Origin of the sequence: Vibrio sp. 10N.261.51.A4 (genome assembly GCF_041471945.1) — a bacterium.
In the GTDB taxonomy this organism is placed as follows: Bacteria; Pseudomonadota; Gammaproteobacteria; order Enterobacterales; family Vibrionaceae; genus Vibrio; species Vibrio crassostreae_C.
Map to the genome: position 1 here is coordinate 1 of NZ_JBFRPJ010000031.1, position 115,343 is coordinate 115,343.

Consider the following 115,343-nt stretch of genomic DNA (forward strand, 5'->3'; position numbering starts at 1 on the left):
AAGTGAACGGCATTACCGCAATAGCGAGGCTTCACATCAGTAGGTCAGCGTACCCACTTATAAGTGCTCTAAAATCTTAGAGCAACTCGACTTAGCATCGCCAAACAGCATCTGCGTGTTCTCTTTGAAGAACAGTGGGTTTTGCACACCGGCGTAACCTGTGTTCATCGAACGCTTGAATACGATAACATTCTGAGCGTTCCAAACTTCAAGTACTGGCATACCAGCAATTGGGCTGTTTGGATCTTCAAGTGCTGCAGGGTTTACGGTGTCATTCGCACCAATTACTAATACAGTATCTGTCTCATCGAAGTCATCGTTGATTTCGTCCATTTCTAGAACGATATCGTAAGGCACTTTCGCTTCAGCAAGCAGTACGTTCATGTGACCCGGTAACCTACCAGCAACTGGGTGGATACCAAATCGAACATTAATGCCCTGCGCTCGTAGCTTCTCAGTGATTTCATGCACTGGGTATTGTGCTTGAGCTACTGCCATGCCGTATCCAGGAGTGATGATTACTGACTTAGAGTTTTTCAGCATATCAGCCACATCTTCAGCTGATGTTTCGCGGTGTTCACCTTGCTCTTCATCGCCATCAGACACAACCACTTCTTGGCCGAATCCACCAGCAATAACGCTGATGAAAGAGCGGTTCATCGCCTTACACATAATGTAAGACAGAATCGCACCCGACGAACCAACCAATGCACCAGTTACGATAAGCAGATCGTTTGCAAGCATGAAACCTGCCGCTGCTGCTGCCCAACCAGAGTACGAGTTCAGCATAGAGACAACTACTGGCATATCTGCACCGCCAATCGATGCCACTAGGTGGTAACCGAATGCGAATGCGATAAGTGTCATCACCATTAGTGCGAACATGCTGCCGTCTGCTTTTACGAACATGATCATCAGCAGTGTAGAAACTACGATAGCCGCTAGATTCCACTTGTGCTTATGAGGGATGTTCAATGCAGACGAAGAGATAACGCCACGAAGCTTACCAAACGCAACAATAGAACCCGTGAACGTCACCGCACCGATAAACACGCCAAGGAACACTTCCACTAGATGGATAACGTGCTCTGCATGAATATCTGCAGGGTTGATAGAAACAGCAGCAGGTGGATCGATGTAGCTGTTGTAACCTACAAGTACTGCAGCCATACCTACGAAGCTGTGCAGAATTGCAACCAGCTCTGGCATTTCAGTCATTTCTACTTTTCTTGCGTAGTGGATACCAATACCACCACCGATCACCATAGCAATGATGATCCACACAATACCAGCAGAGTGAGGGCCAAAGATCGTTGCGATCAACGCGATTGCCATACCCGTGATACCGTAATAGTTACCTGCACGCGCAGATTCCTGTTTCGATAACCCAGCCAAGCTCATAATAAAAAATACAGCAGCAACAATATAAGCTGCTTGTACTAATCCTTCAGACATCTGTTACTCCTTAGTCTTTACGGAACATTTCAAGCATACGTTTGGTCACGGTAAAGCCACCAAAGATATTGATACTTGCAATTAATACGGCAATAAATGATAAGAACGTGACGACGCCACTTCCTTGCCCGATCTGTAACAGTGCACCTACTACAATGATGCCTGAAATAGCGTTAGTCACGGACATCAAAGGCGTATGCAGAGAATGGCTTACATTCCAAACTACGTAATAACCCACCACACAAGCGAGAACAAAAACGGTAAAGTGAGATAAGAACGCAGCTGGAGCAACCGAAGCTACCCAAGCGAATGCACCAACAGCTACCGCCATACCCGCCGCTTTCTTAATCGGAGAAACAGGTTCTTCAACTTTAGGCTCTGGTTTGGCCGCTTTTGGCTTAGTTTGTTGTGGTTGAGCTGAAACTTGAATTGGTGGAGCTGGCCAAGTGACCTCGCCCTCTTTAACGACAGTAACACCACGCAGAACAACATCTTCAAAGTCGATATTGATGTTGCCATCTTTCTCTTTGCAAAGCAGTTTCAAAAGGTTAACTAGGTTCGTTGCATACAGTTGAGATGATTGAGTCGGCAGTCGACCAACCATATCAGTGTAACCAACCACCTTCACGCCATTAGCCGTTGTAATGACTTGATCCGCAACCGTGTATTCACAGTTACCGCCATTGGCCGCCGCAAGGTCTACAATCACACTACCTGCACTCATGCTGTCTACCATCTCTTTGGTAATCAGCTTCGGAGCCGGGCGACCTGGAATCAGCGCCGTAGTAATGATGATATCAACGTCTTTTGCTTGAGCTGCATAAAGCTCTTCCGCTTTCTTATTGAATGCTTCAGACATCTCTTTTGCGTAGCCGTCACCAGCACTGGTGTCTTCCTTGAAATCCACTTCCAAGAATTCAGCGCCCATCGACTCAACTTGTTCTTTAACTTCAGGACGAACATCGAATGAACGAACGATCGCACCTAAGCTACCCGCAGCGCCGATTGCCGCTAGTCCAGCAACACCAGCACCTGCAACCAGTACTTTTGCTGGTGGAACTTTACCCGCAGCCGTAATCTGGCCCGTGAAGAATCGACCAAACTCATGCGCCGCTTCAACAACAGCACGATAACCCGCGATGTTTGCCATAGAACTCAATGCATCTAACGCCTGAGCTCTTGAAATTCGTGGTACAGAATCCATCGCCATCACGTTGATGTTACGACTGGACAATTGTTCCATTAACTCTGGATTTTGAGCAGGCCAAATAAAGCTGACCAATGTTGCGCCATCTTTAAGAAGATCGATTTCATTTTTAGACTCGTCAACGATCGGAGCGTTAACTTTAAAGATAATATCGGATTTCCAAGCTTCATCTGCGGTGACAACTTTTGCTCCAGCTTGTTCATAAGCTGCATCTTCAAAACTTGCTAACGCACCTGCTTGTGATTCAACACAAACTTCAAATCCTAATTTTAGAAGCTGTTCTACCGATTTCGGCGAAGCAGCGACTCGCGTTTCACCTGCGAGCGTTTCTCTTGGTACACCAATTTGCATAGCTATTCCTTGACTATTGGCACGAATGACTTATTCGTTTGTATCTAACGACAACTAATACTTCAAGCGTTTTGTTCAAAGAACAGGAAAAGTTATTACTTATAACGATTTGGACGGAATTTGAGCGCTTCATTCGGATAAATGACGACCGTCTCGAACCAAGAGGTCAAACCACTTGCAAATAATCCTTTTAATAACAACTCACTAGCTGTTCTTTATCCATAAAACTAAAAAGAGCTTTCAGCATATACACTGAAAGCTCTCTAAATTATGACCAACATCAATTCTAACCCTAATTGGTTAGCTAAATATATTGTCGCCCATTTGGTCGATGAACATCTGCGATTTTTTGAGCATCAATTCATCGGCATCTTGTTTGTTTGAAACAACATCTGAACGAATAAAACGGTGAGTTTTGATTTCACCATCGAATTCTTTCTCGATTCGCCCAGCAACACGGTATTGACCAGATTCTGCAATGGCATCTTGATAGATATTGAAACCCTTATATTCGACTGGCTCAATCTCTACTTTTTGTTCGGTTTTTTCTTTGCCACCAAATAATCTAGAAAAGAATCCCACGTTTTTTTACTCCTTAAATGACCGTATTCACCCTAAACTATCATGACTGTTTACGGTTCAACAACGGCTTTTCATACCATTGCAATTCTACGTCATCGTCAAAATTGTGTTGACTAAATATAACAGGCACATTGTCGTCACGTTCACGTCTTCGATCGTCAATAATCATACTTTCTGCATTTTTGACCGCGATCTCACTATTGCGTTTATAGAGCACCAATTTGTCTTCTGGCAATGCTGACAGAAAATCGATATCAAAACGAATATAGATAGGTTTTAGCTGGCCCAAAGCCAAGCACGCGAGATCGGCCAACTGTTCGTTGGTATAACTAGACACATATTCCTCGGTAGCCAATACATGACCGACCAGAGTTTCCATATAGTTATGTACATCAACACTAATTTGCATACCACACCTCCATTTGTAGCGGTTTTTCTAGTCGCAGTCGTTTCTAAAGTCACTTGAAACCATGCAATTCCTAATAGCTTTCTATAACTCAGTTATAGGTTTTACTGTCCATAGTTGAAACTTAGGCATTATTTAATCTTACTCTGACTTCATTACAGATCTTCGTCGCTTAATGAAAAGGTCACTCAATGATAACTGATCATCAAGCCCTTTAAGTGACAGCGCCAACGTAAGAGCAGCAGAGCAGATTTTGTTAAGTATCTATAACGACTAATTAATTTCTCATATATACTGTGTAGTTCGTTCTAAGGTTAATAGCAACTCAAAATACATATAAAAATGATTGCACCAATAGCGACCTATGACTATGTTTTTGCTCTAATTTAGGCAAAAAGCTTGGCAATCGCTTGTTTAACCGTATCCTACGCATAGTATTAAATAATAAGATCATCAATATAGTTAGGCTCACCACATAAATGGCATCATCTTTTGTAACGTCGAGCATGTTTCGATTTTGCTTCCCTTTAGTCCTGTTAACAATTTTGCTCGTTGGTATGGACAACGTCATTCTCGTGACGGACTCAAATTTAGGGTTTGCTAGCAACCTCCCTTACATTTTATTGAGCGTTGCGGTTCTGCTATGCCATACGTTCAGACAAGGTCGAATGGCGATGGTATCGGTGACCATGCTTGTCGCTTATCTGATCATCCAAGTTCGCTTACAAACGCCTCTCAATACTGGCACAACGCTATTAGAGCTCTCGTTACTTGCGGCATTAGTACCTGTCACTTGCTTACTTGTTTATGCCTTCCCTGATAACGGCGTAAACTCAAAGTCGATGCTGCTCTACGCCATCGTTCTTGTTCTGTTTATGGTGTGGGCACAATTGATCGTCTCTCACTTCCATGCCGGCGGTTTTGAATCATGGAGTGATGGTCTTCTGTTTATTGTCAGAGACTTCTCCAAACTGCCTTTTGTTTTAGTGTTATATAGCCTTTGTTTGCTTGGCCTTACTGCCATTCTCGTGTTGGTGTATAACCGCTCTATCGATGTTGTGGTTTATAGCGCTATCCTGCTTTCTTCTTGTACGTTCATCTTCTTCGACGTTCAGTACATCTCCAGCACCATGTTCTCGTTATCAGGCACGTTGATCATCGTCTATGTGATGTCTGCTAGTCATGATATGGCCTTTAACGACCAACTGACTAACATTCCCGGTCGACACGCCTTAGAAGTCGATATGAAGCACTTGGGGCGTAAGTATTCGATGGCGATGGTCGATATCGATCACTTTAAGCAATTTAACGATACCTACGGACATGACATTGGCGACGATGTGTTAAAACTGGTGGCGCGCATTCTGAGGGAAACCACAGGCGGCGCTAAAGCTTATCGCTATGGTGGAGAAGAGTTCACGATTATCTTCAAAGGCAAACATTCGGAACAAGTTAAAGAGCACCTTCAAGCTCTGATTTCCGAAGTTCAAAACTACGACATGACGATTCGGAATAGCCATGAGCGCCCCGACGATCATGAAGTGGGTATGAAAAAGCGTGGCAAGAACGGTAAACCATCGGAAGTGGTGAATGTGACGGTGAGTATTGGACTTTCCGATAGCACAACCACCAGACATCCTGAAGAGGTGTTGAAGCTTGCTGACCAAGCGCTGTATAAAGCGAAAGAAACCGGTCGAAACAAACTATGTATTGACCGTTAACAATGGTTGATAGCGAAAGATATTGAGTGCTAGAGATCTAAATAGCTTAAGACGTTAATAGCACTCTGCTCCAATAAATATCTCTTTCAAGTACAACAAGCCTCATTGATTTGAGGCCGTATAGCTCAACTGGAAAAAGAGAGCTTAATCTTGGTTGAAGAAGATAACCAAGCTGCCACCTTTTAAACTACTTCCGTAGTTAATCGTAAAACCTATTCCCACATTATCGACCCACTCATTAAACAGGTTTGGGTTAAGCAACCAGCCAACACTGCCCTCGTAGTAAGATGTGGTGCCCATAGAGGCCACAGTGTCACCACCAATATCAATTCGTCTTATACTCGAGTACATCGATGTGATGTTCTTATCCCAACGTACGAGATCATAGAAAACCTTGGCTTCATTGGCAATATACCACCCTTCTGGGTGGCCGACATTGCCATTGTTCGCCTCGCCCCAGCCGATGCCATTAAAGTAATGCCAACTGGTGCTCAATTTGTACTTTCCCCAGTCATTCTTATCTTCGTACATCAGCTTGATTTTAGGCTCGATGATGTAAGCCCAAGCATCAGTATTGAGATATACGCCATCCAGTTGGTCTTGAATAGGCTTTAGCAACGAAGCGCGATATTCATAATCATTGCGGTAGTAAGAGATGTGGTTACCGATTGCAGAGCTGAAGCTCCAATATTCGTCTAACTGGGACACATTCGCGAATTCGACGTAGCCAGACACTACCGACTCTTTTTGAAAATCATTTTTGTTTGCTGCCGCGTACTCGACATCGTTCTCGATTCGCAATGCAGACAAGCGTAGCGTCACCTCTTGGTGGTTGTCTTCGATGTAACTTGGTAATTCAAATGTGTAAGGCAAACTCAGGGAGGTGATGTTTTGGCGACGACTTACCGAATCATTCGAACCGATGTCTTCATTGTCCAAACTAAATACTTTATTGGGATCAAAGTTGTTGATGCCAAAAGTGAAAACATCGGTGTCGTTGAGCAATACACTGGTGGCAAAGCTCTGCTCTAGATCCTTTCGGAAAAGATCAGATAGCGAATTGGCATTAACAGTGGTCGCCAAAGCGGTAAAAAATAGAGGAACCGCAAGCGTCCAAGATGTGTTAGTCATAGAAAATGACTTCGAATATGGCATTTCTTTTATCACTTAAAGCACTTCCTAGCTCAAACGCTATTAGAAGTATAAATTCAAATATCTAAAAGAGCTCGCCAACTAACGAGCAAGCTCCAAAATGTTGCGTTGTACAAATGTATTTCTACCACTTTGCTTCGCTTGATAAAGCGCTTGATCGACCTTTTCGTAAATAGACGCAATAGATTCGCCACCTTCTGGCACAAATGACAACACACCTTGTGACGCTGTCACTCTATCCGATACCGTTGAGTGTTCATGAGCGTAGTTCATCTCATGCAATGCCTCTTTAACTCGAGTCGCGTGTACCTTAGCGCCTTCACTGTCTGTATCGCTAAGAATCAGAACAAACTCTTCACCGCCATAACGACCGACAAATTCTCCCGCACGCACAAACAGCTGTTTCAAGGTATTAGCAAGCCCTTGTAAGCACTTATCCCCTTGAATATGACCATAATTATCGTTGTAAGGCTTAAAGAAGTCTACATCTAGAAGTATGACTGTCATGGATATATTACGTCTTCCGTGCCACGCTATGCTCTCTTCAAGCTTAGTATCCATATATCGACGGTTATACAATTTGGTCAGGCCATCTTCGTTGGCTTGTTGCTGCAGAAGGATGTTCAGTTCTTCGAGTTTGGCTGTGCTTTGTTTTAGCTCTCGTCTCATGTGTGCGATACGTTGCATCGCAATCAACTTAGAATTTAAAACGACCTTGTTTACCGGTTTGATCAGGTAATCGTCGCCACCAGCGTCAATCGCTTTTGCGATCATCTCAGGCTCTTCGTGACCACTAAGAAAGATGATGGGAACCCATTCTGGGAATCGGCTTCGAACCTCATTAGCCACTTCGAAACCATCCATCTCAGGCATGCTGATATCAAGTAACACGAGTTCAGGATCAAAATCAGAATAAACACTCAGGGCTTCTTTTCCGCTACCGACAGCTTCTACAATATGACCCAGTTGCTTGAGTCGGATAGCAAGTTGCATCCTATCTAGTTGAACATCATCAACCAGCAATATGCGCATCGAAGATCCCTTTTCTATCATCACATCACCTTTATCTAGTGTTGAATATTCAAAGTAGCTCAAATTTAGGCTTAAATCATGCCCTAATCTCTATATTATATTGACTTTTTTACAGATCTTTTTAGCATTGTTTCTTTTTAAAGAGAAATACTATGTCAGACGCTACAAACAACGAACAACAAGAAGTCGATTTAACCACCATCTCACCAGAACTTCGTCAAGTTATTGAATTTGATGGCGTGCCAAAAGAGATGCACTTTATGGTTACTTCTATTCACGAAGTGTCTGAAGAAGCAGTACGCGAAGCTTGGGACAGCCTTCCAGCAAGCGCACAAAATGTTTTAGACAACTTCGAGCAGTTCCACGCTCTAATCTCAGTTAGCCAAGCTTTCGCTGGTGTTAACGTGATGGAAGAGTTCCCTACTCTTAAACTTCCAGAAGACATGTCTGACGAAGAAAAAGAAGAGTACCGTGCTCAACTGCTAGACCAAGTTCTACACAACTGTGTAAAAGACATGGTTAAACAAATCAAGAAAGCTCGTCGTGATGCAATCTTGAAGCGTGATTTCAAAGAAGTTTTTACTAAGTAAGTCGCTAGTCGCCTAAACTAGGCTAAGCGCTAACAGTACTACTTAGAATTAAGCCGCATGTTTCTTTAAACACGCGGCTTTTTTATATCCGCTATTTTCTGTTCGTCGATCGTTACGTCTGTATGTTCTTGTTGCTAATGTTCATATGATTCGACAAATCATATGCTTTAACACTCATATAGTGTGGCGCAAAACTGGCAGTTATACCGTATAAAAATGACGCATGTATCCATTCATGGAATCAAGACCGAATTTTCAGAACCTATAACAGGCAGTATCGCGGCAATATCGAAAAACTGACCTTGTCAGGTTTAATGCGTTACCGCGATATCTCTTTGAGCAACACTCACACCTTTAATTTGAGCGTAAACACGCTGCCCGATTTCTAGATTCAACTCATCCAGCGCCCACAATGTAATGGTTGCCCATAGGTAGCATCCAGACTCTAACTCTAGCTCGACAGCGACACTCTGCTTATTTGTGCCCTGTTGGTGCGTCTCTACGCTTTTAATGGTGACAGGAAGGATGTTACGTATCGAAGTTCCTTTCGGCTGTTCTAGCGTGATAGAGACGTCATTTGCCCTAACTTGTAGCCTCACTGTCGTACCCAGCTCACTCGACACTTTCTGAACCCACAATGACGTCGACTTTCCTAACATCAAGCGAGACAACGCATAATCGTCATTGTGTTCCGCTAATGTCGCTTCAAACAACGAGCTTTGCTCTGAGAAAGATTGCCAAGGTTGCATAGCTCTCGATGCCCAAACTTCTTCCGTCACGCCCGATGAAATCACTTTACCTTGGTCAATAATCACAAGGTGATTTGCCAAGCGTAAAATTTCATTGAGGCTATGAGTGACATAAATGATCGGTATCTGGACGGTTTCGGATAAGTTTTCCAGAAATGGCATCACTTCGCGCTTACGAGGCAAGTCGAGAGACGCTAAAGGCTCATCCATCAACAGAATGCTCGGCTTTGACAACAATGCACGGCCAATCGCCACACGCTGCTTCTCACCGCCAGACAAACGAGCTGGATAGCGATCAAGCAATGAACCCAAGGACAACAATGAGACAATTTGCTCAAAGTGTGCTTTATCGACGCTTTTCATTCCGTATTTAAGGTTCGCTGCCACCTTCATGTGTGGAAACAATCGCGACTCTTGGAACACATAACCGACGTTGCGTTTGTGAGTCGGCAAATTAATGCCATTTTCACTATCGAACAGTGTCGTGCCAGATACGCTGATCAAACCTTTATCGGGCTGTTTAAGGCCACTGATCGCATTGATAAGTGAGGTTTTACCCGCGCCAGAACGACCAAAAATTGCCGTAATGCCACTACTTGGTAATTCCAAGTCGATATCAAAGAAGGTTTCGCCAAGTTGTTGCTGATATTGGAGGATCAAAGCACTCATGCATTGCCTCCTAAGCGTTGCGCCGACTTTTTGTTGAGCCACTCGGATAGCATCAATGAACCCAGCGCTATCACAATAGAAATAACACACAAACGCGCCGCTTCCATTTCCGCACCAGGGGTTTCAATAAAGGTATACATAGCCAAAGGAATGGTTTGTGTTTCACCGGGAATATTTGAAACGAAGCTGATGGTCGCGCCAAACTCCCCTAGGCTTCTTGCGAATGAAAGCATGGTGCCGGTAATGATCCCTGGGATCATCAAGGGTAAAGTGATCGTGAAAAACACACGAAGAGGTGAAGCGCCTAATGTGGCAGCCGCCTCTTCAAGCTTACTGTCTACGGTTTCTAGGCTCAATCTAATAGAGCGAACCATCAGCGGCAACGCCACAACCACACAAGCGAGTGCCGCGCCCTTCCAACTAAAGCTGAATACAATACCAAACACGTCATTGAGCCACGAACCTATGATGCCTTGCCTGCCCATCATCACTAGCAGTAAATAGCCAATAACCACAGGTGGAAGTACCAAAGGTAAATGGACAATGCTCTCTACAATGCTTTTGCCTACAAATTGTTTCTTAGCAAGTAACCATGCTAAACCAATGCCGATTGGGATAAGCCACAAGATGGCAAACCCAGCGACTTTTAAGCTCAGCATTAAGGCTTGGTATTCGTATTCCGATAAATACATCATTTAACGCACTTCAAATCCAAAACTGTTCAAGGTGTCTTTCGCTTTTTCGCTCTTTAGGAAAGTATAGAACTCTTCTGCAACGATTTTATCGCTCAACTTCGCTACAGGGTAACGTATTGGTGTGTGCAGATCTGATGGGAAGGTCGACACTAGGTTTACTTCTTTAGAAAGCAACGCATCCGTTTTGTAGACAATGCCAAGCTTAGCTTCACTGCGCTCGACTAAGGCTAAGGCCATACGAACATTGTTACTTGGTGCCAATCGAGTTTTCACATCGTCCCATACACCTAACGTTTCTAACGCTTCTTTTGCATAGATACCAGCAGGAACCGACATGGTGTTACCCACTGCAAGCCTTTCATTAGTAAGCAGTTTAGCCCATTGTTCACCTTTTGATAGGTCTAACGTTACCGATGTCTCTTTAGGAGCAATCAGCACCAGTTCGTTTTCACATAGGTTTGTGACATTGTCACTATAAACCAATCTACGATCGACTAAATGCGTCATCCATTTCTCATTTGCCGAGATAAAAATGTCTGCTGGTGCTCCTCTTTCGATTTGTCGCACCAAAGACGACGTACTCGCGTACACAGGAATCACATCGACAGAATGGTCTTTCTCAAACTCTTCAACCAACAGATTAACCGCATTGGTCATCGACGATGCAGCGTAAACTCGTAGCTTTTCCGCAGCAAAAAGATGACTAGAACTCAATGCCGAAGTTAAAGCCATGGTTAAAAGGAAGACTCGCTTTTTCATTGTTATCACTTATCTATTGTTCGTTTAAGTTCTTTAGCTAACTTCTAAATGGCGGCTTAAGCTGTTAACTCTGGCCAAAGCAGATCAAGATTTAAGTACTCTTCGATGGCATCAGCGATTCGATTAATACCCAGCTCTTTAAGCTGTTCGTGGTCAATCGCGGTCACATCGTTGGCTCCTGCCCATTCGCAAATAAGCGACAACGCATCACTGTTGTCGAATACGCCATGCAAGTAAGTACCAAAAATCGAGTTATCTTGATTCACAGCGCCATCTAGGCTGCCAGATTCTAACTGAACCGGTAAGGCTGTTTCTTTGACATCAGTCCTACCTACGTGGATTTCATACCCTTTTACTTGTGCTGTTTTGCCATCCAGCGTCATGGTGCCGCGTACGTTGGTTAAGGTTTTCTGCTGTGTAAGGGTCGTTTCAGTATCCAGATACCCTAACCCTTCGCTGCTGCCGGGTTCCCCTTCAACGCCATCAGGATCGTGGATGATGTTACCTAACATTTGGTAGCCACCGCAGATACCCATCACTTTGCCGCCTAAGCGCAGGTGGCGTTGAATATCTTTATCCCAGCCTTGTTCTTTTAGGTAATCCAAATCTGCTCTTACCGACTTTGTACCCGGCAAGATAATTAAATCAGCATTGTTTACACGTTCGCCTTTACCGACATAACGTAAATCAATCGAAGGATTCAATCTTAACGCGTCAAAGTCTGTATGGTTGCTGATTCGGGTTAGCACTGGCACCGCCACCTTAAGCTTAGCTTCTCCGTAAGACTCTTGAGCAGAGGTAATGGCATCTTCCGCTTCTAAGTTAAAACCATGCAGATATGGCAACACACCAATCACAGGCTTGCCGGTTTTTTCCTCTAGCCAATCTAGGCCAGATTGAAGCAGTGCGATATCGCCTCTAAAACGATTTATCACAAAGCCTTTTACACGAGCTTGTTCAGATTCAGACAATAGAGCTAATGTCCCGTAGAGATGCGCAAAAACGCCACCACGGTCAATATCAGCAACGATGATCACAGGGATGTCCGCTTTCTCAGCAAATCCCATGTTAGCGATATCATTTTCACGAAGATTGATTTCGGCTGGGCTCCCCGCACCTTCAATCATCACGCTTTCATATTCTTCAGAAAGTCGGTCAAACGAGTCGATAACTGTATCCATCGCCACTTTCTTGTAATCATGATAACCCGTCGCTTCCATGTTGCTCAGCGCTCGGCCTTGCAGAATCACTTGCGCGCCGGTATCTGAATTAGGCTTTAACAATACAGGGTTCATGTGAACGGTTGGCTCTATATTGCAAGCTTGCGCCTGAACCGCTTGAGCGCGACCAATTTCGCCACCATCTTTTGTCACAGCACTGTTCAACGCCATGTTTTGTGGCTTAAAAGGTGCCACTTTGATTCCTTTCCTTGCCAAAACACGGCATAAACCTGCCACCAAAACACTTTTTCCGGCATCTGACGTTGTCCCTTGAACCATAAGGGCACTTAATGGTGCTCGCATTTGTACTTAAATCCTTAATTTCTTAATTTCTTAATTTCTTAATTTTCAATTTATAGCTGTGGGCAATATTTCTCTGCGACCATCTTAACGTCATTGCCGAGTAGATGCTCAATAAAATGAATGGAAAATGAATGTGTTACTCACTCTGGATTCAACCCCAGTGTTGTTTAATAGCTCCATCGAAACGAAGCTTGTGAACGATAACAGGCGCTTCAACAAAAAACGTACTAACGAAAAGAAACGTTTCAAATTCAGAAAAACGTTTCTACTAAAAACAACATTAAGGGATTCACCATGAAAAAAACTGTATTAGCTATCGCATCTACTATTATCCTTGCTCCTACTTTCGCAATGGCTAGTGACCACAACAGCAACAAGCACGAAAGCGCTATTGCTTATACTGGCCCAATTGAAACCGTTTCTGTTGCGACACTACTTGCCGACACAAGCATGTTCGCAGAGCAAGAAGCAATTGTGGATGGCAAGATCGTTCGTCAACTTAAGAATGACACGTTTGTCTTCTCTGATGGCCAGAGTGAAATTCAAATCGAACTTGATGATGATATCCGCCTAGCACAACCACTGACCGCTGATACAAAAGTTCGTATCTTCGGTGAATATGAAGGTGGTAAGACACCTGAAATCGAAGTGGACCACATCCAGGTTCTATAAGCGATTAATATAAAAATACCGACTTCAAATAATTGGCCTGCATATTGCAGGCTTTTTTGTATTATACTGCCGCAAAATACAATTTATATGGAGTCACCATGCTAGGTTGCACGAATAAGACTGTCCTTTTAGGACTCGCTGCACTGTGTTCATTCTCTGCGTCTGCAAACAACTTTAACTACAACACATTCGAGCTGCGCATGGGTACTAGCCCAAGTACTTTCGGTGGTGAAGTCACAACAATGTTCACTCAGAACTCTCATTTTGTTGCTCGTATCGATTCAGAATTTGAAAGTGATTGGGATGCAGCGGTAGGTATGGGATTCAACGGCCCAATCAGTCAATTTGCTGACGTTACTGGCCAAATGTTACTGCACAACATTGAACGGAATGACGATAACCACATCAAAACAGAAATTAACCTTGGCTTGAGAGCTTGGTTAATGGCAAACGTTGAAGTTAACGCACGCCTTGGTCAACTGATCGACAACGATGACACTCGTTCAATTTTGGGTATCGGTGCTCGTTTCCATTCAACTGATCAACTGTCTGTTGGTCTTGATATGCGCAATAACGGCACATATGGCCACCAAATCTTAATGTCGGCTCGATTCGGATTCTAATCTAGATTTCAATTACTGAGTAATAAATAGCTAAACGTATTACATAGAAAAGCCCCGAACATATTAATGTTCGGGGCTTTTTTGTTTGTTAGTTTCGCTGGCTTTTAGTCGTTCACGACCTGAGCCAGCGACTTGCTTTATAAGCTAACCATCAGCATCTTTTTCTGGTGACCTAAGTACTCTTCATAAGTACCTTGGAAGCTCACTAGCTGTTGATCTTTTACATCGATGATGTGTGTTGCTAATGAAGAAACGAACTCTCGGTCATGGCTTACGAAGATAAGCGTGCCAGTGTAAACCTTCAACGCGTCGTTCAGGGCTTGGATTGCTTCCATGTCCATGTGGTTGGTTGGTTCGTCCATTACAAGCACGTTGATGTCTTGCATCATTAGCTTGCCGAATAACAGACGGTTCTTCTCACCACCAGAACAGTTACGCGCTTTTTTGTTCGCATCGTCAGCAGTAAACAATAGGCGACCTAGAATGCCACGTACCATAAGGTCATCGTGCTTCACTGTGCGCCATTGTGAGATCCAATCGAAGATGCTCAGGTCGTTATCAAAGTCAGACGTACTATCTTGTGGGCAGTAGCCTACAGATGCGTTTTCAGACCATTTTACGATACCTTCGTTTTGCTCTAGCTCTTGAACTAGGCAACGTAGCAGCGTGGTTTTACCTACACCGTTCTCACCGATAACCGCAAGACGAGTACCCGCTTCAAGCAGCAAGTTACCACCGGCAAACAATGTTTCGCCATCGAAGCCGTGACCAAGGTCTTGAAGTTCAAGCGCTTGACGGTGTAGTTTCTTACCTTCGCCAAAATCAATAGATGGGCTCATACGGCTCGATGATTTCACTTCATCAAGCGTGATCTTATCCATTTTCTTGGCACGAGAGCTTGCTTGTTTTGCTTTAGATGCGTTAGCACCAAAACGGTTTACGAAATCTTGAAGCTCGCTGATTTCAGCCGCTTTCTTAGCGTTGCTTGCTAAAAGCTGTTCACGAATCAAGCCAGATGCTTCTAGGAAGTACTCGTAGTTACCAGGGTAGACACGTAGCTCACCGTAGTCGATGTCTGCCATGTGTGTACACACAGAGTTCAGGAAGTGTCTATCGTGCGAAATGATGATCATTGTACATTTACGCTGGTTTAGCTCTTCAGCAAGCCAGTTGATCGTGTGAATGTCCAAGTTGTTGGTTGGTTCATCCAGAAGCAGGATATCTGGGTTTGCAAACAGAGCTTGTGCCAATAGCACACGCAGTTTCCAACCTGGAGCTACTTGCTGCATCAAGCCGAAATGGAACTCTTCTTCAATACCCGCTTGAATTAGGATGTCGCCAGCACGGCTTTCTGCTGTGTAGCCATCCATTTCCGCGAATTCACTTTCAAGTTCTGCGACTTTCATGCCGTCGTCTTCGCTCATTTCTGGCAAAGAGTAAATGCGGTCACGTTCTTGTTTTACTTCCCAAAGTTTTCTGTCGCCCATGATCACAACGTCGATAACGCTGTACTGTTCGAAAGCGAACTGATCTTGGCTTAGCACACCCAGTTTCTCTCCCGGAGTGATAGAAACGTTGCCCGAGCTTGGCGTTAATGCGCCACTTAGGATTTTCATGAACGTTGATTTGCCGCAACCATTGGCGCCGATCAAACCATAACGGTTGCCGTTACCAAATTTAGCAGAGATGTTTTCAAACAGCGGCTCTGCGCCAAATTGCATTGTGATGTTCGCGGTAGATATCAAAGAACTAATTCCTAAGCGTGTACTGACAGATAATTATTAGGCTATTTCAAGAACCTAAATAAGAAGTACGAAAGTATGGATTAAACAAAAATCGAAGCGCGGATTATATAGAGATCTCGATCACGTTGTCGAGGCTAAACAGTAAACGAATAGTAAACATAGACCATTTAGATGCTTTTCATACGTTATTGGGGTGTAAATAGAAAAATCCCCACCAGCAGAACTGGCAGGGATTTCATTTATCAACACTAAAAGTCTTTCAATCTCGTCACTTTTGAAACGATAGCTCTTCAAAACGAAAAGCTTTGATGACGAGTAGAATTGTTATTTAGTAATTTTCTTTTGAACGTATTTTTGGCTTACATCTACTACCGCAACATCTCTAAAGAAGCTTCTACCCAACAGAAGTGGGAAAGAAAGATGCGTTCGGTCCGCTAGAGTAAACTCCGTTTTGTCTTTCAGGTCACCGATTTGAATTGAAGCGACAACCACTGCACGTCGTTGTGTGCCTTCCGCGCTCGACTGCTTGATCTTAACCCAACGCTCTACCGGTAAGCTCACCTCTTCCGTTGTGATGCCGTCATGTTCAATTTTGAACTTAACCCAGTCTTTTCCGTCACGTTCAAAATCAACAATATCAACCGCACTGATTGAAGATGTTGTTGCACCTGTATCTACACGTGCTTTAAACGCTTCTTTTAAACCAGGAACAAACACCCACTCTTCTTCACCAAGAATCAGTTTGCCGTCACTTGTTTTTCTAACCTTCTCTACTGGTTTTTCAACAGGTGCAGGTTTTACTTCCGGCTCAGTTGGTTTTACTTCTTCAGGCTTCTCAGTAGGTTCCGTTACTTTCTCGCCTTCTGTTGCGTCAGTTTTTGAAGAGTCATCCACAACAGGTTGTTCGATTTGAGGCTTTTGCTCTGGCTCAACAGGAGCTTGAGTTGTAGCCGAACAAGCAAACAGGCCACCACTTAGCATTAAAACTACAATCGCTTTCCAATTATACATTCAGTCACCTTCTATTTTGAAACGTTTGCTATCGCTTTTGCTACATAAGGAATATGAGATTCGGAAAGGCCTGCGATATTGATGCGTCCATCACCAACACCATAGACTCCATATTCTTCACGTAATTGATTCATTTGAGTTTCTTTAAAGCCTAGTACACTAAACATGCCTTTATGGCTTTCAATGAAGTCAAATTGTGACGTGTTATAAGTATTTCGCAATTCATCACATAAACTTTGGCGCAGATTCAACAAACGTTGCTGCATTTCACTCAATTCTTGCTTCCAAATCGAGGTTAGCTCTTGATTCTGAAGAATTGTTTTAACCAAAGCTGCACCATGATCTGGCGGCATTGTGTAAGTTGAACGAGCAAGCGTTAGAAGCTTACCTTTAGCATTGCCAACGTGTTCGCTGTTTTTGCCAATCACGATAGCGGCACCCGTTCTTTCACGGTATAAACCGAAGTTCTTCGAGCAAGATGTCGTAATCAACATCTCTTCGACGTTGTTAGCCATGTGTTGAAGACCTTTTGCGTCTTCTTCTAAGCCATCACCAAAGCCTTGGTAAGCAATATCAACGAACGGCAAGAAGCCATTTTTCTGCGATAGTTTGGTAATTTCCTGCCACGCCTCAAAGTCGATATCCGCACCCGTTGGGTTATGACAGCAACCGTGCAGTAGTACCACGTCTGATGGACCCGCTTTTGAAAGGTCATCCAACATTCTTGCAGTATCAACTTGCTTCGTTTCAGGACTGAAGTAATTGTAATATCGAACTTTTAAGCCTGCCGCTTCCATCACCGGTTTGTGGTTAACGTAGCTTGGGTTTGAAATCCAAACCGTGGTGTCTGGTTGAGAAACTTTCATTAAGTCACCCAACATGCGAAGTGCACCACTTGCACCCGGTGTTTGAATCGCAGCAACGCGATCCATTGCAGAAGTCCCTTTAAGCAGCAGATCAACCATGCTCTGGTTGAACTCTTCACAGCCTGCTAGGCCAACGTAAGCTTTGGTTTTCTGCGTTTCAACAACGATATCTTGAGCCATAGAAACGGCTTTCATGATCGGAGTTTCGCCTTGATCGTTTTTGTAAACGCCAATGCCTAAGTCGACTTTATCAGTACGAGTATCGCCGCGGTAAGCAACAGAAAGAGATAGAATTGGATCTAAAGTTGGTTTTGGTAGATGTGAAAACATGAAAGTCACAACCCTTTGAAATTCAAGTAATGACCTCCAAGTTATCATTTTATTTACAATTTAAGAAACAGAAATTCATCAAAGTTTTGATTTTTAGGAGATAACTCTAGTTGAATCCAGTACATCCTAGCAATCCCTACTCCAGATAGTTCAATATTCCATCAATTTACAAATTTAACTACGTCATAAAATAAAAAAGCCTCAGCAGAGGGCTGAGGCTAACTATTTGTACTAGTGTAGTATGTCGTAAATTTACGTTAGTCCACTAAAGCTGGAACCGATGGATGATTTGGTTTGAGCTACCACGCCAATCTAACATTGGATCCGCTTTATCTTGTTCGAAACGACCGTCAATCAGGGTATCAACGTATTCCAATACTTGCTTCTGTTTGTCATCCAGCTCATCGAGCTCATAGCCAGTCCACATCCAGATGTCTTTACCTTCACATTCTGCTTTTACACGCTGAACAAGCTTAAGCACTTCAGACACGTTTGCAGGATGCAAAGGATCACCACCAGAAAGCGACAAGCCACGACGCTTAATTCGCGGATCATTGAGATCAGCGATAATGTGGTCTTGTAGTTCTTGAGTAAACAAATGCCCAGAGTCCAACCTTTGCGTCGATTGGTTATAACACCCGCGACACTGGTGTACACAACCCGACACAAACAAAGTGCAGCGTGTTCCAGGGCCATTTACAACGTCGATTGGGTGATATTGGTGATAATTCATAAGGCAGTATTGAAAACTCGTGATTACTTAATAGTTTGAGAAGATGTGTTGTAAAAGCTGAAACGAAAGAATTGGTATCGACATAACGCCGATACCAATCATATTTCTTGAAACGTAGCTCTTCTAAATAAGCTAGCTAATAATCTTAGAGCTTACTAAAGATGCTTCACTCGGCGTTTAACTTCTTCTTGCTTACCGAAGTTAAATGGTCGTGCATCTGGGCTACCAAGGTAACCACAAACACGGCGCGTCACCGATACTTTGGTTGAGTCATGGTTGCCACATTTAGGACACGTAAAGCCCTTACTTGTACAGTCGAACTCACCGTTGTAACCACATTCGTAACACTCATCAATCGGTGTGTTAGTGCCGTAGTAAGGAACACGTGTGTAGCTGTAATCCCATACGTTTTCTAGTGCTTCGATGTTCTTCTGCATGTTCGGGAATTCGCCGTAACAGATAAAACCACCGCTAGAAATTTCAGGATAAGGCATCTCGAAATCGATCTTGTCGTATGGGTTCACTGTCTTCTGCACATCTAAGTGGAAGCTGTTGGTGTAGTAACCACGGTCTGTCACACCATCAATCACACCAAATTCTTTGGTATCGATGCTGCAGAAACGGCTACATAGGTTTTCACTTGGTGTGCCGTATAGGCTGAATGCGTAACCTGTCTCTTTCGTCCAAGATTCCACTTCACGCTTCATGTACTCCACCAGCTCAAGCGCTTTAGCACGCATTTCGCCATCGTCGTACAGGTGAACGTCAGTACCGTAAAGTGCTGTCATCGCTTCGTGGATACCAATGTAACCAAGAGAAACAGACGCGCGGCCGTTCTTGAAGATATCGGCAATAGAGTCGTCTGCTTTCAAGCGAACGCCACATGCACCTTCCATGTATAGGATTGGAGCAACACGTGCTTTCACGTTTTCTAGACGAGAAATACGAGTTTCTAATGCACGACGAGCCAGCTTGAGTTTATCATCAAGCAGTTCGTAGAACTTAGCCATATCTTGTTTTGCGTTAATCGCAATACGTGGCAAGTTCAAGCTAACAACACCTAAGTTGTTACGGCCTTCGTGAATCAACTCACCATTTTCTTCATAAGTATTCAAGAAGCTACGACAACCCATAGGCGTTTTAAATGACCCTGTCACTTCTACTACTTTGTCGTAGTTAAGAATGTCTGGGTACATACGCTTAGACGCACACTCTAGCGCTAATTGCTTGATGTCGTAGTTTGGATCTTGCTTCTGGTGGTTCAAACCATCTTTGATCGCAAATACCAGTTTAGGGAACACGGCTGTTTTACGGTTCTTACCCAAACCTGCAATGCGGTTTTTCAAGATTGATTGCTGAATCAATTTCGAGCCCCAGCTTTCACCTAAACCAAAACCAAACGTCACGAATGGTGTTTGACCATTAGCGGTGTGCAGCGTGTTTACTTCGTACTCCAGAGATTGGAACGCGTCGTAACACTCTTTCTCTGTGCGAGAGATAGCAAAAGCTTCTGGGCTATGAATGTCCCACTCTTTCGCTAGCGATAAGTGCTTCTCGTAGCTCGCCATAACGTAAGGTTCAAGAACCTCATCGATGCGGTTAATCGTTGTGCCGCCGTAGATGTGACTCGCCACTTGCGCGATGATCTGCGCGGTTACCGCTGTCGCCGTAGAAATAGACTTAGGTGTGTCGATTTCCGCGTTACCCATCTTGAAGCCATGCGTTAACATGCCTTTCAGATCGATAAGCATGCAGTTAAACATTGGGAAGAACGGTGCGTAGTCTAGATCGTGGTAGTGAATATCACCACATTCGTGAGCATGTACGATATCACGTGGCAAAATGTGAGTTTTTGCATAGTGTTTAGCCACGATACCCGCCAGCAGGTCACGCTGAGTTGGGATTACTTTGCCATCTTTGTTCGCGTTTTCATTGATTAGATCAACGTTGCTTTCTTCGATCAAACCTTCGATCTCACGAGTTAAAGCGCTTTGCTTCTCACGGGCGATGTCGCGGTCATGACGATATTCAATGTAGGCACGAGCCAGAGACTTGTATGGTCCCTGCATTAGCTCGTTCTCGACCATGGTTTGAATTTCAGAGATATGAACTTCATCGTAGTCTTCGAGCTTCAACTCAACTGCTAATGCCACATTCAGTGCATAAATAGCAATTTCCTTATCGGCTTTGTCTGATGCTGCTTCCACTGCAGCTTGGATGCGATCTCTACTGAATGGAGCTCTTGAGCCATCACGCTTGATTACGATTGATTTCACCACTTCTCCTTACTCTTGAGGTATTCACAGACTTATCCACAAACACACTATATAGAGCGATTTATCGTTTAACTAACACTAGATATTGTGGCGTATTTAACGAGAACCACCAACTTTGAGTATTGATTTGGATCAATAAAAAGAGAACGCTGACTAAGATCAATTCAATATTATTACGCTAGTTCTCAAGTCGAAAAGAAACAATGTAACAATAAAAAAACTCCTAAAAAGAGTTGAATTTTTGGTAAGTGTTGTAGGATAACGGCTCATCAATATTGGCAGACAAAATTAGGGATATTTGGCATGAAACGACTTCAAAACTGGATAATGTTAGGCTGCTTACTCAGTAGCCAGACATTTGCTGAACCTTTGACCATATCCAGTTGGAATATCGAATGGTTATCAACCAACGAGGCTGTGAATAAGTTTTCTGACAAACGTGATCAAGCTGATTTCGACAAACTCGCAACTTATTTTCAATCCTTAGACGCAGACGTGGTTGCGTTTCAAGAAGTCGATAACGTAAATGCCATTCAGCGTGTGGCTGGTGATCAATACAAGATATTGATGTCTGACCGGGCGCTATCTAAGAACAGCAACCGCCAATTTAAAGAAGTGAACCAATACACGGGATTTGCAGTTCGTAAAGGAGTAGCCCTCACCGACTACGCTGACTTTCCGCTTGAAACCACATCCAACAGTAAACTTAGGTTTGCCAGCTATATCGTTGTAGAAACAAACTTTAAACCCATTCACATGTTGTCTGTGCATTTAAAGGCAGGTTGTAGCGGAGCGTATAAGTCCAACCGCGATTGTTCTCGTTTAAAAGAGCAAGCTCAGCAACTGAACAAGTGGATAAAGCAAAGAGAGCGCAATAACGAAGACTACGCCATTCTTGGCGACTTTAACCATAACCTCGCTTACTCACGAGATTGGATGTGGAAAGAGTTATCACAATATACTGATGCGCAGTTAGCGACACGAAAGACCCGTGCAGATTGTAAGGTACGCTCTAACCGCAACAATTATCGCACACATCAGTTCCGCTCTGTTATTGATCATATTGTGGTGAGTGAGTCGCTAAATGCTTCTCCTGCAAAGCAGAAGGTATTTGAAACACAAGATGTTCTGGACTACAAACTCAGCGACCACTGTCCAGTTTCAACGACTATTAAATAGTAGATTTTAGATAACAGCAGATTGTAGATAACTGAAAATAATAGAAACAGTAAATATAGAAAGAGGCTGACTGACTTTCGTGCTGAAAGCGAGTCAACCTCTATGCTTGGTCAGCTCAGAACGGATAACGTCAAAGCCAATGTAATCAGCTATAAGCTTGCTACTAACACGTTTTGTTCATACGATCCGCCAGCCACATTCCCACCAGCATGCTTATCATAAACACCCACACCGTCGGGTTGCCGCCACTTAGGCTGGTTACCGCAGGGCCTGGGCAAAAGCCTGCAATCCCCCAGCCTAAGCCAAACGCTGTAGATCCAAGAATCAGCTTTCTGTCTATCAACGGATTGTTACGGCTATCTAACGGCTCGCCATTGATGGCTTTAGCGCGCTTTTTAATGACCAGATGATAAAACGGTGCAAAGACCAATAGCGCGCCACCCATGACGAATGCCAAACTAATGTCCCAGTTACCGGTAATGTCTAAGAAGCCGAGTACCTTCTCAGGATCAACCATCCCTGAGATGATCATGCCAGAGCCAAAAAGAATACCTGCGACCAAACCGATAACGATAGTAAATGAAGCGTTTTTCATTATGCCCCCAAGCCAGTCAGATTCTTGATAAACACGGTTACGATTGCCACACCCATAAATACACAGGTCGCAACAATAGAACGTTTAGATAAACGCGCCATTCCGACAATGCCATGCCCGCTAGTACAACCGTTCGCTGTTTTAGTACCAAAGCCCACCAGAAGGCCAGCAATAATCACTAAAGCGAGATTCATCTCTTCTAACTGCGGAAGTTGGTAGCCCGTCGGAATTAATAGCCAACCACTTGCGACCATTCCCACAACAAAGGCGATACGCCAGTGTTTTTCGGTGTTTGCTGTATCCGCATCTTTACGTTCTTTGTTGCTGGTGCCAGTTGGCAATAATCGGCTGACAATGCCACTAATGCCAGCAACTCGACCAATCCCCAACATTAAAACAATGGCCGACACGCCTAACAACATGCCGCCGAAAAAAGCATCCCAAGGAATCAAACTAAGCACAAACCTCTCCTATCCACAAACATCATAAACTCATAACAACCTATAAATTAGAGTTTACTAATAAATATAAATTAGTCAATGCTAATGTACTGCGAGTATGTGTCGTTTTGTAAGTTTGGAATTAACAAGCGCCCTGCATGAAAAAAGCCCCTAGGTGTTAACCTAAGGGCTTAAGATTTATTCTGTCTTTGGTAAAGAACAGCTATTTGACCTTGTTCTTCTCAGCAATCCATTGCGACATGTACTTAGTGCTCGCCATACTATGGTGCTTAAGCATTGAACCAAAGAAATTATTCAGTCGATGCGCATCAAGCTCAGAACCTAGCGCAGTCAGTCGCTCGATCAATTTGTCGCCCAGTTGATTCTGTTCATAGTGCGCTTCAAGAATTGAATGACATTGGCTTTGAGCTTTAAGCCATTTCTTTTCATCTTTATAAAGAGCGACAGCTTGTTCAACAAACTCATCAATATCATCTGACACTGCGCCCGGCCATTGCAGTTCACCTTGCGGTAGCATGCCTTCACTGCCGATCTCGCTGGTTACATTCGGAGTTTGCAGCTTCATCGCATCAAGTAACTTGCCTTTAATGCCAGCGCCAAAACGTAATGGCGCAACACAAACACGTGCATCTTCCATCACTTCTTGAGCATCTTTAGCCCAACCTTTGATATGGAAACCGGTTTTTGGATTATGCAAAGCGGTTGCTTTCGGCGGCGGATAAGATCCGTAAATATGAAGTTCACTATCAGGCAACTGCTTACGAATCTTCGGCCAAATCTTCTGTAACTGAAGCACTGCATCCCAGTTAGGCGCATGTCTAAAATTACCTATCGTCATGAAATGCTTACGTTCTTCAAAGCTTTTCGTGCTTTCAGGAAGCGTATTAAGATCAACCATGAACGGCAGATGATGAAGCAGTTTGGGATCGATATTGAACTCAGATTGAAGCAGTTCCATCTCGTAACTTGAAATGATCAACGAAAGATCACAGCGCAGGATCGCGGCAATTTCACGTTTAGCCAAGTCACTGTACAAGTGTGCTTTGGTCAGATCTATTTCTTTCTTAACCGCTTCGTGTCGAGCATTACGCAGAAACTGTAAGTCTTCCGTATCCAGTAACTTAAAGGCATTCGGGCATACTTTCTCGACACGCCAACCAAACTGTTCTTCCATCATAAAACGGTCAAACATCACAACATCGGGCTGCAGCTCTTCAATGTAATCGTCAAAGCTATCGCAATTTAACTGTATAGATTGGCTTGTGATGCCCTCTTCAGAGAGATCAATCATGTGCTCGGTTTCTTGAGCGGGTGTTGCAAATTCAACTGACCAACCTTGTCTCTTAAATAGACGTAAAAGAGACATCATATGGCTGCCAGCCGCCGATGAATTCGGTTCTGGCCAAACGTAGCCAATTGCTAAAACTTTCTTCAAAATACTTCCTAAGAAATAACAAAAGGGCCACAGAAGCCCCTAATAAAACGTTAATCGAGTTATGCCGCTGATAATAATGGTTCTAAGAACTCAGCGATCAGATTCGTTCACCTACATTGCGAGCTATCATAAGCACTTCATCGGCTGAGTAAAAGTTTGAAATCGTGGTTTCGACTTGAGCGCCCAATGTCGACTGATAGAGCTTTTGTGCAAAGTTATCTGCTCTGGTGGTCACTAATACATGTTTTAGTGTCGAGCCCTGCTCTGATAGCTTCTGCTTCACTTGAGGCAAAGAGTCTAGAATCAGCTTTTTGCCCAATCCTTGCCCCTGAGCACTCGGTAACACAGCAAGTTGTTCTAGCTCCAAAACAGCTTCAGGCCTAAACCCACTCTTTTGAACCCAAATAATGTAGCCGACAATCTCGCCATCGCTTTCAGCAACAAAGTTAAGAAAGCGTGGCGCAGCATTTAAGTTACATTGTAACCAATTTTTTGAGTTTTGCTGTCGAACAAAAGTAGCTTGGTGAACTAAAGCCGCTCCATCGAGGTCGGCTTCTGTCATAAAACGAACTTGCGCCATGCTGCTACTCATTCTCAGAATTAGGACGCGTTTTACAGTGTAAAATGGCTCTCTCTAGAAGTTCTAATGCCGAGCTATCTGCTTCTGGAAGCTTAGCGTCCGATTGACCTAACGGATCAACACGGCTACCCCACTTAATATGGCCTGCCCCCCAAGTTAAACCGGCACCGAATGCCGCCACAAGGATGTTTGAGTTCGGTTTAACAAAGCCTTGCTCTAACGATTCACACAATGCAATTGGCACAGTCGCAGCCGACGTGTTGCCATAGTTTTGAATGTTCACAAACGCTTTCTCACGTTCAATGCCCGCCATATCACACAGAGTTTGAATAATTCGGATGTTCGCTTGGTGCGGAATCACAACATCGATGTTTTCAGTTGAGATGCCAGTGCGACTCAATACTGTATGTGCTGCAGCGCCCATTCCTTTCACTGCACGCTTGAAGATCTCTTTACCAACGAAATCAAAATCCCAGTAACCGTTATCAGCAGCAAAGCGGTCCATAGACGTACCGAATTTTGGTACTGCTAGAATGTCACGGCCCTCTGCGTCACAACCGATTTGAGCTTCTTGTAAACCCACTTGTTCTTCAGTACGCGATAAAACCACAGCGCCAGCGCCATCACCGAATAGAACCGCAGTATCACGCTTGGTCCAGTCGATGAAGAATGAAAGACGCTCTGCACCCACAACGATCGCATTGCGGTAGTTGCCCGCTTGAATCAATCGAGTTGCTGTTTCAACACCGTAGATAAAGCCTGTACACGCTGCATTAAGGTCAAAAGCTGCTGCGCTCTTGATGCCTAAGTTCTGTTGAACTTTAGACGCGGTATTTGGAATAAGAGAGTCTGGACTGCACGTCGCTACGATCACAAGATCGATATCTTCGGCTGTTAAACCAGCACACGCCATTGCATGTTGAGCAGCAACGGTCGCTAGCTCAGAGGTATTTACATGACTGATACGACGATTTTCGATACCAGTTCGAGTACGAATCCACTCGTCAGACGTATCAATGAAAGTGCTTAAATCATCATTGGATAGCACGGCTGGTGGCAGACACTTTCCCCAGCCCGTAATTTCAGCGTAAAATTTTGTCATCATTTACCTGTTTATTGTTTGTTTTTATTTGAGTATCTTATTCTTGTTTTAAACAGTATAAGCGTTCCGTACATGATTCGTAAATCGCGTTAGGCACGGAGACGCAATAAAAAGAGAAAGTTATGTCTACATTCAACACACGTTGCCCTTCTTGCGGTGGCGTAAACCGAGTTCCTTCAGAAAGAATTTCAGAAAGCCCTACTTGTGGTAAGTGCAAAAACGCACTTCTAGACGGTGCACCAATCGAAGGTACGTCACTGAATTTCCAATCAATTTTGAACAGTTCACAGCCTGTCGTTGTCGATTTTTGGGCGACATGGTGCAACCCATGTGTAGGTTTCGCACCTGTATTTAGCGATGTCGCTAAAGAGCGCGCTGGCGATGTTCGATTTGTTAAAATTGATACCGAAGCTCAACAGCAACTGGCGGCTATGTATCAAATCAGAAGCATCCCAACGGTGATGGTGTTCAAGAACGGTCAACGTGTTGATACGATTAACGGTGCACTGCCAAAAGGTCAATTTGATCAGTGGCTTAATCAAGCACTAACTAAGTAATACTATTGGTTAAGCTATTGATTTAGCATTACTTAATTCTAAGTAAGCACACAAAAATAGGTTAGAGAGTCTTACCAAATCAAGACTATCTAGCCTACTGTTTTATTTATGGTTATCACTTAACTTCTTGAATAAAACTACAGCTTCGCCTTTCGCTTGAATATTAGATTCTTGCTTGCCAAACCCGTATTGCTGTTTGATTTGATCTGCGACTTTCTCAGCAATCATAATGGTTGGTGCATTGGTGTTTGCCCCAATCAGTGTCGGCATCACAGAAGCATCAATGACTCTCAAATTATCCAATCCATAAACTTTGAGATCTTTATCTACCACAGCTAAAGAATCGCTACTAGGTCCCATTTTACAGGTCCCGATCGGGTGATACTGAGTGTCTGCACGATTGCGAATATCTTGCTCGATAGCCTTGTCATCACTGGCGTCCACAGGGTAGAAAGCATTGCCTCGGATATCATCAAACGCGGAACTCTCTAACATTTGATACTGCTTCTTCCAGCCCTTAATCATGATCTCCATGTCTTCAGGATGACTGAAAAACGCAGGATCGATCTTAGGCGGATCATAGGGATCATTACTATTGAGCGTTACGGTGCCGTAGCTCTTCGGTCGCAATAAGGTGACATGAGATGTAAAGCCATGACTGGTATGAATTTTTCTAGCATGGTCATCTACAACAGCGACCACAAATACAAACTCTAAATCCGGTACAGCGATATGATCTTCGGAACAGAGAAAGCCTATTCCCTCTGCAAAATTACTGCTCATTTTACCGCGGCGTTCTTTGTGCCATAGTGGTAAGGCTTTGGTCATTTCAGAGGCCATTTGCAGCGAGATACCAAAAGTTTCACGCTTTTCACTGCATTTATACGAATGTACTAAGTCGATATGATCTTGAAGGTTCTTGCCCACTCCAGGTAATTCATGAACCTGTTCGATTCCATGTGTCTCTAGTTCAGTTTGAGCACCGACACCAGACAGTAACAGCAATTGGGGAGAACCAAACGCGCCAGCGGAAAGAATCACTTCTTTATTGCATCGTATCTGATAACGCTTTCCGCTAGAACCATATTCAACACCAATCGCCTTCTTGCCTTCAAACAAAACCTTATGTGTGGTGGCTTTAGTCACGACCGTGAGATTCGATCGTGAAAGGTTTGGCGTTAAGTAAGCCTTGGCAGCACTGCATCGTTCACCATTCAGCTGTGTTACCTGCGTCGGCATCGCCCCAAACTGAGCAGCGCCGTTAATATCCTCATTGCGAGGTACACCTATCGATTCACACGCCGTTAAATAACGTTCCAACATAGGGCTTGGCGATCTAAGATTGGCCACATTAAGAGGACCACCTTGGCCATGGAACTCATCTTGGTGGACTTCGTTGTTTTCTGCTTTCTTAAAGTAAGGCAAACAGGATTCATAGTTCCAGCCAGCATTGCCCAAGCTTTCCCATCTATCGTAGTCATAGCGATGTCCACGAGCGTACATCATGGCATTGATAGAGCTAGAACCGCCAAGTGTCTTACCTCTAGGCTGATAGCCTTTACGACCGTTCAAACCCGGCTGTTCAACCGTTTCGAATGCCCAATTATTGAGTTTGGTTGGCATCATCGCCACCACGCCAACGGGTGTGTGAATGAATGGGCTGGTGTCTTTACCACCCGCTTCTAACAAGCAAACCGTCACATCAGGATCTTCCGACAGCCGAGAAGCCATCACACACCCAGCTGAACCACCGCCAACAATAATAAAATCATAACTATCCATTTCCCATCTCCGCTATTTCTAGTGGGTGTAACTCACGCTTCAAGATTTTTCCGGTTGCTGTCATGGGTAAGGCTTTACGAATGAATACCTTACGCGGGTATTTGTAGTCGGCGAGTTGCTCACGACACCATGCTATCAAGGCGGCACTATCACATTGCGTATGTTCGTGAAGAACCACTGCGCGTGGATCTCCTCGCCTAAATGTTCATGATGCTCGCCTACCACCGCGACCATTTCGACATCGGGGTGACACATCAACACTTCTTCGACTTCACGTGGATAAACGTTGTACCCACCACGAATAATCATGTCTTTAACACGGTCAACAATGAACAAATTGCCATGCTCATCGACGCGACCGATATCTCCCGTTAAGAACCAACCATCACGAATAGATTCAGCTGTCGCCTCTGGCCTTTGATAATAGCCTTTCATCACACTTGGGCTTTTAATACAGACTTCGCCGAGTTCACCCATAGCGACAGAGTTGCCTTGTATATCAGTAATCTTGATGAGGTGGCCACATAAAGGCTGACCGACACTACCCGATAAACGATCGCCATCAATATGATTAAAGGTCGCAACCGGCGCCGTTTCCGAGAGCCCATAACCTTCTAAGACTGGTAATTCAAAACGAGATTCAAACTGTCGTATAACCTCAAGCGGCATAGAAGCACCGCCAGAAACACCTAACCTCAAGCTGTGTTTAACCTGTTCAGAGCGTTTGCTTGTGTTTTCTAAACTATCAGAAGACTCTTCTCCCGCCTTTAATAGCGCGATATACATAGTAGGAACACCCGCAAACACGCTGACTTTATGGCTAATGATCTGTTCAATAACCAATGACGGTTCAAAACGAGGAATCAACACCATGGTGGACCCTGTTAGCACACTCGCGTTCATCATCACCGTCTGACCGAAGCTATGGAATAAAGGCAGTGTAGCCATTGTGGTGTCGCTGTACTCCAATCTCATTAGATACTGTGACGACATCGCATTGGTTTGCATGTTGGTGTGGGAAAGCTCAGCCCCTTTTGGTTGACCCGTCGTGCCAGAGGTATAAAGGATCACAGCGGTATCATCGCCATGACAAGCCACAGACTCAAAAAGAGTAAAAGGTTGTGCCAACCAATCAGCGATTGATTCATGCTCCTCATTACTTTCTAAAGTAGTGTCTGTGTTTGTTGGGATAGGCATCTCGACAAAGTGTTCACAGTGGTTTGCCTGCTCAAAACCTTGTAAACCATAGCGACCAATTGGAAGCTCTTCACTGCCGTCAAAACATAAATAGGCCTTCGCGTTAGAGTCATTAAGGTGATAAGCGATCTCTCTGGCCTTGAATAGCACGTTCAAAGGCACGACTACACAACCCGCTTTTAGAATCCCGTAATAGGCTATCGGAAAGTAAGTCACGTTCGGGCATGACAACGCTACCTTATCTCCGTTCTGCAACCCAAGTCTTTTCAAGTTAGCAGCCACGTTTCCAGAAAGTTGTTCTAACTGAGAAAAACTGATTTCATCCGATCCCATACGCAGAGCGGCTTTAGTTGGAAAAAGCGAAGCGCTACGCTCCAAATTAACAGCAAGATTGTGCATCCATGATCTCCTTGTGCGGCTTAGACCTGTTTGTGACGGTCACCGTAGACGTTCTAATCGTTGTAATAAGTCTCTTTCTTGTCATCACGAGCCTGCACATTGGTGTGTCATGTAGATAAGAGTCGTTATTGAGCAAAATGTTTGAGACGCTCCAATGTGCAGCCCAATAAATTACAACATTTCGATAACATTTCGAACAGGTTTCAAAAAGACAAAAACCGGTGATATTCGGACACGACCTGTGTAAGCCCAATAAAACCTTGCACACATAAACCAAAATTTGGAACAAGCTTGCGAAAGTGAGAACAAGCAACAGGCGTAAATGTTAAAAGTTCGGTTAAGATATCGATATTCAACAAGAGGCAGCTTATGGAATACACCGCAGTTTACGAACCCGACATGCAAGCATTCGGCATTCTGGATCTTCAGTTGCTGCATCGTTACCTGTCGCCTGTTCTCAGTATCGAAGAGTTGCTCGAAGGCAGTAACATCGATGCTCTCCAACTCAACACACCCGATACACACATCACTTTGGCGCAAAAGCTTGCTGTGTTCAGTAATGCGTTAGCGAATTCCAACGAAGACGGATTGGGGCTTAAAGTTGGCCAACAAGCGAGGTTCAGCGATTTCGGCGTGCTCGGTTATGCGGTGTTTAGCAGCGAAACACTACTCGATGCCTTTTTAATCGGGTTTAAGTATCTGCAACTTGCTGGCCCTGTCCTCAGGAAAACCATGTCTGTAGAAGACAACATTGGTTACTTTCGCGCAGAGCAACTTATCGAACTCGATTCTTTACTGCCCTTTTGTTGTGAATACTGGTTCGCGGCGATACACAGTTTGTGCGAAGAGGTCTTACAGCAGCCCTTTCCTTCTCAAGTGATCCGCTTCCCCTATCCAAAACCTGAATACGGCGATCTATACACAGAGATTTTCCGCTGCCCGGTTGAATTCAATAGTGACCAGCTTGAATGGGAGTTCGACGCAACCACCTTGTATTCATCTCTTCCTACCGCCAACCCCATCACTTTACAGATGTGCTTAAAATCGTGTGATGACATGTTGGCAAAAGTCAGTGCACCCAGTAGCCTCAAAGAGAAAGTCTCTCAGATGCTGATTGAAAGGCCAGGATGTTACCCTTCTATAGAATCCATTTCTTCAGAACTGGGCATGTCTTCTCGAACTCTGCGTCGTCACCTGAAAGCAGCGAATACGAGCTATCAGAAGATACTGGACCATGTTCGCTTTCACCTTTCCCGGCACTACCTTTCTTCAACTCGAATGAGTATTGAAGAGATATCTGAACGAGTTGGCTTTTCTGATAGCGCTAACTTTCGTCATGCCTTTCGTAAGTGGAGTGGTAACTCGCCACGTCAATACCGTAAAGAAACGGTCTAACACTTAAAATCCCACTCAATCCAAATCATAAAAAGACAATCACGCTGCAATCTTTTTCTAAATTAAACCACCAATGAACAACGGCTTAACGACTTTTTGCCCGCATAAAATCTCGCCAAACCACCAAATATCGCAACCGTATTTTAGTTTAGTTGGTCGATAAATTTCTTTTATCTTAACGACCATTTTTATTTGTTTTACCCAATTCAGTTTCTCCCCCATAGTCGCGGAAAATTCATCGTTTCTTTTACTATCAGAGGCTCCTGCATTGGACAACATCCAACCAACAACTCGCATAACTGTTCCTGTTATTGCATTGTCTTTTTACGCGATCGCTTCAGGCTACTTAATGAGTTCATTACCATTAATGCTGTCTGAGTATGGCTTAGACAAAGATCTATCGAGTTGGTTGGCGAGTGCATTCTATGCAGGTCTACTGGCTGGTACATTATTGATTGAACGTGCCATTGCGCGTGTTGGCCACAAAGACGCGTTCGTCATCGCATTGAGTGTGTTCATCGCAACGATCCTTGTATTGCCATTGATCCCACACCAAGCAGTATGGCTACTAGCTCGCTTTGTGGCTGGTGTGGCGGTTGCAGGTATCTTCGTGATTGTAGAGTCTTGGCTAATGAGCGGCGACGAGTCACAACGCGCAAAACGTCTCGCTATCTACATGTGTTCACTGTACGGCGGTTCTGCAGTTGGTCAGCTTGGTATCGGTTACCTAGGTATTACTGGTGGCGTACCTTTCATCGCAATGTTCACCCTTCTGTTTGGTGCGATCATTGTGCTGATGTACGGACAAGCAACTCCACCACAGATCCACGATGCGCAATCTTTGTCTTTAAAGCAGATCAGCAAATTAAGCCACAGCGCGCTAATTGGCTGCATTGTTTCCGGATTAACGCTAGGTGCGATTTACGGCTTGATGCCAGTTGAACTTGCTCAACGTAACATTGCACACGAAGACATTGGTGGTTTGATGGCTTTGGTTATCATGGGTGGTATGGCTGTGCAGCCGATGGTGACTTGGTTATCTCACCACGTAGGACAAGTGTTATTAATGGCTTTGTTCTGCCTGCTAGGGGTTGCAAGCATTGGTGTGCTGACTATCAATCACGATTTCTACGTACTAGGCATGAGCTTGTTCGTATTAGGCATGGCCACATTTGCGCTATACCCAATCGCGATTAACTTAGGTTGCCGTAACCTTGACCCAAGCTACTTGGTGTCAGTGACTCAAATCATGCTACTTTGCTACAGCATCGGTTCTGTTGCGGGACCAATCATTGCAGACAGCTTTATGGATTCACAAGCAGGATTGTTCACTTACCTGTTCGCGTCTCTACTTGCTACAACGATCTACATGTTGATTGCTAGCCTAAAGCGCTCTCACCTACAGATTGCAGGCGAGTAAGCTTAAATAGACAGACACTAGATGCGTGTCATTAGGGCTCCGAGTTCAGACTTTATGTCTAAGCGAAGGGCCCTTTTCAACTCATGCCTATATGTAACCTTCTTCTCCCACACTTCTCATTTCATCGTGCAAGGCTAACCAAGAAGTCGATGGCTCTTTCGATATTGACTGGGTGATAAACCGAAATGCTTTTTGAAACGATGCGAAAAGTTATAAGGATCTTTGTAGCCTAAGCGATTAGCAATCATAGAAACTGACCAATCTTGATATTTCAGTAGACTGGTGGCTTTGTCCATGCGTAATTGAATCAATTTACTGCGTGGTGAGAGGTTGAATAGCGTCTTGGTGACTCTATTGAGTTGCTCTTCACTGATAAACACTCTTTCAGCCATCCCTGCCACTGTCCATGGCTGATGCAGACTACTTTCAATTTCGTTATAGAGCGCTTGAACACGTGCAGTGGTGCTGGTCGACTTAGGCTCAAACCCCGTCAATGTTCGGATAATTTCACTCAAGAGTAACTTACGGTAACTGGCTCTACCGCCTATCTCAAAGTAAACCAAGTTCATTAATGACCAGATCTGCTCACACTCTCCAAAAGGCACAATCCCCTGTCCTAAACTTGCTATGTGCTGCCATTGCTTGGTGTCAGGCGTCAGCATCCACGCCATTTTCCAATAATTATATTGAGGATCGAGTTCAAAACGAAATGGGGTTTCAGCAGGAAGCACCACGAGTGTATAAGGTGTAATCGCTTGGACCGATGTTGCGGTTGTTAGAATGCCGCCACCTTCCATAGTGAAAATCAACGTATGAACATTAACGGATTCGCGCTCAACCCAGTAGCCATCATATAGCTTCGCCATGCCGCCCATATAGACACCAAAGCTTTTCATCTCTGGGATATCTTCAACGGTCAAAAAACGTTCTTTGCACTGTTCGGCAAGAAAAACGTCATCGTGCCAAGTGGATTTTGGCTTCATTGATTCAATGACGGATTCGCACAGGTTTTGTTGTTTTTTAAACATGTTGTTACTTCGCTCAAAACACTATAGTTCTGCCATAAATCGGAGAGCTTATGACAACTAACATCAACCCTAACTCATCTATGAATAACAAGCCAGAGAGCATCTTACCTCGTATCGTTAAACTTGGTTTACCTGTTGCTTTGCAAAGTGCGCTTGTCGCTATTCTTGCCCTTGCTGACGTATTAATGGTCAGTGATTATGGTATGGAAGCAGCTGCTGCTGTGGGAATTGCGTCAAAATGGCACTTCGTTGCTATTATGATTATGGCAGGGTTGGCCTCAGCAAACGGTACATTAGTCGCTCAATACTGGGGAAAGAATGACCGAAAAAGCGCACGAACAGTATCATCGATTGCGATGATATTTGGCTTAAAAGTTCTGCTGCCTGTTACCGCAATCATCACTCTTGGTTCTCAGTTTTTAATGATGTTGCAAACCAGCGATCAAACCGTGATTGAACTTGGCGCGACTTACCTATGGTATGGCTTCCCTGTTCTACTTCTGACTCACATTGTTGTCGTGGTAGAAGCAAGCATGCGCTCATCAGGTGACACCGTAACTCCGCTGTTATTAGGTGGCGTTACCATCGCACTCAACATTGCGCTTAACTTCGTTCTTATTAAAGGTGCTTTCGGCATTCCAGCAATGGGCGTCGCAGGTGCGGCATTGGCGACAACCTTAGCGCGATTGATTCAAGTGGGCTTGATGTATAGCTACATGCGTATGCGTAAACATTGGCTATTAACGACGCCGAGTTCACCACATCGCCCGTCATTGTGGTTGTCTTACCGTCGCATTGCTTTGCCGTTGACGATGAATGCTGTGTTATGGGCAATGGGCACCATGGCATATCAAATGATTTTCGGTCACATGGGCACGACTGAGCTTGCTGTGTTCTCGATGCTCGCACCATTTGAATCGCTGTGTTACTCGATCTTCTTTGGTATCTCAGTGGCGTGTTCTGTTTTGTTAGGCCATTCATTAGGCCGTGATGAATTTGATGACGCGATGAGCATGGGTCTAACCTTCATTAAAGCCGTCGTTGGTTTTGGCGCGGTCGTTGGGTTGCTACTGTTTATGGGTAAAGAACATGTTCTATCATGGCTAAACCTTTCTACCGATGCATTGTACCCACTCGCTGCACCTGCAATGACTATTATGTGTTTTGCAGTAGTCATTCGTATGCTCAACATGGTGATCATTAACGGTATTATTCGCGCTGGTGGTGATAACGCTTTTTGCCTGCGAATGGATTTCATCGCGATGTGGATGGTGGGTATTCCAGTATGTGTTTACGGTGCGTTTGTCGCTGGATGGGATTTCAAATACATCTATGGTTTGATGTTGGTAGAAGAAGTGGTGAAGTTAGCTATATGTTCGCACCGATATTTGAGCCGACGCTGGATCAACAACCTCACAGTGACCTACGACGAGCCTCAAGCAGCATAGGCTATTTGGCTACATTTAAGCTGAGATAGCAGCGTATCTACATCAAAAAGGTCTGAGAAATCAGACCTTTTTCGTTCCTTCAGCAACCACTTTAAAACGCCAGTTACTTCTTATTCATTCGGATATGGCGGTTCGACACATTCGGCAATGGCTTCTCAGGCACTTTACGCTTCTCATGTATCAAATGTCGTATCGCTAAAATCGGATGCTTGAGTAGCATTCTTGGCCCAGCATATCGCATCACTAAACGCATCTGCTCTTTAGGATCAGGCTTATAGCAATGAATCGGACACTTATTGCAGGTTGGCTTCGCCTCGCCATAAGGACAGCGATCAAGTCGTGTTTCAGCATAACGCAACAGTTGCTCGCACTCTTCACATAACGCGTTGTCCAAACGAACAGCACCGTGATGATCTTTGCAATAGATGTGCACCATAGCAATAACAGTTTTGTACTCGGTTGCGAGTTCACCTTGCAGAATGTTGTTATGTTGAAACATGATTAATTACTCAGTGATAGACCGTACAGGTTGAGATTGACGCTTTCATTGATCGCCTCTTCAACTCGCTCAAACACAAAACCCAACTTAGTCAGCAGTGCGATGCTTCGAATATTATCAGAGGTCGTGATGGCAACTAAATGATCGATATCAGCATTATGTTGAGCCTGTTCAATTATCGCTTGTGCCGCTTCCTTTGCATAACCTTGGCCATAGACTTCAGGTACAAAACCATAACCAATATCATGCGCCTCTAGTGTGTCTCTTTTAATCAAACCACAGACACCGATTGGCGTTGAAGACTCTTTAATCTCGACCATCAGTAAACACACACCCTTCTCTCTATACATCTTAAGAATGTTATTTTCGATGTATTCAATAGCCTTGCCAGTATCTGTGATTTCCTTGTCTCCGATGTAACGTAAGAAATCTTCTGAGCTATATAATCGCTGAATAAACGCCGCATCTTGAGGTGCGATCATTCTTAATCGTAAGCGTGCGGTTTCGACTGCCTGCATAGTGATATTTTCCTTGCTGGATAGCATGTAAATATTGAGTTCTAGATCTAAAATGATTATCCTCCACCGCATAAACTAAATACAAGGCTATGCAGCAATGAACCGTAAGAAAAAAATCAATCAAATTCTAAAGAAAAGACAGAAACAGGCGACGTCTAAACTGCATGGTAGCAACAAGCCTCGCTATATTTCTAAAGCTGACCGCGCAAAAATGGAAGCTGAAGAGCAAGCGAAAGCCGCTCAAGAGCAAGCTGAAGGCACAGTTGAAGCTTCTGTTGAATCGGAAGAAGCTGGTATCGAAACTAAAGAGACAAAAGCTGCAGAGTAAGTTTTAAACTCGCAGTACTCTTGCCCAGCACTCTGACCAGAGCCAACGGACAAGAACAAAAAAAGCAGCCTCTATTTGGGCTGCTTTTTTGATCGCATTTGTTGAACGAGCGGTTTATTAGCTAACTTATTTTAGCCACTTAGCCTTTGAAAGGCTCAACTTCCCAGCGAGCAAATGGCGCTTTTGCGTTAATCCCTGCTCTTCCCCAACGGTCTACGGAATCAACAACAAGAATTCGCTCATTCGGTACCAGTGACTTAATCAACGTCGTTGGCTTTTTCGCTGTGACTAACCAGAGTGCATCGTCTTCTGAAAATATCGCTTTGAGTTTCGCTTTGTCTTGCTCTGTCCATTCCAGTTCTGCTTTGAACATGCGCTCTTCAACAAACAGTTGGCTACCTGAAGCGAAATCTTCCAAACTTTCTGAAAGCAACAATACTGAATCTACGTCGTTATCCAATAACACCGCTTGTTGCTTGTTAATCAGTTCACGAACATCAAGCATCACGCGTTGTAGGTTGCTATCAATGGTCTCAGCTTGCGCCGGCCACAACAACTTAAAGTCATCAGCCACAATTGCCGCCATACGCGTTAGATTGGTTGGGTTTAACCACGCATATTTAGACACTTCACCATTTGATAACGTCAGCGCAGCGACACCTTGCGCACGCGGTGTAATCGCTTGAGCAGCATCCACCTCAACCAAACGGATGTTGCCTTGTCTTGCGTATACAAATGTAGGATCAGCTTGCCAGATGGATGACAGCGTTAGTGCAACGGTCGCTTTTTCTCCTGACTTAAGCACCTTACTTGCGCCCTTAGTGCCAAACCAATTAGGCAAGCGATCAATACCGTAGCGTTTTGGTGGTAGGTATTCAGTCGTAATGTCTGTGCCTTTGGTTAGCTCTGTCGCTAGCGCATAAGTCACAGGCGTACTGGTGAGGATATCTTCAGCATTAGCGCTGATAGACACCATTGAGCCAACCAACAACAGACTACTCAGTGCACTCACTTGAGCCACTGCTTTTACTGAGATTGAGATACGGTCCATTAAAGAAGTCATGGTTATGCCTTTCTTATAATTCGGTATAGCGTCGCCGCTAGGAAAAAGGTCGCAGAAACGATGATGATTGAAGCGCCTGATGGCACTGGCAATTTAAGCTCCATCGGTAATACCGTTCCGACCAAACACGCGATGGTTGCCAGCAACGCAGAAAGCAAAACAAAGCTGCCCATGCGTTTTGTCAACAGTCGAGCCGTCGCGCCTGGGATGAGCAGTAATGCCCCAACAAGGACCGCACCCACGATCTTCACTGCTGCAATCGTCACTAAGGTGATCATCATGACAAACAAGTAGTCATAAAAGCTGGTGTTATAGCCACGAACCTTGGCAATATCAGGGCTGATACAGGTCAAAAGAATACGGTTGAACGTCGGTATCAAGAGCAAAATGATGAGTGCGCAGCTGCCTGCGAGAATCGCTAAGTCTTGATCTGTTACCGTGAGAATCGAACCAAACAGCACGTTCTCAAGCATGTGGATGTTGATCTTACGTGCCACGTACATCAGCAATGCCGCGCCCACTGCCAACGCTAACGCGAGAAAAACGCCAACTAAGGTATCGTATGGCACATTGGTTCTGTTTCTTACAAAATGAAGAAGCAAAGCAAAGATCATACAGAAACTGAACAGACCAATAATTGGGTTTTCTGGTGGCTCACCAAGCAAAACACCGATAGCAATACCGGTTAATGCGGCGTGACCTACCGCTTCTGAGAAGAAAGCCAGACGCTTTGCAATCACCAAAGTGCCAAGACCACCTAATAACGGGCCGAGTAATAGCGCCGCAACCAAGGCATTCACCATGAACGCGTACATGAAGCTGTCTGATAACCAACCCGCTTCAACGCCACTTATGGCAAGTTGTCGTAACCAATCCATTACGCAACCTCCTTCGATTTAACGATAGCTGCGCCACTGCTGTAGTGCTGGAATAGACTCTCAATTTTAGTTGGGTGCAGTACTTGTTCATGTGGACCACTATCCACCAAGAATCGATTCACAACATGTACATTGGCGTCAAGACGACGCACTGCAGTTACATCGTGATGAACGGCAAGAATGGTGCGACCTTCATCAACGCATTCACGAATTAGAGATTCAAGATAACGAACGCCCTGCTCGTCCATCCCTGTGGTCGGCTCGTCTAAAACCAATAAACTTGGGTTATCCAATAAGGCTTGAGCAAACAATACACGTTGTTGCTCACCACCCGACAACTGTCCCATTCTGCGATCGCTACGAGTCGCCATACCCACACGATCCAATTGCGCGAGTGCGAGATCCAACTGCTTAGACTTACGACGCCAAAATAGCGGAATTCGAGTTTGGTTAAGCAACACGAAATCCATGACCGTTAGAGGTAAGCTCGATTCGAAGGTCGCTTTTTGAGGAACATAACCAATACTTGGCTTTTCTGGCCAATGAATATTGATTTGCCCAGAGAAAGGCGTAAGGCCAAGAACAGAGCGCAGCAGAGAAGTTTTACCACCTCCGTTTGGCCCCATGATTACATGACACTCACCCGCTTTAAGTTCTAGTGAGATATCGTCAAGAATGACGTTGTTGTCGTATTGCAGACCGAGTTGATTGATTGAAATCGATGGACCTAACATTATGCGTTCCCGCTTTTAGCTTGGTTCGCCGCCGCAAATTTCATTGCTTCGATCAACGTCTCGAGGTTCTTCTTCATCTCAACTTCAACTTTGTCGTCTTGATATTCGCCATGCGTCATGTGAGAAAAACGGTAAAGCTGAACACCCGTTTCCGCTTCGATCGTGTCAACAAAACGGTTTGGCATGTTTAGCTCGTAGAACAGAACATCAATGCCGGAAGCGCGGATCTTTTCGATCGTCTCTTGCAGCTGGCTCGCACTCGGTTCAACACCGTGTGCAGGCTCGATTACTGCCGCCACATCTACACCAAACTCTTGCAGAATGTACCCATAAGCATTGTGCGTGGTCGCCACTTTCATGCCTGAAGTATCGAGTTCACCTAATGACAACATCGCATCACGCTTCATAAAACGAAATTGCTTGGCGTACTTACGTGCGTTCTTGCGATAAAACGCCGCGTTGTCTGGGTCGAGCTTAGATACTTCACTCGCGATGGTGTAAACCTTTTGAATCGTTGTCGAAAGCCCAACAAAGGTATGCGGGTTCACAGCACCTTGACCCACAGACTGGCCTAATGCGGGAAGTAGAGGCACTTCTTTGTTTGCTTCGATAACCACCAAGTCATCACGTTGCGCGGCTGAAATCACTTTAAGCGCGAAGTCATCGTGACCAATACCGTTTACCACGATTGCATCCATTTGGCTCAATCGCTTCAAATCATTCGGTTGTGGTAAGTAGTTATGCGGATTAAACCCAGCATCAACCAATGGAAGAATGTTCACTTTGTCACCCACCACCGCTTTTACATAGCTGTAGTAAGGCTGAAGGGTTATACCAATCGTTAGCTTGTCGCTATCGATCTTATATTCTTTTGCCAATGCATTGGGTGTCATTAACACCGCCAATAACGACATCAATAGAGTCATAATTCGCATAGTAAATCTCTTATTATTAGTGAGCATTTTTGTAAGCCGGGTTGTTTAATGAGAAGAAGCATCATGCTGTTCAACTTCTGATTCATTGACGACCATTTTCCAGCCTGCAGATTCCAGTGTGTTCTCATCAAAATTAGTCGGTTGACTTGCGACGCCACCAAAGAAAATCCAGATTTCAGGAGAGACACTGTTGGCGTTTAAAATAAAGGAATCAGCAAAGCCATGATCGCTTTGTGCAGCATATTCACTTGGTGCAGTATCTTCACTTGATGCAGCTTGTTCACTTGGTGTAACGTATTCGCTTGGCGTAGAGAAATAATACCCACGCTCGTCCAATAACCAAGTATGAGAACCTTTACGTTTCCAACTCTGGTCTTCAACAAATGGCGCGACCCATTCATCTTTAAGTGATACGACACTTGGCCATTCGCCATCAGAGTCCATACGCAGGTCGCGAATCTCTTCATGCGCTAAACGCAGCTCTGATAGCATCGCCAAGTTTTCTTGTTCAACATCGGTCACCAGAATTTGATGATCAAGTACCGCTTTTACGTGGGATTCTGCTTGATGAAATGGAATAGCGACCGTAGCAAAGCTCAGAATGAACACAATGATCAACCCTACCCATTTGCCTTCTCTGCCTCCCGTGTCAGCACGTACGCCTTGAATCATCATTTCTCGCTGATCTCTACAACGTCGACTTCAACAGGAAACTCGTGGCCTGAATCAAACACAAGGTAAAACTCAGTATCTGGGTTTGGAAATTCAACAATAGAGCGCTTATCGGTCATCTGTTTTGCAATCAAGTTGTCTTCGTAGTCGTACATCTGAACCGCGTAATCAATCGCTTTGCTACCGTCTGAATAGCCCGCTTCGCAAGCCACGGTTTTGCCTTCAAACCAACAGCTCATCAGTGGAAAGTGTGCTTGCGCAGGTAATGCAGCGAAACCGAGTCCCAGAGCCAAGCATGGAGTGATTATCGATTTTAGTTTTGTTTTTATTGTCATGGTTCATACCCTAGCCACAGTGCAAATTCTCAGTAGTAAACTGAGCGATAAAGGGCTCAAATGAGCCCTTAAGTTTTTGATTGCTTAATCAGGGATCTAGCCCCGACATCACAAATTATTGAAGCAGTGCTTCGAACGTTAGGTGAACGTTCGCGCTTGCTTTGTCTGCCAATGGGTTGTCAATCAACTCACCTTTGTAGTTCGCTTTCATTACGTAACGACCCGCTACGTCTGGAGTGAACGTGATTTCACCGTTCTCATCACTCACTACATCAATCTGTTCTTGGTGGTTGCGGTAAAGCGTGCCTTCACGAGTGATTTCCGCTTTTACGTCTTTCTGGATTTCACCGTTGTAGAAGAATTGGAATGTCACCGGTTCGCCTTCAATGATGTCTGAAGGGTGCGTTACTGGCTTCATTTCAAGTAGCTTGCCTTCAATTTTGAAGACTGAATCCGATGGCTTACCTACTGTAATGTAGCTTTCCGCACGGGTGAAACTAATTTGTGTTACCACGTCACGCGATTTTTCTGGAAGAACTGAATCACGTTCCGCTTTGTTTGCTTTGACCCATTTCACTGTGTCACGACGACCCGCCTTGTACTGCGTGTAGTAAGAAGGCTCATTGTTAATCGCAACTTTGTGCGTGCCTTCTTCTTCAAAGTAGAAATCAAAGATTGAACGACGTTTGCCGCGAACAACAAAGTTAGGACGTTCGCTACGGCCATCAGGCATAATGACATGTGCATTTTCACTGCCTGCAGGCTTATCAAAAACAAACGTACCGTGAGACGCAGTCACATCGAACGTTAGCCAATCACCGCCTTCTTTCGATACGGTAAAGTGTGATGGCAAAATCCAGCGTGGGTGAGCTTGTGCAGTTGTCGTAACCGCTAGGCCGAACGCCATAACACCCGCTAGTGCAAGTGCCTTAATTTTTGTCTGTTTCATCATGTTCAATTCCATTATTTATAATTGTTAGCCGTGTCGCTCTATCTGAGCCTACGATGACGACTGTCTATTCTGTTCAGTTTGCTTTTGCTATTCGTGCTTACTATTTAGCGATGTAGTTCAGAGTGATTTCACCCGTCTCTTCTGTCGCCTTTAACTCATAAGAAGCATTTACATCCGTTAGTGATACTTTTTGACGAAGGTAGTTACGGCCACCGTGCTCGCGAACCACTTCGATATGAACCGTGTACTCGCCCTGTTCTAGAGTTTGGCCATCATCGCTCTTACCATCCCAAACAAAACGGTATTGGCCAGCAGGGCGCGTTGCGGATGTCACAGCGTCAACAAGATCACGATCGTAACGGCCAACCTTTCTCCACCAGCTGCGTAGATCTTTCAGCCATTCATCTTTACCGACCCAAAGTTCAATGGTTTTCACTGACTTTCGTTCGCTGTTCTCTACCCACACCGCCACATAAGGACGCGCATACATAGAGGTATCGATCTTTGGAAGCTTAAAGTTCACATCAAGTTTTGCCGTATCAGAAATCGCTTGTGCCATAGCTAGGCTTGGCAAAAGAGATAAAGCAAGAAGCGACTTGCTCCAGTTCAATTTGTTCATGTTTTACAACCTTTTAAATCCGTTTAACCTTTAGTTCGATCTTCAAGCTGATTCGTCAAGAAGACTCATCAACCGAATAGAGGGTTAAGGTACGGCGACAAAATAGATAGCAAGTGAGATTGCAGAACCAAATACCGTCCATTTAATGGAGGTATTGAGTGTTTTTTTCTTAGGTAACAATAAGCACACGCCAGTAAGCACAAAGAAGATCATCAACAGTGCAGTGATATCGATGAACCACTTCCATACTTCACCGCTATTACGCCCTTTGTGTAGGTCGTTCAACAGTGCGATAACGCCGTAATTAGTGGTTTCGACTTCCACCATTTCAGACGTCACATCAACGAATACAGAAGCGTTGTAGCCTGGCCCTTTGAAGTCCATAGACACTTCACCGATCAGCAACTCACCGTCATCAATCTCGGCGTAGATGTCTAAACCTGAAGGAACGCCAGATAGGTTTCCTTTTTCAAACAGAAACGTTTCAAAGGCCGTTTCATCGGCTTTTAATCGTCCTTCTTGTATCGTGAATAAATTCGTAGGAAGCGTTAACGTCGATCGTTGGATACTGGGTTGGGTTGATTCAAATAACTCAGGGCGATTAAGGGTGATGCCTGTCACTGAGAAGAAAAGAACAACGAACAGAAGCGCCATTGAAATATAAACATGAAGTCGACGAGCCCATGATTGAACCGCCCTACTTTTTAACGACATACAAACCAATACCTATAAATTTTATGGCGACAATTTAGTTGATAATCATTCGTATTGGCATTCAATTTACATTGTTTACGTTTGCCGAGCGGCGTAAGGAAATTTACATAACATTACATGGGAAGTAATCGAACTGTATGCATATTCTTGCTAACGTGTACTAAAGGGATTTGATTCGTTTTATTAGAGGTTATTGATAACAGGGTCAAAGCTCAAAAAAGCTCAATCTCAACATGCTTGATTGAGATGGGTTTAAGGTAACAGTCGTAGCTTTAAGGATAGAAAGTTGGGACTATTTGATCACTGGTTTGATGATAGCTAATGAAGCTTAAAAGGATTTGAAATGCGTATTTTTGTTTTGGCTTTTGCTGCGCTAGTGACGGCGTGCACCAGCCAAATAATCAGCACGGAAGAACATATTCAAGAATACATCGGTTCAGACATAACCGATGTACAAGAACGTTATCTCACCGAACGGTCACGCCCTATCAGTTTTTGGGCGTCTCGAAACTATGCTTGGATTGAAACCAAGAAACCGTTAGACAATGGTTATACAGTACACGCATTCAAAAACCCTTATCGTGACTGCACCATTAATTGGGTTGCTGATACCAGCGGCGTGATTCAAAGTGCTACGTCCAGCGGCACGATGTGCGAGCCTTAACTGCCGCATTGGAACGATAAAGTTCAAAAAGCTTTAACCGCCAAAATTAAAAAGGGTGTCATTTGAACCATCAAATGACACCCTTTTCTCTATATTACTTTCTCTTGTCTTCTGTTGTGCTATTCGCAGTTAGACGTTGCCGTTATCACTCACTGTTCTTAGCTGAGTCAGATATTTAATCCAACCTTTTGCCTCAGAAGAAGGCTCAATGTTGTTCGCACGTTTCGCTTGAGCAAGAGCATTATCAAGATTCTTTAGCTTGTACCATGAACGTACTTTCGCTAAAGCAACATCAGCTTGCTTGTTCTTGTCTTTCACTTTATCCAAAACAACCAGAGCACGATCGTAGTAACCTTGCTGAACCAGTAATTGAGCCACATTCCAATGATATTGCGTGTCCTTTTTAGACGCTAACGTCCATACTTCAATAGCACTGTCCCACTCTTTCGCTAACTGCCAGTAGGTTGCTTGCTCAGCCAGGAGTTGAACATCGCTGTTCGCATCATCTAACTTAGCGATCTCTTGTGCTGCACGCTCTGGAATACCACGTTTAGCATAAAGCTGAGCCAGTAATCGGCGGTCTGAGTTTTTCAGCTCTACCCCTTGAAGATCAGCCAACGCTAGTGTGTTCAATGCATCGCGGTTACGCTCTAGTCTTAACTGAATACCCACAAGTTGACGCCACCAGTTGTCTTTTTCTGGCTGAAGTTCAATCAGGCTTTCCAGTGTTGGAATAGATTGCTTCCATTGCTTTAACTGTAGTTGTGCACCCAATTTTAGCGAAAGAGGCGACAGTTCTGATTTCGCATTGAACTTGTCGCGATTACCAATAGCAACCAGTACTTTTGACCAGTTTTCGATTTGGTATTCCGCTTGTGCAATTCGCATCCAAAGCACGTCTTTCTTTTCTGCCTCTGGCGCTGTTTTTACTAACTCGTAGTAATGTGGAAGCGCGTTTTTGAACTGTTGATCGTTTAATAACAGATCCGCAAGCATACGCTTCGTTATCCAAGCTTGTTCATCCACCAGCAAATTGGTATCGACGGCGTATGTAAGCTGCTTAATCGCCTTATCGGTTTTGCCATCTTGCCAGTAAAAAACACCTAGCATACGAGCTACGTACGCTTTGTCGTAGCCCTTAGAAAGCTCTAAACCTGCTAGTACGTCAATGGCCTGTTTAACCTGTTCATCTTGAGCAAGCTTATGCGCCTTTTGAACACGAATAGCAGTATATTGGGTTAGCTCTTGTGCCTGTGTTGTAAGGGGCATTAACAACAAGCCCACTAATATCCATATATGTTTCATCATTTTGCCAACTTAAACTCTAGTTTCACGGTTTGACCAACCTGAGCTATCGCTTTTCCATCGACGACTTTCGGTTGATATTTCCATTTTTTAAGTGCTCTCATCGCTTCACGTTCAAACATACGACGTGGGTTTGCGTCAGTGACTTGAATGTCAATTGGACGTCCCGTTTCATCGATAGTAAAAGACATAATCACATGGCCTTCAGCTCCACGCTTAAGCGCTTTCGCTGGATAACGAGGCTCTACTCGATACAAAGGCATTGCTTGTTGGTTTGACCCAAAATCAGAGAATGTCGGTGCGTTAATCGCTAAGCCATCAATGGATGTGTTCAAATCCAATGAAGGCAAAGAAGACATCGAATTCAGAGGCGTAACTTCAGCTTGTGACTGAGACGTTTGCGCTTCCGGTGGCGGCTCTGGCATTTCTGGTTTTTCAGGGACTGCGCGTTGTCTTCTTTGAACTTCTTGTTCTTGTTCCACCATTACCATGTTGAAACTTAACGTCTCGCTATCGTCTGGTGAACGTTGGTGGCCATTATCGACCATCCAAGCCATGAAAGAAAACAGCGCTAAGCCCAACGCGCCCGCTAGCGGTAAAGCAAGAAATAGGCGAATCATTTATGAAGATCCTCCAAGATCATCGCTTATCAGCAGCAAGCGCAATGTTTTTAACACCTGCACCTTTCGCGGCATCCATCACTTTAACAACAGTACCGTTGTAAGCGTGTTCATCCGCTTGAATAACCAAAGAAGCATCAGGTTGTTCTAGCAACAAGTGCTCTAACGTCGCTTGGACACGTTCAACATCTACGACACGCTTGTCGATGAAAATGTCGTTTGCAGAAGTAATCGCAACAAAGATGCCTGCATCCTTTTGGCTTACTACGTTAGAAGCTTGTGGGCGATTGACTTCCACCCCTGACTCACGAACAAATGAACTGGTCACAATAAAGAAAATAAGCATGATAAAGACAATATCAAGCATCGAAGTAAGGTCTATTTGAGCCTCTTCGTTTTTAGAATGACGTCGACCGAGTCTCATCGTTGACTCCTTAAAGATTTTTCTAATTTCAATTCTAAGCGGTTACATACTTTCGCTAAGCGAGCGTGAACGAACATGCCCGCTAACGCTGCAACCATGCCTGCCATGGTTGGCAGTGTTGCTAACGAGATACCTGAAGCCATCAATTTAGGGTCACTGCTGCCTTGTGTCGCCATAACATCAAAAACAGAGATCATACCGGTTACAGTGCCTAGCAAGCCCAACATCGGGCAAATAGCGACTAACAGCTTAATAAAATTCAAGTTTTGGTTAAGCAAGATACTCGCTTGCCCTAACCAACCTTCACGAATGGCTTTGGCATGCCAAGAAGAGTGATCTTCTCTTTCATGCCATTTCGCTATCCAAGCTTGGCGTTGCTTAGGAAAGTAGAACGCAAGATAAAGCACACGTTCTACCACAAGCACCCAATACACTAGGACGACAGCCGCTAGCCACCACAGGACGAAACCGCCCTGCTCCATAAAGCTTGATAAAGACAGCAGCCAGTCACTCGTTAACCAACTCGCTGGTAATAGAGAACCCGACAAAATATCCATTACGCAGCAGTCCCAACTGGTGAAACAACAGCGTTTGATTCAAAGGTCTTTTCAGCCTGCTCAGCAACAAGACCAATACCTTGCTTCTCAAGAATATTGCGAATGTTTTCTGCTTGAGTGCTAAGAATGTTGTGTGCCAGTAGAAGAGGCATTGCCGCAACCAGACCAAGTACCGTAGTTACAAGCGCCATCGAGATACCACCAGCCATAACTTTAGGGTCGCCATTACCAAACTGAGTGATCACTTGGAATGTTTCGATCATGCCGGTTACTGTACCTAAAAGGCCCAACATTGGTGCTAGTGCCGCCAATAGCTTAAGCATCGATAGACCTTTCTCTAGGTGAGTCTGCTCATCAACTACCGCTTCTAAAAGTCGCAACTCTAACGCTTCAACCGTTTGGTTTTGTTCCTTGTTGTACATCGCAAGAACACGACCTAGTGGGTTATCACCCGCTTGCTCAGGGTTCTTAAGTTGCGCGCGAATTTTCTGGCGTGCGATAGCAAGAGAGACACCACGAACTAATGCGATGATTAGACCAATAGCTAGTAGGCCAAGAATCACTTTACCAACCACACCACCCGCTTGTAGACGGTCAGTTAAACTTGGCGTAAGTGCTAATTGCTCTAGCATAAACCCGCGAGAAGGATCGACAACCACGTTAGATACTTCACCATTCGCTAACGAAGAAAGTGACGCTAACGTTGGACCATTTTGTGGTTGCTTAAGGTAAGCGATCGCATCTTCACGCTGAGTGTTCCAGCTAACATAGCCTTGCTCTGTCACAAGACCAATCGAACCTAGTCGGTAAGCGTCAACCTTGTTTGTATTGCCTTCACCATTAATGAATGCAATTTGAGATTTGCTAAGCTCAGAGCTCGCTTGGATCTGTTCAACCATGCTCATCCACAAACCGGTCAGCTGTGGCATTGAAGGCAGTGATTTAGCATCAATGATTTGATCAACAGTTGCAGTGTGTTCAGCACGATCAACACTATTCACGGTTGAGCTAAGCTCTGCGCCGAGTTCTTTTGCGTTTTGACGAACGACACCGAACAGCTCGCCTAAGCTACCGGTTTCTAAACGCAGCTTCTCTTCTAAGCGAGCAAGCTTGTTTTCGTTATCACTGAACGTTTGAGTCAGAACATCTGTCGCACCTTGGATAGACGTACGCTTCGCTTCAAGCTGAGCTTTGATCGCTTTCAGTTCTTGTTCTGTCTTTTTGAAATCAGCTTCACGCACTACGTTGTGAGAAGCTTGAGTTCGACTCTCTGATTTTGCTTTATTAACTAGCTGAGCCGTCGTATCTGATGCAGAGAAAGCTGAAAATGAAATAGACGTAATGCAAAGCAATGCTGCTAATGGCTTTAAGTTCATTACTTAACCTCCGCAACAGTTAAAGAAACAGGTAAAGTAATTAGGCTTGGCGCCGCTTGTTGGCTTGCAATGTCGTAAGCTTTATCTAGCTCAGATTTCATTGAAGAATCTAGCTCTTGCCACTGATTTTGTGTTTGATTCCAAGACCAATATTGGCTGCCATTTAGGTTACGAGCCACCAAAGAGATACGACCTAGGTGCAACACTTCAGCTTCAATCGTTCTGTCGTTGCTCAATGCAACGCGGCCTTGGTAAGCACCGAGCTTGATGCCGTAGTCCATCTCGATTTGGTAAGCTTCCAGGATACGACGATACTTCTCAGCATCACTCACATCAGCACGAGTCATCATTGCTTGTAGCTTTTCTACTCTTTCTAGACGCTGTTCTTTCTTAATCGGCACGTCTTTCTCTACCAACTGTTCAAGACCATCGATCATTTGATACATCAATGGCACAACACCTTGGCGTGTGTATTTGATTTCTTCGATCTGCTCTTCAATGCTTTGAGCTTCTTGGTTTTGGCTCTCAACTAATGCAGCAAGGTGATCGTGATAGATTTCTAGGTTTTTAACTTCTTCTTGCAGACGCTCAATCTCAGCTTGCAGCATTAAAGTCGCTTGTGAGCTTTTATCAATAACCTTTTGGCTCGAAGCCGACGCGTTATTGGTCTTGTTTTGAATTGATTGAGCTTGATCCAAGCTGTTTGCCATAGAAGACGTTGCAACCAAACTGATGGCAAGCGCTAGGCTAGTTTTTAAAAGATTCATAATTGTAGTCATTTACTATAGAAGAAGGTCAAATACATTTTATTGATAAATACCATTATTGATAAGCACTCTCATTATCATTAAAAGTCACTCGCATTACTAGGGATATTTTACTGAATAGCAGAATCACGAAAGGAGAAAGCCGAAACTTTCCCCTTAGTATTTAGGCTACCAATAGTACCCTACTAACAAATTAGTATTTTACCTGTAAAGTCGCCATGTAGTTGCGGCCCTCGCCGATTACTACGTCTTCTGCAAATTGGTGTTTTGAAGAAGTTGAACCACCACCCGCTAGGTATTCTTTGTCAAATACGTTCTCTACTGTTAGACGAGCAACGAAGTCTAAAGAATCGTCGTACTTAAGCGTGTATGCTGCACCCATATCGACACGTGCATAGCCATCTTTCTTGAAAGTGTTCGCACTGTCACCGTAACGAGAACCTTCGTAGATAAGACCTAGGTTCACATCAACTTCGTTTGTTGCTGCGTAAGTAGACCAAACGCTTGCTGCAAACTCAGGTACGTCAACTGGACGGTTACCTTCATATGTTTCATGGTTCGTGATTTCAGCATCTAAGTACATTGCAGAACCAGACATTGAGAAGCGCTCTGAAATAAAGCCTTGTGCGGCTAGCTCAGCACCACGGTGAACTTGTTCGCCACCTTGTGTCTTCGTCCAATCGCCTGATGAAGTGTCTTCTACATCCATTGAAATGTTTTCTTGGGTAATATCGAATACCGCACCAGAAACGAATAGACGTTCGTCCATCAGTTCCCACTTAGTACCGACTTCGTAAGACACGCCCGTTGCTGCGTCAAGAAGTTCGCCATCGTTGGTGTAGTTGCGGCTTCCGCTAGACACAACACCTTGTGGTTCGAAACTTTCAGAGTAAGAAGCGTAGATACTACCGTTTGATGCTGGGTGGTAAATCAGGCCAAGCTTAGGCGCTACATTTTCTTCTGCTACGCCATCACTTACTTTACGGTCGAAACGAGCACCCGCAAGAACTTGCCATTCATCATTAATAGTAATCAAATCTTGGATGTAGAAGCCCCAAGTATCGTAAGTACTCATCTTACCTAGCGATGTTGGACCCACTGACGGCGCTGGTACTGTTGCATCTGGTGCGTATTCAGCGCTGCTGAAGCGATCCATACCACGGTAATAGCTGTAGCCTAACCAGTTAGCACCGAATAATAGTTGGTGCTCTGTGCCCGCAAGATCAGCGGTTGTTGTTAGATCAACGTAAGCCGTTCTGAAACGCCATTTATCATGACGGTAGTTACCGCCTTGAGTCACGGTGCCCGTACCATCAGGATTCATATTTGAAAAGCTTGGGTAGCTTTCCATATCAATACGTTCGAAATCTTGGTAGTTGAAACCTGTTTTTAATGACCATGTATCAGTCAGGTTAGCAGCAATATCAAAACCAACGTTCTCAACATCATTCTCGATCTGTGACCACTGTGCATCCCAGATGTGCTTGTCGCTACCTACTCGGTTGCCGTCTAGCGTGTATAAAGCGCCAGAATCTACGCTACCTTCGTCGTTAGTTTTGTCGTAATGAACAGAAACTGTCACGTCTTCAGTTACATCGTAATCAACGAATACACCACCAACAAAACGTTCTGTTTGTGGTTCAGTTCCGTCACCATAAGTTCTCCAAGAGCCGTAGCTTTCTTTAGATAGAATCGCGCGACCACGTAGAGTTTCAGCGTCGTTCAAAGCGCCACTTACGTCTACCGTTGTACGAGAATGGTCATTAGAACCAATATCTTGGCTAACACTTACTTGCGTATCGTAAGTTGGTTTTTTGCTTACCATGTTGATCAAACCACCTGGTGCAGAAATACCGTAAAGAAGACCAGAAGGCCCTTTAAGTACTTCAACACGCTCTAGCAGTTCAATTGGTTGACGGTAGTGAGACCAATGTTGCTGGCCATTTTTAAGGAAGCCCGAAGAGCTTTCTACCGAGAAACCACGTAGAGAGAAACGTTCACGGTTACGACTTGTACCGCCAGCACTTACACTCGCGTCATTCTTAAGCACGTCACCAAGCGTTGTTGCACGCTGTTCATCGATGATTTGCTCATCGATTACTGAAACTTGTCCCGGAGTCTCTAATTGAGTCGCCTCCATGCGCATTGCTGTTGTATTCGTGTCGGCTTTGTAACCGTAGTCACGACCTTCAACAACCATGTGCTCGTCTGTTTTTGCTGTTTCTGCCAATACTGCTGGTGAAGCTAATACTGCGCCGATTACTAAAGCCAATGGGCTCTTTGAAAACATGTCCTTTACTCCGCTTTTATTCTTTTAGACGAACACTTTGTTATTTATTCGATGTGTTCGCTGAACCGTTGCCGGTACCACTGAATTATTTCGGGAGTAAATATAAGTGATAACTATTACCATTTGCATTAAATTTACATTCTTTGCATTCGTAAAGTTTTGTAAAGGCCTGTCGGTGAGTCATATTTGAGGAGTTCAACAAAACCATTCAATACAAATAGTTAAGGCTCATGGACGTAAATCGACTGGTTATCTTCACCGAATTTTTTGAAACAACGGTATTTGTTCAGTCAATTGAAGACGTGAAGATTGATAAGAAAATCATCTCTTCTTATTTACTACCTTTGAAACGACAAATTTATGTATAAAACCCTCGATAGATGTAAATTAATAGTGAATTATTTTGTTTTTATTTGTTTAATTTACACAATTATCAGTGATTTTGATCACATCTATAATTCCAAACTCATTTTTTGTTTTTCGAATTGATTATCCGACTGCTAATCTCCTGCTCACTTTGAAAAGGTATCAAAGTTATAAATAATAAGGAGTGTTCTAAATGAATACCAAGAAACCTATGTCTCTGACTGGTCGAGTAATCCTCGGTATGGTCGTAGGTATATTAACGGGATTCGCCATTCAATCCCTTTTTGCAGACAACGGATTTGTTAACAACTACATCGTTAACGGACTCTTTGAAGTGGGCGGACAAATCTTTGTCGCCAGTTTAAAAATGCTTGTTGTGCCTCTAGTCTTCGTTTCACTAGTGTGCGGTACAAGTTCTCTTAAAGACTTATCAACTCTTGGCCGTATGGGTGGCAAAACGCTTGCACTTTATATCGGTACTACTGCCGTTGCCATCACTCTAGCATTAACTATCGGTAACCTGTTCCAACCTGGAGCTGGTGCGGATCTTACTGCTGCGAGCTCTTTCAAATCAGCGGATGCCCCTTCTCTGGGCCAAGTAATCATCGACATGTTCCCAACCAACCCTATTCAGGCGATGGCTGAGGGCAAAACGTTACAAGTTATCGTATTTGCAGTGTTGTTTGGTATCGCAATCAGTGCAGCGGGCAAACCCGGTGAACGTATCGCTGCAGTTTTCTCTGATCTAAACGAAGTGATCATGAAGCTAGTTGCGCTACTAATGAACCTTGCTCCTTACGGCGTATTCTTCTTGATGGCGAAACTGTTCTCTGGCCTTGGCTTAGGTGCAATTTGGAACCTAGCAGAATACTTCTTAGTGCTTGCTGGTACCCTGCTGTTGCATGGCTTGGTGACTTACAGTGCGATGCTTAAAGGATTCACAGGTCTTAGTCCGATTACGTTCCTACGTAAGATGGAAGATGCAATCATGTTTGCATTCTCAACAGCATCTTCGAACGCAACAATTCCAGTAACTATGGAAACGGCTAAGAACCGTATGGGCGTAGACAACAAAGTCGCTTCTTTCACAGTACCACTAGGTGCAACTGTGAACATGGACGGCACTGCAATCATGCAAGGTGTTGCGACGGCGTTTATCGCGCAAGCGTACAACATCGACCTTTCAATGGGTGATTACCTAATGGTTATCCTAACGGCGACACTGGCGTCTGTTGGTACTGCAGGTGTCCCTGGTGTTGGTCTTGTTATGCTAGCGATGGTATTGAACCAAGTTGGCCTGCCGCTTGAAGGTATTGCTCTAATCATGGGTGTTGACCGCCTTCTTGATATGATTCGTACCGCTGTAAACATCACAGGTGATAGTGCCGTATCTATCATCGTTGCTAAGTCTGAAGGCGCTCTAGACGAGTCTCGCTTCAACGACCCAGCAGCAGGTGAGAAAGAAGAAGAAGTTAAGCTAGCTCGCCAACAGGCATAGTCTCGCTTATCTTATGCTCTTGTCTTCAAGCTCAGGCGTAATTAATGGCTACGCCTAGCCCATACCAAAGCGCATAAAGAAAAACGCCACTGCAGATGCAGTGGCGTTTTTATTGGGTATCGCTTAAGTCAGTACTACTGAGTTGGGACAGTTATCAATTTAAGGTAATTATCAATAGGGAAAGCTAATCACCGATTGGGAACATCAAGTTCACTCTCAGCCCCCCACCTTCTCTATTCTCAGCAGTTACATGTCCATTCATCACACCCATCGCTTCTTTAACAATCGCAAGGCCCAGACCGTAGCCACCAGACCGTTTGTCTCTTGCTGATTCAATACGAGTAAACGGGTCGAATATACCTGCAATCTTGTTATCAGGAATACCATCACCGTCATCTTCTACAGATATTACACTGTAACGTCTATCCATTACCTGTTCGTATGTCGTCACGACCACATGAGCGTTCTCACCCGCGTATTTAATGGCATTCCCGACCAAGTTACCAATGACTCGAAGCAGTAGCCTCTCATCAACGTTCACCATTGATATCGGCGTCCCTAGGAAACCAATCAAAGTTTGATTCGGTTTTAAATCGTTTTGCATCTGCGCGATCAACATTGAACAATAGTGCTCAAGGTGCATTAAACTTAACTTGGAGTCATAGCGAGAGGTTTCTAAGCGGCTAAATTCAAGTATCTCACCCACCAGCTTATTCATCTCTTCTGTTTCATTTTCCATTCGTTCTAGCAAACCAATGCTTTTATCATCAACCTTGCTGCGCAGCAGGTGTAGTGCGAGGTTTTGCCTTGCTAATGGTGTTCTTAACTCGTGTGAGACATCACGAATCAAACAACGTTGCTTTTCAGCCAGAGATTTAATCTCAAAGGTCATATAATCAAAATCGTGTGCAAGCTCGTTGAATTCACGCGTGGTGGAGTTCAACTCCGACACCACACTGACCGTGAAGTCACCTTGAGCCAGTCTGCGGCTCGCTTCTCTCAATCTATCCAACGGTTGCTGAAGGCTTTTGGCCATGATAATCGAGAACAGAGACAATACGACCAATGCAATCAATGCTTTAAGCATATAGGAATATGGCGCAAAAGATTTTGCGGGATGAAACTGGTGCGGTAGTTGGATAACCAGTGTTTTACCGTTATCCAGTGGTAGGCCGAAGATCGGCTTACTCACACGATCACTAAGTTGGTGATCTAACGTTCTTAAGTATTTGAGCTTAAATTCAAAATGTGGGTGCATGTGACGATGTGTGATCGGACGATTGTCTTTATCAATGACGAACAGATAATACTGCTGAGCATTACCCCAGTCCGCGAGTTCATCCATGTCCCCTTCTTCGATCAACACATTCGCTTGGTAAGCAAGGTCGAGCATTTCCGCTTTTACCGATTCTGGGACTTTAAGCAGCGCTTTCATCAAGGCTCTTTCAGCGACACCTTGCAGGATCAAAATACTCACCAAAATGACGGTCAGGTAACTGAACAGTTGGAAAGTGAGTCCGTCTTTACGCTTAGCAATAAAATCAGGGCAACGCAGCAGTTTTTTACTCATGCTCCGACCGACTCTAGGTAACTGTAACCTTTACCACGAACGGTTTTTATATGTTGTTTAGACAAACCTGCCTGAACGAGCTTTCTACGTATATTGCTGATATGCATATCTAAATTACGATCGAAGGGACACAATTCTTTCTTGAGTACATGGATTTGCAGATCAGATTTTGAGACGACAATACCGTCATTTTTGACCAAATAATCAAGCAAGTCTTTTTCAGTGCCAGTTAATGGCAAACGAGAGAGTTGTTCACACAAGCCGTGATTAGAGGAAGCTAAAGATTGTCTCTGACGCTCAAAGCCCACTCGGCGTAAAATCACCTTTATACGAGTCAGGAGCTCAGGAACATTGAAAGGTTTGGCGATGTACTGGTCGGCGCCCGCTTGGTAGCCATCAAGCATTGAAGCGTCGTCATTAAGCGCGGTCAACATAAGAATGGGAGTAGCAAAACGCTGACAAATGCGTCTTGCCACTTGAATACCGCTTAGGTTCGGAAGCATTACATCGAGTAGAACCAAATCGACAGGGTGAGATTGAATAAACTCAAGCGCGGATTCACCGCAATGAACAGTATCAACGTGATACCCCTCATTTTCTAACACTTCACCCAGTAATTCACACAATTGAATATCATCATCAACAACTAAAACGCGAGACATTACACATACCGATAAATAAGAACTGTTTGCATTCTAATTATCGTTATTATTGATTTCAATTATAAAGTGCCCGATTTCCTCTATAGAAGAAAATCTTTTTCAATCGGTACAAATTTTGATGCAGAATCGATAAGATTTTGAGCAGTTAACCCGGGAACACCATACACTTCAACAGGCTTGCCAAAGCGCTCTTTGATTCGCTCTACAAGGATTTCGAAATCACCGTCTCCTGATACCAAAACAATCGTATCAACCGTCTCAGCAAGTTCTATCGCGTCTAACGCAATACCCACATCCCAATCGCCTTTTGCACTGCCATCTCGACGCTGAATAAACGGCTTTAACTTCACATTAAAGCCCACACCACGAAGGATATGATGAAATTGACGCTGCTTTGGATCTTGGCTTGAGATTGCGTAAGCATTAGCTGCAATAACGTTACGCCCTTCCGTGGCAACATACCAAAACTGGTTATAGTCGAAGTTAGAACGGTATTTGTCGCGCGTCGTGTAGTAAACGTTCTGAACGTCGACCAAAATTGCTATGTTTTCCATAAATTCATACCTTTAGATTTTCCGTATACCCTATTCTATTCAATTGTAAAATGCGAGTCGCTTTACTCAATAAAAATGAACCTGCCAGCTATCGTTAACGTAAAGCTAAGTGTCTTTACGTAATCCTAACTATGCTTATTGTAAGTGGATTTGTTTTGAGCGTTTCTTAGGTGGTTCTGATCTTCACCTTCTTCTTTACGTAGCGTTCAAATCGTACTCAGGCTTAGAGTTTTTAAAGGGAGGTTGGCAATGCTGCACCGACAAACACACAATTCGATCGTAAGCATCGACACAACCAAAGCGATGCAAACTTTAAATCAACCATCAAACTCTGGTAGCTGGTTTAGTTTGCTTAAACTACTGACCATCAGCACGGTAATAATCATGAGCTTAACCATCAATTCAGTACTCGCCTACCCCGCTTATTCTCACTCAAAGCCTTTGCCACACCGCAGTGTGATTTATTTCGCTCCAAAGGAAGATTCAATCGTTAAAGAGTTTCTGAATGAAGTGTTGCTCAATAACTGTCAATTGGACGAACGAGATGTCGTCATTATGGTTATTGCTGAGAGTGGTTACACAGTCCCAACTTGGTTAGAAGAAGAGTTTAACTTAGAAGCAGTCACCAGTATTTACGAGATCCCGAAAGGATCACATACCGCTGTTTTGATTGGTAAAGACGGGAAAGAGAAGCACCGATGGAGTGGCAAAACAGATTGGAAACAGATCACCAATATCATTGACGAAATGCCGATGCGCCAACAAGAAATGCAGCGACAAGGCAGCCGCTGCAGTATTTGATTCTTGATGGACTCAGTAGTGGCTTAGAGATCCAATTAGAAGGTCAAACGATCAAGCTTGTTTGTTAAACCAAGCAAGTTTTTCATGGAGCTGAGCCACGCTGCCTACAACAATCAGCGCTGGGCTCTTTGCGACGCTCGCAAGGTCAGCTAAATCACGTAACCCACCTCTAAACACCTTTTGTTCTTGGCGTGTACCGTTTTCGATGATCGCAACTGGCATGTCAGCTCGCATACCATTATCGAGTAGATTCTTCTGAATGTTCGGACTCTCTTTCAAGCCCATGTAAAACACGATGGTATGGTTGTGCTGAGCAAGAGATTGCCAGTCAATATCTTCACCATCTTTCTTCAAGTGACCTGTAATAAACTGCACGCTTTGTGCATGATCACGGTGCGTCAACGGAATGCCCGCATAAGCCGTTGCTCCGGCAGCAGCTGTGATGCCCGGAATCACTTCAAATCTCACGTCATTCTCAGCTAACGTTTCACACTCTTCACCACCACGACCAAAGATAAACGAGTCACCACCTTTTAGACGCACTACGTGTTTGTTCTCTTGAGCTTTGGTCACTAATAGTTGGTTGATCTGATCTTGCGGTACGCAGTGATGATCGAGCTTTTTGCCCACATACAACATTTCCGCTTCTGGATTAGCCATCGCCAAAATATCTTTTGATACCAAACGGTCATAAACCAACACGTCTGCTTGTTGAATCACTCGTGCCGCTTTTAACGTAAGTAAGTCTGGGTCGCCCGGACCTGCACCTACTAATGAAACAAATCCTGTGTTTCCTGTTTTAACATTCGATGGCGATACTTCTGACATGCTTTGCTCCGAAAGTTAGCTTGTTATATTTCAAGCTTAATTCTGTATGACGATTCATCGTTGTATGAATCACCAATATCCCTACTTCTTAGACTATCAGTTGTTGCCATAAAACTTTACGATTAATTCTAATCAAGATAGAAGTTTATATAACAAAACAATCTATTACGTTGGAAAACCCTGACATTTGCACCATCATCAAGCACACATTGCTCGCCTTAGGTGCACGGTTATCAAAGTAGAGAGTGTTAAGATCAAAAAAGCCCCAAATCAACAGCTTGGGGCTTAACACACATTATTAGTTGCTCATTAACCTAGAACTATCTAATTACTTAGCGCCTAGAGAAGGAGCTGTTTTAGCATGAGTTAGGTATAGAGGAACACACGTCATTAATAGACCACCAACGATGTTACCTAGGATTGTTGGGATAAGGTTGAAGTTCAACCATGTCGCGATACCAAAATCAGCGCCAAGAATCATACCTAGTGGGAATAGGAACATGTTTACCACTGTGTGCTCAAATACGAGTGCGAAGAAGATGAAGATTGGGAACCACATCATTGCTACACGGCCAGATACTGTGCGTGCAGTCATGTTGCCAATCACACCTAGACATACCATAAGGTTACAGAAGATACCGCGTACGAAACACGTGATCCATCCGTCCATACCCATGTTTTCAAAACCTAGGCTACGACCTGTAGAAACAGCAATGAACTTTTGAGCAACAGCGTTTGGTTCTAAAGAGAAGTTACCCGTTAGTGATACTGCAACAAGGAAAGCAACAATCAAAGAACCGATAAGGTTACCAAGACCAACAATACCCCAACAACGTAGGATACGACCCCAAGTAATACCTGGGCGGTTGTCGAATTTCGCTAAAGGTGCAAGGCCGAATACGCCAGTTACTAGGTCATAACCCATTACACTTAGAATGACGAAGCCAACTGGGAACACAAGTGCGCCAACAAGGCCAATACCGGTTTGAACCATTGCTGTAATAGCAACAACAACCGCTAGAGAAAGGATGATACCAGCCATAGTGCTTCGAATCAGAAGATCGCGAGTACTTGTTTTCGTTTTCGCTTCACCCACATCAATCATCGTTTGAACGAATTCAGCTGGTTTGTAATCAGGAGACATAAGGTTGTCCTTAAAAAGTTTAAATTAAAAGTTAAAATTGGATAGGAAAAGGCTCTAGTTGCCGAGTTAAGGCAATATCGAGAACTAGAACCCTTGAACTATCAAATCTTACTCATCCGAAGATTAAGCAGAGATTTCTACAGCGCCTTTGGCAACACGAGCTTTGTACGCTTTCACGTTGAAGTTCTCGTCTTCCATGCACACACCTGTTGCTAGGTTAAAGCGTTGCTTCTTAAGTGGGCTTGCTACCCAAAGCTCTTCTTTGTGCTCAACAATCAAACCACGTGATAGCACGTTAGATTGGAAGTATGGGTCTGTGTTGCTAATCGCGAATACTTCTTCAGCCTCAGTTGGGCGGAATACAGCTACTTGCTCACCACCAACCAACGCACAAACACCTGTACCTGGGATAATGTCTTCGATCTTACAAACTTTGGTAAATGCCATGATGTCGTCTCCCCTTAAACAGATTCTACGTGAATGATGTCGCCCTGATGCTTTGAAGTAATGGCTTCAGGGTGTTTCTCAGTGAATGTCGCAGGACGGTGTTGTTCACGGCCATCATCAACAAACACAACGTTTTCATCACGGTCATCAGCATTGATGAAGTGTGCAAAGCGTTTAAGTTGAGCTTCATCGTTGATAGTGTCTGTCCACTCACAAGCAAAGTTATCTACTAGGCCAGCAATGTCAGTTTCAAGTTGGTCATTGATACCAAGCTTGTTGTCTACAATCACTTCACGTAGGTAATCAACACCACCTTCTAGGTTGTCCATCCATACCGAAGTACGTTGTAGTGGCGCAGCCGTGCGGATGTAGAACATCATGAAACGATCGATGTATTTGATCAGCGTTTCTTGGTCTAGGTCGCTTGCCAGTAAGTCTGCGTGGCGAGGCTTCATACCACCGTTACCACACACATACATGTTCCAACCAGCGTCTGTTGCGATAATACCTAAATCTTTACCTTGAGCTTCAGCACACTCACGAGTACAGCCCGACACACCGAACTTCATCTTATGAGGAGTACGGATGCCTTTGTATCGGTTCTCGATCATCACGCCTAGGCCAACTGAATCTTGAACGCCGTAGCGACACCAAGTCGAACCTACACATGTCTTAGCCATACGAAGTGCTTTTGCGTAAGCTTGACCCGTTTCGTAACCCGCAGCGATTAACTTCTTCCAGATAGCTGGTAAGTCATCTTTCTGAGCACCGAACAGGCCGATACGTTGTGCACCAGTGATCTTGGTGTACAGGTTGTATTCTGCAGCAACATCAGCAAGTACGCTTAGTGCTTGAGGTGTTACTTCACCACCCGCCATACGAGGGATTACAGAGTAAGTACCGTCTTTTTGCATGTTACCTAGGAAGTTGTCGTTGGTATCGTGCAGCTTCACTAATTCAGGCTTAAGGATGTGTTCACCCCAGCAAGAAGCAAGGATAGAACCTGCTAGAGGCTTACATACTTCACAGCCGTAGCCTTTACCGTATTTCTCTAATAGCTCATCGAACGTTTTGATTTCTTCGATGCGAATTAGGTGGAAAAGCTCTTGGCGAGAGTATGCAAAGTGCTCACACACGTCGTTCTTCACTTCAACACCAGCTTTAGCAAGTTCAGCGTTTAGTACTGAAGTCACTAGTGGAATACAACCACCACAACCAGTACCTGCGCCTGTTACTGCTTTGATATCACCGATTGTGTGGTGACCTTCAGCAACCGCTTGAGCGATCTTGCCTTTAGTCACATCGAAACAAGAACAGATAACAGCAGACTCAGGAAGAGAATCCGCGCCAAGTGTTGGCTTTTCAGCACCAGCATGAGCAGGAAGAATCAATGCATCTGGGTGTTCTGGTAGGTCGATTTCGTTCAGCATAAGCTGTAGAAGATCACCGTAGTCAGACGTGTCGCCAACCATTACTGCACCAAGCAGCTTCTTGTTGTCTTCAGAAACGATTAGACGCTTGTAAACTTCTTGTTCTTCGTTTTGGTAAACGTAGCTCTTACAGCCAGGAGTACGACCGTTCGCATCGCCGATAGAGCCTACTTTCACGCCCAAAAGCTTAAGCTTCGCAGACATGTCAGCACCTTCAAATGTGCTTTCGTTACCAACAACGTGGTCAACCGCTACCGTTGCCATTTTGTAACCAGGAGCCACTAGGCCGTAGAACGTTTGGTTCCAAGACGCACACTCACCGATTGCGTAGATGTCTTTGTCTGTCGTTTGACAGTGATCATTAATCTCGATACCGCCACGTGGTGCAATACCCAGCCCCATTTGACGAGCAAGTTTGTCTTGTGGGCGAATACCAGCAGAGAATACGATGAAATCAGTTTCTAGCTCTGTACCGTCTGCAAAGCGCATTACGTTACGAGCTTCAGTGCCTTCAGGAGCAATCTCAAGCGTGTTCTTACTTGTATGTACGTTAACGCCCATACGTTCGATTTTTTGACGAAGTTGGTTACCACCCGCTTGGTCAAGCTGCTCAGCCATTAGCTTTGGAGCAAACTCAACAACGTGCGTGGTTACACCAAGAGCTTTTAGTGCGCCTGCAGCTTCAAGACCAAGCAAACCACCACCAACAACCACACCAGATTTAGAATTCTTAGCGGTTGCTTCGATAGCTTTCAAGTCTTCGATTGTGCGGTAAACGAAACAGTCTTTACCTTCGTTACCTTTGATTGGCGGAACGAATGGGTATGAACCTGTAGCAAGGATTAGCTTGTCGTATTGAATTTCACGACCAGTACTTGAGTAAACTGTTTTCTTTTCACGGTTAACGTTAATAGCACGCTCACCGATCAGCATGTTGATGCCGTGTTTCTCGTAGAAGCCTTCTTTAACTAAAGAAAGTTCGTCCGCAGTATGGTGTGAAAAGTAAGAAGAAAGGTGTACACGATCATAGGCTACGCGAGGCTCTTCACAGAAGACTGTGATGTCCATGTTAGCAACGTCTGTCTTCTCGACTAAATCTTCGATATAGCGATGGCCGACCATCCCGTTACCGATTACGACTAGCTTCATCTTGCTCATAAGAATTCCTGAAGGTTATATATTTCTTAACTGAGCGAATAATGAATTATGAAAGAAAATGAAAATATGATGTAAATCAATTACGAAATCGAACTACCCTAAAGGGGTAGGACAAAAGAGGTAGATCTGCTGATTTATCATACGAAGTAAACGAATAACCGTAGGTTTAATAAAGTTTAGCGGGGTTTTATATACACTTTCGTGCAGTAAATAAGATGTTGTAAAGTTTCACAATAGGTTAGCAGCAACACAAGTAAATGACAATCATTTTCACTTGTGGTCATAATAAGTGTAATAACTCATGAAAGCGTTACAGGATCATGAGCAACTATGTATAAATATGAAGAATTTAATGACGCAAAAGACAGTCGCCCTTTTCCATTCCCCACTCATTCCACTCACAAACGGCGCAATTGGTTAACAGATGCTGTTGGTTGTTTAGCAAATGATAGGTTTACATAAGGAAAAGACCGGCACAAAAGTGATCTGATATAGCTTGTTCCTAGTGGTGCTACTGATTAGAGAGCATACGTGGAAGTTTGAACATAGCATGAGGGTTTAGAATTTCAGATAGCAAAAAGGCCAGCATTTCTGCTGGCCTTTCAACTTTGAATAGTGGAGGCGCCTCCCGGAGTCGAACCGAGGTCCACGGATTTGCAATCCGCTGCATAGCCACTCTGCCAAGGCGCCTTCAATAGTGTTTTAAGAGAACAACTCTTTTGATTAATACCAAGCGAGGTAATAATCAAATAGATGGTGCCCCGGGCCGGACTTGAACCGGCACAACGCGAACGTCGAGGGATTTTAAATCCCTTGTGTCTACCAATTCCACCACCAGGGCACGCAATTCTTTATTGCGATGCCGATTACTGAAAAGTAAAACACCATCTTAATGTCGAAATGAATCAACACTACAAAATTTGGAGCGATACATCGGGTTCGAACCGATGACCTCAACCTTGGCAAGGTTGCGCTCTACCAACTGAGCTAGTATCGCATTTTCATTCTTATTATCTCTTAACTTATCAAACTAAGAGAAAGAATGGAGGCGCCTCCCGGAGTCGAACCGAGGTCCACGGATTTGCAATCCGCTGCATAGCCACTCTGCCAAGGCGCCTTTAATAGTGATTTAAGAGAACAACTCTTTGTTCATCACTCTACTCAAAATGTAGAAGCTAGATAGATGGTGCCCCGGGCCGGACTTGAACCGGCACAGCGCGAACGCCGAGGGATTTTAAATCCCTTGTGTCTACCAATTCCACCACCAGGGCAACGCAATCTTGCGAGGCCGATTACTGAAAAGTAAAAACACCATCTCTCAGCGACCTAAGCCGTGAGAACGAGGTGTACTTTAACGGAAGGAAAAAATTCGTCAACAATAAATTTTATCTTTTAATTCAAGTGATTAATTATCGAACTCAAAAGAATAAATTTAGTGCAGCTTGTACGGTTCTTATACTTGGATTTCTAATTTAAACGGACAAATCACTGACAACCATTGATTCAAATACCAATTGAATGCGGTGATTTTATTGTTTTAAACCAAGCAAATGGCGTTTTCATGTGCTTTTCACATTCAACGATTAGAGTTTGAAGTAACTCTTATTAAGAAGTAAACATGTGAAACCACTAAAACGATATCAATATGAGCGCTATGCCGTTCTTTGTAACCTCGCCTACCCTAGAGTTTTTAAGCAGACTCGCTATGGTTTTGACCCTAATGGACAACGCATCATCAAGAACCAGTTTGGTAAAACCATGATTAGAGTGTTGTGGAGTAGCGACAAAGATGAAGTGGTTGTGGTAATCAAAGGATCGCACAGTATCTCAGATTGGCTACTAACCTTTGCTCTATGGACCAGAAGCTGTAAGAGAATTGGGCTCAATTATCGTGTGCATGCGGGTTTCTACCATCTAATGTTTCAAGAGAGCCAGCCAAGTCGTAATGAAGATAAGCTTGGCTTAACCGTTATTGAGCGCTTGGAAGCCACGCTCACACCTCTCATCGAACAAGGAAAAAGAGTGTCTATTACTGGCCACTCTTCCGGAGGCGCTATCGGTTGTGTCTTCGCTGATTACTTTGATCAAAAGTACCCAGGCTGTATTAAACGAATAGTGACTTTTGGCCAACCCGCCATTGGTGATTGGAGCTTTCGAAAGCACTATCGCATGAGTAAGAAGACCTACCGAATTTGCTGTGACATCGACATCGTGACCTTCATGCCACCGGTTCCTTTGCTCTATTGGCATGTAGGTAAAGTGCTTTGGCTTTATAACGGACGAATCTATGAGAACACTCCTACATTAATCCGCCTTGGTCGCTCTATCTTTAGTTGGCTGATAAGACCTTTCTCTTACCACTTGATGAGCAAGTATATCCGTAACAAAGATTTCTTTGATAAGCATTGAAATGGGTACGTAGGAAGCTTTTAGCGGGGCCAGAAACGAAAAAACCAGTCACTAGGACTGGTTTTTTCTGAATTATGGAGGCGCCTCCCGGAGTCGAACCGAGGTCCACGGATTTGCAATCCGCTGCATAGCCACTCTGCCAAGGCGCCTTCAATAGTGTTTTAAGAGAACAACTCTTTTGATCAATACCAAGCGAGGTAATAATCAAATAGATGGTGCCCCGGGCCGGACTTGAACCGGCACAACGCGAACGTCGAGGGATTTTAAATCCCTTGTGTCTACCAATTCCACCACCAGGGCACGCAATTCTTTATTGCGATGCCGATTACTGAAAAGTAAAACACCATCTTAATGTCAAAATGAATCAACACTACAAAATTTGGAGCGATACATCGGGTTCGAACCGATGACCTCAACCTTGGCAAGGTTGCGCTCTACCAACTGAGCTAGTATCGCATTTTCATTCTTAATATCTCTTAACTTATCAAGCTAAGAAAAAGAATGGAGGCGCCTCCCGGAGTCGAACCGAGGTCCACGGATTTGCAATCCGCTGCATAGCCACTCTGCCAAGGCGCCTTTTTTAATTCAACACTTTAGGGACTTAAGTAAGCCGCACCGCTGTGTTCGGGTGCCTACTTTACGGATTGAGGGGAGATAGTCAAACAAAAAAGTTAATTTAAATTCCGTTTGCTGACATTTAAATCAAATTGCTGCATGTTCGATCTCTTTAATCAAAAAACACACAGCAAAATCGAGTTAAACAAGATGTTCTAGCGCTACCACTTCTTCATGAAACGACCGACAAGACTCGGATGATACGCCCAGCAGTGGTCAAACATAGTCATAAGTTGAGGGTTGCCATACTTAGAAAGACTAACCGCATGGAAACGGTTTTTGTGTTCTTTCAACTTTTCAACCTGAGCAATCATTTCGTCTGATTGTTTCGGCGCAATAAAGTCAGAAAGTACGATTAAATCGGCATTCTTGTATTTATCACCAGTCATTAGGTCAATCGACTTCATGAGAACAGGTTCCAAATCCGTACCGCCGTGGAATGAGTAACTTAAGAAGTCGCTCGCTTCACGTAGGCCATCTTGCCTTGTTAACTCATAGGTAATCTGCTCAGAAGAAAAAAGAATCACATAACAGTCTCTCTCTTCTGCAAGAGCAATTTGCATTAAGGCATAAGCCATTGCTTTAGCAGACTGCTCAGGGAAACCACTCATAGAACCCGAAGCGTCCACACAGACGATAAACGGGCCCTTTTCAATATCGATGTTCTTGCTATCTGGTTTTTGCGCCTTCACTTTGCGTAACGTGCGTGATTTACCTTGCGAGCGATAGCTCAGTAAACGCTTGTCGGCCAAGTGCTTGTAAAAGATAACCTCAAGTTCAGGATAAGCTAAGAACATGGTTTCGTTTGGCAGCATCTTGTTAAGGTCATCACTTTCATGAATCCCGACAATATCATCGACCGCTTCATCGCTTTTCTCTTCAACCACCTGCAATTCTTCTACAGGGGCTTTGTGTAGCGAAGGATCATCTTCCTCACCAGCCATACGGCCTAGCTTTTCAGCGATCTCTTGCAAGCCCTTGTGCTTATTCAAGAACTCAGCATGACGTTTCATGATGGTAAGGTCTGTTTTGCTTAATTTGGCAGAAGCCATGTCCCACAAGCGCCCTACACTGCCTTCATCACCCGACTCAGTCACTTTATCCATGTTTTTCATGGTTTCCATGCGCTGATAAAGATCGGCTAAGACTTTTTCTTTGCTTGTTTCAAGTTCAGTTACTTGAGCTTGTTTAATCGCATCAGAAAGTGATTGGTACCATTGGTCGCAAAAGTAGTGTGGAAACATCGCGTTATAAACACCCTTGTTGTTCTCCATAAGGCGTCGAGCTTGTAGATAAAACGCTGAGTGCCACTCCAGCTTTTTGATAACGCTGTCAATCTCATCAAAGAACTGAGGTTCATCCCAGTAAATCACTTCTTGGTAAAGGGCGATTTCCTCTTGGAATCGATCAGTTTCACACACCTTAGTAACGCGTTTTTTAACTTTACCGCGCCATTTAACTAAGTGGTTTTTCACTGATGTTTTCACACCTTTGTTCTCTGCAGCCATCATGACTTGAGAACGAGCGATGAGATCATTCATCGCGGTATCAATGATTCCGGAATCAGCTACCATCAAAGCGAGGTTTAAGCCGTCTGCTCCTAACATATGCTCTCCTCTTACTCGAAGTACTGGCTCATAAACTTAATACGCTGAGCGATCTTGGCACTCTTCACTTTCGTGGTTTCAAGATCTTGCGTTACCGATTGCAAACTTGCTTCCATCGCTTTTGGTAAATCAGGGTCAATATAGTTATGAGGTAATGCATCATGGAATTCAGTACGAACGCGTTTTAACTTGAATTCAGCTTCAGTTAACTGTTCTAAGGCTTTCTCAGCGCCACTCAACCACTTGTTGTACAGTTCTTGGTCTAAACCGTCAGTAGTAACCACACTCACCAATACAGAGCGATTGGCGATGTCTTTAATCACTAATTGGTTTGATGCATCCAAGTCGAGTTTTAAACGGCATAGGTTTTTATTTTCGTTTACGTAACCGTAAATATCACCGTGACCTTCTTTAAGAACACGATCAAAATCGTCTTTGGCTACGTATACCCAACGGCTATCGCCTTTCTCAGATTCAGAAACCGACATGTTGCTTTGCAGCATAACCAGTTTCACTAGATTGTAAGCACTGCCCACGCTGTACATTTTCGCGTTCTTGATGTCATTCTGGTAAACATCTTTACGCAACAAGCCACTGGTTGACTCCATAGAAAGTGACACCGACAACGTTGATTCAACATCGTCTTGAATCTCTTCTAACTCTTCACGAGACATTTCAATTTGAGCTTTCGACTCTTGTTGATCAAACGCTCGGTTCAATGCAAAGTCTTTCACCACGCTACGAACCACATCACGTGATTCTGGGCTATGCCACAAACAATCTTGCAGAAGCATAATATCCAGCGGGTTCACGCTATCGCGACCACTGAAGAACGCACTCGCTTTCAATAGTTTAACGGCCTTCTTCCAGCGTCTGTCTGATACATACAATTCTGACTCTGAAGCAGAGCCTTGCTTCTTAACCGTCTCTTCAAGCATGGTTTTTAGTTCAAACAACTTATCAAACGAATTGTCTGTCAGTTCCAGCTTATCGAGCTCTTTCTGCCATTGATGGTATTCAATGTCCGTAATCGCCAAACCTTTTGGAATTACCGCTTCTTGAGAAGTACCCGTCGTCAGCATCGATTTGAAGTTTTGTTTGTTTTGAATACGGTTCACGAACACGCGTACCAACATACGGTCATAAAGTGCTTCCAAGCCGCTGTCTTCATCTGGAAGTTCGTTGGATGCCGATACTAGTAGACGCATCGGTACACGTTCAATATCACTGCCGTTTTTGAAAGTCTTTTCGTTAACGACAGTAAGTAGCGTGTTTAGGATTGCAGGGCCGGCTTTCCAGATCTCATCGAGGAAGACGACTTGTGCAGTTGGTAGGTAGCCTTCGGTTAGTCTTACGTAACGACCGTTGTCTTTTAATTCTTGGATACTTAGTGGGCCGAACACTTCCTCGGGAGTAGAGAAACGAGTCATCAAATATTCGAAATAGCTGCTGTTATCAAAAGCCTGAATGAGACGTTTCGCGATAAGGCTTTTTGCGATGCCCGGAGGGCCTAATAGAAACACGCTTTCACCAGCCAAAGCAGCCAGTAAACAAAGCTTAATGGTGTCTTCTCTTTCGTAGACACCATCAGACAGAGCATGCGCTAATTTATTGATTCTTTCAGAGAGTAGCGCCTTGTCAGCATGTGAAGAAATAGAAGGGTTCATGCGTTACTCCGAAAATCTTTGAATAGTTGAGAGTGTAGAATTGTTTTTATACATTTGTTAGCACTTTGTTACAAGTGCATTTTATTATTGAGTTGCATTTATATCAGATGGTTACGTCGGTAATTTTGGCGCAATCATAGATTCCAATTATGAGAGTAACATCACGAACGGCGTGAAACTAAATCTAATACGAAACCTAATTTTTCTTTTATTTTCGACACCATAGACGTTATGGTGGTGCACGTCTTCCGTTATACGAAAAATTGGCAAGGAATGTGGCCAGACTGCATGAGTAAAGTTATCCATAAATGGAAAAGTATTTCTCTCATAGAGGAGAACGTGACGCTCCCTACGAACGTCGTGGTAAAACATACAACAATCAATCACCCTGGCGCGGCAGTTATTCTTCCTATCACTTCGTCTGGAAAAATCATCCTCATTAACCAGTTCCGCCCTTCTCTAAAGAAATGGCTTTTGGAACTACCCGCAGGCACGATGGAAATAGATGAGACACCTCTTCAATGTGCCCAACGCGAACTGGAAGAAGAAACAGGTTACAGTGCAACTTCTTTTCAAAGCTTGGGGCAAGTCACCCCTTTGGCTGGCTTCTGTGATGAGATACAACATCTGTTTGTCGCAAAAGACTTAAGCCTCACTACCCGCTTTGAATGCGATGACGATGAAGTAATAGAAGTGATCGAACTGAGTTTAGAAGAACTGCACGATAAAATACGACACGATCAAATCACTGATACCAAAACTATCGCTTGTTTAAGTAAAGCCCAACTATGTGGCCATCTATAGCCAATTATATGGCTACCTAAAGTACTCTAGGAGAGAAACATGGACTTTCGTTCTGATACCGTAACTAAACCTTCGCAAGCTATGCGTGACGCAATGGCAAACGCAGAAGTGGGCGATGATGTTTATGGCGATGACCCAACCGTCAACGAACTAGAACAGTGGGCAGCAAATGAGACAGGCTTTGAAGCGGCAATGTTTACCTCTTCAGGTACACAAGCCAACCTTCTTGGCTTAATGGCGCATTGTGAGCGTGGTGATGAATATCTGTGTGGCCAGCAGGCGCACAACTACAAATACGAAGCTGGCGGCGCTGCGGTCCTTGGTTCTATCCAACCTCAACCAATCGAGAATAACCCAGACGGTACTTTAGACTTTAAAAAGCTTGCCGCTGCGATTAAGCCCGACGACAGCCACTTTGCTCGTACCAAGCTTCTTAGTTTAGAAAACACGATCAATGGTAAAGTCCTGCCAATGTCTTATCTAGCGGAAGCACGTGAGTTCGTAAACCAACACGGCCTGCAAATGCACCTCGACGGCGCGCGCGTATACAATGCAGCAGTAGCACTGGATGTTCACATTAAAGAGATCGCACAACACTTCGATTCAATGACGATCTGTTTATCAAAAGGCTTAGGCGCGCCGATTGGCTCTCTACTTCTTGGTAGTAAAGAGTACATCGCTAAAGCACGCCGCCTACGTAAAATGGTCGGTGGCGGTATGCGCCAAGCAGGTATTCTTGCCGCAGCGGGAAAAATGGCTTTAACAGAGAACGTTACTCAACTTAAAGCTGACCACGAGAACGCAAAAAATCTAGCGATTGGTTTAAGCAAACTAGAAGGTTTTTCTGTTAACCCTGATTTCATTCAAACTAACATTGTGTTTGCTAAATTAGATGAGTCAGTAGATATCAACCGCATCGCACAAGAGTTAGGTGAACAAGGCATTACGATGTCACCAGGGAACCCTGTTCGATTTGTTACTCATAGAGATATCAGTTCAGAAGACATCGCTACTTTCCTAACTAAGTTGGAAAATGCGCTTTAAGCCATACTAAATGTTCACCCAGAACAAATAAGACTTGAGCTTCCTCTTAGGGGAAGCTTTATAATCATGTTTTTATCGGAGTAAAAACGTGCATTACCCAACCTTCGCTCTAATATTACTAGCTCTTTCCTCTAACCTTCATGCCTCTGATTTTGGCGACGCTGAACTAGGTAAAGTTAAATCACCAAGCTGCGTTTTTTGTCATAACCCTACCAGTCAATCGACTAATAACTCCTATCCTAAGCTTTCTGGCCAAGATCCAACCTATCTCTTTAATACAATGAAAGCGTATCAAACCGGAGATAGGCAGGGCGATTACGCGGATATGATGCGAGCGCAACTAAGTAAGCTTAACGATCAAGATTTGAAAGACATAGCGGCTTTTTACGCTTTACAAGATTAGCGGCTCCCACCTTCAATAGGTCAATCATCAGCTAAATAAACATCACCAAGTCGCCTATACTTCAAGCAAACTCACTGAGCTCATTGAAGGTCGGGATAGATATACCTTTACACGTATCATCCAACCCTTACAATGTGCAGCAAATATATTTATCAAGGTTTATCTCTATGTCTATTCAATGGTTTCCGGGGCACCTGAATCAAAATCCCACAACCACCCAATAAATACCAAAACCTTATAAATTACAACAACCTAAATGAATTCCACATCCCAGGTTATCCCAATAAATTCTGCTCCAATTCAACATTTTGGTACCCCACCTGGTACCCCACCAGATTAAATTACTATACAATGGTTTCCACAATCACTCCATGTAATCATTGTTATGGCCAAACGAATTACAGATACATTAATCAAAGCTCTCGTTATCAAAGACAAGGAATATACCTACACTGTTGAAGAGGGCCTACAACTTCGTATTCGACCTAAACGCTCCAGAGCAGGAACAGGAACGAAAGCCTGGCAGTTTAAATATCGTCACCCTGTAACGCGTAAAGTAACCAAAATTTCGATGGGGACCTATCCCTCTTTACGACTGGCAGCCGCCAAATTAGAAGCAGCAGAATATAGGAAGCAAATTGCCGAAGGTGTAGACCCTAAACGCCTTAAAGAAGATAAGAGAATTGAAGAGTTGCGTAAGCACAGTGATAACTTTCTTGCTGTTGCAACGATGTGGTTTGAAAGAAAGAGTAAATCGGTTAGTCCATTTCATGCAGAACGAACCTGGAGAACATTGGAAAAATACGTATTCGACCATTTAGGCGCACTTCCTATAAGTAAGATCAGTCGACGTGATGCTATTGAAACACTAAGGCCATTGGAAGCCGATGGTAAACTATCAACCATTAAAAGAATTTGCCAAAGCCTAAATCAAATAATGGAATACGCTGTAGCGAGCGATGTCATATCAGCTAATCCTCTAACAAAAATGATCAACTCATTTGAGAAACACCAAGTTGAAAACATGCCTACTATACGTCCCGAATTATTAGACGAATTTTTGTCTCGTTTAGAACAGAATGAGAACATTCAAGATAAAACCAAACTACTTCTTTTATGGCAATTACATACCATCGCCCGTCCAAAAGAAGCTGCTAGAACACGCTGGAAAGACATCGATTTAATAAAACAATGCTGGACCATACCTGCTGAGGAAATGAAACGTAGACGTGAACACAGAGTCCCTCTCACCAAACAAGCTATTAGTATTCTTGAAAAAATCAGGATTCAAAGTGGAGGTAAAGAATTCGTCTTCCCCGGAGAACGAAACCCAAAAAGCCACCTAAGTATCTTTACTGCTAACGCAGCATTAAAACGTAGTTTGGGCTTTAAAAATGAACTTGTAGCACATGGATTAAGAGCCATTGCCTCTACTGCTTTACATGAAAAAGGATTCGATACGCTTCACATTGAAGCTTGCCTGTCGCATATGGACAAAAATTCGACAAGAGCAAGCTATAACCGCTCTGATTTTTTCGAACAAAGGAAAGAAATCATGCGCTGGTGGAGTGAGTTTATAATGAAAGCGAATAGCAGCCACTAAACAACACGAGTGAGGAAGCCGGACATTCAATAATCTACAGCTTGTCATTAACTAATAAACATTAAAAAGAGCAACTAACATGGATGTGAATCAATTCTCTAAATTAGTGGCTGAGGTTAACATAGGCAAACAACTGCCCAATGCGATTTACCTCCATAAAGATGCATTCAGTGCGCTACCTAATGCACTGATACAGTTCATTTCTGCCGTAGCAAAAGCCGTTAACTTAGATGAAAAAGACTGGAACCTCGTTAAACTGTTTAAAAAAGAGTTCCGTTTATCTCTTCTCCACTACCCTAATTTTTATACTGATTCCTATCCCGCATTAGAACAAAGCCTCAATGTCGACCTCTCTAAACTAAGCCACAAAATTACAGGTTATCGCGAATCTGAAAACCCACCGATCTTACATAGAAAAGAGACCATGGTTTTACCAACGAGTGAATATTACGGACATTTCGTTTCACTCACACAAGAAGGCGAGAATGCAGGCCTGTTCGAAAACAGCCGTTTGATTGGTTTTAAACGTTCTTGGGAAAACCTAATAGCACGCAATGGTTATGAGCTTGTCGATGGTCGACTATTCCGATGCTCCTCTGTAACAACGCAAGAAGAAACTGGGATTGATAGGTACAGAACGGCCATCGTGCGTCATGAACTCTCCGCACCAATGAAAACTCTCGTTAAACATGGCTACTTAAAAGGCGAACACTCAATTTTCGATTATGGCTGTGGCCGCGGAGACGATTTAAGAGAGCTCGAAGCACATGGCCTCGACGCTCTGGGTTGGGATCCGAACTTTCAACCCGACAACGACAAATCCAGTTCTGATATCGTAAACATAGGGTTTGTTCTTAACGTAATAGAAGACCAAGATGACAGACTCGAAGCCCTACTAGACGCATGGGAGCTAGCAGACAAGTTTCTTGTGGTTTCTGTCATGCTGGCTAACGAAAACTACATTGCTCAGTTCAAACCTTATAAGGATGGGGTCATCACCTCTCGTAACACCTTCCAAAAATACTATGCGCAATCAGAGATCAAAGCGTACATAGAAAGAAGCCTACAAGAAGGTGCCATTACCGTCGCGCCTGGTATTTTTTATATCTTCAAAGACAAATTGGAAGAGCAACTGTACCTGCAAAGTAAATACAAACGCCACCACAAATGGCAGCAACTGACTTCGCCAGAACCTATTGAAGCAAAAGACAAAGCCAAACTGCTTATTACTCAACATCAAGACTTGTTTAATGACTTTTGGAACACCTGCTTAGAGTTAGGGCGTATTCCTGCCAATGATGAATTTGAACAATCTGACAAAATTCTTGAGTTAATAGGCTCACACAGAAAAACCTTCAACTTACTGCAAGAGATGTTTGATACCAAAAAATTTGAACAAGCAGAAAAGAGCCGAAAAGAAGATCTTCTCCTCTACTTTGCTATGGGACTGTTTGAGAAAAGAAAACCCTATACGCAGCAACCAGAACCCCTAAAGCGCGACATCAAAGCCTTGTTTGATGATTACAAAACCGCAATCAACCTGGCTGCGGAATTACTGTTTGCGATTGCCGACACCGACTTAATTCATCAGCAATGCGAGAAAGCACACGGCCAACTACCAGCAAGCCTGCTAAACGAAGGGCACTCACTGATCCTACATCGAGACCTTATCGATGATTTACCACTACTGCTACGAGTATACGTAGGTTCAGGGTTGCAAATGTATGGCGAACTAGGTGACGAAATTGACCTCATAAAGATTCACATCACATCAGGAAAACTCACCCTAGCCGCTTATGATACCTTTGAAAAGTCGGTGCCCTTTTTAACTGAGCGCATAAAAATCAAGATGGCAGAGCAAGACATCGACTTCTTCGATTACGTAAATGAACAGCGTAGGCCGCCACTACTCAACAAACACTTATACATGCAAACTGACGATAAGAAGTATAAAAAACAGAAAAGTTTTGACCAGCGTTTAGCGTTGCTAATGGATTATGATTCCAATAAAGAAGTGCAAATGAACAGAGCGGAGTTTGAAGCGCTGCTGGGTAAGCACAAGAAGCACATTAAAGGCTTCAATCTGGTAACGAAGAAACCTTCATAAAAATTAGGTAAAACATGGAAATCTCAATTACATCGCTGTAAAATACAACGCTAATTTTGGCATACTCATGTTATTTATCGCACAAAACCAGCCCTAACATAACAAACTCAAACTTTAGTTTGTCAAAAAATAACATACCGACTAATATGTATGTCATATTAAAATGACATACATAGAGGCTAATATGCTAAATCAGGATTCAGGCTACTGTTACTCTTTCCCTGCCGTCAGAGGTATTCAAGCAGGACGCCCCTTCTATATTGCAACTTGCCCTCTTAGGATTATCCCTAAAATTTTCAGCTACAACGAAGATGACGTTCCACCAGAGCTGAGAGCTCAAAGAACCCTAAATAAAACTCGTATTCCTGAGATGGTCAAATACTTGTTAGACAATCCCAAAGAATACGTCTTCTCCGCTTTGACCGCATCGGTAGGTGTTGATATATCGTTCGATGATCATGATGGAGCACCAAATCTAGGAACACTTAAGATCCCTATGGATGCTCAAATCTTGATTAATGATGGGCAACACCGACGCAAAGCGATTGAAGAAGCACTTCGAGAAAACCCTGATTTAGGCCAAGACAATATCCCTGTTTTGTTTTTCATTGATGAAGGTTTGGGCCGCAGCCAACAAATGTTCGCGGACTTAAATAAATATGCGGTTAAACCAAGCCCATCGTTGGGCACGTTGTACGATCATCGTGATGAAAGTTCAGAACTAGCAAGGGAATTGGCAAAAAATATAAAGCCATTTGTTGGTCTAACCGAAATGGAAAAATCCAACATCAGTCCTAAATCGAATAAGCTTTTTACCTTAAGTAGCATTAAGCAATCGACTAGAGCACTTTTAAGCAAAGGACCAAAAGACGGCTTTACCGAAGAAGAAAAAAAATTAGCTGCGGAATTTTGGGAAGAAGTGACACGGTACATCAAAGATTGGCAACTAGTTATCGATAAAGAAATTTCACCAGCACAACTTCGTCAAGAGTACTTGCATGCACACGGTGTTGGTTTACATGCAATTGGCGTATTAGGAAAACACCTTCTGTGCCAAGAGCCTAAAGATTGGAAAAAGAAATTACAAAAACTAGCTGACGTAGACTGGTTAAAGACCAATCCTGAATGGATAAAACGCAGTATGAACCATGGCAAACTGAGTAAGTCGACAATGAATATTCAGCTAACTGCCAACGCACTAAAAATTGAACTGGGGTTACCACTAACCCCAGAAGAAAAAGCTCTAGAGAAGCAGTTATCATGATACACGAGCTACAATTGGCGGAAGATCTCGCCGAAGAATATCAAGAATTTATCAACACTGAAGATTTCGCAAACAATAAACTCAGTCACTATATTGCTGACGTCCAACGCGTCTATTGTGCAGATAAAAGACCGTGGGTGATTGGTTACAGCGGAGGTAAAGACTCATCTGCAATAATGACCTTGATCTACATGGCACTACTTGGCCTTAAAGAGGAAGAACGCTCAAAACCTGTTTTTGTTGTGACCTCCGATACGCTTGTCGAAACCCCTGTGGTTGTTAATCATATTAACAACTCTTTAGACGCTATTAGCAAAGGGGCCAAGCGAGACAACCTGCCGATCACTTGTCACAAAGTTGTCCCTGAAGATTCTCAAACCTTTTGGTCTAGTCTATTAGGCAAAGGTTACCCTGCACCCACACGTTCTTTCCGATGGTGTACAGAGCGAATGAAAATAAACCCTGTCAGTGATTTCATCAAATCTAAAGTATCTCAGTTTGATGAAGTTATTGTGGTTTTAGGTTCGCGTAGTGATGAAAGTGCTTCTCGTGCTCAAGTAATTGCAAAGCATAAAATTGACGGCTCTCGTCTGGCTCGCCATACAACTCTTTCCAATGCGTTTATCTTTACACCCATCGATACCTGGGGTGTGGATGACGTGTGGAAAATTTTAAGGCTCTGCCATCTAACAACCGAAAAAACACCTTATGGCATCAAAAACATCTGGAGCAATCGGTACGATCTTGAGTGGGAAAACCCTTGGGGAGGGAAAAACTTAGTTCTTTGGAATCTTTATAAAGACTCTTCAGGCCAGGGGGAATGCCCAATGGTTATTGACGAAACCACCCCATCTTGTGGTAATTCTCGTTTTGGATGCTGGACATGTACCGTGGTAACTAAAGACCGCGCTATGGAAAGTTTGATTCAAAACGGTGAATCTTGGATGTCACCTTTATTAGAATTCAGAGATATGCTCGCTGAAACGGGGATTCCAAAAAATAAGGATGAATACCGAAACTTTAAGCGTCGTACAGGGAAAGTTACAAACCAAGCATCATACAAAGGTAACGAGCTAAAAACTCTTGAGGATGTAAAAAGTAGCATTACTCTTGGCGAAGGGCAACACCTTGAAATTTCTGATGATGGAACCCAGGTTCGACTGTATCAAGACGGTCACTTGCTTGAACACTACTCCTATCAGTTAGTTAAAAGCACCCCTGCTCACCCGAATCCTACAGAACTTGCTTGGCATTTAATCCGATTTATTCCCGGCCCTTACTGGCTAAAATATCGTCGCCAGTGGTTGCGTGAATTGTTGGAGCTCGATAAGAAATACAAATCTGAAGGTCGTGAAGTTGAGCTGATAACAGTTCCAGAGTTACATGCTATTCGCCAAGAATGGATCCACGATCCAAACGAGCCTGACTGGGATGACTCCCTACCGACTATTTTCAATGAGGTTTATGGCTACGATCTTGATTGGGTTTATGACGACAATGCAAGTTTTGGTAAAGATGATGCCCTAATTATCAACGAGCTAAGTGAAGATTTCGATATTGCACCTGAAATGATAATGAAGCTAATTGAGCTTGAAGTCTCAATGGAAGGTCTAAGTCGACGTAGCGGAATCAACAATAAGATTGCTTCACTACTGAAACAAGACTGGGGAAGCCTTGAAGAGATCAAACAAAAGCATGCCTCATTACAAAGCAAGGCAGAGTTTGATATTCACCAGCAAGAAATTGACCGTTACAATCAACAATTGATTGATATCGATAAGCAGCTACTAAAAGAGTTTTAATTAAAGTCATGCTGATTACTAAATTAACGTTAAACAACTTCAGAGTATTTCGTGGATACCACGAAATAGATTTACGTCCGGCGCCTGCACGTCTTAGTTTAAACGGCGCTATTGAAGGCACCGAACGCCCGATCATTTTATTCGGTGGCTTAAACGGTGCAGGTAAAACATCAATTCTTACTGCCGTTCGTTTGGCTCTTTTTGGTCGTCAATCGTTTGGCCAATTGATGTCGAATGGCGAGTATATTGAAGCTTTAGGTGATTTGATCCATAAGGGTGTTGGGCACGGTGGTGTTCAAGACAATGCATCTATTGAGCTTGAATTTAAATACAGCCAAAACGGCGAAGAAAACACATACAAAGTGATTCGTGGTTGGAAAAAAGACAAGAAGGACAATTTGTGCCTCGAAAAAGATGGCCTTCCCATTCCCGAGCTCAATTACGAACAATGCCAAGGTTTCTTAAACGAATTAATCCCAACTGGCATCGCTGATCTTTTCTTCTTTGATGGTGAAAAAATCGCTGATTTGGCTGAAGATGAATCAGGGAAGGTTTTAAAGACTGCAGTTCGTCGCCTACTAGGGCTAGATGTTATTGGGAAGCTTAAGAGTGACCTAGGTATTTACCTAAAGAAACAGGGCTCCTCAACGCTTACTCAATCAATCCGCGAAGAAATGGATTCGCTCGATACCAAGCGTATCGAACATGAGCGTAATTCAGAAAAGCTACGTGGAGAAGCTGATATTGTTGACGCTCAAATAGAGCTCACATCAAATGACATTCTCAACTTAGAGAACAAACTTTCACAAAGTGGTGGCGCATGGGCGAAAACCCGTGAAGCCGAAACACTAAAAGTTGATGAGTTATTAAAAGAGAAAGTCGAGTTAGAAAAACAGATCCGTATGGAAATGGAAACTAGCTTACCGTTTTCACTTGCTCCAAATACAATGTTTTCTTTACTTGAGAAGATCAAGCAAGAACAGAGCATCAAGCAAAAACAAAACTTTGGCCAAGAGTTAGACTCATTCCTTGAGACACTACGAGCTAAGCTATCCTTCAACTTAAGTGGTTCAGCCCCAGCAGCAATGGAAGCCATCACTGATAGTCTTGCGGACCACTTAGGTAATGTTTCACAGCAAGATCTATTACTTGATATATCAGACCGTCAATCGGCGACTATAGACTACCAAGTAAACCAGCAATCTTCGGACTCATTCAACCGATTTAACGAAGCTAGAACTCGCTTAAAATTAGTTGAAGATGAAATCGATAATGCGTCTAACAATATTGCACGCGCACCAGAGCAAGAGCAGGTCCAAGGCTTATTTTCTGACGTACGAGAGCTTGATAAGAAGAAAGAAAAACTGATTATTAAGTATCATGACTTGTTAGAAAAAGCGAAACGTGAACTTCGCTTAGCGCTTGAAACAGCAAAACAAATTCAAAAACTTCATGACAAAAATAAAGATCTGGCTAATAAAGATAGCAGCGTCGCTAATGCCCAAAATGCAATGCTACTTCTAGACAAGTTTGCAGAGCAGCTAACTAAAGCTCGCGTAAAACAACTTGAATCCGAATTTGTGGCTTCATATAAAAAGCTTGCCCGAAAAGAAGATTTAAAAATTTCAGCAACAATTAACCCAGCAACATTTGATGTTGAGTTAATTGACGAGCACGGTATTAAGATCAATCGCAAAGCGATGTCAGCTGGTGAAAAACAAATTTATGCGATTTCAATCCTTGAAGCGCTAGGTAAAACATCAGGTCGCAAATTGCCAATTATTATCGATACTCCACTTGGACGTTTGGATTCGCACCACAGAGATAAGCTAGTAGAAAACTACTTCCCTACTGCAAGTCACCAAGTGGTTATATTGTCGACGGATACTGAGATTGATAAGAACTATACCAATATGATTCAAGATGATATCGCTCGTACTTATGAAATCTGCTTTGATGGTGCAACCAAGTCTTCATCACTGAAACAAGGTTACTTCTGGAAAGAGCCTACCAAGGAGGCTGTATAATGCTACCTAATCGCATGAACTTGACTCGCACTACAGAAGAACAGCTGAAGAAGCTAAAAGGCTATACAGGGGTTACTCCAAACGTATCGGCCCGTATTGCTTTTTTTCGCTCTGTAGAGAGTGATTTTAGGTACAACTTCATCGAAGCGAAACTCGATGGCTCATTAGTATTGGATAAGTTTACGTGGCTAGGTGAAACCAGTGATGTGACTGAGTTAGTTTTAAAGATGTACTACCCAGAATTTGATACTAAACAATACCAACAAGCTTGGGCTGCTCATGTTGAAGATGGTATTGCTTCACTGAGAAACCACAAATCTATAGAAGCGCTTGCAAGAAAGCTATAGTTACTTATTTAGTTTAAACAATGGTGTATGTACCATTATTATTTCAATCCAATATGCGAATCGAAAAACCGTACAATTTGGATTACTGCTTAAAATTGGTCACACGCACAACTAGATAAACTAAGAATAGGGTCTAAACAACCATAACACCCAATCTACGAATTATGGTTGTTTAGATTTAACATACCCTATTACTTAATATATTTAGTCATTTCTTTATACATTAATCCAGCATTTCTTGAGACTGCATCTACATTAGTAAAGTATTCACATTCAACTTTAACTTTATTCAGCACTTTTATGTATTCATCCTTTTTGATTACATCACCATACTCAACTTCACCATCATCAACCAACTTATTAACTATTAATCTCAACATTCGCATTAATGAAATCAACCCAACAGTTTTATTCAACACTGATTTTTTATTTTTTTTATCCCATGCATCTGGCCACCTTTCATTAACTGCTGAAAAATAATTAATAACATTTGCAGCAATTGCAGCGTCATCCTTTTCGATAAAACTCTTTCTAAAGACTAAGACTTTAAAGTCATTTCTTTTACGATCGGGTAATTTGTCATCTTTGAGCCCTAAAAAACCTTTCTTTTTCCCCAATAAGATATCTCTATCTAAACTAGGCTTCTTACTTATTAGTTTAACAAGGTTATCTACAAATGCAGCTTGTGTAAGAAGTTCCCCGTCAACACCCTTAGTTTTTATCCCTAATCGTTTAATTCTCCTATAAAAAGGAGAGTCATCTCTTTCATTCATAACAATCGCAATTTGATGACAGCTCCGAAAAGGGCTTCTTGCTAGTGCAAGAGCTTCCAGATCATATACAAGGCTTTTATTAACCTTAGTTTGACTCTGATTTACCATAGTGAAGACTTGAGATTGAGTGTGTAAATCAGCTTCAACAAAAATAGTTACTAGTAACTCAAAATCCTTTCTATTCCCTTTTTTATTTTCATATTTACCATCTGTATCTTCAAAACCAGCAAGTCGGTGTTGTCCATCCAATACTTTGGCAACTTTTCCTCTATATTCCTCAGAAAAAGTGATACTTAAAACACCGTCTTTTGTAGAAATATATTTTTCAGGAATTGCTACGATGATTGAGTTTGGGAAGGTCGCATCTACAGACGTTATATATTCTTTAATTTTCTTCACTCTAGGAGGAGAAAGCTTACGCTGTATTCCTAAATAGCTATCAATTCCATCTTCGTTTTCATCTTTCAACTTTCTAACGTCAGAGAATGAAATACTAGTTAACTCACTAGCTTTCATAACACAACAATAAAATTCACCAATAGGTTGAGTTAACTTTAAATATTTACTATTAATTACATTCATATATTAACCACCCAACTTATTCGTGATATTTTCATTCATTTCTTCGATCTCTTCTTCGTTCTTTTTACTTGGGTTACTTCCAAGTGTCTCTAGATGGTTTGGCCAAATACTGTAATACCAAACAATCAGAGTTGCAAATACGACAAACAAACTTGCCTTATCCATTGTCAAAGGACTTATCTTCATTTCTATTCCGAGTAAGCTTTCGATTCTCAAGTTCACAAAAATATAAGCACCTGTTGTCAGAGAAGCTAGGAACAGGTAAAAACAAAACTCCTTCCATATGTTTTTAGTTCCTTCTTTTAACCTATTAACAATATATGGTGCTAAAAATGCAGCCGTATATAAGAATGCTTCCCCACTTTCGAAACTGTCAATAAATGCCTCAGTGAATGCAATAGAAGACCATGATGCAGCAACTACTGAGCTGATTAAAATTGGAACCAAAGAGAAAAAAATAGTTATTACAAATTCTTTAGAGACCCGACCAAAATGTTTAATAAACACCCATAATGTGTTTCCTCTTTCACTCAGTTGTTTTTTCATATTTATACTTAAACACCTCTTGCTGATACCAACTCAAACAAAACAAGTTTGGCAACCAATTCTCTCTTTTAGTAAGCGTATTAATTTGCTTTCAATATCAAAAACCAAACGCTGAGTTTGCTCTCTGCCATTGAGGCCGTCTGATAACTTCACTTGAAAGTGGTCTGTGATTAAAAATAATCTCTAACCAATCTCTTCACAGTGTAACAGGCGAAGTGTTAATCCATTACTAACGTCACGTTGGTCGTTTCGCGACCAACGCTTAACACCTAAAACGGCTTATATAAGCTCTTCAGAATTCACGTGTTATCTAGCCTGTAATGCTGTAACTTTTACTTTTTTAACGCCCATTTTTAATTCACCATTATCGTTAAGATGGTAACCAACAGATAAGCACTCCCCTTTTTTCAATTCCCCTAACCTTTCTTCCCAATCGACTTGTTTAGTACCTGAAACTGAAAGCTCGAGAATTTTTGCATATGTTTTTGTTTCTGTTTTCGCAGGGGCAAAAAATAATTTATGTGATGCCTGAAAAAGTCTATCCTGCTCATCTTTTTTAAGCATACTTAGAGTTTGCGTTGCCAATACCAACGACAAGCCGTATTTTCGCCCTTCAGTCAACATCTTCCCTAGGGGGCTTTCTAAGCGATGATCTAGATTCTGAACTTCATCCAAAACGATAGGGATCGGGTTATTTTTAGTACCATAACTGCAAGCATATGCGTACAGGTCCCAAAGCATGAATTCAGTTGCCAACATTGAAATATCATGAGGCAATGAAGCCAATTGCATTATATTTAATTGCTGTGAGCCATTGAGCATATCAGCCCAACCACCAGTACTTTCTGATGAAAATAAGTTTGATTTAACTAGTGGAGATATTTTGCTAGCTAAAGCTTCTCCAATTTGACCTTCCTCAAGTAAATCGTCATGCATGCATTGAAAGTTATATTTTTGACCATGTCGCTGTACACCACACTCAATTACATTATTTAAAACAGCTAACTGCCTTTCTCCAATACTTGAATAAACCTTATTGAATACGGATGCTACTCTACCAGCGACAGTATGAGGTGGTTCTTTGATTTCTATACCACCAAAATCTTGTGACTGTTGGCGGAATGGCGTCATGGGCAACGGTTTATGGCATAGAACATGAGAGTGAGGGTCAACTAGCTCTTTAAACTCTGACTCCAAATGGTTTGGCAAAAATCCATTTGTATAATCAAACACAAGTGGATCAATTGATGATTTGAACATACTCATCAATAACCCTTGTATGCAGTAAGTTTTGCCTTGTCCAGAACTACCAAAAATAATTAGGTGTCTATTGGCAAGCTCGGGATGCTGATATTCCCAGAAGACACCTTTTCCATTAGTAATATCTTCACCTATCAATATCCGAGCACTTTCTTGTACTCTCATCACTTTTGATTCGTCAAAGCTTGCTTTTTCTACCTCACCTCCATCTTGATCCGTACTAGGTTCGTCATCAGAAATTCTAGTAGGTGTTTCCTTATGAGATGTATTCAATAGGATATATTCTTCAGGTATTTTACTTAATGTATCAGAACAAGCACCTGCCATTAATTCGGTTAGCGGCGTACTTACTAAGTAATTTAAATTAGCACTTGGCAATTGAATTTTAAGAATGTTTTGAACCTCCTTAAAGCTTGCTTCAAAGAAGGTGTCATTCTCTACCATCGCTACTAAGAACCCTTCAGGGTAGTCTTGCAGTTCAGCTAATTGGTAATCGCCCTGTAGCCACCATTCACGTTGTTTTAAGAGTTGCTCAAAGTAATCTGGTTGATAAAGGTTATACAGCTTGTATTTATCAATCTGCATCAGTATCTGACGCATAAACAAACCGCGGTAAAGATGCCCTGCTAAATCATCACGACCTAAAATATCTTCAGTTAAATAACGTTTTAGCTCTTTGGCTTGCTCTACCCCTTTATTGTGAGTTTGTTTTAGCCCTGCTTTTACTTCAAGTGGAAGTAAGTAAAGTTGATTGTCTTTAAAGCCAACAAACAGCACATCGTCTGAAATTGCACCGGATTTGTAACCATTTACATTACGTGAAAAATCACTGTCATTCATTTTCAAGCCAATATTACCGGCTACACGAACCATCTCAGCAACTGATAACGGAACCCAAATAATATCGGACTTTGCTAATAAGCAATTGATGTATTTATAGGCGCCAATAATACCCTTTTTCTCTTTTCGCTCATTGCTATTAGCAGTGATCATTTTGAGTAACCACTCACCGTTGAAGGCATTGAACTCCTCAATAATGCCACCTTCGTCCTGCTCTAATACTTTTTTATACAGGTCCGTTTCTTTGGTAACTGTGATCGCATCGTAGTTGGTTGAGTTAGTGTAATTATCTGAGTAATGGATCAGCACCATATCTTTAGCGCTTTCAAAAAAGTCTAAGGTGACTTTAGGGTCAATAATTGTGGTCCATATTGAATTATCGTAAGAGCGCTCAAGTAGTGTTTTAAAGTCATCACTCACCGCTAAAGCTAAAGAGTTAGCACGACCGTGTTGCACATTCGTTTTACGGGCAGGTTTAATCAAACCATTAAGGCGCTGCGCCATGCTAAGGTGCGAATTATCTTTAGTTTCAACATTCTTCAAACCAAATGCAGTGAAGTAGCTTTCCTCTTTGTTGTCGGCTGCTTCGCCCGCCAATAAGCCGTGACAAACTACGCCACTAAGCTCTTCTAGCACGTTTACATCTGTTGGCTCTACTTTATGATGATTTCTGAAAAAACTTAGGTGTGCATACGCTTGCGGTTTAGTCTCACATTCATCGTTACGAAACTTACTGTAAGTTAAGCGTGTACGTAATAGGTCGATAATGGCATCTGCTTGTTCTTTCAGTGCTCCTTTATCTAATCCATATAACCTTTTCAACTCGTCGTAACTGGCTGTTTCTGCAAAACGGTCAAATTCGCAGCGTGTCTCTTTATCATCGTATAAGTTCACATGGATATGGCAGACTTTGTCCTTTTGCGTTTTAACGTAATCCACCAGCCCCATAAACAGTTCAACATTTTTATGGTTATTTACCGAGTTGATAATCAGTGTGGCTTTGCTACCTGCAGTAAATAGTGAACTAAAGGCATCTTTAAACTCTGTGACCTTATCTTTCACCAATTTACGTACGTAGCTGTAACTTGTTTCTTGATGAGGCACTAGCTCAAGCCACATAGAGTTGTCTTTTTCTAGCTTGGTAAAAGCAAACTCATGTTTAGGGTGATACAGAAAAGGCAATAAACCACGCGCATTCAAGCGCTTTAACGTCACTTTGGGTAGTGTTTTAAAACTGCTGTTATCATTGATGTTATCACTAACTATTGCTTCAGCTAGGCTCAAGTGATAAGCCAACACTAAGGGGTGGAATGGAGTTATATATTCCCGATATTCTTCGTTTTCTTGGTATTGTGCATACCCGATATTAACGAGAAGTTTTTCTGCTTTGGTTAACATTACATCATAACCAATTTCAGCTATCGCTTGGTTGTATGCATCAACCAATTGAGAGACAACCTTTCTAAACTCGTCACCCCAACTAGATAAACTCGGTAGTGTTTTATTGATTGTGCAGTATTCAAATAACTTTAGGTATGACAGGTAAACTTCAGGGTAGTTTGCTTCAATCGCTTTTAGCTCTACGCTGTTTTGTGGGTCAACATGTTGATTTAATAACTGCTTATCTAAAAAGTCTGCTTCACGTTGTAACAGTGTTAAACGTCGCCCTTTAGGTGCAACTTCTTTATTGTCTAGTAGCACTTTGTTTTTGTTACGGTTAAAGCATGCAAAATAGTCGTCGTTAAATAGATGTACGAAACGGTCTGTATCTAACATGAGCGGCAACGAGAGTGAATCAGACGCTACAGCCCCTTCGACATTAAAGACTAAGCTACCAACCGGACTAGTCACTTCAAAGACCACATCATTTGATTCATTAGCTAATAATTCAAAGTCGATCTCTTTGATTTCTTGATTGTCGAATAATTGCCCAGACTGCTCTAGTTTAGCTTTATTGCCCTGCTCTGCAATTACAAAGCTGTTATCTTCTGTTTGTAGCGTTATACGTTTTTTATTTGGTTCAATTAGGAAGATATTTTCAAACGAAGGTAAGTAAAAACTATCTGCTGTTAAGACCAAAACACGGAATTTATAACACTCTGCTGTTTTATCTCTTTTTAAGACCAAACTAAAATACGTTGGCTCACCTGTAAATGCCCCCGTAACAGTAACCTTACTACGTTTTCCACCACTATTATTAGGCTGCTGGATCTCAATGCTTGGATCTTTGGTATGCTGTAGAATAAGTTGATTTTTCTCGACTTTACCACCTAAAAAGGTAAGTGACAGATCAAAGCTCTGCAGGCCCTGCTGCAACGGCAATATGATATGTTGTTCACGTTTCCCTGCTTTACTATCTGATTTACTTTTCTTAGCTAGCCTATCTATTTGCTGAGAATCAATCGACTCGAGCTCTAGGACATTGCTTACGTTATTTTTTTTCTCATTTAAACAATCAGCAAAAGTAAGCTTTGTTTTCCAACTTTCCAAATTTTCATCGTTAAAATGTTTAGCAACAAACTTTTCACTAAAATCATTCTCCGCAAACTTCTCTTCAAGCTCTGTTGAAAAACGTTCAGTTACTGTATTGATACGATCAAATAGCTTTTTATTTTCTTCTAAACGGTTGTTAATCTGCTCTGGTTTACCACTCCAATTCAATATTTCAGGGTCATCTAACAAACCAAGCTCATGAAACTTCAAATCCCCATCTAAGATCGCTGTGTAAAGCTCCTCAAAGCCAAACATGGTTGCACCATCATCCACTATTTGTGAAAAACGGTGATCTAGCAAACATTCAGAAACTTTGCGGTCTTTTGCGTTGGGATCGATTAGACTTTTTAAAGCATCTTTGATTTTTTCTGGGTGCCAAACACTATTGTCTTGAGCGATATCTTCAGCAGAGTTGATTAGTGTGTCTAGCATGCTGTTATGAATAACTAACAATGCACAACCTTTAAAATCACCTTGCTGTCCAGCCACTTCATCACGTAAATGTGAGATAAAGTTCTCAGAATAACCAATGTCATTTTCACTGTGTAGTACAGGTAAAAGCTTGGTATGACCACACTTCAATGCTCTGATGGTAGTGTTTTTGACCGTTAATTGATCATCACATTTTCGGATAAACGCATTGTATAAACGCTGGCTATTCTTGTTATCCGGCGATTGGAACTGATAACGGTAACCATGCTGCAGTTTTGTCTCGTTTAACTTTAAAAACTGCTCAGTTAAAAAGTTCTCAAATTGTTTTTCTAACATAGACTGCATCTCCACTATCGCTCATACGTTCAACATTACCAATACGTTCAAAGAATTTAATTAAGGCTTGTTGGCTCTGTTTATCGAAAAATACACCTCTTGATTCAAAGGCTTTGATTAACTCGTGGAAACGAAGTTTATCTTGCTCACCAATGGCTAAGTTGGTTAATAACAATAGATAGTCCTGATTAAATACTAATACGCGACCAGCACGGCCACGGGATTGTGCAAAATGGCTACAAAACTCAGATTCTGTTGCTTTGACGTAAAGCTTATTAATCTCATGACGCGTTTCTTTTGAACCAAACTGCATTCTGCTCAACTGAAGTAAATCTGCTAGCACATCATGTGGGTTTTCACTGTCACTCAAGTCGAGGTGTAAATCTCGACTCTCTTTAAATGCCTGTGCATAGTTTTTCAGTAAAGTAGCGGAGCTAGGAGTTTGCTGGAGATTTTCAGCTAAGGCCCATAATGGCTGAATGGTGTTCACTGCATTATCAATCTTTTTAGATTGCAGGCTTTCATTCATTGAGAGGTACGGAAAGATATTCCACAACGACTTTGACAATTGTTTAAAGCCATAGTCTTTTATCAGATAACGCTCATCACTGGCTTTTTCGCTGTCTAATATGTAATAACATAGTTGCGCTACCGGCTCCCCCTTCTGCCACCTTTTTAAATTAAGCGCTAGCTGCGCCGTATAAAGATGTGCGTAAAGGTGTAAAAACTCTTTGAAGATTGATAATAGGTATTTTGGTCTTTTGCCTAGAAAACGAAGATCTTGCTGTAGTTGCTTTGCTATAAATGGTAGATATGGCGCTTCACTCGGTTCAGAAAAAGTCAAAACTCCATCTTTCTCTTTATTGCTTGGCTTCATTAACTTCAATAGTTCTGAGTACAGCTGCTCCTCTAAGAAGTTAAATTGATTGTTTGGTTTTTCATTAAAGAAGAAGTTTTGCAATAAATTAGAAAACATTCCACCTAAGCTTGCATCCCTTGCACTGCCTTTCTGCTTAATAGTCTTAAACAATAAAAACTCAGGCGATATTTTAAAAAGCTGGTCATTTTCAAAGTACATTTTTTCTAGGATGGGCCAGAAATCACTTTCATCTAACTTTGTTTTAAAACTACGCTCGCAGCTCAACTTAAATGTTGTGAGCGCTATTTCTGATTCAGTTGTTTCACCCTCTTTAATCGCTAACTTTTCATCATCAGTTAATTTTTCTAGGTGCAATTCTTTTCGATATGATGTTTTAACCACATAACCTAATACACTGTCCCAATTAAAGATATCTTTTCTATCCTTTGTGTTAATTGGGAAGTAGGTAGTTAAAGTGTTATTTTTCACCCCATCTTTAGACTGGGGCAAGTCAGCTCTTAGCATTAAACTCATAGTCCACTCACCTCAAAATCTTCATTATCTACGTTGGTTATTTTGTATTGCTTGTTACCTTTCCCAACGATATATAGGGTATCTGCACTATTTGCGATGTCCGCAATTTCATCAACCAACTCATCCAGTAACACGACAGTATTCTTATCATGTTTGTTAGGGCGATAACCGGAAACGATACGTTGCATTAAGTTCAACAAATTGATATTGACCATCAACGATAAGGTTTTATCCCCAACTCGAAAATAAGCAGTGAAATAGGCAGTGTTTTTTTTGTAATCATTTTTAATCGCTTTAACGTCAGCCTTTAACTCTAGGGATGAAGCTAAAAGATAACCATTATGCTCAGAAATGAAAAACTCCCCTTTCGCCAATTTAGGTGCATTTCGATTGTTATATTTATGGATAGCTGTGATCGCTGTTTGACGATAAAAATGGCGCAGTTTTTCTTTTTGCTCTGGTGAGCTATCGAAAGCAGTATGCAACTGCCAAACTTCTGAGTAATTGTCTATTAGGTGCTCATCAAAATCATTCAAAAACTGCTTATGGTATTCATTCCCATAGTCCGACTTTCTTAGAATATAAAACAATCGCAAGTAGGACTCGGCATTTAGCCCCCTTCGTATACCAAAAGCAGTCAATGCGGTTTTGTAATCGTCAAAGTTAACGTCTGGTAGCTGCAATGAGTGAGACAAAATGAACTTGTCGATTTTTTGTGTACGTTGAATCGATGGGTCAAAGTCTGAAATAATATTGGTCAGCTCGTTTTCACCTTTTTTGAATAGGTTATCAAACAAATAGCCAGGCCCAGCAAGCAGATGAAAAATGAAGTCCAATAATGCTCGCGCCGTTAAGAATTGATCTTTCATTAAACGTGCTTTGAACAATAGGTCGACAATGACATCTTGAACTTCTTTACGCCCTAGTAATTGATAGTTAGCACAAAGCTTTTTATCAGGGCTTTGTTTCTGCATTTCCACATCAAAGTATTGGCGAATTAGGTTTTCATCTGTTTCAGTGATTTTCTGTAGCAGCTCTTTTGCAAACTTAGAAGTATGACCGTCAATTTCTAACGTAAATTTAGGATAGTCTTCAAAATCTAAAAAGATATGATTTTCTGAGGTCGGCTGTTTCTCTAAAAAGGCTTTGATTGATGTTGTGACTTCGGTCACCGCCCCTTCTTCGGCATAGTTACCCAACATACCAGTATTGATACCTACAACTAGCGGTTTCGCTGTAGTGTTAAAATCGGTAAACAGTTCATCCAGCGTTTCAATAGCTGAATCACTCGGACGAAAACTGTGGGTTGCATCGAGATGGAAGTCAGCTCTATTCTGATACTCTTTCTTATACTTTGTTAGTATTTCGGATTTGCCATCACCACTACTACCACACAAAAAAATGATTTTCTTATCGGTTGAGGATAGTCCTTTCAATTGTTTAACAAAGTCAGCCTCTATATCTGTTCGTACATATAGATACTTTTTTACAGCATCTAAGTCAGTTGATATTGTTGCGTCTCGCTCTGTAGAGACTGCATATGGCGACGATTTTGACATCACACTAAGTGCGGTTCGTAAATCAATCAAGTTTTATAACCCCATGAAAATATTAGGTAGACAGAAGTACAGGTGATAACCAGGATAGCTTACGCTGTTACTCAGACTCAATACTGTATAACTCAGCATTCTACCTAATTTAGTGTGTACGTGTTCATATTCCGCTAATTTTTCTGGAGAAATTCACATCTTTTATGTTTTTACAAAGTAAGCGATCATTTTGAGGCCGGATGGACCGCCACTCGCTGTAAAACATCAACAAGGTAATGGTAAGGATTGATATTATGAAGTCGACAAGTCACCATTAAACTTTGGAGCACACCTAACTGCTCCGCACCCAACTCAGTCCAACAGAACAAGAAGTTTTTTCTTCCCATTGGAATAACGCGCAAAGCTCGTTCAAGATGGTTCGTGTCGATTTGAAGGTGTGGGTTCGTGAGGAACACTTTGAGTTCGTCGCAGCGTTCACCGGCATAATTCAATGCTTTAAGAAGCTTATTCGAGGGCAAGTATTCCGGATTTTGTCTCTGCTCGTAAACCCATTCAAAAAATACAGTTATTATCGGCTCGCTGTTCTTTTGTCGATACTCTAGCGCTTTATCCGCCGGTAACTTAGCATTTCGGATGTGCTTTTCATGCTGGTACAGCTGTGCTATCAAGTCGAGGGCGTGCTGAGCCAATTGAGGTTCGATATCTAAAGCTTGCTCGAAGTAAGGCGAGTATGTGCCCAGCAGGTGGCGTGAGTCACTTTCTCATCGTGTTCATTGAGCTGTTTCACCGCTTTTGTATACGCGGTATAGCCATCACTCAATAAAGTGCCCGAAAACCCTTTTAGTTGGTCAACAGCGAACTGCGTTCCTCGGCTTTTTGACCAAGTGAACGTGACTTCATCTTCTTCACCATAGATTGGCCAGAAGTAAGTTTGCTGCATTTTCCCCTTTGATTTGCGACCGGCTTTCATTGGTACTTCATCCATCGCCAACACTTTACTTTGCAAGATGTGGTCACGTTGCGCCTGATAAATCGGCTCAAGAAGCCCAATGGCTTTCTGTATGTAGTTAATGAGGGTGGCGCGGCTGAGTTTAATACCGCTGTCCAATAAGCGTTGATGCTGTCGGTAAAGTGGAAGGTGGTAGACGGCTTTATCCACCATTAAGCCAGCCAGTAAAGACACATCCGCATAGCAACCCTCGAGAACATTAGCCGGGGCTGAGATGTTCGATAAGGTTTGCTCTTTTTTATGGCGCACAACAGGACGTCGGTAGACAAGCACTACATAACTACCTGGGCGCTGAGCAAGACGAGTCGTTTCTTTGTAATCAATCACCTCGTAGTTATCGGCCTCTTCTCCTTCTAATTCAGGAGCAGACAGTTCGATAATTTTACGTGGGACGGATCCGTCAAAGCGTAGACCGGTGTCGTTGACTTCATCTCCTGAGCGCTGAGTTTTATTACGGCGCTTGTGTGATGGGACGGTAATACCAGCATCTTGGTCAACCGAAGGCTCTGGTTTCTTCTCAAACAAGGACGCTTGTTGAGGGTCTCTCTGGAGTTGTTTTTCAGATTTGCGCCCAAAAAGTTGACGCTGGAACCAAGAGAGCTGATTTTTAAGTGCGGCCAGTTCCTCCGCTTGTTCAGCAAGGAGTTCTTCCATTTCTTTGGTGTTTAACTGGCTGATATCACTCTTCTTCATGGTTAAAAACTATACCATAAAGACGACTTAGAGTCGCTTTTTATGGGGGGCTTTTTGCCAATCAATACCGTCGATTAAGCATTGAAGTTGGGTCCAAGTCAGAGGGTGTTTTTGGGTCGGAGAGCCCAGCTTTTGATACAGCCCCAGCTCTAATCGCTTGCTCCATAAACAAAACCCGCCTTTACTGTAATAAAGAATTTTCATCATGGTTCGTTTTCGGTTAATGAAGACAAAGAGCTCTCCATTATTGGCTCGCACCCCAAACTTTGATTGAACCAATGCAGACAGCCCATCGAACTGCTTTCTCATATCGACTGGCTCCGTGCAGAGCCAAATCTTAAACTAAGGGTTTTGGATAAGCATTAGCTGTGCCGCATACGTAAGGTAACCCCGCCTGGTAAAGAGAGCTCAATATCCCACGACTGCTCTCTTTGAGGGGGTGAGATGAGCTGCCAAGTATCAGCGTCAGCGTGAGAGCTAGAGTCTAGGTTTTGCTCTAGACTGGATTCACCTAACAGTTTTTTACGCCAGACATAGAAATTGGAAGCAGTAATATTGTTCTGTCGGCAAAACTCACTCGCTTTGAGTCCGCTTGCTTGATATTGGTCGATGATGGTTTGCCAATCATCAAGGGTACGTCGTGAAGTCATATCTGGTTCTCCTTGATAAGAATGAGTACCAGAATATAGGGTGGTTCTGCTGGGTTAAATACGTCCTAAAATGAACGGTTACTTTACAAAATAGCGAGTAATCTGTTTTTTCAGTAACTTGTATTATCGTTAAAGATGAAATCCGACAAGTAGACTTTTGATAGCACCATATCTAACTGTCGTTTACGTAACAAAGCATGAGAGCCCTCAACTAAAGAAACCTTTAACTGCCCTATCTCTTATCTTTACACTCCAACCATTCGTTGATGTCACTTTCAAACCATGTGACTGCTCGTGAACCAATTGGCACACTCACCTGAAACACGCTGTCTTTTATCTTTTTGTAGACAGCTGACTTACTTAAACCTGTTTTGTCTTTCACCTCAGGTAATCGCATGAATTTCATTATTTTTTCCTTCCTTTTAAACTCTTTTACAGCGCTAAAGACCCTGCGAGGGGTATGAGGTAGTCCAGATACCGAAAAAGCGTCCGCTCCGCCTCCCGGTGGCCGTAATTATTGAATAGGATAAATGGGTGATTTGATGGGCAATGCTGGTTGAGTATTAAGGTGTCGACTTCCCCTCTCTAAGCCAGCAATGCTCTAGCTATTAGACGTTGTCAATTAGCTTGGCCGACCAAGCTAAATGTCGCCGAAGACTTAGTATTAAAGTATTAAATTGTCTTTCTCAACGTACTCCCACTTACTTTCAATGCCTGGACCCAGAATGCACACCATACTGGGAAAATTAGCCGATCCTTGTTCTTGTCCATGCTGAAGAAAGTTCAAGCGCCCTCCAATAAAACGAACCGCTCCTTTTGAGAAGTAATCATGGAATTCATCACTGCCCGTCCTTGCTGGTACTAACATAACCACTTTGGTGCCCTTGAGTGACTCTTCGTAGGCCTTCTTGGCAAATGCTTTCAGCTTAGAGTATGGTGGGTGACAGAACACAACATGACCACTCCAATCTTGCACCAATGCGTCATCTTCTTCTGTAAAATAACTCAAACAAAGCGCCGTTTCAGGCTCTGCTGCAGCATCTAAAGTGAATCCATATCGTTTATCCAGCTGCTCAAAAACCTCTGGTGGCGTCTGCCATTTGTCTTTGTTGGTTTTGCTACTCCTCGCACTTGAATGCGTGGCTTTAAGGTTATTATTTACCTTGTCTGCTGTACCCTTTTTATCTACCTTATCTTCTGGCCTTTCAGTCAATTTTGTTAACACTGAGAAAGAGATTAAATCATCAACTTTGAAAGGAACCGGTATCGCGGTTAAAGCACTCAGTTTATAAAGTAGCAGCCCTTTCAACATTTCGTAGTTTTCATCTTGTGGTGCAATCAAGGTCACCGAGGATTTTGTAGCAAACGAAGGAAAAAATGAGCAATCTTCATGTAGTCCTGAAAAGTCCTCTCTAGTCAAAGAGCATGAACGAAATAAATCAAACTTGACATCCTTGTGAAATGTTTCAATATCGTCTGGCCCATGAATTTGACTGCCTTTAGCGACAACATATACCTTTGCAACACCAGAACCATCTGCGTTACTAGAGCTGCCCCAAAAACAACGAATATCATCATTTTTTATGGCCTCTCGAAAAAAGGCTCCCGATGCAGTCTGATTATCGGCAACCCCACCTAACCTATGCATTACTTGTGAGAACCAAATCTTTGCTAAATGCACTTTGGTAAACTCGTAGCTCGGGTCATTAAAGCGGATGGTAAACCGATAACCAACGACTACAGCATCTGGCGATGCGACCAATTGCTCATAATGGCGTTTTAATGCTGTAAGCGAGTCTTGGATTAACGGCCCCCACTCCTGGTTCACCTGCACTTTTTCAAACTCATTGTGATGGTGCAACGCCGTTTCCCCTAGGATGAAATCCACTCGTTCTTGATTAATCATGAGCGCCTCCAGCTAAAACAGTATCAATCCATTGGCAGACCGCACTTTCTTCCCATGCCACAGCTCGCTTTCCAATACTGACGCTTTTAGGAAACTCATCAGCCTCCATCATTCTATAAATCGCCGAGCGTGATAATGAAGTTACGTTGATAACTTCGTTCAATCGAATCAATCTTTTTGTGTTCATGGTATTCACCTCTTGTTTTCATTCATAAAAGAAGTGAGTCATGTATTTTTTCTCAGGATGTCTGAAACCATTCCAGGAGGTTCAATTCTATTCGATTCAAAATAATCTCAAACACATATTACCTAGGTGAACGAGTGCATTGATTCGATAGGAGAATTGAAATGAATGACCAATCCACCAGCTACCCAAAAACCAAATCGTTGCCGGTGCACCAAGTGTTAGAACAGGCGGCGCAGATAATAGCTAACCGACACTTAAGAGGAGATGTATTTACAAGCCCTAACGCCACTAAAGAGTTTTTAACTTACAAACTGGGGCAACACGAACGTGAAGTTTTCGCGGTGCTTTTGCTAGACAACCAACATCGATTGATTGAATACAACGAGTTGTTCTATGGAACGATTGATGCGGCTACGGTTTATCCAAGAGAAGTCGTTAAGCTTGCGTTAGAGAGAAACGCCGCTGCTGTGATTTTTGCTCATAACCATCCATCAGGAGAGGCTGAGCCCTCACAAGCAGATAGACGCATCACTTCACGGCTGAGTGATGCTTTAGCTTTAATCGATATTCGCGTGCTTGACCACTTTGTGATTGGAGAAACGCCCGTTTCATTTGCAGAAAGGGGGCTAATATGAGCTTACCAATTCTGCATAACGACATATTGCCTTTGTCGAGTGAGCTGAAAGTACGACTTTGCGCCTCTCTTGAATTGTGTGCTATTCCCAAAGAAGCAAAGCGTGTTGCCCTCAACTTTCGCGATACTCAATACTATCAAACCGGTAATGGGCCTCACCCTATCGAGGTCCATCTCGCTAGAGAGACCAGTGAGAGCCCTTGGCACATCGCGGTCATGGCCAGCTTTGCCTACCCAGATAAACAGAGCACACAAATGGAGGTTCAGCTCTACTTCAATTTTCGTCATGGCTGGTTTTATCAACCAGACATTGAACGCTGCGACCTCGACCAACCACAAGTCATTGAGCTCTTTCAGTCTTGGGACAAAGCCTTTGTGAAACTACTGAATAACAAAGGCTTCAACCAACTCACTCTCACCGTTCTTAAAACGCTTTTACCTTAACCATCCCTTCTTAACAAATTACCGCTTCCAAACGGCGGTAAGGAGCCCTTATGCCTGTAAAAACAACCACACAAACCCAGCTGACCTTTGCTAGTACTACCCTAAGAGTCTCAGATAAGTTTCTCGCGGCGCTCAACACAGCAGTCTCAAACAAGGATATATCGCAGGCGAGAACGGTCACTATCAACTTTAGGGACAGCAGTTACTGCGCTGATTCCGGCGGATTTGATCCTGTTGAAATTTGCTTCGCCAAAGAAGAAGGTAATCATTACCATCTTCTTTACATGACAGATTTCAGTTTCTCCGGCGGTCACTACCCCGAGCTTGCTCGCGACTTAGATTTTGATATCGGTAACAATGCGTTTTTTGCGCGTTACTCAGGTTGGCAATGCCTTGATAGTCGCGATGTCCGTGCGATGTATAAGCTCTGGGAGGGAAACTTCCTTGCTTATCTAGAAATGGGGAGCTTTGATGAGATAAAGGTTGAATGCTTCTAATCGGCAAAACTAAGGCTTGGGTTTTCCAAGCCTTAGTTTTTAACGTGTTCGTTCACAAATTTTTTGGTTCATCCAGAGTTCAATCTCATACAAACGCCATACTACCGATTTGGCTCCGACTCGAATTGAATTTGGAAATTTACCTTGCTCCATAAGGGCGTAGATACTGGTTCGCCCTAAACCCACAAGACCCATCACCTCATGAACATTGAGCCGCTCATCTTTGTTTTCTCTCATGAACCACCTCAATCAATATCGTAACCATAGAGAGCATTTTCATCCCGCCGCCCTAGTACATCACACATCCAATCTTGGACTTCGCTTTCAAGCCAAACCGCAGCTCGACAGCCCAACGGAACACACCTTGGGAAGCGTTCTTCCTTAATATATCGATTGATAGAAGAGCGACTCAGGCTCGTCATCTCCATCACTTGCTTCATTCGGATAAAACGCATATTGCTTCCTTATTAAATTTAACGAGCTTTAGACGTCAAGCCATTCAGGTAAATGTACCAGCAGTGCCCAAGAGATTTTTTACACACCCATCTCATTTTCTGATACGAACCTTTCAGGAAACGAACCATGAGTCTTTTACCTTATTTTGAAAACACAACGCTGACACCAAGCCAAGAAGAGCTCGTTTTAGAACTCGATTTATTTTTAAACGATGATTGCCATTCGACATTTTTACTCAAAGGCTTTGCTGGGACAGGGAAAACCTTCATTACGCAAGGTTTAACGCGATACCTTACAGCGAATGAGCGAAAATTTACTTTAATGGCCCCGACAGGCAAAGCTGCCAAAGTCATTTCGAACAAAACCCAAATAGAAGCCATGACCGTTCATCGAGTGGTCTACAAATACTTCGATATCGATAAAGAGTTAAAGTCAGATTCAGACCCTATTGATATCGCAACGCTTAAGTCATGCCTTTCAGACAACCCAGATGCTCATAATGCGGTCTATATAATTGACGAAGCTTCCATGCTGTCAGACCAATTCAGTCAATCTGAAATTGGGAAGTTTGGTTCGGGGTATCTTCTCCAGGATTTACTGGAATACATCAATTTAGACGACTGGCCACAACGTAAAATCATTTTCATCGGGGATAACGCTCAGTTACCTCCGGTACGATGCGTCGGCTCCCCCGCCCTAAACTTAGACGGTCTAGAAAGTTTCTACGACTTAAGCTGCACAGAAATCGAACTCACCGATATTGTCAGGCAGAAAGCCGACAGCGGCATTGTGAACAATGCGATGGATATACGCAAAGCACTGGAAAGAGACAAGCTCCACCCTGTTCAATTGTCGGCCAATGAAAAAGATGTCCATAAACTTAAAAAGGAAGCCTTTCTCGAACAGTATTTCGTCTCTTGTGACCATAAACTTGAAGGCTGTAAAGACAGTGTCATCATTACCTACACCAACCGACAAGTCAGAGACTACAACCGTAAGATACGAGAGAGGATGTTTAAATCACACCGAACGCTACACATTGGCGAGCAAGTTATGTGCGTAGAGAATCTCGATAGCGATGACTACTTCATCTCCAATGGTGAAATAGGCTGGGTTACCCAGATTGATTCGGAGATTGAAAAGCACATCATCGACATTCCACCGCGCGAGTGTGATGACTTTGAACCCGGAGTTGTCACTTTGGAATTCATTGAAGTCACCGTTAGATTCCTGAAAGACAATAACGAGCCGTTTGACGTTAAAAAGAAAGTGCTAAAAAACTTACTGGAAAGCCCTAGCGGCACGCTCACAACGAAAGAGCGTAAGGCTCTGCTTCTCGATTTCAAACAGCGATACAAAGCAACCCCTGAACCTAAGGAGCTTGAATTTCTAGAAGCAAAGGCCACAGATGAATATTACAACTGCCTTAAACTCAAATATGGTTATGCGATAACTTGCCACAAAGCACAAGGAAGTGAGTGGCCCCATGTGTTTGTCGATAACAACCGAGCCAATACCCAAAGCGAACAGACCTTAAGGTGGATGTATACCGCAGTGACTCGCGCCAAACAAACCCTCTACATCAAGCAGTAAAGAATAAGCCCTAAGCATTGCTCGCTTAGGGCTATTTTTGTTTGCCTGTCCAATAATCAGAACTCAATGCTCTTACTCATAACATAAGGATGAATCGAACATATTTGTTCGCCGTTGTCCTCTAGTGTGTAGGTTAGGTCTTTAAATCGCCAATTAAGTCAATCCAAAAAAAAGACAAACATACATTACCAAGGTGAATAGGCTGAAATTATTTACTACCAACCTGCTCAGCATCTTGCACTTTGAACCTTACCTTTCAATTACGCCAACTGTGACTGATAGCAAATAAAGCAAGCCATAAAACCAATCCGGCAAGTAATGCCCGCTCAATCCGTAGCATCAGAAATTATTTTCTGAGAGCACGGCAAGTTAGTTCAATCACTCCACCTGAATAGCATTGCTTTGCCTTAACCTACAGCAGTTAGTTATGGCGACTAAACCCAACTTAAGAGACCATGTATCGCTTCTTTTTGAGCTATACAACCGCATACCACAAACTCACTCAATAACCGCACAGGAGTTACAACAACAGCTTTCCTCTATCGGCGTAGAACGAGACATTAGAACTATCCAAAGAAATCTCGACATCCTTGTACAACACCTCAACGTAGCCAAAGACACTCGCGACCGCCCTTATGGGTATCGCCGTGAAGCTTCAATACTAAATAGTTTCGGCGCTAGAGAAGCCATCCTTCTTGCATTCGCGGAGCAGTGGTTAACTAACACTTTTCCAGTCGAATATCGGGCAATCATTCACTCTCTCTTCAGTGACGTCCTACAGCAGAAATCCCAAAAGCATAATACCGTTTCATTACAAGATCTGGTCTACGTAAACGAGTCTTTGATTCCAAGCATCAGCTACACCCCAATCTTCAACTCAGTCTTTGAATTGATATGCAAGGCGATGGTTGACACTAATCAACTCAAGATTGAACTTCCTGATGGCCAGCACACCATCGAACCTCTTGGCTTGGTGATAATTGAGCAAGGACTGTCTGTTATCTATTACGAGCCCAAAAATCATCAAGTCAAACATGCCGATGTATCAAACATCACGAGCGCTCACCTATCAACGTTCGATTTCAAAAGACCTAAGGAATTTTCAATAAAGGCTTACATCAAACAGGTACCAACTGAGCCACAGAGCTAAATTGAACATAACAACCGCCCTACAACGCTGTAGGGTTTCAAACTAAAAACAAGAAAAGGATATCTAAATGGCATTAACCGAACCGTTACTGGCTAGCATTATCACGCCTTCCAGCCAACTAAACAGTGGCTCACTGAATTGTCCGACTTCAAGGACAACACCATGAAAGCACTCATCGCAATCGGCATCGGACTGTCTGTTTTACTCGGTTCAAAAAGCCTCCCATTTTGGCTTGTCATCGTAGCCTTCATTTTATTTGGCGGCAAAAAATCAAACTAGTAAGGAAATCACATGAGTTTAATCAAAAAGTTAATATTGGGCTGGCTGGCTCTTTCTGTCGTTATCGGTGGATGGGCTCTTGTTACGGGAAATACGTCCGAAGAAGCAATGCTTAAGAATCAATTTGTCGGCATCTGTGAGGATGTTCTGGATGAGGCTGAAGATGATATCAACAACCAGTTACAGCTAAGGTTGTTCGAATCAGGTAAACCAGGAAAGATTCAAGTCGATGGCATCAATGAAGAAGGAATCACAGCAGAGCGCGGCTACAACGGCGCTGCTATCGCCTGCCCATACAAACTCGACGCCAACTTTGATACAAAAGGCATCAATGTATTGACCATTGTAAAGCTTAATCCTGAGGGTGATATTGTTGGAACAGAAAACATGATTAATGGCCTGCAATCCCAACCAAAGAAAACCACCAGCATTGACTCACAACGCATTTCCAAGCTTCGCGAGTTAGCCAAGAACCAGATCTGCGAGACCGTATTCGAAACGAATGCGGAATTTACCAAGAATCAACTTGACACCCACATACCTAAGGCAGGTGCTATCGCTCAAATGAGTCAACAGCCAATCATCGCAGATTCACAAAGCGGCAAACCGAATGCATTCATTTGTGATTTCAGACTTCAATCCTCGGTTACGGGAATAGAGCCACACATGATTTTTGAAGTTGAGATTGACTCAGACCAAAACATCACCTCCGTTGTGGGTTGGCCTGATGTCTTTGACCCACAAGAGAATCTATGGTGGTCAGAGCTATAACAGCAAGTATGGAGAAATTCGTTTCCTCGCGCTTTGAAAGATATATTATTAAGAAAAGCCCTTAAATTGCATAAATAGGGCCTAGTCTGGATATCCAGACTAGGCCCTGCAATACGAAAGGCACTGTAATTCTTAATTTTTGGCCTATCTCTTTACCGACCTGTGTGCGTCGTTAATCAAACGCCTTCCTGCGAACTATTGGCGTAAATCCGTAACGAACTCGAAATAACGGCGCCGTATATTTGTTCTTGGTAGCTGACAACGCACTTATGATCCGAGTTCGGTCATTTACCACTTGATACAGGATTATACCCATAACGCACCTGAAATAAGTAAGTCTCAGGAAACTCAACATCTCTAACTGGTGCAAGGTAGCTTAGGTTTTGAAATAGCATTGCTCTGTCATCATCATGGAACTTTTCTGACAGTGTTTCATTATTATATTCAATGTCATATTCATCTCGAGCTAAGCCACCAAACATTCCCCCAACGGAGCCCTGGAATGACCTTGTTACTTGAGTCATACATTCATTAAGTAACTCGACCAACGTTCCACGAGCAAACATATCACCGCTCTCGGGATTTTCATGAGACTCAAAGACATCACTTTTAACCCAAAAGTACCCCTTATGCTCATCATCACTACTGCATATCATCGCTATTGCTTTATCTTTGTGATTGCAATGTTGTGCATACACATCTTGTACCTTTATAAATAGGCATTCTAATGCTTGTTTAGCAAACTGAGGTTTTACCATTAAGTTAAAGCTAACTGTTGAAAACGGAACATCATTGACACACCATTTGGAGTAGAGGTTATGAATCAATGAGAGTGAACGAGAAAAATGTGGCACTGACGCTGCGTCAATTGGTAATCCTTTGTATTCAGTAGCACTGTAATGTGTTGGTTCTTTATCGTAGAACTCAGTTGAAAAAATCATGGTGTCTTTCCTCTTAAAATTGAAATGGATGCTTTGTCTCAATAGAAGAGGTGGTGGAGTATTTTTGTCTGAAATGGATTTGTAACTGATTGATATTGATAAACATAAGAGTCTTTAGGACTCTTAATTGATTAGAATGAATTTGATAGAAAAAAGAGATAAGAAAAAGATTTATAATGATGTCGCATGGTCATGCTCCTCTATGCATTATAAATCCTACCCAGTCTTCTCTGCTCTCTTAATCTAACAGACACAACCGAATCGCTTCAGTCATGCCTGTTAGGTAGAACCCCTTGTCGAAACAGAAGCTCTCTATACAATAGGGATAAATGTGTATTTTTTATTTTCAGAAGATGATGTAGCCTTTGCATCAATATGGAAAGCAACTCTAATACTCGACGAGCTAGCAAGGTGCACATTCCACATTGAATAATGTGCAACCACTCTGTTGACGTTCTAACTGGGTTTCTGTGTTGAAACATGATGGTTTGGAGCGATATGGGCATAACGCCAGCAGCTTTCGCTACTGGCTCGCATCATTGTTACGCTCGACTATCAATCTATTCATCCAGTTCGTGCTCCCCCCATCCGGATGCTCGTTCACCGAGTGACACGTTGTGTGCCCCCATTAGCCATCACTTATTAGATGGTCGATTTGCTCAGCTGAATCCTCTCTATTACTTCTTTTAAGCAGATTAATCTCATGAAATAAAAGCGCTATGTGAAAAATGACTTACTCGGTGTCTAACTTAAGCTTGTCTTGAGTGGTGGTTCCTATTTTGTGTTCTACCCCTTTCCCCATGACACACACCATACTTGGGAACGGCGCTGCATCCTGCTCCTCCCCATCCTGCAAGAACTTGAGTCGCCCCTTAATCAGACGCACCTCTCCATGGCTTAAATGGTCATGGAAGGCTTTTGTGTCCGTTCTAGCAGGGACCAACATTACGACGGTTGCCCCTTTATCCGCTTCCTCTTGTGCTTTCTTGGCAAAGTCTTTGAGCTTGGAATAAGGTGGATTGCAGTAAACCGTTTGATTACTCCAGTCTTGAGTAAGCGCATCATCATCCATCGTAAAGTAATGGTCACACAGTGCTGTTTCAGGCTCAGCCGTTGCATCAAGCGTAAAATGAAACTCTTCGTTGAGTTTCTCAAACACAGCGGGTGGCGTTTGCCATTTATCACGCTTGGGATTTCCCGTTCGAGCGCTGGAGAAAAATAGCTTATTGTCCATCACGACTCTCCTTAGTTTTGGTGTTGGCGGTTTTCTTTTGGACCTTTTTGGATTTACTGATGAACGAACCTAATGTGTTTTTCACATCATGACCCGTTGTGTTGACTCTGGCCTGTCGACTCAATACATAGAAAAGTAAACCACACTGGTAACGGTAATCATCGTGCTCTTTGTTCAACTCAACAAGTGGGTGATTCAAGAAAAGACAAAGCTTATTGATGTCATGCTTGTGGATTCCTGTTGTTTTTGCCCACGAGTTTTTGATGTCTTTTGTAAGCCGTTTTCTTAGCTTGAACTCCTTGGTAAACAGTGGGCAGTTAGATGTATCAAGGAAAAGAGTCATACGGTAACTTATACAGCCCGTTTGACTCACCTCCCTTTTCCAAATCACATTAATGTTGTCATTATCCCGGTAATGGCACAGACGGTAGAACCACTGGTTGATTATCGTTTTTTCTTGTTCGTCCTGCTCCTCTGGTATTCGCAGCCGGAATCGAAAGACATAACAGCAGCCAAAGCGCATCAAAGCGTTTTGATATGCACGAGATAAAATCTCAAGCGAAGCCAAAGAAAGATGGCCATGGTCAATATCGACTTGATAATCACGATAAAACCCATCCTCTAATCGCTTCAAATCTGCCTCATTGTTCATCATTTTATCTTCCATAGCGTTTCTTCCTTTTTTCTTTTTCCACTACTTGTATTGCCAGCCTTTCGCCTCGTTCTTGTATCCAGTTTTGGATGCCTTGAGAGCGCCAGCCACTGGTATGAATCACTTCTTTTAGTCTCATCAAGCGATTGGGATGTTCGGTGTTCGAATGGTTTGAATTCATGACCATTGCCTTTGTTGGTTTCACTCAAACAAAGACGTTGTTGCGTATTTTTTATCTCAACTGGTCTCAGTCGGTCTCATTCAAATTCGATTGGAAAGTTTTTCACATCCATATCATCCCCTTGAGTATTCCGTTTATTGATACAAGGAGAAGATATGGAAACGCTATATACCTTCAGCGCTCCCGTCACAGAGCACCAGATATTAGAGAAAGCCGTCGAGATACTAGAGAGCCGCTTAGTGAGTGGGGATGCTTTTACTCGTCCGAATGACACGAAAGCCTTTCTACGCTGCAAGCTAGGAGAATATGAGAGAGAAGTCTTTGGGGTGATGTTGCTTAATAACCAACATCAATTGATTGAATTTAATGAGTTGTTCTTTGGCACGATTGACAGCGCTTCAGTGTATCCACGAGAAGTGGTGAAGCTGGTGCTTGAGAGAAACGCCTCAGCGGTGATTTTCGCTCATAACCACCCATCGGGTGATGCAACCCCCTCACAAGCAGATAGACGCATTACAGAGCGTTTAAAGGATGCTTTAGCGCTCGTTGATGTACGGGTACTTGACCACATTGTGGTGGGCAGTGATTGTGTGTCTTTTGCTGAGAGAGGCTGGCTATGAATCGTGTTATCAAGCGTAATTTCAAACTCGACCTATTCCACCAGCTGGTTGATCTATTGATTGAGCAATATGACATTCCCACAGAAACAAAACGAGTGGCGCTTAACCTTAAGGTCGCAAGCTTCTACAGCAACCGAAACGGGATACAACCCATAGAGGTACAGCTTGAACGAGCTAATCCTAATGAACCTTGGGAGGTGCGATTCATCGCTTCTTTTGATTACCCAACACCAGAAGCTGAGAGCGTTGAAGTATCTCTATATTTTAACTTCAAACACCAATGGTTCTATCAACCAGACATTCAACGATGCGAGCTCAACAGGCCTGAGGTGCATTCGCTCTTCATCAGCTGGCTCAAGGCATTCACCAAACACCTAAAGGCATCACAGTTCGATACACAGACACTCACTATCGTCAGTCGATTCCAGTAGTTGCTTCTTTCTTACTTCAACCATCCCAACCACATTCGATTCAAACCAATCTCAGATACATATCATCCAACCGAATAGATAACTATTGAAAGGGAAAAACCATGAAACCACAAACACTGACCATCACAGCGCCATACTCACCCGTATCTCAAAAACTCAAAAGCTTGTTGAAAAGCAAGATAGAGACTTTCTGGAAACAGAACCCAACCAAGAGGGAATGTGAAAGCCTCACCATTAACTTTCGAGATGCCACTTACAGTGCTGACGCTGGTGGCTATCACCCGGTAGAAATCATGTTGCTGAAAGAACAGGAGAGCCAGTATCAAATCCAATACCTTACTGACTTTGCTTACATGGGTAACGTTTACCCAGAGCTAGAGCGTAATGTGGATTTTGATATTGCTAACGGGCAAGCGTTCATTGCCCCTATGGGATGGCAAAGCTGCCAAGATAAATCCATTGTGGAGTTCTACTCTCTCTGGGAAAGCAACTTTCTCGCTTACTTGCAAATGGGAGCCTATGACGAGATTAAAATATCGATAAGCTAAAGACGCCATCGGTCAGATAGTGACGCACCCATCGTTAGGATAATTGTCACTCTATCAAGCAACCACCAGCAGCGACCTAACCATGACAACAAGGGATAAAGCCAGTACCACAGAGCAATTATCACTGGTGTTTGAGTTGTATCGACGTATACCACAGGGTCGAAAGGTGACGGCTAAGCAGCTTCAGGCTGAGTTAGTGGATGCAGGGATGTATCGAGGCATCAGAAGCATACAGCGTAATCTCGATGTTATCGTTGATTATTTTGATGTCGATAAAGACACTCGAAGTAAACCTTTTGGTTACAGTCGCGGAATGTATAGCCAACCAACCTTAGGCGCGAGAGAGCTTGTCCTGCTACAGCTCGCCAAAGCGACCATTAGTCGGCAACTCCCACCATCCTTAAAGTACGCCATTGATTTTGCATTCAGTCTGTTGCGAGCTCAGCCACGCTCCTATGCAGGAATGAAACCACCACGAGGAGACACAAACAAAACACATGCAGTGATTAATGAACTAAACACACCAACAACGCTAGGGGATTTATTCGAGCCCATTTCGGTAGCACTGGCTCATCAAAAACAAATCACGCTTACCCTTAAATCCGGTGAGCAGATAGAGCAAGTTTCACCTGTTGGTATTACGACTACCGTAAGTGAGCTTTATCTAGTCTATCAAAATACACTCAACGATTACGACGACCTTCCTTTAACCTGTATTGCTAAGCTGAAAGTGCTGACCTTCTATTTTGATTACCCGTCAGACTTTCAATTACAGCAGTATCAACTCAAATCAGAGCCTAAGCGCTCAATACGACAACTAGACAATGTCACTCAATTGATTGCATCGGACAGATAGTGACGCACGCAGTGATACCTTACCTCTGTTTCAAAAATTCAATGGATCTACAGGGTACTTACTCCCTTTCATGTTCCGTTGTGCCATAGCGCAATCAGTGTAAAGCATGGGGCACTAACCTTACTCCAACTCCATTAGGTTAGTGTGCAAGGCAGAACTGTACTTTACGATTGATTGCGCCATTAAACGTCTCTAGCTAAGACGAACAATGTTAAGGGGGGCGGCCGCCCCCTTAGTATGGTCATGTCAAAACCACCTTATCTGAAACGCATATTATACAAGAAAAACCCCATATCTAGGCTATTTGCGTTTATCTCACTTGTCGTCACTTCGTTGAGTTTTACCTAACTAACACATACATCTCAATTGGAGAATTATCATGAAATCAATCATTACTAAAATCATCACAATCACGGCTTTAACCATCTCAATGAACGTAAGTGCTGGCAGCGCTATTGGTGCGCTCAGTATCAAATCGATTAAAGCCACTCTTACGCCACAGCAGATTCAACAATCCCTCAACCAGTGGAAAGAGAACCAACTAAAACAAGTTGAATCACGCGCTCAGAACATCTCTGATAGAGCGCCTATTGAGGCAAGGCGAGAATTAGTGGAATCTCAAATAGAGCAAGAATACAAACAGACAGCGAAAGCCTTAGGCTTGTAGCTTGTCGATTATTAGAAAGGGAGCGTAACGCTCCTTTTTTTTGCTTCAATACGAAGCGAAAGGATTGACTCGCTTTTCAGGGGCTACGTAGTGTGGGCTGTTTTTCATTTCAGCCTGCTCTCGCTTGAAGTTGCTTTGGCTCACCTTTCTCATTAAGAACTCGTCCACCAGTGATTCTTCCCAGCCAACAGTACGAGAAGGTATTTGGATGCTTACAGGAAAAATATCATCGAAAAGATCCAAAATGTTAAATACAAACAAATAAGTAAATGAGGCATAAGATACTGATATAAATAGATTAATATACATTAACACTTAATAAATAAAACATTAAAATATACAAAAATGTGACTCAAACAACTACCTAAAAATCACATTAAGAAATACAATTAACGCAACTTAAATCACTACCAAAGATTGACACAGTAAAACTATGATACAAGATAAATCAATTTTCAATAACCTTGAAGAACACGAGTACCCACTAGTTTGGAGAAAAATCGTAGATGAGTTAGAGATTGACATTCTAAAAGTACGCGAACCCATCACTAAGAAGGAATATCTCACACAAATATACCAATGGATATTCGACGAAAACAATCTCCATACGACAAATAAGGAACTACATGGTTTCATAGATTCTATATTACAAGAAATAGAAGAAATGAGACTCGATAGTAGAGAACTTGATTGGCTCGATCCAAAAGATGACAGACAGTGTTATTGGATCTGGATGAAAATACGTGAGTTTACAATTGATCCGCCTCATCAAGATCAATCTCGTCCGGTTACTCCATATTTCTCATCTTTTATTCCCTATAATGAGTACAAATTTCCTCATCAAACATCATCCACAGCCCTTAGGTACGATATAATTCATCGCTTTTTCTTGAGACACCAGGCACTAAAACACGAAAAATCAAAACTAAGTGCAAACCTGGAAAGGAAATGGTCATACCTTGCCAGTATTGAAAGTTTCAATTGGGTGAGAACAAAAGATGTTAGGCAAGTTGAGTGGTTGATTAATTACATCGACAACCACCAAGATATTCAAAGTAGTGTTACTAACACCTTAGATCCTAAATCACGAATCTTGGCCGAACGTCTCAACTTAGCGATATACCAGTTTGATAATTGGAATGTGTCCCCTGCTGATAAGCAACTTCTCATCATCAAAATGAAAAGAGCCTGGAGCCAAAAGAAGCACCGCGATAAGCTGGAAGGTCGAAAGGCATATAGTGTCGTAATGAGTACAGACGTTAAATCTAAGTTAGATGAAATGGCAAATGAGCAAGGTTGTCACCGAAACACTCTACTGGAAAAGATCATTAACGATAGCTACAACACATTTAAAGGTATTGGTTCAAGGTGGTAATAAATCTATATAAGATATCCCAACTATTCGCATGCAGTAGAAAATGTTAATATCGTCACATTAATTGCTGATGTGGCTATGGGTGATTTGGATTGTGCCTTTGGTACCCCAAAATCGAATTTCATCACTTGGTACCCCACTTGGTACCCCACCAGCCTAACCATAAAAACAAAAGGTAATAAATACAAATGGTTGCAAGCAAAATTCAATGGTTTCCGGGTCACATGCATAAAGCCCGCAAAGAAATCGAAGAAGTTATCCCACAAGTTGATGTGATCATCGAAGTACTGGACGCTCGTATCCCGTTCAGTAGTGAAAACCCAATGATCTCTTCACTGCGCGGCGATAAGCCTTGTGTAAAAGTGCTGAACAAGCGTGACCTTGCAGATCCTGAACTGACTCAACGTTGGATTGAGCACTTCGAGAAGGAGCAAGGCGTTAAAGCGATTGCGATTACGACTAGCGTAAAAGAAGAAGTTAACCACGTTATGGAGCTGGTACGTAAACTGGCACCGCACCGTGAACAGATGGGCAAAAACATTCGTACAATGATCATGGGCATCCCGAACGTGGGTAAATCGACCATCATCAACTGCTTGGCTGGACGTACGATTGCGGTTACTGGTAACCAACCTGCGGTAACTCGTCGCCAACAACGTATCAATCTGCAAAATGGCGTGATCCTTTCAGATACTCCAGGAATCCTTTGGCCTAAAGTAGAAAACCCACACAGTGGCTTCCGCTTGGCTGCAACAGGTGCTGTAAAAGATACAGCAATGGAATACGATGAAGTGGCATTTTACACAGTAGAGTACCTAGCAAAACAGTACCCTAACCTTTTGCAAGAGCGCTACCAAATTGAAGAGCTGCCTGAGTCTGACATCGAACTGATGGAAGCGATTGGCCGTAAGCGTGGTGCACTTCGTGCCGGTGGTCATATCGACATTCACAAATGTTCAGAAATCCTGCTTCACGAATTGCGTAATGGCACTTTAGGTAAGGTAACGCTTGAGTTGCCAGAAATGATCACACAAGAGCTGATCGAAGTTGAAGAAGCGGCTGCGCTGAAAGCGGAACAACAGATTAAGAAAAAAGAAGAGCGTCGTAAGCGTTACCTGAAGAACAAGCGTTAATCGCGATTAGTTTTTATAATCTGCTTTAATTTCTGTTTACCACTCTTACACCAGCCTCTAGATATTCACGCTCTATCGATAATAGAGCGTGAATATTGCCCGCTACCGTTTGTTGATCTAGCTAACATACTGACAAATCTATAGAAATGGTCGTTTACAATCCCAAAGACTGTGACATACTACGCAAATTATTGTGTATCAATCTCGGCTAATTTCTCAATGCGCTCTTATTCTGGGTTCAAGAATCAAAGATTTAAAACCTATTTCGATAATGAAATTTATTTGCCGTACATAAATTTCATCTACATCCCTATCTCAATATTCTGTGCTTTTATCGTCACCGACTACATCCACTTTGGTAGCGAGTGCATTACGCCTATCATTTTCAGAGTCATACTTTTTTTATTGATGATGGCCGCCGCCAGATACTGTATTACAAACAAACCCAACGTTTTGGAACTCGTAGAAAGTGCCTTCCTTGTAATTAGCTCACTTTTCTTGGTCTATATCGGTCGACTAGCCATCGAGCTGAACAACTTCGATTACCAAGGTGGCATCATTTTAGTGATGATCTACATTGGTACGTTTTCAAGATTGTCAGCCAGATACAGTATATCTACGCTGTCGTTTATCTTTTTGGCTTATCTCATCGGCCTTGCGCCACTGCTTTATGAAGCGGAGCCAGAGCATGAAATAGAAACAATTTCCGTTTATATCTCGGCTTACATCCTAATCTCAGCGGCCTGTGTTAGACGTGACCTGGAAGTACACAAACGTTTCGCTCAATCCGAGCAACTCCGCAAACAAGCGATTCAGCTTCGCAAGCAATCTAATATGTTCGAGGCCCTTTCCTATCAAGACGCACTAACGGGCTGCTACAACCGCCTTTATCTTCATCAGGTGATAGAACCGAGCATAGACCGTCAGCGATCCATTACATCGCTCATGATAGATATTGATCATTTCAAATCGATTAACGACACCTACGGCCACCAAATGGGTGATATGGTGATCAAAGAACTGGCCGATGAGATTCAAAAAAGGCTACCAACCAGCAGTAACTGCTTTCGATACGGCGGTGAAGAGTTTTTGGTGATGGTCCAAGGAGAAACTGAGGCTTCAATTGAATCGCTCGTTAATTCCCTTTTAGAATCCCCTTCTCGCCTTAGGTTAGAAGTAACGATTTCAATCGGTGTAAAACATGCACCTCAAGCCCTCGGTTCTGTCGAACAACTTATCGACGATGCCGATCAAGCACTCTACATTTCGAAGAAGAGCGGTAGAAATAAGATCACATGGAGTGATTAATAGCCCAGTATTTCACGCGCCTTAGCGATTCATTATAACGACCATTAATCCAATCAAAAAAGACCCGAACAATTGAATGCTCGGGGCTTTTGTCTTTGTTCTTGTGCTTTAAAATAGCTTCGTTAAGAACCTGCTACTCAGCAAACAACCAGTACTCAACAAGAATCTACTAAGAATACACAACGCTCGCTGTTTTCTGTTCAAGTTCAACGGGAGAGCTCCAAGAAATCACTTTTTCATTCACTTGGCTGCCACATGGTGCGTTCCAAACTTGCTCTAGTTCTTCTTTGCCACCAATCGCCTGATAAAAAGCAATCGCTTGGTGGTTCTCAGACATCACCTCTAGGTAAAGCCCTGAGTCCGAATAGTATTGCTGCAACCACTTCGACAATTCAGACAACAGACGCTTGCCTACACCTCGTCCACGATAATTATTATCTACATGTAACGCATCGATGAACGTACCACGCTCAAAGTTGTGATTACCGAACGCGCAGACAAAACCAACCAGTAAACCGCCTTCCTCAAGCAATAAAACATGTTGGTTGAAAGGAGGATTAATCAAACGAGTCTGCCAAATAACAGATCTGTCCTCCAAAACATCATGTTCTAGGTAATCATCAGCAAGAATGCCACGGTAATATAGCTTCCAGCTATCCGCGTGTAATTGGGCAATCCGCTCATAATCTTTATATTCAGCTACCTTAATTTCCATTTATTAGCCCTTAGTACTTCCATTTATGACTTGCTACTACATTTCACACTACCTTTATACAATATTTAAGCAAAACATACTAATACACGTTTACACTTTCAATATTGACTTACACGTGTACGCTGATATTCTAGCGCACAGATGTAAGCCCAATGGAAATTTGCTAATGAATAGTGCCGACAAACAATCTACAAAAAAGCCGCCATTAATCTGGCTCAATATTTTTGTGTTCTCTTTTAGTATGCTGCTTGCTGTTGTAGCGGCTCCCGTTTATGGCTACTTTTTTGGCTATGGCATGGAGCACTGGATATGGCTAGCAATCTGCTTTACGTTCTGTAACCTTTCAATCACGACAGGTTATCACCGCTTATGGTCACATAAAGCGTTTGAAGCGCATTCAAGCCTAAGATTCCTGTTTGCATTAGGTGGTGCATTTGCCCTGCAGAACAGCGCGCTACACTGGTCTTCTGATCACCGTGTTCACCACAAGCATGTCGATAACAACGACAAAGACCCATACTCTGCAAAACGTGGATTTTGGTACTCACACATTGGCTGGATGATTCGTAATTACAGCACCTCAATGTACGAAAACTACGAAAACTGCCGTGACCTTAAAAAAGATAAGATTGTTATGTGGCAGCACAAGCACTATGTTCTGTTAGCATTACTAATGAATTTCGGTGTTCCTATCGCTTTAGGCGTGATTTACGGTGACGTGATTGGCATGTTGTTAATCGTAGGTGCAGTTCGTTTGGTACTTAACCACCACACAACATTCTTTATTAACTCTCTTGCTCACATCTGGGGTAGCCAACCTTTTACTGACAAAAACACAGCGCGTGATAACGGTGTGTTAGCAGTACTCACTTTCGGCGAAGGCTACCACAACTTCCACCACATCTTTGAGAACGACTACCGTAACGGCATCTACTGGTGGCAATACGATCCAACAAAATGGTTGATTAAGAGTGCTTCGTTGATGGGACTGGCAAGTAAGCTTAAGAAAACCCCTCAAGCTCGTATTGAGAAAGCTGAAGCGTCAATGTTACTTAAACGCACCCAGCAAAAAATCATGCATCGTGCCGACAAGCAACAAATCGCAGAGAAGCTTCAACAAGAGTTTGATGCTCTAGTATCAAACATGAACGAATATTACGAAGTTAAAAAACAGCTACTTGAAAGCAAGCGCGAAGACGTTGTGAAGAAGTACGAACACTCTGTTCTTAAGGTTCGTTATCAGCAAATCAAAATGAATTTCGAACAACAGAAGAAAAATTGGGCAATGACGGTTGAGCAATACGCTTAAGGTAAAACAGTACGCTTAACACCCCAGTAACAACACAGTTTGATTCTTATTCAAAAGCCCTCATATTGCTATGAGGGCTTTTTTTAATAAGCATAACCTACTCGGCTCTGGCCCTATGCTCTCGAGTTTGAATTGTGGATGGTAAGAACCATAGTTATTGGATTTCAGAACTCTTTCTTCATTCTGAATTTATACTTATATTACTTAAACTTACCGAGTTTAAAGCGAAGGAATTGAAAATGAGCAAACTGACTATTATTGCAACGATCGTCTCTAAAGAAGACAAAACTGAGCTTGTAAAAGCTGAGATGATTAAATTGATCGATAAAACCCGTGTTGAAGACGGCTGTATTAACTACGATCTGCACCAAGATAACAGTAACCCTGCTCACTTCGTTTTTCATGAGAACTGGGAGTCTGAAGTTCATCTAGAGAAACACTTAGCGAGCCAACACATCGCTGACTACATGGCTGCGACTGAAGGTTGTATTGAAACCTTTGTGCTTAATAAAATGACGCACATTGCCTAACCAGTCACTCAGTACTAATTCAATAAAAAGCCCTGCTCTGATCGCAGGGTTTGTCTTTTCTACAAGCTTATATCTGCTCATTCTAATAATGAAAAAACCCGCCAGAGTAGCGGGTATGGTCAATAATCATGACTGTCAAAGACAGATAGGTAACAACCATCAATCCAATATTGAGTACCACTTTACAGTGGCACTCTGACATTTCTTTTGCTGATCGCTAGCACGGGGGCACTAGTTAAAAGCACGAGCCAAAATGCCATTCCCTTGATATTGGTAAACACTTGAATTACTACTTACAAAGACCGATTCTCCGGGCTTAAGAGAAACTGACCGCCCTTCTGAAGTGACGGTCGCCTCTCCTTCCACACAGAACAAGATCTCCGCGCTACGTAGATACTGTGACTTGCTCTCATCAGTCGCAGACAAGATATCAAAGCCAAAGTCATCCACTGGAATCGGATAACTCATCTTGCCCTCTTTCAATACAGGCTTAAGGCGGATATCTTCTGGCTTAATCGGCTCAAAGATTGTGTTGTCGATAAGCTCAGGGACATCGATATATTTGGGAGTGAGACCGGCACGCAGCACATTGTCTGAGTTTGCCATAATCTCTAAACCCGTACCTTGAACATAAGCATGTGGGGTTTCTGCGAACAGGAACATCGCTTCACCGGGCGCCAGCTCAACCGTGTTAAGCATTAATGGCGCAAATAAGCCAATATCACCTGGATAATGCTGTTTGAATTCGATGCTGTATTGAAGAGCTTCACGCCCCATGACCGTTTTGGCTGGTCGCGCATGTGCAGCATAAAGCTCATTAAGCGCAGACGCTTTGCGGTCACCTTCAAGAGACATAATGGCGCTAAAGAACGACTTCAAAGAATCACTGTCGGCATTGGCTTTTAGTACATTAAGCTCAATCGCTAATGAAGGAATATCCGCTTCTTCGAACAAGGCAATAATGTCGTCGATTGGACGAAAGCCATTCATCGCTTTGTAGAAGGTCAACGCATAAACCAACTCAGGTTTATGGTTTGGATCTTTGTAGTTGCGATTAGACGCATTCAAAGGGATACCAAGTGCATTCTCACGCTCAAAACCTAATTCTGATTTTCGCTTGTTCGGGTGAACCTGAATCGATAACGGTGTTTCAGCGGCCAACACCTTAAACAAGAAAGGCAATTCACCGAAACGAGCCGCCGTGTATCCGCCTAAGACATCGATTTTGTTTTCATCAATCATGTGAGAAAGCGATTCACCGGTATCGCCTACCTTTGAACAACCATTTGGATGAGCACCCATCCAAATTTCTGCTTGAGGTTCCTGGTTTGGGTTCACAATACCAAACAATTGGTTAATGGAGTCTTTGCTTCCCCATGCGTAGTTTTGAATAACGTTGTCGAGTTTAAATAGAGACATAATTACTTCTCATTAAAAATCTGGCTACCAAGCTTGAGCGTGGCGGCGATATTACGGGCAGTGCGAGTCAGGTTTTGATTCGCTTCTGATAAAACTTGGTCTAAAGACTGAGGTGAACGTACGGTTCCAAATAAGCTAGACATTGAGCCGTAAAGTTTTTCAACGTCTTGCCCCAAAGAGCCCGCAATTCCTATCGTTGGAATACTCAACTTTTGAGCTCGCTGAGCGATACCGAAAGGTGTTTTACCTTGCAGGGTTTGGTTGTCCATCTGCCCCTCTCCGGTCACGACCAGTGAAGCACCTTCAAGAACCTTATCTGCATCCAAGGCATCTAATACCATCTCAATACCCGCTTTAATTTGGATATTGAATGCAAGACTTAACCCCAGAGGTGTACCACCAGCAGCACCAAATCCAGCTGTGTCGCGATGATTAGTACCCGTATGTGCTTGAGCGATATCGGCAAAGTGCCCGATCGCAGTATCAAGTTGTTCAACTTGAGCTTTTGATGCGCCTTTTTGCGGACCAAACACAGTACTGGCTCCGCTTTCGCCACATAATGGATTATTCACATCACACGCGACCACGAACGTCACTTCTTTGCATCTAGGGTGCAGTCCTTCAAGATCGATGCTTGCTAACCGGCTTAATTCGGCGCCGCCACCAGATAGCTCGTTGCCTTGCTTGTCTAATAACTTGCCTCCCAACGCTTGTAAGATGCCAGCACCTGCATCATTGGTTGCGCTGCCGCCCAAACCAATAATGATTTGTTCAACACCTTGATCTAGTGCATCTTTGATCAATAGCCCAGTACCAAA

General features: G+C 43.0%; 110 protein-coding genes, 9 tRNA genes and 2 pseudogenes (1 of these 121 running past the window's edge). 40 read left to right on the top strand and 81 right to left on the bottom strand.

Features of this window, described 5'->3' with window-relative positions; translation table 11 throughout:
- Positions 1-57: 57 nt before the first annotated feature.
- The 4 genes from pntB to AB4384_RS07785 all read right to left on the bottom strand — a co-directional run bounded on the left by pntB (position 58) and on the right by AB4384_RS07785 (position 4,004).
- Positions 58-1,455: a Re/Si-specific NAD(P)(+) transhydrogenase subunit beta gene (gene pntB / locus AB4384_RS07770; protein WP_102320801.1), complete on the bottom strand. Its 1,398-nt coding sequence runs from the start codon at positions 1,453-1,455 to the stop codon at positions 58-60.
- A 10-nt stretch (positions 1,456-1,465) separates the two neighbouring features.
- A complete protein-coding gene (gene pntA / locus AB4384_RS07775) occupies positions 1,466-3,013 on the bottom strand; it encodes a Re/Si-specific NAD(P)(+) transhydrogenase subunit alpha (protein WP_017060103.1) in 1,548 nt (515 codons plus the stop codon).
- 300 nt (positions 3,014-3,313) lie between these two features.
- Positions 3,314-3,595 carry an HlyU family transcriptional regulator gene (locus tag AB4384_RS07780; protein ID WP_004731023.1) on the bottom strand — a complete coding sequence of 94 codons (282 nt, stop codon included), beginning with the start codon at positions 3,593-3,595 and terminating at the stop codon, positions 3,314-3,316.
- 40 nt (positions 3,596-3,635) lie between these two features.
- On the bottom strand, positions 3,636-4,004 hold the full coding sequence (locus AB4384_RS07785; RefSeq protein ID WP_017060104.1) for a late competence development ComFB family protein: 369 nt from the start codon (positions 4,002-4,004) through the stop codon (positions 3,636-3,638).
- A 476-nt stretch (positions 4,005-4,480) separates the two neighbouring features.
- Here AB4384_RS07785 and AB4384_RS07790 point away from each other — a divergent pair, with 476 nt between their 5' ends.
- Positions 4,481-5,722, top strand: a complete 1,242-nt coding sequence (locus AB4384_RS07790) for a GGDEF domain-containing protein (RefSeq protein WP_032545705.1) — start codon at positions 4,481-4,483, stop codon at positions 5,720-5,722.
- 144 nt (positions 5,723-5,866) lie between these two features.
- Here AB4384_RS07790 and AB4384_RS07795 read toward each other — a convergent pair whose 3' ends face one another.
- Positions 5,867-6,877, bottom strand: coding sequence for a Solitary outer membrane autotransporter beta-barrel domain (locus AB4384_RS07795; RefSeq protein WP_102320799.1), 1,011 nt, complete (start codon positions 6,875-6,877; stop codon positions 5,867-5,869).
- A 78-nt stretch (positions 6,878-6,955) separates the two neighbouring features.
- Positions 6,956-7,927 carry a diguanylate cyclase gene (locus AB4384_RS07800; protein ID WP_198594325.1) on the bottom strand — a complete coding sequence of 324 codons (972 nt, stop codon included), beginning with the start codon at positions 7,925-7,927 and terminating at the stop codon, positions 6,956-6,958.
- Between the two features lie 131 nt (positions 7,928-8,058).
- Here AB4384_RS07800 and AB4384_RS07805 point away from each other — a divergent pair, with 131 nt between their 5' ends.
- On the top strand, positions 8,059-8,496 hold the full coding sequence (locus AB4384_RS07805) for a DUF3069 domain-containing protein (RefSeq protein WP_102320797.1): 438 nt from the start codon (positions 8,059-8,061) through the stop codon (positions 8,494-8,496).
- A gap of 311 nt (positions 8,497-8,807) precedes the next feature.
- Here AB4384_RS07805 and modC read toward each other — a convergent pair whose 3' ends face one another.
- Genes modC through AB4384_RS07825 form a run of 4 tightly spaced genes read right to left on the bottom strand, consistent with a single transcriptional unit; the run spans position 8,808 to position 12,891 of the window.
- A complete protein-coding gene (gene modC / locus AB4384_RS07810) occupies positions 8,808-9,914 on the bottom strand; it encodes a molybdenum ABC transporter ATP-binding protein ModC (RefSeq protein ID WP_048613560.1) in 1,107 nt (368 codons plus the stop codon).
- Positions 9,911-10,609 (bottom strand): molybdate ABC transporter permease subunit, encoded by a 699-nt coding sequence (gene modB / locus AB4384_RS07815; protein ID WP_019822703.1) that lies wholly within the window; start codon positions 10,607-10,609, stop codon positions 9,911-9,913. Before modB ends, modC begins: the two co-directional genes overlap by 4 nt.
- Positions 10,610-11,368, bottom strand: a complete 759-nt coding sequence (gene modA / locus AB4384_RS07820; RefSeq protein WP_102320796.1) for a molybdate ABC transporter substrate-binding protein — start codon at positions 11,366-11,368, stop codon at positions 10,610-10,612.
- Between the two features lie 56 nt (positions 11,369-11,424).
- Entirely contained in the window at positions 11,425-12,891 is a 1,467-nt protein-coding gene (locus AB4384_RS07825) for a cobyric acid synthase (protein WP_017069093.1), read from the bottom strand.
- A 294-nt stretch (positions 12,892-13,185) separates the two neighbouring features.
- Here AB4384_RS07825 and AB4384_RS07830 point away from each other — a divergent pair, with 294 nt between their 5' ends.
- A complete protein-coding gene (locus AB4384_RS07830) occupies positions 13,186-13,563 on the top strand; it encodes a YgiW/YdeI family stress tolerance OB fold protein (RefSeq protein WP_048608277.1) in 378 nt (125 codons plus the stop codon).
- A gap of 98 nt (positions 13,564-13,661) precedes the next feature.
- Positions 13,662-14,186 carry a hypothetical protein gene (locus AB4384_RS07835; protein WP_017060115.1) on the top strand — a complete coding sequence of 175 codons (525 nt, stop codon included), beginning with the start codon at positions 13,662-13,664 and terminating at the stop codon, positions 14,184-14,186.
- 137 nt (positions 14,187-14,323) lie between these two features.
- On the opposite strand, the gene AB4384_RS07840 is transcribed toward AB4384_RS07835, so the two are convergent.
- From AB4384_RS07840 to nrdD, 5 genes are all read right to left on the bottom strand, one after another.
- On the bottom strand, positions 14,324-15,931 hold the full coding sequence (locus AB4384_RS07840) for an ABC-F family ATPase (RefSeq protein ID WP_102320795.1): 1,608 nt from the start codon (positions 15,929-15,931) through the stop codon (positions 14,324-14,326).
- A gap of 324 nt (positions 15,932-16,255) precedes the next feature.
- On the bottom strand, positions 16,256-16,942 hold the full coding sequence (locus AB4384_RS07845; protein WP_372129274.1) for a RimK/LysX family protein: 687 nt from the start codon (positions 16,940-16,942) through the stop codon (positions 16,256-16,258).
- 11 nt (positions 16,943-16,953) lie between these two features.
- Positions 16,954-18,138 carry an amino acid aminotransferase gene (locus AB4384_RS07850; protein WP_017060118.1) on the bottom strand — a complete coding sequence of 395 codons (1,185 nt, stop codon included), beginning with the start codon at positions 18,136-18,138 and terminating at the stop codon, positions 16,954-16,956.
- 265 nt (positions 18,139-18,403) lie between these two features.
- A complete protein-coding gene (gene nrdG, locus AB4384_RS07855; protein WP_136974584.1) occupies positions 18,404-18,871 on the bottom strand; it encodes an anaerobic ribonucleoside-triphosphate reductase-activating protein in 468 nt (155 codons plus the stop codon).
- A gap of 155 nt (positions 18,872-19,026) precedes the next feature.
- Complete coding sequence (gene nrdD / locus AB4384_RS07860) at positions 19,027-21,147, bottom strand: anaerobic ribonucleoside-triphosphate reductase (RefSeq protein ID WP_102394372.1); 2,121 nt, start codon at positions 21,145-21,147, stop codon at positions 19,027-19,029.
- 303 nt (positions 21,148-21,450) lie between these two features.
- Between nrdD and AB4384_RS07865 the strand changes: the two genes are divergently transcribed.
- Positions 21,451-22,326 carry an endonuclease/exonuclease/phosphatase family protein gene (locus AB4384_RS07865; RefSeq protein WP_017064569.1) on the top strand — a complete coding sequence of 292 codons (876 nt, stop codon included), beginning with the start codon at positions 21,451-21,453 and terminating at the stop codon, positions 22,324-22,326.
- A 163-nt stretch (positions 22,327-22,489) separates the two neighbouring features.
- On the opposite strand, the gene AB4384_RS07870 is transcribed toward AB4384_RS07865, so the two are convergent.
- The 5 genes from AB4384_RS07870 to AB4384_RS07890 form a co-directional block, all read right to left on the bottom strand.
- Positions 22,490-22,921 carry a YeeE/YedE family protein gene (locus tag AB4384_RS07870; protein ID WP_016787649.1) on the bottom strand — a complete coding sequence of 144 codons (432 nt, stop codon included), beginning with the start codon at positions 22,919-22,921 and terminating at the stop codon, positions 22,490-22,492.
- Positions 22,921-23,382 (bottom strand): YeeE/YedE family protein, encoded by a 462-nt coding sequence (locus AB4384_RS07875; RefSeq protein WP_010429747.1) that lies wholly within the window; start codon positions 23,380-23,382, stop codon positions 22,921-22,923. The genes AB4384_RS07870 and AB4384_RS07875 overlap by 1 nt, the downstream gene beginning before the upstream one ends.
- A 202-nt stretch (positions 23,383-23,584) precedes the next feature.
- Positions 23,585-24,817, bottom strand: coding sequence for a glycosyltransferase (locus tag AB4384_RS07880; RefSeq protein ID WP_372129276.1), 1,233 nt, complete (start codon positions 24,815-24,817; stop codon positions 23,585-23,587).
- 97 nt (positions 24,818-24,914) lie between these two features.
- Positions 24,915-25,379 (bottom strand): GNAT family N-acetyltransferase, encoded by a 465-nt coding sequence (locus AB4384_RS07885; protein WP_029235379.1) that lies wholly within the window; start codon positions 25,377-25,379, stop codon positions 24,915-24,917.
- A 22-nt stretch (positions 25,380-25,401) separates the two neighbouring features.
- Positions 25,402-26,499, bottom strand: coding sequence for a ketoacyl-ACP synthase III (locus tag AB4384_RS07890; RefSeq protein WP_017060124.1), 1,098 nt, complete (start codon positions 26,497-26,499; stop codon positions 25,402-25,404).
- A gap of 122 nt (positions 26,500-26,621) precedes the next feature.
- On the opposite strand from AB4384_RS07890, the gene trxC reads away from it, so the two are divergent.
- A complete protein-coding gene (gene trxC, locus AB4384_RS07895) occupies positions 26,622-27,056 on the top strand; it encodes a thioredoxin TrxC (RefSeq protein WP_017060125.1) in 435 nt (144 codons plus the stop codon).
- A gap of 102 nt (positions 27,057-27,158) precedes the next feature.
- Here trxC and AB4384_RS07900 read toward each other — a convergent pair whose 3' ends face one another.
- Positions 27,159-28,838, bottom strand: a complete 1,680-nt coding sequence (locus AB4384_RS07900; protein WP_017060126.1) for a GMC family oxidoreductase — start codon at positions 28,836-28,838, stop codon at positions 27,159-27,161.
- A pseudogene (locus AB4384_RS07905) lies at positions 28,831-30,434 on the bottom strand (long-chain-fatty-acid--CoA ligase). Before AB4384_RS07905 ends, AB4384_RS07900 begins: the two are co-directional and overlap by 8 nt.
- A gap of 369 nt (positions 30,435-30,803) precedes the next feature.
- Between AB4384_RS07905 and AB4384_RS07910 the strand changes: the two are divergent.
- A complete protein-coding gene (locus AB4384_RS07910; protein WP_372129278.1) occupies positions 30,804-31,829 on the top strand; it encodes an AraC family transcriptional regulator in 1,026 nt (341 codons plus the stop codon).
- Positions 31,830-31,886: 57 nt separating this feature from the next.
- On the opposite strand, the gene AB4384_RS07915 is transcribed toward AB4384_RS07910, so the two are convergent.
- Positions 31,887-32,126 (bottom strand): hypothetical protein, encoded by a 240-nt coding sequence (locus tag AB4384_RS07915; RefSeq protein WP_017060129.1) that lies wholly within the window; start codon positions 32,124-32,126, stop codon positions 31,887-31,889.
- Here AB4384_RS07915 and AB4384_RS07920 point away from each other — a divergent pair.
- Positions 32,098-33,249: an MFS transporter gene (locus AB4384_RS07920; protein ID WP_102320790.1), complete on the top strand. Its 1,152-nt coding sequence runs from the start codon at positions 32,098-32,100 to the stop codon at positions 33,247-33,249. The genes AB4384_RS07915 and AB4384_RS07920 overlap by 29 nt on opposite strands.
- A 134-nt stretch (positions 33,250-33,383) precedes the next feature.
- On the opposite strand, the gene AB4384_RS07925 is transcribed toward AB4384_RS07920, so the two are convergent.
- On the bottom strand, positions 33,384-34,277 hold the full coding sequence (locus AB4384_RS07925; protein ID WP_372106848.1) for a helix-turn-helix transcriptional regulator: 894 nt from the start codon (positions 34,275-34,277) through the stop codon (positions 33,384-33,386).
- A 50-nt stretch (positions 34,278-34,327) separates the two neighbouring features.
- Here AB4384_RS07925 and AB4384_RS07930 point away from each other — a divergent pair, with 50 nt between their 5' ends.
- Positions 34,328-35,725, top strand: a complete 1,398-nt coding sequence (locus tag AB4384_RS07930; protein WP_017090392.1) for an MATE family efflux transporter — start codon at positions 34,328-34,330, stop codon at positions 35,723-35,725.
- A gap of 103 nt (positions 35,726-35,828) precedes the next feature.
- Here the strand turns inward: AB4384_RS07930 and AB4384_RS07935 are convergent, their stop codons facing one another.
- Both AB4384_RS07935 and AB4384_RS07940 read right to left on the bottom strand, forming a co-directional pair.
- Positions 35,829-36,224 carry a nitrous oxide-stimulated promoter family protein gene (locus AB4384_RS07935; RefSeq protein ID WP_017079273.1) on the bottom strand — a complete coding sequence of 132 codons (396 nt, stop codon included), beginning with the start codon at positions 36,222-36,224 and terminating at the stop codon, positions 35,829-35,831.
- A 2-nt stretch (positions 36,225-36,226) separates the two neighbouring features.
- The gene (locus AB4384_RS07940; RefSeq protein WP_065607077.1) at positions 36,227-36,742 is read right to left on the bottom strand and encodes a GNAT family N-acetyltransferase; all 516 of its coding nucleotides are present in this window, start codon (positions 36,740-36,742) and stop codon (positions 36,227-36,229) included.
- A gap of 97 nt (positions 36,743-36,839) precedes the next feature.
- Here AB4384_RS07940 and AB4384_RS07945 point away from each other — a divergent pair, with 97 nt between their 5' ends.
- On the top strand, positions 36,840-37,070 hold the full coding sequence (locus AB4384_RS07945; RefSeq protein WP_004731171.1) for a DUF2986 domain-containing protein: 231 nt from the start codon (positions 36,840-36,842) through the stop codon (positions 37,068-37,070).
- A 139-nt stretch (positions 37,071-37,209) separates the two neighbouring features.
- Here AB4384_RS07945 and AB4384_RS07950 read toward each other — a convergent pair whose 3' ends face one another.
- The 9 genes from AB4384_RS07950 to AB4384_RS07990 all read right to left on the bottom strand — a co-directional run bounded on the left by AB4384_RS07950 (position 37,210) and on the right by AB4384_RS07990 (position 43,972).
- Entirely contained in the window at positions 37,210-38,133 is a 924-nt protein-coding gene (locus tag AB4384_RS07950; RefSeq protein WP_102441254.1) for an ABC transporter substrate-binding protein, read from the bottom strand.
- Between the two features lie 2 nt (positions 38,134-38,135).
- On the bottom strand, positions 38,136-39,011 hold the full coding sequence (locus AB4384_RS07955) for a metal ABC transporter permease (RefSeq protein ID WP_004731167.1): 876 nt from the start codon (positions 39,009-39,011) through the stop codon (positions 38,136-38,138).
- The gene (locus AB4384_RS07960; protein ID WP_372129281.1) at positions 39,011-39,745 is read right to left on the bottom strand and encodes a metal ABC transporter ATP-binding protein; all 735 of its coding nucleotides are present in this window, start codon (positions 39,743-39,745) and stop codon (positions 39,011-39,013) included. The genes AB4384_RS07955 and AB4384_RS07960 overlap by 1 nt, the downstream gene beginning before the upstream one ends.
- Entirely contained in the window at positions 39,745-40,680 is a 936-nt protein-coding gene (locus tag AB4384_RS07965) for a metal ABC transporter solute-binding protein, Zn/Mn family (protein WP_029224362.1), read from the bottom strand. Before AB4384_RS07965 ends, AB4384_RS07960 begins: the two co-directional genes overlap by 1 nt.
- A 45-nt stretch (positions 40,681-40,725) precedes the next feature.
- The gene (locus AB4384_RS07970) at positions 40,726-41,355 is read right to left on the bottom strand and encodes a DUF6162 family protein (protein ID WP_102488588.1); all 630 of its coding nucleotides are present in this window, start codon (positions 41,353-41,355) and stop codon (positions 40,726-40,728) included.
- A complete protein-coding gene (locus AB4384_RS07975; RefSeq protein ID WP_151417288.1) occupies positions 41,352-41,687 on the bottom strand; it encodes a hypothetical protein in 336 nt (111 codons plus the stop codon). Before AB4384_RS07975 ends, AB4384_RS07970 begins: the two co-directional genes overlap by 4 nt.
- 115 nt (positions 41,688-41,802) lie before the next feature.
- The gene (locus AB4384_RS07980; protein WP_017082149.1) at positions 41,803-42,639 is read right to left on the bottom strand and encodes a DUF4198 domain-containing protein; all 837 of its coding nucleotides are present in this window, start codon (positions 42,637-42,639) and stop codon (positions 41,803-41,805) included.
- Positions 42,640-42,739: 100 nt separating this feature from the next.
- On the bottom strand, positions 42,740-43,258 hold the full coding sequence (locus AB4384_RS07985) for a DUF2271 domain-containing protein (RefSeq protein WP_372129284.1): 519 nt from the start codon (positions 43,256-43,258) through the stop codon (positions 42,740-42,742).
- Positions 43,259-43,342: 84 nt separating this feature from the next.
- The gene (locus AB4384_RS07990) at positions 43,343-43,972 is read right to left on the bottom strand and encodes a PepSY-associated TM helix domain-containing protein (RefSeq protein ID WP_102441260.1); all 630 of its coding nucleotides are present in this window, start codon (positions 43,970-43,972) and stop codon (positions 43,343-43,345) included.
- A 343-nt stretch (positions 43,973-44,315) separates the two neighbouring features.
- On the opposite strand from AB4384_RS07990, the gene AB4384_RS07995 reads away from it, so the two are divergent.
- A complete protein-coding gene (locus AB4384_RS07995) occupies positions 44,316-44,636 on the top strand; it encodes a hypothetical protein (protein ID WP_017067850.1) in 321 nt (106 codons plus the stop codon).
- Positions 44,637-44,765: 129 nt separating this feature from the next.
- On the opposite strand, the gene AB4384_RS08000 is transcribed toward AB4384_RS07995, so the two are convergent.
- From AB4384_RS08000 to AB4384_RS08030, 7 genes are all read right to left on the bottom strand, one after another.
- Positions 44,766-45,944, bottom strand: a complete 1,179-nt coding sequence (locus AB4384_RS08000; protein ID WP_032547615.1) for a lipopolysaccharide assembly protein LapB — start codon at positions 45,942-45,944, stop codon at positions 44,766-44,768.
- Entirely contained in the window at positions 45,941-46,561 is a 621-nt protein-coding gene (locus tag AB4384_RS08005; RefSeq protein ID WP_008219721.1) for an energy transducer TonB, read from the bottom strand. The genes AB4384_RS08000 and AB4384_RS08005 overlap by 4 nt, the downstream gene beginning before the upstream one ends.
- A gap of 19 nt (positions 46,562-46,580) precedes the next feature.
- Entirely contained in the window at positions 46,581-46,985 is a 405-nt protein-coding gene (locus AB4384_RS08010; protein WP_004739212.1) for a biopolymer transporter ExbD, read from the bottom strand.
- A complete protein-coding gene (locus tag AB4384_RS08015) occupies positions 46,982-47,542 on the bottom strand; it encodes a MotA/TolQ/ExbB proton channel family protein (RefSeq protein ID WP_010429842.1) in 561 nt (186 codons plus the stop codon). The genes AB4384_RS08010 and AB4384_RS08015 overlap by 4 nt, the downstream gene beginning before the upstream one ends.
- Entirely contained in the window at positions 47,542-48,918 is a 1,377-nt protein-coding gene (locus AB4384_RS08020; protein WP_372129286.1) for a MotA/TolQ/ExbB proton channel family protein, read from the bottom strand. The genes AB4384_RS08015 and AB4384_RS08020 overlap by 1 nt, the downstream gene beginning before the upstream one ends.
- A complete protein-coding gene (locus tag AB4384_RS08025) occupies positions 48,918-49,685 on the bottom strand; it encodes a DUF3450 domain-containing protein (protein WP_372129289.1) in 768 nt (255 codons plus the stop codon). Before AB4384_RS08025 ends, AB4384_RS08020 begins: the two co-directional genes overlap by 1 nt.
- A 193-nt stretch (positions 49,686-49,878) precedes the next feature.
- Positions 49,879-51,975, bottom strand: a complete 2,097-nt coding sequence (locus tag AB4384_RS08030) for a TonB-dependent siderophore receptor (protein ID WP_372129291.1) — start codon at positions 51,973-51,975, stop codon at positions 49,879-49,881.
- A 559-nt stretch (positions 51,976-52,534) separates the two neighbouring features.
- On the opposite strand from AB4384_RS08030, the gene AB4384_RS08035 reads away from it, so the two are divergent.
- Positions 52,535-53,839: a dicarboxylate/amino acid:cation symporter gene (locus AB4384_RS08035; protein WP_017062553.1), complete on the top strand. Its 1,305-nt coding sequence runs from the start codon at positions 52,535-52,537 to the stop codon at positions 53,837-53,839.
- A 184-nt stretch (positions 53,840-54,023) separates the two neighbouring features.
- Here the strand turns inward: AB4384_RS08035 and AB4384_RS08040 are convergent, their stop codons facing one another.
- The 3 genes from AB4384_RS08040 to AB4384_RS08050 form a co-directional block, all read right to left on the bottom strand.
- Positions 54,024-55,409, bottom strand: a complete 1,386-nt coding sequence (locus tag AB4384_RS08040; protein WP_372129293.1) for a histidine kinase sensor domain-containing protein — start codon at positions 55,407-55,409, stop codon at positions 54,024-54,026.
- Entirely contained in the window at positions 55,406-56,071 is a 666-nt protein-coding gene (locus tag AB4384_RS08045) for a response regulator transcription factor (RefSeq protein WP_017062555.1), read from the bottom strand. Before AB4384_RS08045 ends, AB4384_RS08040 begins: the two co-directional genes overlap by 4 nt.
- A gap of 80 nt (positions 56,072-56,151) precedes the next feature.
- On the bottom strand, positions 56,152-56,625 hold the full coding sequence (locus AB4384_RS08050) for an NYN domain-containing protein (RefSeq protein ID WP_010429860.1): 474 nt from the start codon (positions 56,623-56,625) through the stop codon (positions 56,152-56,154).
- Positions 56,626-56,928: 303 nt separating this feature from the next.
- Here AB4384_RS08050 and AB4384_RS08055 point away from each other — a divergent pair, with 303 nt between their 5' ends.
- The gene (locus AB4384_RS08055; RefSeq protein WP_050546503.1) at positions 56,929-57,426 is read left to right on the top strand and encodes a DUF4174 domain-containing protein; all 498 of its coding nucleotides are present in this window, start codon (positions 56,929-56,931) and stop codon (positions 57,424-57,426) included.
- 51 nt (positions 57,427-57,477) lie between these two features.
- On the opposite strand, the gene cobA is transcribed toward AB4384_RS08055, so the two are convergent.
- From cobA to AB4384_RS08100, 9 genes are all read right to left on the bottom strand, one after another.
- Positions 57,478-58,254, bottom strand: coding sequence for a uroporphyrinogen-III C-methyltransferase (cobA, locus tag AB4384_RS08060; RefSeq protein WP_017066845.1), 777 nt, complete (start codon positions 58,252-58,254; stop codon positions 57,478-57,480).
- Positions 58,255-58,582: 328 nt separating this feature from the next.
- Positions 58,583-59,398, bottom strand: coding sequence for a formate/nitrite transporter family protein (locus tag AB4384_RS08065; protein WP_017062558.1), 816 nt, complete (start codon positions 59,396-59,398; stop codon positions 58,583-58,585).
- A 123-nt stretch (positions 59,399-59,521) separates the two neighbouring features.
- On the bottom strand, positions 59,522-59,845 hold the full coding sequence (nirD, locus tag AB4384_RS08070) for a nitrite reductase small subunit NirD (protein WP_372072930.1): 324 nt from the start codon (positions 59,843-59,845) through the stop codon (positions 59,522-59,524).
- Positions 59,846-59,859: 14 nt separating this feature from the next.
- The gene (gene nirB / locus AB4384_RS08075) at positions 59,860-62,433 is read right to left on the bottom strand and encodes a nitrite reductase large subunit NirB (RefSeq protein ID WP_017071488.1); all 2,574 of its coding nucleotides are present in this window, start codon (positions 62,431-62,433) and stop codon (positions 59,860-59,862) included.
- A 616-nt stretch (positions 62,434-63,049) separates the two neighbouring features.
- Positions 63,050-63,123 (bottom strand) — tRNA-Cys (locus tag AB4384_RS08080).
- Between the two features lie 64 nt (positions 63,124-63,187).
- Positions 63,188-63,274: transfer RNA gene (locus AB4384_RS08085), tRNA-Leu, on the bottom strand.
- Positions 63,275-63,354: 80 nt separating this feature from the next.
- Positions 63,355-63,430 (bottom strand) — tRNA-Gly (locus AB4384_RS08090).
- A gap of 46 nt (positions 63,431-63,476) precedes the next feature.
- Positions 63,477-63,550: transfer RNA gene (locus tag AB4384_RS08095), tRNA-Cys, on the bottom strand.
- Between the two features lie 67 nt (positions 63,551-63,617).
- Positions 63,618-63,704, bottom strand: a tRNA-Leu gene (locus tag AB4384_RS08100).
- 349 nt (positions 63,705-64,053) lie between these two features.
- Here AB4384_RS08100 and AB4384_RS08105 point away from each other — a divergent pair.
- Positions 64,054-64,842: a lipase family protein gene (locus tag AB4384_RS08105; protein ID WP_017064543.1), complete on the top strand. Its 789-nt coding sequence runs from the start codon at positions 64,054-64,056 to the stop codon at positions 64,840-64,842.
- Between the two features lie 75 nt (positions 64,843-64,917).
- Here the strand turns inward: AB4384_RS08105 and AB4384_RS08110 are convergent.
- The 6 genes from AB4384_RS08110 to AB4384_RS08135 form a co-directional block, all read right to left on the bottom strand.
- Positions 64,918-64,991, bottom strand: a tRNA-Cys gene (locus tag AB4384_RS08110).
- 64 nt (positions 64,992-65,055) lie between these two features.
- A tRNA-Leu gene (locus AB4384_RS08115) sits at positions 65,056-65,142 on the bottom strand.
- Between the two features lie 80 nt (positions 65,143-65,222).
- Positions 65,223-65,298: transfer RNA gene (locus AB4384_RS08120), tRNA-Gly, on the bottom strand.
- A gap of 46 nt (positions 65,299-65,344) precedes the next feature.
- Positions 65,345-65,418: transfer RNA gene (locus tag AB4384_RS08125), tRNA-Cys, on the bottom strand.
- Between the two features lie 200 nt (positions 65,419-65,618).
- On the bottom strand, positions 65,619-67,064 hold the full coding sequence (gene viaA, locus AB4384_RS08130) for an ATPase RavA stimulator ViaA (RefSeq protein WP_017064542.1): 1,446 nt from the start codon (positions 67,062-67,064) through the stop codon (positions 65,619-65,621).
- An 11-nt stretch (positions 67,065-67,075) separates the two neighbouring features.
- On the bottom strand, positions 67,076-68,731 hold the full coding sequence (locus AB4384_RS08135; protein ID WP_017067123.1) for an ATPase RavA domain-containing protein: 1,656 nt from the start codon (positions 68,729-68,731) through the stop codon (positions 67,076-67,078).
- A 288-nt stretch (positions 68,732-69,019) separates the two neighbouring features.
- Between AB4384_RS08135 and AB4384_RS08140 the strand changes: the two genes are divergently transcribed.
- From AB4384_RS08140 to dndE, 10 genes and pseudogenes are all read left to right on the top strand, one after another.
- Positions 69,020-69,535, top strand: a complete 516-nt coding sequence (locus tag AB4384_RS08140; RefSeq protein WP_017062564.1) for an NUDIX hydrolase — start codon at positions 69,020-69,022, stop codon at positions 69,533-69,535.
- Between the two features lie 39 nt (positions 69,536-69,574).
- Positions 69,575-70,579 (top strand): low-specificity L-threonine aldolase, encoded by a 1,005-nt coding sequence (ltaE, locus tag AB4384_RS08145; RefSeq protein WP_017070585.1) that lies wholly within the window; start codon positions 69,575-69,577, stop codon positions 70,577-70,579.
- 88 nt (positions 70,580-70,667) lie between these two features.
- Positions 70,668-70,982, top strand: coding sequence for a cytochrome c (locus tag AB4384_RS08150; RefSeq protein WP_017069125.1), 315 nt, complete (start codon positions 70,668-70,670; stop codon positions 70,980-70,982).
- A gap of 83 nt (positions 70,983-71,065) precedes the next feature.
- Positions 71,066-71,185 (top strand): annotated as a pseudogene (locus AB4384_RS08155) (ribosome biogenesis GTPase YlqF); the annotation flags it as partial.
- 182 nt (positions 71,186-71,367) lie between these two features.
- Positions 71,368-72,585, top strand: coding sequence for a tyrosine-type recombinase/integrase (locus tag AB4384_RS08160; protein WP_372129295.1), 1,218 nt, complete (start codon positions 71,368-71,370; stop codon positions 72,583-72,585).
- Between the two features lie 79 nt (positions 72,586-72,664).
- A complete protein-coding gene (locus AB4384_RS08165) occupies positions 72,665-74,692 on the top strand; it encodes a DNA phosphorothioation-associated putative methyltransferase (RefSeq protein WP_372129297.1) in 2,028 nt (675 codons plus the stop codon).
- 184 nt (positions 74,693-74,876) lie between these two features.
- On the top strand, positions 74,877-75,956 hold the full coding sequence (dndB, locus tag AB4384_RS08170; protein WP_017104390.1) for a DNA sulfur modification protein DndB: 1,080 nt from the start codon (positions 74,877-74,879) through the stop codon (positions 75,954-75,956).
- Positions 75,953-77,758, top strand: coding sequence for a DNA phosphorothioation system sulfurtransferase DndC (locus AB4384_RS08175; RefSeq protein WP_372129300.1), 1,806 nt, complete (start codon positions 75,953-75,955; stop codon positions 77,756-77,758). Before dndB ends, AB4384_RS08175 begins: the two co-directional genes overlap by 4 nt.
- An 8-nt stretch (positions 77,759-77,766) precedes the next feature.
- Positions 77,767-79,785 (top strand): DNA sulfur modification protein DndD, encoded by a 2,019-nt coding sequence (dndD, locus tag AB4384_RS08180; protein WP_371964047.1) that lies wholly within the window; start codon positions 77,767-77,769, stop codon positions 79,783-79,785.
- Positions 79,785-80,132 (top strand): DNA sulfur modification protein DndE, encoded by a 348-nt coding sequence (gene dndE, locus AB4384_RS08185; RefSeq protein ID WP_048666156.1) that lies wholly within the window; start codon positions 79,785-79,787, stop codon positions 80,130-80,132. Before dndD ends, dndE begins: the two co-directional genes overlap by 1 nt.
- Before the next feature lie 191 nt (positions 80,133-80,323).
- Here the strand turns inward: dndE and AB4384_RS08190 are convergent, their stop codons facing one another.
- From AB4384_RS08190 to AB4384_RS08245, 12 genes are all read right to left on the bottom strand, one after another.
- Positions 80,324-81,487 carry a DGQHR domain-containing protein gene (locus AB4384_RS08190; RefSeq protein WP_371964048.1) on the bottom strand — a complete coding sequence of 388 codons (1,164 nt, stop codon included), beginning with the start codon at positions 81,485-81,487 and terminating at the stop codon, positions 80,324-80,326.
- A 3-nt stretch (positions 81,488-81,490) separates the two neighbouring features.
- Complete coding sequence (locus tag AB4384_RS08195) at positions 81,491-82,033, bottom strand: hypothetical protein (protein ID WP_372129302.1); 543 nt, start codon at positions 82,031-82,033, stop codon at positions 81,491-81,493.
- A 306-nt stretch (positions 82,034-82,339) separates the two neighbouring features.
- Positions 82,340-87,394: a DNA phosphorothioation-dependent restriction protein DptH gene (dptH, locus tag AB4384_RS08200; RefSeq protein ID WP_372129303.1), complete on the bottom strand. Its 5,055-nt coding sequence runs from the start codon at positions 87,392-87,394 to the stop codon at positions 82,340-82,342.
- The gene (dptG, locus tag AB4384_RS08205; protein WP_017104398.1) at positions 87,375-88,787 is read right to left on the bottom strand and encodes a DNA phosphorothioation-dependent restriction protein DptG; all 1,413 of its coding nucleotides are present in this window, start codon (positions 88,785-88,787) and stop codon (positions 87,375-87,377) included. The genes dptH and dptG overlap by 20 nt, the downstream gene beginning before the upstream one ends.
- Positions 88,784-90,376: a DNA phosphorothioation-dependent restriction protein DptF gene (gene dptF / locus AB4384_RS08210; RefSeq protein ID WP_372129304.1), complete on the bottom strand. Its 1,593-nt coding sequence runs from the start codon at positions 90,374-90,376 to the stop codon at positions 88,784-88,786. Before dptF ends, dptG begins: the two co-directional genes overlap by 4 nt.
- A gap of 185 nt (positions 90,377-90,561) precedes the next feature.
- Positions 90,562-91,026 carry a transposase gene (locus AB4384_RS08215; RefSeq protein ID WP_372129305.1) on the bottom strand — a complete coding sequence of 155 codons (465 nt, stop codon included), beginning with the start codon at positions 91,024-91,026 and terminating at the stop codon, positions 90,562-90,564.
- 14 nt (positions 91,027-91,040) lie between these two features.
- Positions 91,041-92,039, bottom strand: coding sequence for a transposase (locus AB4384_RS08220; protein WP_372129306.1), 999 nt, complete (start codon positions 92,037-92,039; stop codon positions 91,041-91,043).
- A 27-nt stretch (positions 92,040-92,066) separates the two neighbouring features.
- Positions 92,067-92,375, bottom strand: coding sequence for an IS66 family insertion sequence element accessory protein TnpB (gene tnpB, locus AB4384_RS08225; protein ID WP_372129335.1), 309 nt, complete (start codon positions 92,373-92,375; stop codon positions 92,067-92,069).
- 26 nt (positions 92,376-92,401) lie between these two features.
- On the bottom strand, positions 92,402-92,689 hold the full coding sequence (gene tnpA, locus AB4384_RS08230; protein WP_372129307.1) for an IS66 family insertion sequence element accessory protein TnpA: 288 nt from the start codon (positions 92,687-92,689) through the stop codon (positions 92,402-92,404).
- A gap of 232 nt (positions 92,690-92,921) precedes the next feature.
- Positions 92,922-93,095 carry an AlpA family phage regulatory protein gene (locus AB4384_RS08235; protein WP_372129308.1) on the bottom strand — a complete coding sequence of 58 codons (174 nt, stop codon included), beginning with the start codon at positions 93,093-93,095 and terminating at the stop codon, positions 92,922-92,924.
- Between the two features lie 258 nt (positions 93,096-93,353).
- Positions 93,354-94,595: a DNA N-6-adenine-methyltransferase gene (locus AB4384_RS08240; protein WP_372129309.1), complete on the bottom strand. Its 1,242-nt coding sequence runs from the start codon at positions 94,593-94,595 to the stop codon at positions 93,354-93,356.
- A complete protein-coding gene (locus AB4384_RS08245) occupies positions 94,588-94,782 on the bottom strand; it encodes an AlpA family transcriptional regulator (protein WP_108193384.1) in 195 nt (64 codons plus the stop codon). The genes AB4384_RS08240 and AB4384_RS08245 overlap by 8 nt, the downstream gene beginning before the upstream one ends.
- A 161-nt stretch (positions 94,783-94,943) precedes the next feature.
- Here AB4384_RS08245 and radC (AB4384_RS08250) point away from each other — a divergent pair, with 161 nt between their 5' ends.
- From radC (AB4384_RS08250) to AB4384_RS08260, 3 genes are read left to right on the top strand one after another with little or no spacing between them, the layout of a single operon-like run.
- Positions 94,944-95,417 (top strand): DNA repair protein RadC, encoded by a 474-nt coding sequence (gene radC, locus AB4384_RS08250; RefSeq protein ID WP_372129310.1) that lies wholly within the window; start codon positions 94,944-94,946, stop codon positions 95,415-95,417.
- A complete protein-coding gene (locus tag AB4384_RS08255) occupies positions 95,414-95,860 on the top strand; it encodes a DUF2787 family protein (RefSeq protein ID WP_372129311.1) in 447 nt (148 codons plus the stop codon). The genes radC (AB4384_RS08250) and AB4384_RS08255 overlap by 4 nt, the downstream gene beginning before the upstream one ends.
- A 50-nt stretch (positions 95,861-95,910) precedes the next feature.
- Entirely contained in the window at positions 95,911-96,357 is a 447-nt protein-coding gene (locus AB4384_RS08260; RefSeq protein ID WP_372129312.1) for a DUF2787 domain-containing protein, read from the top strand.
- A gap of 39 nt (positions 96,358-96,396) precedes the next feature.
- On the opposite strand, the gene AB4384_RS08265 is transcribed toward AB4384_RS08260, so the two are convergent.
- A complete protein-coding gene (locus AB4384_RS08265; RefSeq protein WP_372129313.1) occupies positions 96,397-96,594 on the bottom strand; it encodes a helix-turn-helix transcriptional regulator in 198 nt (65 codons plus the stop codon).
- 8 nt (positions 96,595-96,602) lie between these two features.
- The gene (locus AB4384_RS08270) at positions 96,603-96,812 is read right to left on the bottom strand and encodes an AlpA family transcriptional regulator (RefSeq protein ID WP_371957401.1); all 210 of its coding nucleotides are present in this window, start codon (positions 96,810-96,812) and stop codon (positions 96,603-96,605) included.
- A gap of 127 nt (positions 96,813-96,939) precedes the next feature.
- Between AB4384_RS08270 and AB4384_RS08275 the strand changes: the two genes are divergently transcribed.
- From AB4384_RS08275 to AB4384_RS08285, 3 genes are all read left to right on the top strand, one after another.
- Entirely contained in the window at positions 96,940-98,406 is a 1,467-nt protein-coding gene (locus AB4384_RS08275; protein WP_372129315.1) for an ATP-dependent RecD-like DNA helicase, read from the top strand.
- A 427-nt stretch (positions 98,407-98,833) separates the two neighbouring features.
- On the top strand, positions 98,834-99,556 hold the full coding sequence (locus AB4384_RS08280; protein ID WP_372129316.1) for a helix-turn-helix transcriptional regulator: 723 nt from the start codon (positions 98,834-98,836) through the stop codon (positions 99,554-99,556).
- 291 nt (positions 99,557-99,847) lie between these two features.
- Entirely contained in the window at positions 99,848-100,606 is a 759-nt protein-coding gene (locus AB4384_RS08285) for a hypothetical protein (protein WP_372129317.1), read from the top strand.
- Positions 100,607-100,890: 284 nt separating this feature from the next.
- Here AB4384_RS08285 and AB4384_RS08290 read toward each other — a convergent pair whose 3' ends face one another.
- From AB4384_RS08290 to AB4384_RS08305, 4 genes are all read right to left on the bottom strand, one after another.
- The gene (locus AB4384_RS08290; RefSeq protein ID WP_372129318.1) at positions 100,891-101,547 is read right to left on the bottom strand and encodes a hypothetical protein; all 657 of its coding nucleotides are present in this window, start codon (positions 101,545-101,547) and stop codon (positions 100,891-100,893) included.
- Positions 101,548-102,280: 733 nt separating this feature from the next.
- A complete protein-coding gene (locus tag AB4384_RS08295; RefSeq protein ID WP_372129319.1) occupies positions 102,281-102,781 on the bottom strand; it encodes a phage N-6-adenine-methyltransferase in 501 nt (166 codons plus the stop codon).
- Positions 102,771-103,448, bottom strand: a complete 678-nt coding sequence (locus AB4384_RS08300; RefSeq protein WP_372129320.1) for an inovirus-type Gp2 protein — start codon at positions 103,446-103,448, stop codon at positions 102,771-102,773. The genes AB4384_RS08295 and AB4384_RS08300 overlap by 11 nt, the downstream gene beginning before the upstream one ends.
- On the bottom strand, positions 103,438-103,614 hold the full coding sequence (locus AB4384_RS08305) for a hypothetical protein (protein WP_372129321.1): 177 nt from the start codon (positions 103,612-103,614) through the stop codon (positions 103,438-103,440). Before AB4384_RS08305 ends, AB4384_RS08300 begins: the two co-directional genes overlap by 11 nt.
- A gap of 155 nt (positions 103,615-103,769) precedes the next feature.
- Here AB4384_RS08305 and radC (AB4384_RS08310) point away from each other — a divergent pair, with 155 nt between their 5' ends.
- The 8 genes from radC (AB4384_RS08310) (at position 103,770) to AB4384_RS08345 (ending at position 110,552) form a co-directional block, all read left to right on the top strand.
- Positions 103,770-104,234, top strand: coding sequence for a DNA repair protein RadC (gene radC / locus AB4384_RS08310; RefSeq protein WP_017089268.1), 465 nt, complete (start codon positions 103,770-103,772; stop codon positions 104,232-104,234).
- Complete coding sequence (locus tag AB4384_RS08315; protein WP_372129323.1) at positions 104,231-104,665, top strand: DUF2787 family protein; 435 nt, start codon at positions 104,231-104,233, stop codon at positions 104,663-104,665. The genes radC (AB4384_RS08310) and AB4384_RS08315 overlap by 4 nt, the downstream gene beginning before the upstream one ends.
- Before the next feature lie 101 nt (positions 104,666-104,766).
- Positions 104,767-105,213 (top strand): DUF2787 domain-containing protein, encoded by a 447-nt coding sequence (locus AB4384_RS08320; protein ID WP_372129324.1) that lies wholly within the window; start codon positions 104,767-104,769, stop codon positions 105,211-105,213.
- A gap of 43 nt (positions 105,214-105,256) precedes the next feature.
- Positions 105,257-106,069: a hypothetical protein gene (locus tag AB4384_RS08325; RefSeq protein ID WP_372129326.1), complete on the top strand. Its 813-nt coding sequence runs from the start codon at positions 105,257-105,259 to the stop codon at positions 106,067-106,069.
- A 379-nt stretch (positions 106,070-106,448) separates the two neighbouring features.
- Complete coding sequence (locus AB4384_RS08330; protein ID WP_108193398.1) at positions 106,449-106,736, top strand: hypothetical protein; 288 nt, start codon at positions 106,449-106,451, stop codon at positions 106,734-106,736.
- 433 nt (positions 106,737-107,169) lie between these two features.
- On the top strand, positions 107,170-108,111 hold the full coding sequence (locus tag AB4384_RS08335; RefSeq protein ID WP_372129327.1) for a hypothetical protein: 942 nt from the start codon (positions 107,170-107,172) through the stop codon (positions 108,109-108,111).
- 188 nt (positions 108,112-108,299) lie between these two features.
- A complete protein-coding gene (gene ylqF, locus AB4384_RS08340) occupies positions 108,300-109,244 on the top strand; it encodes a ribosome biogenesis GTPase YlqF (protein ID WP_086714176.1) in 945 nt (314 codons plus the stop codon).
- A 282-nt stretch (positions 109,245-109,526) separates the two neighbouring features.
- Complete coding sequence (locus tag AB4384_RS08345) at positions 109,527-110,552, top strand: GGDEF domain-containing protein (RefSeq protein WP_372129328.1); 1,026 nt, start codon at positions 109,527-109,529, stop codon at positions 110,550-110,552.
- Between the two features lie 169 nt (positions 110,553-110,721).
- On the opposite strand, the gene AB4384_RS08350 is transcribed toward AB4384_RS08345, so the two are convergent.
- The gene (locus AB4384_RS08350; protein WP_017062600.1) at positions 110,722-111,267 is read right to left on the bottom strand and encodes an N-acetyltransferase; all 546 of its coding nucleotides are present in this window, start codon (positions 111,265-111,267) and stop codon (positions 110,722-110,724) included.
- Positions 111,268-111,433: 166 nt separating this feature from the next.
- On the opposite strand from AB4384_RS08350, the gene AB4384_RS08355 reads away from it, so the two are divergent.
- Positions 111,434-112,576 (top strand): fatty acid desaturase, encoded by a 1,143-nt coding sequence (locus tag AB4384_RS08355; protein WP_017062601.1) that lies wholly within the window; start codon positions 111,434-111,436, stop codon positions 112,574-112,576.
- A 239-nt stretch (positions 112,577-112,815) separates the two neighbouring features.
- The gene (locus AB4384_RS08360) at positions 112,816-113,106 is read left to right on the top strand and encodes a putative quinol monooxygenase (protein WP_017062602.1); all 291 of its coding nucleotides are present in this window, start codon (positions 112,816-112,818) and stop codon (positions 113,104-113,106) included.
- A gap of 231 nt (positions 113,107-113,337) precedes the next feature.
- Here the strand turns inward: AB4384_RS08360 and manA are convergent, their stop codons facing one another.
- The gene (manA, locus tag AB4384_RS08365; RefSeq protein ID WP_017070588.1) at positions 113,338-114,525 is read right to left on the bottom strand and encodes a mannose-6-phosphate isomerase, class I; all 1,188 of its coding nucleotides are present in this window, start codon (positions 114,523-114,525) and stop codon (positions 113,338-113,340) included.
- Positions 114,526-114,527: 2 nt separating this feature from the next.
- On the bottom strand, positions 114,528-115,343 hold the 3' portion of the coding sequence (locus tag AB4384_RS08370; protein ID WP_102320779.1) for a glycerate kinase. Its footprint extends 351 nt past the window's final position; the window shows 816 of its 1,167 coding nt (coding positions 352-1,167); its start codon lies beyond the right edge, outside the window; its stop codon occupies positions 114,528-114,530.

Coding starts and splice junctions, on each gene's coding strand:
- pntB (WP_102320801.1), bottom strand. CDS start 1,455: ATGTCTGAAGGATTAGTACAAGCAGCTTATATTGTTGCTGCTGTATTT.
- pntA (WP_017060103.1), bottom strand. CDS start 3,013: ATGCAAATTGGTGTACCAAGAGAAACGCTCGCAGGTGAAACGCGAGTC.
- AB4384_RS07785 (WP_017060104.1), bottom strand. CDS start 4,004: ATGCAAATTAGTGTTGATGTACATAACTATATGGAAACTCTGGTCGGT.
- AB4384_RS07790 (WP_032545705.1), top strand. CDS start 4,481: ATGGCATCATCTTTTGTAACGTCGAGCATGTTTCGATTTTGCTTCCCT.
- AB4384_RS07795 (WP_102320799.1), bottom strand. CDS start 6,877: ATGCCATATTCGAAGTCATTTTCTATGACTAACACATCTTGGACGCTT.
- AB4384_RS07800 (WP_198594325.1), bottom strand. CDS start 7,927: ATGATAGAAAAGGGATCTTCGATGCGCATATTGCTGGTTGATGATGTT.
- AB4384_RS07805 (WP_102320797.1), top strand. CDS start 8,059: ATGTCAGACGCTACAAACAACGAACAACAAGAAGTCGATTTAACCACC.
- modC (WP_048613560.1), bottom strand. CDS start 9,914: ATGAGTGCTTTGATCCTCCAATATCAGCAACAACTTGGCGAAACCTTC.
- modB (WP_019822703.1), bottom strand. CDS start 10,609: ATGATGTATTTATCGGAATACGAATACCAAGCCTTAATGCTGAGCTTA.
- modA (WP_102320796.1), bottom strand. CDS start 11,368: ATGAAAAAGCGAGTCTTCCTTTTAACCATGGCTTTAACTTCGGCATTG.
- AB4384_RS07825 (WP_017069093.1), bottom strand. CDS start 12,891: ATGCGAGCACCATTAAGTGCCCTTATGGTTCAAGGGACAACGTCAGAT.
- AB4384_RS07830 (WP_048608277.1), top strand. CDS start 13,186: ATGAAAAAAACTGTATTAGCTATCGCATCTACTATTATCCTTGCTCCT.
- AB4384_RS07835 (WP_017060115.1), top strand. CDS start 13,662: ATGCTAGGTTGCACGAATAAGACTGTCCTTTTAGGACTCGCTGCACTG.
- AB4384_RS07845 (WP_372129274.1), bottom strand. CDS start 16,942: ATGTATAATTGGAAAGCGATTGTAGTTTTAATGCTAAGTGGTGGCCTG.
- AB4384_RS07850 (WP_017060118.1), bottom strand. CDS start 18,138: ATGTTTTCACATCTACCAAAACCAACTTTAGATCCAATTCTATCTCTT.
- nrdG (WP_136974584.1), bottom strand. CDS start 18,871: ATGAATTATCACCAATATCACCCAATCGACGTTGTAAATGGCCCTGGA.
- AB4384_RS07865 (WP_017064569.1), top strand. CDS start 21,451: ATGAAACGACTTCAAAACTGGATAATGTTAGGCTGCTTACTCAGTAGC.
- AB4384_RS07870 (WP_016787649.1), bottom strand. CDS start 22,921: ATGAAAAACGCTTCATTTACTATCGTTATCGGTTTGGTCGCAGGTATT.
- AB4384_RS07885 (WP_029235379.1), bottom strand. CDS start 25,379: ATGACAGAAGCCGACCTCGATGGAGCGGCTTTAGTTCACCAAGCTACT.
- AB4384_RS07890 (WP_017060124.1), bottom strand. CDS start 26,499: ATGACAAAATTTTACGCTGAAATTACGGGCTGGGGAAAGTGTCTGCCA.
- trxC (WP_017060125.1), top strand. CDS start 26,622: ATGTCTACATTCAACACACGTTGCCCTTCTTGCGGTGGCGTAAACCGA.
- AB4384_RS07900 (WP_017060126.1), bottom strand. CDS start 28,838: ATGGATAGTTATGATTTTATTATTGTTGGCGGTGGTTCAGCTGGGTGT.
- AB4384_RS07910 (WP_372129278.1), top strand. CDS start 30,804: ATGGAATACACCGCAGTTTACGAACCCGACATGCAAGCATTCGGCATT.
- AB4384_RS07915 (WP_017060129.1), bottom strand. CDS start 32,126: ATGCGAGTTGTTGGTTGGATGTTGTCCAATGCAGGAGCCTCTGATAGT.
- AB4384_RS07925 (WP_372106848.1), bottom strand. CDS start 34,277: ATGTTTAAAAAACAACAAAACCTGTGCGAATCCGTCATTGAATCAATG.
- AB4384_RS07930 (WP_017090392.1), top strand. CDS start 34,328: ATGACAACTAACATCAACCCTAACTCATCTATGAATAACAAGCCAGAG.
- AB4384_RS07935 (WP_017079273.1), bottom strand. CDS start 36,224: ATGTTTCAACATAACAACATTCTGCAAGGTGAACTCGCAACCGAGTAC.
- AB4384_RS07940 (WP_065607077.1), bottom strand. CDS start 36,742: ATGCAGGCAGTCGAAACCGCACGCTTACGATTAAGAATGATCGCACCT.
- AB4384_RS07945 (WP_004731171.1), top strand. CDS start 36,840: ATGAACCGTAAGAAAAAAATCAATCAAATTCTAAAGAAAAGACAGAAA.
- AB4384_RS07950 (WP_102441254.1), bottom strand. CDS start 38,133: ATGACTTCTTTAATGGACCGTATCTCAATCTCAGTAAAAGCAGTGGCT.
- AB4384_RS07955 (WP_004731167.1), bottom strand. CDS start 39,011: ATGGATTGGTTACGACAACTTGCCATAAGTGGCGTTGAAGCGGGTTGG.
- AB4384_RS07960 (WP_372129281.1), bottom strand. CDS start 39,745: ATGTTAGGTCCATCGATTTCAATCAATCAACTCGGTCTGCAATACGAC.
- AB4384_RS07965 (WP_029224362.1), bottom strand. CDS start 40,680: ATGCGAATTATGACTCTATTGATGTCGTTATTGGCGGTGTTAATGACA.
- AB4384_RS07970 (WP_102488588.1), bottom strand. CDS start 41,355: ATGATGATTCAAGGCGTACGTGCTGACACGGGAGGCAGAGAAGGCAAA.
- AB4384_RS07975 (WP_151417288.1), bottom strand. CDS start 41,687: ATGACAATAAAAACAAAACTAAAATCGATAATCACTCCATGCTTGGCT.
- AB4384_RS07980 (WP_017082149.1), bottom strand. CDS start 42,639: ATGATGAAACAGACAAAAATTAAGGCACTTGCACTAGCGGGTGTTATG.
- AB4384_RS07985 (WP_372129284.1), bottom strand. CDS start 43,258: ATGAACAAATTGAACTGGAGCAAGTCGCTTCTTGCTTTATCTCTTTTG.
- AB4384_RS07990 (WP_102441260.1), bottom strand. CDS start 43,972: ATGTCGTTAAAAAGTAGGGCGGTTCAATCATGGGCTCGTCGACTTCAT.
- AB4384_RS07995 (WP_017067850.1), top strand. CDS start 44,316: ATGCGTATTTTTGTTTTGGCTTTTGCTGCGCTAGTGACGGCGTGCACC.
- AB4384_RS08000 (WP_032547615.1), bottom strand. CDS start 45,944: ATGATGAAACATATATGGATATTAGTGGGCTTGTTGTTAATGCCCCTT.
- AB4384_RS08005 (WP_008219721.1), bottom strand. CDS start 46,561: ATGATTCGCCTATTTCTTGCTTTACCGCTAGCGGGCGCGTTGGGCTTA.
- AB4384_RS08010 (WP_004739212.1), bottom strand. CDS start 46,985: ATGAGACTCGGTCGACGTCATTCTAAAAACGAAGAGGCTCAAATAGAC.
- AB4384_RS08015 (WP_010429842.1), bottom strand. CDS start 47,542: ATGGATATTTTGTCGGGTTCTCTATTACCAGCGAGTTGGTTAACGAGT.
- AB4384_RS08020 (WP_372129286.1), bottom strand. CDS start 48,918: ATGAACTTAAAGCCATTAGCAGCATTGCTTTGCATTACGTCTATTTCA.
- AB4384_RS08025 (WP_372129289.1), bottom strand. CDS start 49,685: ATGAATCTTTTAAAAACTAGCCTAGCGCTTGCCATCAGTTTGGTTGCA.
- AB4384_RS08030 (WP_372129291.1), bottom strand. CDS start 51,975: ATGTTTTCAAAGAGCCCATTGGCTTTAGTAATCGGCGCAGTATTAGCT.
- AB4384_RS08035 (WP_017062553.1), top strand. CDS start 52,535: ATGAATACCAAGAAACCTATGTCTCTGACTGGTCGAGTAATCCTCGGT.
- AB4384_RS08040 (WP_372129293.1), bottom strand. CDS start 55,409: ATGAGTAAAAAACTGCTGCGTTGCCCTGATTTTATTGCTAAGCGTAAA.
- AB4384_RS08045 (WP_017062555.1), bottom strand. CDS start 56,071: ATGTCTCGCGTTTTAGTTGTTGATGATGATATTCAATTGTGTGAATTA.
- AB4384_RS08050 (WP_010429860.1), bottom strand. CDS start 56,625: ATGGAAAACATAGCAATTTTGGTCGACGTTCAGAACGTTTACTACACG.
- AB4384_RS08055 (WP_050546503.1), top strand. CDS start 56,929: ATGCAAACTTTAAATCAACCATCAAACTCTGGTAGCTGGTTTAGTTTG.
- cobA (WP_017066845.1), bottom strand. CDS start 58,254: ATGTCAGAAGTATCGCCATCGAATGTTAAAACAGGAAACACAGGATTT.
- AB4384_RS08065 (WP_017062558.1), bottom strand. CDS start 59,398: ATGTCTCCTGATTACAAACCAGCTGAATTCGTTCAAACGATGATTGAT.
- nirD (WP_372072930.1), bottom strand. CDS start 59,845: ATGGCATTTACCAAAGTTTGTAAGATCGAAGACATTATCCCAGGTACA.
- nirB (WP_017071488.1), bottom strand. CDS start 62,433: ATGAGCAAGATGAAGCTAGTCGTAATCGGTAACGGGATGGTCGGCCAT.
- viaA (WP_017064542.1), bottom strand. CDS start 67,064: ATGTTAGGAGCAGACGGCTTAAACCTCGCTTTGATGGTAGCTGATTCC.
- AB4384_RS08135 (WP_017067123.1), bottom strand. CDS start 68,731: ATGAACCCTTCTATTTCTTCACATGCTGACAAGGCGCTACTCTCTGAA.
- AB4384_RS08140 (WP_017062564.1), top strand. CDS start 69,020: ATGAGTAAAGTTATCCATAAATGGAAAAGTATTTCTCTCATAGAGGAG.
- ltaE (WP_017070585.1), top strand. CDS start 69,575: ATGGACTTTCGTTCTGATACCGTAACTAAACCTTCGCAAGCTATGCGT.
- AB4384_RS08160 (WP_372129295.1), top strand. CDS start 71,368: ATGGCCAAACGAATTACAGATACATTAATCAAAGCTCTCGTTATCAAA.
- AB4384_RS08165 (WP_372129297.1), top strand. CDS start 72,665: ATGGATGTGAATCAATTCTCTAAATTAGTGGCTGAGGTTAACATAGGC.
- dndB (WP_017104390.1), top strand. CDS start 74,877: ATGCTAAATCAGGATTCAGGCTACTGTTACTCTTTCCCTGCCGTCAGA.
- AB4384_RS08175 (WP_372129300.1), top strand. CDS start 75,953: ATGATACACGAGCTACAATTGGCGGAAGATCTCGCCGAAGAATATCAA.
- dndD (WP_371964047.1), top strand. CDS start 77,767: ATGCTGATTACTAAATTAACGTTAAACAACTTCAGAGTATTTCGTGGA.
- dndE (WP_048666156.1), top strand. CDS start 79,785: ATGCTACCTAATCGCATGAACTTGACTCGCACTACAGAAGAACAGCTG.
- AB4384_RS08190 (WP_371964048.1), bottom strand. CDS start 81,487: ATGAATGTAATTAATAGTAAATATTTAAAGTTAACTCAACCTATTGGT.
- AB4384_RS08195 (WP_372129302.1), bottom strand. CDS start 82,033: ATGAAAAAACAACTGAGTGAAAGAGGAAACACATTATGGGTGTTTATT.
- dptH (WP_372129303.1), bottom strand. CDS start 87,394: ATGTTAGAAAAACAATTTGAGAACTTTTTAACTGAGCAGTTTTTAAAG.
- dptG (WP_017104398.1), bottom strand. CDS start 88,787: ATGAGTTTAATGCTAAGAGCTGACTTGCCCCAGTCTAAAGATGGGGTG.
- AB4384_RS08220 (WP_372129306.1), bottom strand. CDS start 92,039: ATGAAGAAGAGTGATATCAGCCAGTTAAACACCAAAGAAATGGAAGAA.
- tnpA (WP_372129307.1), bottom strand. CDS start 92,689: ATGACTTCACGACGTACCCTTGATGATTGGCAAACCATCATCGACCAA.
- AB4384_RS08235 (WP_372129308.1), bottom strand. CDS start 93,095: ATGAAATTCATGCGATTACCTGAGGTGAAAGACAAAACAGGTTTAAGT.
- AB4384_RS08240 (WP_372129309.1), bottom strand. CDS start 94,595: ATGATTAATCAAGAACGAGTGGATTTCATCCTAGGGGAAACGGCGTTG.
- AB4384_RS08245 (WP_108193384.1), bottom strand. CDS start 94,782: ATGAACACAAAAAGATTGATTCGATTGAACGAAGTTATCAACGTAACT.
- radC (WP_372129310.1), top strand. CDS start 94,944: ATGAATGACCAATCCACCAGCTACCCAAAAACCAAATCGTTGCCGGTG.
- AB4384_RS08255 (WP_372129311.1), top strand. CDS start 95,414: ATGAGCTTACCAATTCTGCATAACGACATATTGCCTTTGTCGAGTGAG.
- AB4384_RS08260 (WP_372129312.1), top strand. CDS start 95,911: ATGCCTGTAAAAACAACCACACAAACCCAGCTGACCTTTGCTAGTACT.
- AB4384_RS08265 (WP_372129313.1), bottom strand. CDS start 96,594: ATGAGAGAAAACAAAGATGAGCGGCTCAATGTTCATGAGGTGATGGGT.
- AB4384_RS08270 (WP_371957401.1), bottom strand. CDS start 96,812: ATGCGTTTTATCCGAATGAAGCAAGTGATGGAGATGACGAGCCTGAGT.
- AB4384_RS08275 (WP_372129315.1), top strand. CDS start 96,940: ATGAGTCTTTTACCTTATTTTGAAAACACAACGCTGACACCAAGCCAA.
- AB4384_RS08280 (WP_372129316.1), top strand. CDS start 98,834: ATGGCGACTAAACCCAACTTAAGAGACCATGTATCGCTTCTTTTTGAG.
- AB4384_RS08285 (WP_372129317.1), top strand. CDS start 99,848: ATGAGTTTAATCAAAAAGTTAATATTGGGCTGGCTGGCTCTTTCTGTC.
- AB4384_RS08290 (WP_372129318.1), bottom strand. CDS start 101,547: ATGATTTTTTCAACTGAGTTCTACGATAAAGAACCAACACATTACAGT.
- AB4384_RS08295 (WP_372129319.1), bottom strand. CDS start 102,781: ATGGACAATAAGCTATTTTTCTCCAGCGCTCGAACGGGAAATCCCAAG.
- AB4384_RS08300 (WP_372129320.1), bottom strand. CDS start 103,448: ATGGAAGATAAAATGATGAACAATGAGGCAGATTTGAAGCGATTAGAG.
- AB4384_RS08305 (WP_372129321.1), bottom strand. CDS start 103,614: ATGAATTCAAACCATTCGAACACCGAACATCCCAATCGCTTGATGAGA.
- radC (WP_017089268.1), top strand. CDS start 103,770: ATGGAAACGCTATATACCTTCAGCGCTCCCGTCACAGAGCACCAGATA.
- AB4384_RS08315 (WP_372129323.1), top strand. CDS start 104,231: ATGAATCGTGTTATCAAGCGTAATTTCAAACTCGACCTATTCCACCAG.
- AB4384_RS08320 (WP_372129324.1), top strand. CDS start 104,767: ATGAAACCACAAACACTGACCATCACAGCGCCATACTCACCCGTATCT.
- AB4384_RS08330 (WP_108193398.1), top strand. CDS start 106,449: ATGAAATCAATCATTACTAAAATCATCACAATCACGGCTTTAACCATC.
- AB4384_RS08335 (WP_372129327.1), top strand. CDS start 107,170: ATGATACAAGATAAATCAATTTTCAATAACCTTGAAGAACACGAGTAC.
- ylqF (WP_086714176.1), top strand. CDS start 108,300: ATGGTTGCAAGCAAAATTCAATGGTTTCCGGGTCACATGCATAAAGCC.
- AB4384_RS08350 (WP_017062600.1), bottom strand. CDS start 111,267: ATGGAAATTAAGGTAGCTGAATATAAAGATTATGAGCGGATTGCCCAA.
- AB4384_RS08355 (WP_017062601.1), top strand. CDS start 111,434: ATGAATAGTGCCGACAAACAATCTACAAAAAAGCCGCCATTAATCTGG.
- AB4384_RS08360 (WP_017062602.1), top strand. CDS start 112,816: ATGAGCAAACTGACTATTATTGCAACGATCGTCTCTAAAGAAGACAAA.
- manA (WP_017070588.1), bottom strand. CDS start 114,525: ATGTCTCTATTTAAACTCGACAACGTTATTCAAAACTACGCATGGGGA.